Source organism: Pseudomonas gebzensis (genome assembly GCF_034427815.1).
Taxonomy (GTDB): Bacteria; Pseudomonadota; Gammaproteobacteria; order Pseudomonadales; family Pseudomonadaceae; genus Aquipseudomonas.
On record NZ_JAXQNS010000004.1, the window covers coordinates 56,642 to 169,652 of the forward strand.

Sequence of the window (113,011 nt, forward strand, 5' to 3'; positions counted from 1 at the left end):
CGCGCAGGAACGCCGGCACTTTGGCCACCGTGACCGAGATGTCGTTCTTGTAGGGCGTGAAATGCGAGATGGTTTCCGACAGGTACTCGCGGAGTTTCCACAGGTTCCTGAGCTGGGTTTCGCTCTGGCTCATCACGCCATCGAGCACCCAACCCTGCTCCACACAGTGCTCGAACGTGGCCAGCGCCTGGTTGGCGACGTCTTCGGTGCTGGCTTCGAATTCCAACAGTGCATAGAACGGGCAGTCGGTGGCGAACGGCGCAGGCACGTCACCACGGGCAAGAATGTGCGCCAGGCCCTTGTCGGAAAAGAACTCGAAGGCGGTCAGGTCAAGCTGGCCCTGGAAAGCGTGCAACACGGGCATGATCGCGTCGAAGTCCGGCGTGCCGAGCACCATGGCGGTGAGATTGCGCGGGGCGCGCTCCAGGCGCATGGTGGCCTCGACCACGAAGCCCAATGTGCCCTCGGCGCCAATGAACAGCTGGCGCAGGTCGTAGCCGGTGGCGTTCTTCATCAAGCCCCTGTTCAGCTCCAGCAACTCGCCGCTGCCGGTGACCACTTTCAGGCCTGCCACCCAGTTGCGGGTCATGCCATAGCGAATGACCTTGATCCCACCGGCATTGGTGCCGATGTTGCCGCCCAGCTGGCTGGAGCCGGACGAGGCGAAATCCACCGGGTAGTACAGGCCATGCTCCTCGGCGCAGCGCTGCAGCTGCTGGGTAATGACCCCAGGCTGGCAGACCACCGTGCGGTCGACCGCGTCGAAGGCGAGGATCTGGTTCATCTGGTCGAATGCCACCACCACTTCGCCATGCGCCGCGACGGCCGCGGCAGAGAGCCCGGTGCGCCCCCCCGAAGGCACCAGCGCGACCTGATGACGGTTGGCCCAGCGAACGATGGCCTGCACCTGCTCGATGGTCCTGGGCAAGACCACGGCACTGGGCGCGGGGGCGTAATGGCGGGTCCAGTCGGTGCCGTAGGCCTGCAGCGACACAGGGTCGGTCAGGACTTTGCCGGCGTCGACGAGGGTACTGAGTGCTGCGAGGGCTGCAGGGTCGGTCATGGCAGGAACACTCGGATTATTCATGGTCAGCCTGAGTACGCTTCAAGCGGCGAGATCAGTTCAGAATGTGTCGCGCATGGTAACATCTTGCCCCCATCGTTCGTGCTAGGGCCCGCCGCCACGGCACTGCAACCTCGCCATTTTCTCTCAGGGATACAGGTTTACGCACATGAGCAAGACCTCTTTGGAAAAGAGCAAGATCAGGTTCCTTCTGCTTGAAGGTGTACACCAGAACGCCGTTGATACCCTGAAGGCTGCCGGTTATACCAACATCGAGTACTTCACAGGCTCCTTGCCTGAAGCCGAGCTGAAGGAAAAGATCGCGGACGCGCACTTCATCGGCATTCGTTCGCGTACCCAACTGACCGAAGAGCTCTTCGAGTGTGCGAAGAAGCTGGTCGCGGTGGGCTGTTTCTGCATCGGTACCAACCAGGTCGACCTCAACGCGGCCCGCGAACGCGGCATCGCCGTGTTCAACGCGCCGTACTCCAACACCCGTTCGGTGGCCGAGCTGGTGCTGGCCGAAGCCATCCTGCTGCTGCGCGGCATCCCTGAGAAAAACGCCTCCTGCCATCGTGGCGGCTGGATCAAGAGCGCGGCCAATTCGTTCGAGATCCGTGGCAAGAAACTGGGCATCGTCGGCTACGGCTCGATTGGTACGCAGCTGTCGGTGCTGGCCGAGAGCTTAGGGATGCAGGTCTACTTCTACGACCCGCTGACCAAGCTGCCGCTGGGCAACGCTACCCAAGTGGCATCGCTCAACGAGCTGCTGGGCCTGGCCGATATCGTCTCTTTGCATGTGCCTGAGCTGCCGTCCACCCAGTGGATGATCGGCGAGAAGGAAATCCGTGCCATGAAAAAGGGCGCGATCCTGATCAACGCTGCCCGCGGCACCGTGGTGGAGCTGGATCACCTGGCCAATGCCATCAAGGACAAGCACCTGATCGGTGCTGCCATCGACGTGTTCCCGGTCGAGCCGCGCTCCAATGACGAAGAGTTCGAAAGCCCGCTGCGCGGCCTGGACAACGTCATCCTGACCCCGCACATCGGTGGCTCCACGGCCGAAGCGCAGGCCAACATCGGTCTGGAAGTGGCCGAGAAGCTGGTCAAGTACAGCGACAACGGCACCTCGGTATCGTCGGTCAACTTCCCTGAAGTGGCCCTGCCGGCTCACCCAGGCAAGCACCGCCTGCTGCACATCCACCAGAACATCCCGGGTGTGCTCAGCGAGATCAACAGCCTGTTCGCGGCCAACGGCATCAACATCTCGGGCCAGTTCCTGCAGACTGACGACAAGGTCGGTTACGTGGTGATCGACGTGGACGCCGAATATTCCGACCTGGCACAGGAAAAACTGCAGCATGTGAAGGGTACGATTCGCTCGCGCGTCTTGTTCTGACACCGATCGCTGCACCAGAAGGCCCGGACTGCTCCGGGCCTTTTTTTGCCAGGGCGGCAGGCTCGGCGCTGCGCACCACCTGTGCGGTCGCAACATGCTGCCCATCCCCGCCACACGCCCTGCGGGCAAAAACTCCGCGCCCCGGCAAACCTAACGCCAGCTTCACGGTCATAGGCACCGTTCGACCGGGCCGGCAGGCACTGCGCAGAATGCCCGGCGCCTGCCATTCACACGACAGAAAGGGACACCCCATGCGTTCATCCATAGGCGTACTGCTTGCAGTACTGATCAGTCCACTGGCTCAGGCCGAGTTGCTGGACGAAGTCAACGACCGGGGCGAACTGCGCATCGCGGTGCAGGCCGACACGGCGCCCTACGCCTTCAAGGACGGCGAACACCTGACCGGTTTCGACGTTGAGCTTGGCCAGGCATTGGCCAGCGAGCTGGACCTGCGCCCCGCGTTCATCGAGGTGCCTGCCGAGCAGGTGATGGCCGGTGTGCAGAGCGGCCTGTATGACGTGGCCCTGGACGAGCAGCCTGTACCCACCCAGGCCGAGCTCGATACCAGCCAGCCGTACAGCACGGGCGAGCGGGCGATTCCGTTTCAGAAGGACAATCCTGCGTTCAAGAGCGCGGTGAACAACGCCCTGCAACGGCTCAAGGAGGCGGGGCAGTTGGCTGAGCTCGAAGCCAGATGGCTCAAGCCTGAGGCGACGGCGGCTCAATAAGCGGCTCATCGAGCAGGGCCAAGGCCCGCTCGGCGGCATCGAGCTCCAACTCGCTGAAGACCTGCACACCTTCGCGCCGCAACAAGGCGGTAGTGACCCCCTCCCCCGGCACTTTGACGCCGCTGAACGTGCCGTCGTAGGTGAGGCGGTTGCCGCACGAGGGGCTGCCCGATTTGAGCACCGCGATGCTGATGGCGTGCCGGCGCACCAGCGCCAGCGCTTGCCGGGCACCGGCCACGAAGGCGGCGCTGACGTCGTCGGCGGCGAGGGTCAGGACCTGCGCTGTACCGTCGAGCACCTGCGCACCCTGGCCACCGGGAATTTCTGCCGCGGGGCGCGGGGTGGGCAGACCGCCCGCCACTTCCGGACACAACGGTACGACGCGGCCCTCGGCCTGCCAGCGCTGCAACAGGCCGGGATGACCGCTGGCGCGGCCGTCGTAGCGCACGGGTTGGCCGAGCAGGCAGGCGCTGACCAGCACCGTCGGCTTAGAACGGCTCATTGCCACGTCGCCGGAACCAGCCTGTGAGCGACAGCCGCTGGCAGTGGGTGGGCAGCACTTCGTGGGGCACCTGGCCGGACAGAAACACCACCAGCGAACCCGCCAGGGGCGGGACGTCGAGCACCTCGTGTTCAGCGAGGAACAGGCGCAGCTCGCCGCCCTGGCCACGCTGCCAGTGCTCGTTCAGGTACAGCACGGCAGACACCATGCGCCGGTCGTCATCGCGAAAGCGGTCCAGGTGCCGGCGGTAGAACGCCCCGGGCGGGTACAGCGCAAAATGGCACTCGAAGTCTTCCAAGCCCAGGAACAGGCCACGGTTGATGGCCAGGCGCAGGCTGTCCATGACGGCCAGGTACTGGTCGCAAGACGGCGCTTCACCGGGTTCGAGCCATTGCGTCTGGTCGCCACGAATGGTCTCGCGCACTTCCTGGGCAACGCCCCGGCCAATGCCCGCAGGGCTCAGCTCGCCCTCGGCAGAACGGCGCAGGCACTCGTTGGCGAGTGCGCGGGTCAGTTCAGTGGGCAGGAACAGGGCCTGCTGCGACCAGCCACGCAGGGCCAGATCGTCGACGATGGCCGATAACATCGGGTGTTCGAGAGGTAGGGTCATGGTCGGCATCATAGCGGCAAGCCTGGCAGGCGCACAGCACCGTTAGCGGGTTCGCCGAAGGTGCCGCCTGGCCGAGAACCGCACCGGATCGCTCGACAAACGCCGCCCGCGCCACAGACAATAGCGCCCTGCCGACAGGAGTCTTGAATGCGCCGTCCGTTTTCCCTGCTTCTGCTGATGATCTGCGCCATGCCTGTCTGGGCAGACAGTCTTGATCAACTGTACAAAGCCGCCGGCTGGCCCGAGCAGCGCGCCCACTTTACCGATGCCCTGAGCGCCGCCCAGCAACGCTATCGCAATAGCCTGCCGCCGGCGGTGTTCCAGGCGCTGGTGAGCAACAGCAACCAGCGCTTCGAGGCCGAGGCCATCGATCGCCGCGCGCTGGCGCAGTTGCGCGCGACCCTGCCCGATGCCTCGCCCGCCCTGACGTTCTTCCAGTCCCCCTTGGGCCGCAAGATCGTGGCCGCCGAGCTGCTGGCCACGCGCAAGGATCAGCTGGCGAAGAATGCCCAGGGCCTGCCGAAGATCGAAGCCAGCGATGACCGCTTGCTGACCATCGGCCACTTGGCCCAAGCGCTGCCGGCGCGTGAGGCCGGTGCTGAAGTGAGCCTGGCCATTGCCGGCGTGGCGGCCGACAGCCTCAGCTCGATGCTTCCCGGCCTGTTCGGCAGTGGCCAGGCCCATGGCATGCTCGACGGCCAGCGCCAGCGGCTGATGCAGCAGATTGGTGCGGACCTCAACAACACCTTGCTGTATGTCTATCGCGGGTTGTCTGACACCGAGCTGGAAGCGTTCGCCACCTTCGCCGAATCCCCGCAAGGCCAAGCCTACTACAACGCTGCCGTGGCCGCAGTGCGCGCAGGGCTTGCGGTCGGCCAGAGCAGCGCCGACCTGCGCTGATCAACCCAGACGCTGGCTGAAGAAGTCGAAACAGCGCTGGCGGATCGCCGGCACTTCATTGGCCAGATGATGCCGCGCCTCCGGCAGCATGAGGATCAGCGGCGTGCTGAATTTTCGCTGCAGCACCTTGAGGTTGTACGGCCAGTCGACCGTCCCGTCCTGTTCGCCCTGCACGATCAACAGCGCCCGATCACTGTGCGGCGCGGCCTCGATGCGTTTGATCCACGCCACCAGCGCACCGACCCAGGCGGTCGGTAGACGCCGCGGTTGCAGCGGGTCGGCCTGCAGAAACGGCAGAAACGCCGGATCACTGCTGTTGGCGGTGAAACGCCGTTCGATGCCATTGACGAAATGGCGCAGCACGCAATAGCTGAACTTCGACCGCCCCCACGCCCGCGGACGCACCAACGGCGCCAGTAGCATCACCTGGCCATCCACCGGGCTTTGCCCCGCGCAGTGCAACAGGTGATCGACCACGATGGCGCCGCCGGTACTCTGTCCGCACAGGTGCCAGGGGCGCGGGAGCTCCAGCGCAGTCGCCTGGTTGAACAGTGTGTCGAGCACCTGCTGGTACACCGCAAAATCATCGATGCTGGCGCGCGTGCCGCTCGACAGCCCATGGCCGGGCAAATCACAGCTGATCACCACATAACCCAGCCCCAGCGCCCATTCGATCACATGCCGGTACAGGCCCATGTGGTCGTAGAAGCCGTGCAGCAGAAACAGCGTGGCGACCGGCGCAGCAGGCCTCCAGACCTGCCCGACCACCTCGAAGTCGGCCACCTCGAAGACCCCGAGGTAGCGCTCAGCGCCCATGGCGATGCCATAGAACTGCTGATAGGCCAAGGCCTGCGCGTCCAGCGCAGCACGCTCGGCGAGCGGCGCAAGGCTGGCACGAAGCCGATCGGGGTGAAAGGTAGCTGACATGGGCGGGTCCGAACACACGAGTATTGACCTGTGATATTCAGCTCTGGCTCACGCCGTGGCAAGCTGGACGCCCTATCACCGCCACAGGCCCGCGTGGCGTTTCTGGATCGATCATGCTCAGCCGCCCTCGCACCACCGTGTGGATCATCTTGTTGGCCCTGGCTGCCGGCACCCTCGCCTGGCTTGCCTATGCCAGCTTCAAGGCCCGTTACCTGCGCCCCTTCGACAGTCAAACGGCCGTCTTCACCGGCGCGGCCCTGCGCCTGCCCGCCGAACTGGCCGGCCCCGGCCCGATTCGCGTGGTGCACTTCTGGGACCCGGCCTGCCCTTGCAACGTCGGCAACCAGCAACACCTTGGCGAGCTGGTGGAACGCTATGCCGGTGACCAGGTGAGCTTCTACATGGCGCAGAAACCAGGCACCCACGGCCAATTGCCGGCACCGCTGAATCGCCTGCGCTCCTTGCCGATACTGCCCGGTAGCGAACAACTGCCGGCCAGCCCCGCTGTGGCCATCTGGGATCGGCGAGGCACGCTGGTGTACCTGGGCCCCTACAGCGAAGGCGCGGCGTGCACTGCGAGCAACAGCTTCATCGAGCCGATCCTCGACGCGCTGCGCGCAGGGCGCCCGGTCAATGCCACCAATACCTTGGCCGTGGGCTGCTACTGTCCGTGGTCCACCGCCGAGACGCCACGATGAAACGCCGCCTGTGGGTTCTGCTGCTGTGCATCACGCTGGCGCTGATCGGGACCGCCGCCGGGTACATCCACGGCAAACAGCCAAGGCGCAGCGGAGCAATTACCCTCGACGGCCTGCAAGCGCCGGTCAGCGTGCGCTTCGATGAGCGCGGCGTGCCGCACCTGCAGGCGCAGAACGAAGCCGACCTGTACCGTGCCCTGGGTTACGTGCACGCCCAGGACCGCTTGTTCCAGATGGAGATCATGCGTCGCCTCGCTCGCGGCGAGCTGGCCGAGGTGCTGGGCGCATCGCTGTTGCCTACCGACACCCTGTTTCGCAGCCTGCGCATTGCCGAGCAGGCCAGACGCATGGCCGAGCGACAAGACAAGCAAGGCCACACCTGGCGAGCGCTGCAGGCCTACCTGGACGGGGTCAACGCCTGGCAGGCCGAGCATCGGCCCATGGAATTCGACCTGTTGGGCATCACGCCGCGGCCCTTTACCGCAGAAGACACCTTCAGCATCGCCGGTTATCTGGCCTACAGCTTTGCCGCCGCCTTTCGCACCGAGCCGGTGCTGACCTACATCCGTGACCAGCTGGGCGCCGAGTACCTGGGCATGTTCGACCTCGACTGGCAGCCTGCCGGCGCGCTTGCCACACCGCTGGTCGGCGTTGACTGGCGCAGCCTCGAACGCCTGGCCCAGCTCAGTGCCGAGGCGCTGCCGAGCGCGGGCCTGCCGCAGTTCGAAGGCAGCAACGCCTGGGCTGTGGCGGGCAGCCACACGCGCAGTGGCAAGCCGCTGCTGGCCGGCGACCCGCACATCAGTTTCTCGGTGCCGGCGGTGTGGTACGAGGCCGAACTGAGTGCGCCGGGCTTCAACCTGTACGGGTATCACCTGGCGCTCAACCCCTTCGCCCTGCTCGGCCACAACCGCGACTTCGGCTGGAGCCTGACCATGTTCCAGAACGACGATACCGACCTCATTGCCGAACGGGTCAACCCGGCCAATGCGCTAGAAGTGTGGGTAGACGGCCGCTGGCAGGCCCTGCAACAGGAGGATGTGCACATTGCGGTGAAGGGCCAGGCGCCGGTGACCGTCAGCCTGCGCCGCTCGCCCCACGGGCCCATCGTCAACAGCGTGCTCGGTGACAGCGCAGGCCCCGCGCCGGTGGCGTTGTGGTGGGCGTTTCTGGAAACCGACAATCCGATTCTCGACGGCTTCTACCAGCTCAACCGCGCAACTGGGCTGGATCAGGCCCGTGCGGCCGCCAGCCTGATCCATGCACCCGGCCTGAACCTGGTGTGGGCCAATGCCCAAGGCGATATCGGCTGGTGGGCGGCTGCACGCTTGCCGATCCGCCCGAACGGCGTGAATCCGGCGTTCCTGCTCGATGGCAGCACACCTGAGGCGGCCAAGCTGGGCTTTCGTCCTTTCAGTGCGAACCCGCAGCAGGAGAATCCGGCCAGCGGCTACATCGTCTCGGCCAACGCGCAGCCGCCGGGTGAGGTGCCCATTGCCGGCTATTACAACCTGGCAGACCGTGCTCGCCAGCTGAATCGGCAACTGAGCCAGACCGATATGAAATGGGACGCCCAGAACACCCAGGCCCTGCAGCTCGACGTCAGCAGCGACTACGGCCCGCGCACCCTCGCCCCGTTGCTGATGACCTTGCGCGCGGTAGCGCGCGAGGGGCAGGAACGCGAACTGGTCGAACAACTGGCCGCCTGGAACGGCGACTACCCGCTCGCCTCCACCAGCGCCACGCTGTTCAACCAGTTCCTCTACGAACTGGCCTTTGCCGCCTTGCATGACGAGCTGGGCGATGACTGGTTCAAGGTACTGCTCGGCACCCGCGCCATCGACGCGGCGCTGCCGCGGCTGGCCGCAGATGCCGAATCACCCTGGTGGCAGACCCGCGGCAGCGCCACGCCGACCGACCGCACCGCCATCGTGGCGCTGGCCTGGCAGCGCAGCCTCACCCACTTGCGCGAGACCTTCGGCGCCGATCCGGCCCGCTGGCAATGGGGCAAGGCCCACACCCTGACCCACGCCCACCCGCTGGGCGTGCGCAAGCCGCTGGACTGGCTGCTCAACGTCGGCCCCTACCCCGCGCCTGGCACCCACGAAGTGCCGAACAACCTTTCCGCCAGGATCGGCCCGGCGCCATGGCCGGTGACCTACGGCCCTTCGACCCGGCGCATCATCGATTTCGCCGATGCCGGGCAAGCGTTGAGCAGCAACCCGGTCGGCCAGAGCGGCGTGCCGTTCGACCGCCACTATGCCGATCAGGCGCAGCACTATGTAGAGGGTGGCTATGTGCGTGCGCAACTGGCGGTGATTCCGGCACGCAGCACCTTGCGACTGTTGCCGGGCAAACACCCCGCCCTGCCGCAGGCCGCGCGGTAAAGGCTGCTGGGCGGCCCATCGCAACTGACCGCGGCGCCGGGCCGGCACTGTGCGGCGAGCTGCGCAAAACGCCCTGCGCGCGACAGCGGCACCCCACCGCCAGGTCGACCTTCGTAGAAAAGCCTGCACAAAAAAACCGGCGCCAGGCGCCGGTTTCTTGAGGTTGCCGGACCGCGGCGATCAGAACGCCGGCAGTACTGCACCCTGGTATTTCTTCTCGATGAAGGCTTTCACTTCAGGGCTGGTCAGCGCCTTGGCCAGTTTCTGCATGGCCTCGCTGTCCTTGTTGTCCGGGCGTGCGACCAGGAAGTTCACGTAAGGCGAGTCGCTGCCTTCGATCACCAGCGCGTCCTTGGCCGGGTTCAGGCCCGCTTCCAGTGCGTAGTTGGTGTTGATCATGTCCAGGTCAACCTGATCCAGCACGCGCGGCAGCATGGCCGATTCCAATTCGCGGAACTTGAGGTGCTTCTTGTTCTCGGCGATGTCTTTGGGCGTGGCCAAGGCGTTGGTCGGGTCTTTCAAGGTGATCAGGCCAGCTTTTTGCAGCAGCAACAAGGCGCGGCCGCTGTTGCTGCCCTCGTTGGGAATGGCAACGGTGGCGCCGTCTTTCAGCTCGTCCAGGCTTTTGACCTTCTTCGAGTAGCCGCCGAAGGGTTCGACGTGAACGCCGATCACGGTTTCCAGATGGGTGCCTTTGCCCTCGTTGAAGCTCTTCAGATACGGCAGGGTCTGGAAGTAGTTGGCGTCCAGACGCTTCTGGTCGACCTGCACGTTAGGCTGCACGTAGTCGGTGAACACCTTGATCTCGAGGTCTACACCTTCCTTGGCCAGGGTCGGTTTGATCAGTTCGAGGATTTCGGCGTGAGGCACAGGGGTTGCGGCTACGATCAGTTTTTCAGCGGCAGTGGCAAAACCCGAGAGCGACAGCGCAGCGGCCAGGGCGGTGGTCAGCAACGTCTTTTTCATGGTGTTCCTTGTTCAAGTTCGATGACCATCGACGATGGCGAAGTTCGGGTACCGGCGGGCAGACGGGCCGGTGTGAAACGGACGATACCGGGATTCTTTATGCCTTAACAATCTATTTCATCGCGCTTTTTATGCCAAAAAAGAACAGCGTTATAACCATTTGCCGCTCAACGTTTGGCGGCCGGTTCGGGGCAGCGATCAGCCCAGCGCCGACAGCGCTTGAGTCAGCGTTTCCCTGAGTCGATTCAGGGTCTGCGGTTCGCGACTCTGACCGATCTGAGCCGCGTGGGCTGCCAACTGCTGGATCGGGTCGAGCGTCGGTAGCCCCAGGTCTTCGACCTGCACCTCATCGTTGCCGCTGACGAGCAGAGCAAAATGAATGACGTTCTCCAGCTCCCGGGTGTTGCCGGGCCAGTCGTGGGCCTGGAGCGCCAATTGCGCCGCCTCGCTGAGCAACGGTACGGCGCGGTCAAGCCGAACGCTGTAGATGCCTACGAAGTATTCAGCCAGCGGCAGAATGTCGCCCACCCGCTCGCGCAACGCGGGCAGTACCAGCTCGCCCTCGCGCAGATAGCGGTGCAGGCCGTCGTTGAATCGACCGGCACGCACGGCGCCGGCCAGGTCGATGCTGGAAGCGGCCACCAGGCGTACGTCTACCGCGTGTGGCTGATGCGCGCCAACCCGCGTCACCTCACGGTTTTCCAAGGCCGCGAGCAACTTGGCCTGGATGGTCAGCGGCAGGTCGGCGATCTCGTCCAGGTACAAGGTGCCGCCGTTTGCCGAGCCGAACCACCCCGCTCGGCCGCTGGCCGTACCGCCCAGGCTGCCAGGGCTGTAGCCGAACAGTTCGGCGTCGGCGTAGGTGGGGCTGATCGCCGCGCAGTTGACCGACACGAACAGGCCGCCGCGGTCGCTGGCGCGATGGACCTGGCGCGCCAGCAGCTCCTTGCCCGTGCCGGTCTCGCCGCGAATCAATACCGGCAGCGGTTGTGGCGCCAGACGTTCCAGTTGCTGACGCAGCCGCTGGGAACGCGGATCAACGAACACCAGCGCCTTGGCGCGGATGCTCAGCGGGCTTTTGTCCAGTTCGGGAAAGGTCAGCAGCGGCTGACCGAGGGGGTGATGCAGGCTCATCGGGGACTCCCAGCAGACCGCCTTACCCAGGGTCTGCGTTGATACCGGTGGATCAGGCGCGCCGCAGCAGGCGCTGTTCGGCCTGCCCTTGCAGCCGGTAGAGGAAGGCGAAACCTTGCTCCCAGCGCTCATGCCCGGACTTGACGTTGATGTGCCCGGCGCCCGGTAGCAGAGCCACCTCGGCGCCCCAGGCCTGGGCCAGTTGCACGGCGCGCGCGGCACTGACGGCGGCATCGTTATCGGAACTCACCACTTGGCTGGCAAACGGCAGCCGCTGCATCGGGATCGACGCAAAGTTGTGCAACGCTGGCGAGCAGCCAGCCCGCTCCACATCCGCCGGCGCTACCAGCAAAGCGCCACGTACGCGCGCCAGCAACGCGGTATCGGCCTGCGCCGCCCAGTGCGCCACGGTGATGCAGCCCAGGCTGTGGGCCACAAGAATGACGGGGGTGGGCGCGGCAAGGATGGCGTGCTCCAACGCGGCGACCCAGTCAAGTCGCTGGGGGGCGAGCCAGTCATGCTGCTCGACCCGGTCACTGTTGGGCAACGTGCGCTGCCAATGGCTCTGCCAGTGATTGTCTGGCGACCCTTGCCAGCCCGGCACGATCAGGTAGCGGATCGTTTGGTTGCGCATGGGGAAACTCCCTGAAAAATCCTGTTCGTTTCGGGAGAGTATAAAGACGGGTTTAGATACATAAAGGAATAACTGGCTATTTGTTAATAACCAAAAGTAGAAGCAACGCGTCGATGTCCGTGCTTGCTTGCACGGCCAGCGCCTACAAAAAAGCCGCCCCGGAGGGCGGCTTCTGATCATCGACGTCGGTCGTTACAGCTGAGGACCTGCCGCGACGATGGCGTCGGAAACCTCGAACTTCTTGAAGTTCTCGACGAACAACTTGGCCAGGCCTTTGGCTGCTTCGTCGTAGGCCGCCTGGTCAGCCCAGGTATTGCGCGGGTTGAGCAGTTGGGTATCGACGCCCGGCACGGCTTTGGGCACGTCCAGGTTGATCACGCCGACATGCTCGGTTTCAGCACCCACCAACGCACCGCTCTGGATCGCAGCGATTACCGCACGCGTGGTCGGGATGTTGAAGCGCTTGCCAACGCCGTAGCCACCGCCAGTCCAGCCGGTGTTGACCAGGTAGACCTTCGAGCCGAAACCATTGATACGCTTGATCAGCAGCTCAGCGTATTCGCCCGCCGGACGCGGGAAGAACGGCGCGCCGAAGCAGGTGGAGAAGGTCGACTTGATGCCGCCGCCCGAGCCCATTTCGGTGGAGCCGACCAGCGCGGTGTAACCGGACAGGAAGTGGTAGGCCGCCTGCTCGTTGTTGAGGATCGACACCGGCGGCAGAACGCCGGTCAGGTCGCAGGTCAGGAAGATCACGGCATTGGGCTCGCCGCCCAGGTTCGCGTCCGAACGCTTGGCAACGTGCTCCAGCGGGTAGGCCGCACGGCTGTTCTGGGTCAGGCTGACATCGGTGTAGTCGGCGTGCTTGGCGTCATCGATGATGACGTTTTCCAGCACAGCGCCATGCTTGATGGCTTTCCAGATGACCGGCTCGTTCTTCTCGGAGAGGTCGATGCACTTGGCATAGCAACCGCCTTCCATGTTGAAGACCACGCCTTCGCCCCAACCGTGCTCGTCATCGCCGATCAGGTAGCGGCTTTCGTCGGCCGACAGGGTGGTCTTGCCAGTGCCCGACAGGCCGAAGAACAGGGTCACATCACCCTCTTCGCCGATGTTGGCCGCGCAGTGCATGGGCAGTACGTCGGCAGCCGGCAGCAGGAAGTTCTGCACCGAGAACATGGCTTTCTTCATTTCGCCGGCATAACGCATGCCTGCGATCAGTACTTTCTTCTGCGCGAAGTTGATGATCACGCAGCCATCGGAGTTGGTGCCGTCACGCTCTGGCACGCACTCGAAGTTGGCAACGTTGAGCACTTGCCACTCGTCGCGGCCCGCTGGGTTGTACTGCTCGGGATTGATGAACAGGCAACGGCCAAACAGGTTCTGCCAGGCAGTCTGAGTGGTCATCTTGACCGCCAGGTAGTGCTCGGCAGCGGCCCCTACGTGAACGTAGGAAACGAAGTGATCCTGAGCATCGTTGAAGGCCTGCACGCGGTCCCACAGCGCGTCGAACTTGTCGGCTGGGAACTTGCGGTTGATCGGGCCCCAGGCGATGGCGTCCTGAGTAGTGGATTCTTCGACGATGAAACGATCAGCCGGCGAACGGCCTGTACGGTGGCCGGTTTCCACAACCAGCGCACCTGTATCGGCGAGCACGCCTTCACCGCGGGACAGCGCTTCTTTTACCAGTTCATCGACGCTCAGGTCGGTGTGCACGGTGTTATTGGCTTGCGTCATGCGAGTTCCTCATCCGGCCCGAGGCCGAGTGCTCCGAACGTTTTTGTAGTCGTCTGTAAAAAACTACTACAGTGGAAAAAAGTGGCGGGATTATGCCAGAAACGCCCAAAAAAAGTAGGCCCCTCCTGTCAGAACAGGGGTTTAGCGCAATTCGACAGGAGATTATCGCGAGCTTAAACGTTTCAGTGGCGAGTTTCTGAAGGCGTCTCTGTGCCGCCACCACTGAACAACTGCTCGATATCGTTGGCATCGAACGCATACCGCTCGTTGCAGAACTGGCAATCCACTTCCACTTGCCCACCATATTCTTCGACCAGCGCCTTGGCATCGGCTTCGCCGAGGCTGGCCAGGGCATTGCCGGAACGCTCACGCGAGCAGCTGCAGTGGAAGCGCAACGACTGGCCATCGAACAGGCGCACCGCATCTTCGTGGAACAGCCGGTGCAGCAGGGTTTCGTTGCTCTCGCCCCACTCCTGGGCCTTCAACGTGCTGGCCAGTGCCAGAACGTGCTGCCAGCTCTCTTCGCGCTCGTCTGCATCGGGCTCACGGTCGACGGGCAGCTGTTGCAGCAGCAGGCCACGTGCCTTGCCAGCGCTGACGTCGAGCCAGAAGCGCGTGTTCAGCTGCTGCGACTGAATGAAGTAGTTGGTGAAGCACTGGGCGATGTCGACGCCGTCGAGGTCGACGGTGCCCTGGTAGCGCTGGCCCTTGACCGGATCGATGGTGAGCGTCAGATGGCCATCAGGCATCAGCTCGGCCAAGGTGGCGTCGGCATTGATCTGGTCGGCTTCGTAGCGAGCCACACCACGAATCTCGCGTTCACCCGAGCATTCCACCATCAATAGAGGAATGGGGCCCTGCGAGCGCGCCTGCAGAATCAGCAGACCGTCGAACTTCAATGCGCCGACCAGCAACGCCGTGGCCGCCATCAGTTCGCCAAGCAGGGTCGCGACTGGCGCCGGGTAGGCATGGCGGGCCAGGACCTGGGCGTAGCTGTGGTCCAGCGACACCCACTCGCCGCGGACATCGCGGTCGTCGAAGATGAAACGTTGTGTGAAATCGGTGTCAGGCAAGTCGCTCATAGGTTCTGGTTATCTGAAAATAATGTCAAAATATTGTGAAAAGGATGAATATCCCGCTGCCGAGCGCTGTCTGAACGCTCTCATTTTTGCTGCTGATAAAGGTATTTTATGGACAATCAACCACTGTTCCAAGCCAAGTGGCGTTGGGGCCCTTTGGCAGCCTGCACCGCTCTGCCCATCGCACTACTGTGTTTCTGGTTATGGCCGTTTGGCCAGATGCTGTGTCTGACTTTCGACGAGTGGCTGTTCCATGCCCTCAATGCCCCATTGGCTGACAACACCACGTGGCGTCTGATCTGGACCGTAGGCAGCCTGCGACCCTTCGATATCGTCGTCGGGTTGATCATGCTGGCACTGCTGATCCGCGGAGAGTGGGTGTTCAGGGCCTTCCAGGTACGTGAAGCCTTCTTCGGCTTTCTGGTCGCGCTGCTCCTCTTAGTGGTGATTCGCGCGCTGTTTTCCAAGTGGGTCGATGCCATGGGCTGGCAGCATTCCAGCCCCTCGATGAATTTCGACAGCGCCGTGCACCTGAGTGACTACTACCCCAACCTGGAAAAATCCTGGGAGCTCAAGGACCGCTCCAGCAAGAGTTTCCCGGGTGACCATGCGTCCGTGCTGCTGATCTGGGCACTGTTCATGAGCTTGTTCGCTCGCCGCGCAGCGCACCACATCGCGATCTGGGCGCTGGCCGTGATGTTCATGCTGCCGCGCCTGGTGGCCGGCGCCCACTGGGGCCAGGATGACTACATCGGTGGCCTGCTGATGGCCGTGCTGGCACTGGGCTGGAGCTGCTATACCCCGCTGGCGGCCAAGGCCAGCGCGGCGTTGGTGCGCTGGACGGCGCCGCTATTTCGCCTCCTGCACAAGCTGCCGCTGATCGATCGCATGAGTATTGTGCGTCGGGCCTGAGCGTTTTACCGGGGCGGCGACGGGCCGCCGCCTAGAACCGAGCCCTGCACAACGCGGGCTCGCGACCGGTCTTAGTCGAAACTGCCGTGCAGATGATGGATCTGCCGGCGCTGTTTCTTGTTCGGCCGACCGTCAGTGGTCATACCCAGGGCGCCTGCCTTGCGCAACTCGGCCGCTTTCTCGCGCTGGCGGATGCTCTCTTCGGTTTCCTCGTACAGGGTTTGCGCTTCGGGCGCGCCGCGGCGCACGCTGGACAGCGCCTTGACCACAACGGTCTTCTCGTCAAAACCCATGCGCAGCACGAATTGGTCACCTAGCCGCGGCTCCTTGCCGGGTTTGCAGCGCTCACCTCGACAATGCACCTTGCCGCTCTCGATGGCAGCCTTGGCCAAGGCACGCGTCTTGTAGAACCGGGCCGCCCAGAGCCACTTGTCGAGGCGAACCTTGTCGTCATCTTCCGCCTTGCTCGCCATCTGATTCCCTCGAATTCTTTCGTTCAAGGAACTGTACTACCTTCACTTGCGGATGCAAAAAATCCGTGCGGTGCTTACAGTGCACCACCTTATCCGCAGGGTGCGTTTAGTGAAGACATTTGACCATCTGAGTGTGATCGGCCTGCGCGAGTGGGTAGCCTTGCCAGGCCTGGGCGTTGCCGGGCTGCGGGCCAAGATCGACACCGGCGCCAGCACCTCCAGCCTGCATGCCACCGACATCGAACTGTTCGAGCGCGACGGCCAGCCCTGGGTCCGTTTCATCGCCCATCTGGGCAGCCTCAAACAGCTGCGCCACCACCCCGGCGAAGCGCCCCTGGTTTCGATCAAGCGGGTCAGAAGCTCCAACGGGCACGCGCAAACCCGCTACGTGATCCGCACACCGCTGGCACTGGGTGATCGGGTCTGGGAAGTCGAGTTCACCCTGGCCTGCAGAAAACGCATGCGCTATCGACTTTTGATTGGCTCGAAAGCACTTGTCCACGGTCAATTGGTAGTGAACCCAGGATTGAAATACGTACAGGACAAACCGGCCTATCCGGCAATCATTTTTCCCGCCACAGGTGCCGCATGAAGATCGCCGTGCTTTCGCGTAATCCGCGTCTGTATTCCACCCGCCGCCTGGTCGAGGCTGGTACCCAGCGTGGCCATGAGATGGTGGTCATCGATACGCTTCGCGCGTACATGAACATCGCCAGCCACAAACCGCAGATTCACTACCGCGGCAAGCCGCTGGAAGGCTTCGACGCAGTCATTCCGCGCATCGGTGCGTCGGTGACCTTCTACGGCTGCGCGGTCCTGCGCCAGTTTGAAATGATGGGGGTGTATCCGCTGAACGAATCGGTGGCGATCGCTCGCTCGCGCGACAAGTTGCGCTCGCTGCAGTTGTTGTCACGGCGCGGTATTGGCCTGCCGGTCACAGGGTTCGCCCACTCGCCCGACGACATCCCCGACCTCATCGACATGGTCAGCGGCGCTCCCCTGGTCATCAAGGTGCTCGAAGGCACCCAGGGGATCGGCGTGGTGTTGTGTGAAACCGCCAAGGCCGCAGAGTCGGTGATCGAGGCGTTCATGGGCCTGAAGCAGAACATCATGGTCCAGGAATACATCAAGGAAGCCGGTGGCGCCGATATCCGCTGCTTCGTGGTGGGCGACAAGGTCATTGCCTCGATGAAGCGCCAGGCCAAGCCTGGGGAGTTCCGTTCCAACCTGCACCGCGGCGGTGTCGCCAGCCTGATCAAGATCACCCCCGAAGAACGCATGACGGCCATCCGTGCGGCCAAGGTCATGGGGTTGAGCGTTGCGGGGGTGGATATTCTGCGTTCCAACCATGGCCCCTTGGTCATGGAGGTGAACTCCTCGCCAGGCCTCGAAGGTATTGAAGTCACCACCAGCAAGGACGTGGCGGGCATGATCATCGAACACCTGGAAAAGCACGGCGGCCCTAACCAGACCCGGACCAAGGGCAAGGGCTGAACGCAGTCAGGCCCGATGCACTCTGCGTGTGCATCGGGCCTGACAGGTGTGGGCTGTGCGTCAAGAGCATCGATTCGACATGGCCCGACCAAGCGTGGCCCGACCAGACGTGGCCCGATCTGCCACGGGCCGACTCCACGCAGCCCCTTCACACCGCACCTCGGAGCGCCGATCAGACGGCGTTGCGTGGCAGCATCAAGCCCAGTGGCAGCCTGACCCGTGCCTCTATACCGCCACCCGAACGATTACGCAGTTCAACATTGCCGCCATGCTGAGCGGCAATCCGCCTGACGATCGCAAGGCCCAGGCCGGTGCCCTTGCCGCCACGCGCCCGGTCACCGCGAATGAACGGGTTGAAGATGCTCTGCAGTTCGGCCTCGTCGATCCCCACACCTCGGTCCAGCACGCTCAGTACCACGTAAGGCGCGCTGTGGTCCCCCGACACATAGGCCGCCACTTCCACCCCCTCCCCGGCATGGTGCAAGGCGTTGCCGATCAAGTTGTCGAGCATTCGCTTGATCGATACCCGGCGCAGCGGAAATGGCGGGATCGGTTCGAGGCACAATCGCACGCGCTCTTCGGGCTGGTTGTACGGGGCGACCACTTCGCCGATCAGCGCCGTGAGGTCAATCTCTTCCACCGGCTCGTCGCGACCATCGCGGATGAATGCCAGGAACTGATCGAGGATGGCATCCATGTCTTCGATGTCGCGGACCATGTCGTCGGTCAGGTCGTTTTCCGAGCCCATCAATGACAACGACAGCCGCAACCGCGTCAGCGGCGTGCGCAAGTCGTGGGAGACTCCCGCCAGCATCAATTCTCGCTCGCGGCCGGCCTGTTCGACGTCTTCGGCCATCTGGTTGAAAGAGCGATAGACCTCGGCCATTTCGCTGGGGGTATCGCTGATCGGCAGCCGCACGCTGCGCCCCTGGCCCAGTTGCCGGGCGGCGAACACCAGGCGCTTGAGCGGCTGGTTGAGCTGGCGCACGAAAATCCAGGCCGAGGCTGTGGACAACAGGCCAATGGCCAGGAACCAGCCCAGTACGTTCCAGATTTTCTGGCCGCGCAATGGATGCGGGTACAACGGCACCTTCAGCCAGCCCGGCCCCAGGCTCGGGGCATTGACCCACAGCGCCGGTGGGGCGTGGATACGCAAGCGTACCTCGGTGTCCTCGCCCAGCTCGGCCTGCATCTGGCGCTGGTAGATCTCGCTGTAGGGCCAATGCTGTTCACCCTCTGGCACCCCGGAGCCCGTCACCCGGATCAGCCCTGCGGCTTCGGCGATGCGTTCGCGGTTCTCTTCGTCAGCCGCCCAGTACGCACGCAGGGTCAAGGCCACGCCGTGGCTGTACTGGCGATCGACCAGCACGTCTTCGTTCATCAGCAGGTACACCAGGGTCAGCGCCTTGGAGAACAGCACGACGATCAGCACCAGCCACAAGGTGCGGGAGAAGAAGCTTTGCGGGAACCAGAGAGGGGTTTTCATCAGGACGACTACTGTGTGGCAAGGGCAGGACGGAACTGCGGGACCGTTGCAGACGCAAGCAGGGCGACCCCGAAGGATCGCCCTGCAGCATCCGCTATGCCCTGCAAACGGCACTTCATTTGCTGGCGTTGCCATCCGGCACGAAGACATAACCCACGCCCCAGACCGTCTGGATATAGCGCGGTTTGGAAGGGTCGGGCTCGATCATGCGGCGCAGGCGAGAAATCTGCACGTCGATGGAGCGCTCCAGCGCGTCCCACTCGCGACCGCGGGCCAGGTTCATCAGCTTGTCTCGGGTCAGCGGCTCGCGGGCGTGCATGACCAGTGCCTTGAGCACGGCGAACTCGCCGGTGGTGAGCATGTGGACTTCATCGCCACGCTTGAGCTCGCGGGTGGCCAGAGACAGCTCGTAATCGCCGAAGGTGACGGTTTCGTCTTCGCTGCCCGGCGCACCTGGCACGCTGGGCGACTGCCGGCGCAGTACGGCCTTGACGCGAGCGACCAGTTCATCGGGGTTGAAGGGTTTGGCCAGGTAGTCATCGGCGCCCAGCTCCAGGCCCTTGATGCGGCTCAGCTCATCACCCTTGGCGGTGAGCATGATGATCGGGATCTGGTTGTTCGCGGCGCGCAGCCGGCGGCAGGCCGACAGGCCGTCTTCGCCGGGCAGCATGAGGTCGAGCACCACGAGGTTGAAGACTTCACGCGCCAACAGGCGGTCCATGTGTTCGGCATTGGGCACCGCACGGGCGCGGTAGCCCTTGCTGGTGAAGAAACGCTCGAGCAGGCTGCTCAGCCCAGGATCGTCATCGACGATGAGAATCTTCTCGCCTTCAACGTTGTTTGCAGTGCTGCTCATGACTAGCTCCTCTGATGTCGGCACGCATTATGGCGTAGCCGCTGAGCCGCGTGCCCTGTGCATTGTTAACAGATTTTTCCCGGGGTGCCACTTCCCGCCTCTCAGCACTGGCCAGGGGCCATCACCGCACGCTGGGCACGATGCGTATAATGCGCGGCTTTCCATCGCGGCGGCCCGTTGCGGGCGCCTCATGCGGTCTTCAGTACTCACAATTTGTCAGGTGGTTTTCATGGACAGCATCAACAGCCGTATCGCCGAGGAACTGGGCGTTCGCCCACAGCAGGTCGAGGCGGCCGTGGCCTTGTTGGACGAAGGCTCGACGGTGCCTTTCATCGCCCGTTACCGCAAAGAAGTCACCGGTAGCCTGGACGACACCCAACTGCGCCACCTCGACGAGCGCCTGCGCTACCTGCGCGAGCTGAACGAGCGCCGCGCCAGCATCCTCGCGAGCATCCAGGAACAGGGCAAGCTGACCCCGGAGCTGACCCGCGACATCAACCTGGCCGACACCAAGACCCGCCTCGAAGACCTTTACCTGCCGTACAAGCAGAAGCGCCGCACCAAGGGCCAGATCGCCCTGGAAGCCGGCCTCGGCGAGCTGGCCGACGCGCTGTTCGACGACCCGCAGAAAAACCCGGAAACCGAAGCTGTGCGCTTCGTCGATGCCGACAAGGGTGTGGCGGACGTCAAGGCCGCTCTGGAGGGCGCCAAGTACATCCTCATGGAGCGCTTCGCCGAAGACGCGGGCCTGCTGGAAAAGCTGCGCACCTTCCTCAAGCAGGAAGCCGTGCTCAGCGCAAGGCTGGTCGCCGGCAAGGAAGAGGAAGGCGCCAAGTTCCGTGACTACTTCGCCCATGACGAAGTGCTGCGCAGCGTGCCGTCGCACCGCGCCCTGGCGATCTTCCGCGGGCGCAACGAAGACGTGCTCAGTGCCTCGCTGAAAGTGGGCGAAGAACTGCCCGGCACCCTGCACCCGTGCGAGCTGATGATCGGCGAACACGTGGGTCTGGAAAACCGTGGCCGCGCCGCCGACAAATGGCTGGCCGAAGTGGTGCGCTGGACCTGGAAGGTCAAGCTCTATACCCACCTTGAAACCGACCTGCTCGGCGAGCTGCGCGAAGGCGCTGAAAGCGAGGCGATCAACGTCTTCGCGCACAACCTGCACGACCTGCTGCTGGCAGCACCCGCCGGTCCGCGTACGACCCTGGGCCTGGACCCGGGCCTGCGCACCGGCTGCAAGGTGGCGGTGGTCGATGCCACCGGCAAGGTGCTCGACACCGCCACCGTTTACCCGCACGTGCCGCGCAACGACTGGGACCGCACCATTGCCGTGCTGGCCGCCCTGTGCGCCAAGCACTCGGTGGAACTGCTGGCCATCGGCAACGGCACCGCCAGCCGCGAAACCGACAAGCTGGCCGCTGACCTGATCAAGCTCTACCCGGCCCTGAAAATGACCAAAGTCATGGTCTCGGAAGCTGGCGCTTCGGTGTATTCGGCCTCAGAGCTGGCCGCCCGCGAGTTCCCGGACCTGGACGTGTCGATCCGTGGCGCCGTGTCGATCGCCCGCCGCCTGCAGGACCCGCTCGCCGAACTGGTGAAGATCGACCCGAAATCGATTGGCGTGGGCCAGTACCAGCACGATGTATCCCAGGTGAAACTGGCGCGCGGCCTGGATGCGGTGGTGGAAGACTGCGTGAACGCCGTGGGCGTCGACGTCAACACCGCTTCGGTGGCGCTGCTGACGCGGATTTCCGGCCTCAATGCAACGCTGGCGCAGAACATCGTCGCCCACCGCGACGCCAACGGCCCGTTCGCCACCCGCGCGGCGCTGAAGAAAGTCAGCCGCCTGGGCGAAAAAACCTTCGAACAGGCCGCCGGCTTCCTGCGTGTGATGAGCGGCGACAACCCGCTTGACGCCTCTGCCGTGCACCCTGAGGCCTACCCGCTGGTGCAGCGCATTGCCGCCAACACCGACCGCGACATTCGCTCGCTGATCGGCGACAGTGCCTTCCTCAAGCGCCTGGACCCCAAGCGCTTCACCGACGAAACCTTCGGCCTGCCCACCGTCACCGACATCCTGCAGGAGCTGGACAAGCCCGGCCGTGACCCGCGCCCCGAGTTCAAGACCGCCTCGTTCCAGGAGGGCGTCGAAGACCTCAAGGACCTCGAGCCGGGCATGATCCTCGAAGGCGTGGTGACCAACGTCACCAACTTCGGCGCGTTCGTCGACATCGGCGTGCACCAGGACGGTTTGGTGCACATCTCCGCGCTGTCGGAAAAGTTCGTCAAAGACCCACGCGAGGCGGTCAAGGCCGGTGATGTGGTCAAGGTCAAGGTCATGGAAGTGGACATCCCGCGCAAGCGTGTGGGCCTGTCGATGCGCATGAGCGACACCCCTGGCGAGAAGGTCGAAGGCCAGCGCAATGGCGGTCGTGGCCAAGGCGGCAATCGCCCGCAGCAGGCACCTCGCCCACGTGAAACCAGCACCGCCGCGCCGGCCAACAACGCCATGGCCTCGCTGTTCGCCAACGCCAAACAACTGAAGAAGAAGTAGGCCTCGACGCCGACGTGTCCACAGGCGACTGGCACGTCGGCAACGCCCACGGAACCTTCTCCCCCTGCTAGCTCACCAACGGGTATCTGCGGTACTTTTCGAGGGTGCGCAGGCACTGCCGGACCCGCGGAAAACAGGCGACAACGCCAGTTCCTTTTTTCCTACCCTTGTAGACCGTCATTCCTACCCCCATATTGGGCCGACTGACGCGTGAAGGAATCCAACTTGAGTGACCTCCTCAACCGCCGCCTGAGCCTGCTCGGCGCCAATCTTCCTCTGCTCGCGCAGTGCCTGCACGGCATTGAACGTGAATGCCTTCGTGTGACCGCCGAAGGTCGCCTGGCCCAGACCCCGCATCCGCATACCCTGGGATCGGCGCTGACCAACGAGCAGATCACCACCGACTACTCCGAATCCCTGCTCGAGTTCATCACCCCTGCCCTGGCCGACCCGGCCAAGGTACTGGAGAACCTCGAAGAGATTCACCGCTTCGTCTACACCGGGCTCGGCGACGAGTACCTGTGGAGCCCCTCGATGCCCTGCCCGCTGCCGGCCGAGGAAGACATTCCCATCGCCGAGTACGGCACCTCGAACATCGGCAAGCTCAAGCACGTGTACCGCAAGGGCCTGGCCCTGCGCTACGGCCGCACCATGCAGTGCATCGCCGGCATCCACTACAACTTCTCCTTGCCCGAAGCCCTGTGGCCGCTGCTGCGCGACGCCGAAGGCAGCCAGGACAGCGACCGCGACTTCCAGTCGAAGATGTACATCGGGCTGATCCGCAATTTCCGCCGCTACAGCTGGCTGCTGATGTACCTGTTCGGCGCCTCGCCTGCGCTGGACGCAGGCTTCCTGCGTGGCCGCGCGCATCAGCTGGAGCAGTTCGACGCCAACACCCTGTACCTGCCCTACGCCACCAGCCTGCGCATGAGCGACCTGGGTTACCAGAGCAATGCCCAAGCGGGCCTTACGCCCTGCTACAACGACCTGGCCAGCTACACCGACAGCCTGCGCCGCGCGGTCGCCACGCCGTATCCGGCGTATGTCGAGGTGGGTACGCACAAGGACGGCGAGTGGGTGCAGCTCAATACCAATGTGCTGCAGATCGAGAACGAGTACTACTCCAACATCCGCCCCAAACGCGTCACCTACACCGGCGAGCGGCCGATCCAGGCCTTGGTCGCCCGCGGCGTGCAGTACGTCGAAGTGCGCTGCCTGGACATCAACCCGTTCCTGCCGGTGGGCATCGACCTGGCGCAATCGCGCTTTCTCGACGCCTTCCTGCTGCTCTGCGCGCTGGACGACAGCCCGCAGCTCGACAACGCCGAGTGCAGCCAATGCACCAGCAACTTCCTGGCGGTGGTCAAGGAAGGTCGTCGGCCGGGGCTGGAGCTCAGCCGCAAAGGCCAGGCGATCAGCCTGACCGATTGGGCCACCGACTTGCTCGACCGCATCGCCCCCTTCGCTGATCTGCTGGATCTGGCCCATGGCGGTGAGGCGCATGGCAATGCCTTGGCCCAGCAACGCGCCAGGGTCGAGGATCCGTCGTTGACCCCGTCGGCGCGGGTGCTGGCGAGCATGCAGCAGCACCAGGAAGGCTTTGCCGCCTTCTCCATGCGCCAGAGCCTGGCCCATGCCCAGACGCTGCGCAGCGCGCCGCTGAGCGCCGAGCAGCAACAGGCGTTCGAGGCACAGGCACGCGAATCACTGGTGGCGCAGACGCGTCTGGAGCAGGAAGAAGTGGGTGATTTCGACCTGTTCGTCGGAGCCTACCAGGCCAGCATCCTGGCCATCAGTACCTGATGAGCCGCGCGCCCGGCCCGCGCCGGCTTCGCGCCAGCAGCCAGGCGCGGATCGAGGCGATTCTCGCTGCGGCCCGCGACCTGCTGCCTGAACACGGCGTGGCCGGGCTGTCGATCTACAGCGTGGCCGAGCGGGCGCAAATCCCGCCGTCTTCGGTGTACCACTTCTTCGCCAGCGTGCCGGCCCTGCTCGAAGCGCTGACCGCCGACATCCACCGCGCTTTTCGCGCGGCCTTGCAGGCCCCCATCGACACCAACGCGCTGACGACCTGGCATGACCTGGCACGGCTGGTCGAGCAGCGCACCCAGGCCATCTACAGCGAGGACGCCGCGGCGCGCCAGCTGATCCTCGCCCAGCACGGGCTGAACGAAGTCACCCGCGCCGACCGCCAGCACGACCTGGAGCTGGACAGCCTGATGCGCGCGCTGTTCGAGCAGCACTTTCACCTGCCCGCCCTGCCTGAAGACGTGGATGTATTTGCTCTGGCGATGGCGTTGAGCGATCGGGTGTATGCGCGGTCGGTGCAGCTGCACGACAGCATTACGCCACGTATGGCTGAAGAAGGGATGCGGGTGTTCGAGGCGTATCTGGGGTTGTATCTGCCGGCGTTTCTCGTGAAGCGTTGCCGCTAATCACACTGCACGCGCCACAGCGGGCTGCTGGCGATAACGCTGCAGAGCTGATCACACCTGATACCACTATGTCTTGAGCGCCACTTGCCTAGAAGAATCTCAGACGCGTCTTACAGCGTCTGGGCGATGAGTTCTTTAGGGTCATCCGATTGCCCCTTTTGAAAAGGACTGTCGAATGGCGAAGGACAGGTGGTTCAGCCCCATGCCCAGCGTGCCTAATCGGGCACGTAGCAACAAGCCGCCGGCACAGCAACCTGCCACCGATGCCCTGCCATCCAATCATCACGCTGAGCGCCGGGCGCCCTACTAAGCGCTTCCTGAGCGCCCTGCCCCCGCCAAAGGCCTCTCACGAGGCTGCGTATTCTGCAAGCCAATCGCACTGCCTAATGGCGCCTACAACCATGACAACTACAACGGTTTTATCCCTACCGACCTGATTCAGGCTTATGGCCAGTCAACGCTGCTGGGTGGACATTCGCTGGGCGGTGAAGGTGCGCTGCCGTTGCAAGTCATTGGCGGCGATCCATTGCCAGCCGCTTTGGGCGCTTTGACACTCACGGGCCTTGGCGTCAGCAGCGAATCAGCAGCGCTGCGGATAGGCGCGGGCCTTGTTGCCAGTAATGTCGTCGGCGTTCTCGCGCTGCTGTGGCCTTCCAGCTTGGGCGATAGCGCGCTCTACAGCGACGAACAGTTACGATCCTTGGAAACGGCACGCACCCGCGTGCGGCTTCAGGTCGAACTGCAGCCTGATGGCACGCTCAAGGGATATGGCTTCAATACCCAGACACGCCGCGACTGGGAACAGGTGCCAGTGGTGCAATTCAAGCTGCAAGGTGAGCAGCAAGTCGCCGACTTCGGCAATGGCGTCACACTTATCTGGACTCCGGCAGTCGATACCAGCCGCGCCTCAGCAATACCGCCTTTGCAAGGAGCCCCCGACACACCCGCTATCTGGATATTCCCGCCGACCGAGCAGGCGGATCGGGTCATCGTCAACCCGATTTATCCGCCGGAGTATCGGGATTTCATACTGGTGTTTCCAGCGGATGCTGGGATTCGGCCGTTGTATGTTGTGCTCAGCACAAACGCAGATGGCGACTATTTTCCATCTCCAGCAACGCTACCGGCATTTCCATTGGCTGTTCGCGCGAAAGCGAAAGCCTATGTTCAAGGAGGTGGAAAAAAACGCATGCGCTGGAAAGACAAAAGGGGAAAGATTTATGAGTGGGATTCGCAGCATGGTGCTGTGGAAATTTATGACAAGCAAGGAAACCACTTAGGAGAATTCGACCATGAAACGGGAGTCCAATTGAAACCTGCAGTACCTGGCCGAACCACCCCTAAATGAAAGGAGCAAATATGCAGTTATTGATAATGGGATTCTTACCAGAACCCCACGATGATGACTCTGAGAAATTTTCATATTTTGTGAAACCTGATCAAGAAGAGCGTATTTTACAAATCATAGGCTGGCATTCTCTGAACGAAGGTTGTGATGGTGTGCAGGACCTTGATGCTGAGCAAACTTTGGAAATAAGCCGTCTTCTGAGTGAACCCCGGCTGTTGGCGCTATCACTTAGCATCACGACCTGCCTTTGAAGGCGGCTGCGAAGACCGAATTTTCATCGCTCACGGGCGCCATTTCTGAATGTTACAGGCTGAAAGGAAATACTAGCGCGCTAGGGGAAAAATGTTATGTTCAGCACATCGAGTCACTCCAGCTAGCGTCCAAACCTACGCCTATTTCCTGTATTTCCTGAAATCTACAAAGTATGCGGGAAGTCAACAGTTCAAGGAGGCGGAAAATACGTGCTCGATGGTTGGATCGTAAAGGAAAAATACACGAATGAGACTACGAGAATGGCCAAGTAGAGATATATGACGAACAAGGCAGTCATCTTGGAGAATTCGATCATGAAACTGGAAAACAAACCAAGCCGGCCAAGCCAGGGCGAAAAACCCCACGATAAGGAAAATACGATGTTCCTTTATGTGACCGGATTTTTTCCAGAACCACACCCAGACGAAACTTTGCAATTCGAGCTGATCGTTCACCGTCAAGACGAACAGGCCGTACTCGAAATAATGGAATGGCAGTCGTTGAACGATGGATACGACGGTGAACAGGAATTGACGCCGCCACAAAAACTGGCGTTAGAAAAACGTCTAGGCATGACCTCTGACAAAGAACTCACGCTGTTCATCAGCACCATTTCAGGTTGACGTGATGCCAGACAGGTGAACGCTTGAAGCGCACGAGCCAGATACCTGGCGATCCAAATGCTGTTGCCCGCACCTAAAGCAATGATCTGAATATTCCATGAAGCAGAATCAAGAGGGCTATCTGGAATTGGCAAGCTGCCAGTTACTCGATCAACGTTCTGGCATCTCCGCAAAGCCCGTAAGGGGCATCGCACGAGGCTCGCGCACGCTTGGACGATAGACATCCACATGTGAAGGTCAGCTCTACCCAAAGGCCGAACACGAGCAAGGCTACGAACTGGAAAATTCCGATTCACGCAGCTTCATTCGAGGGACCGCAAGCCGCTACTGGACGCTAGGCTTTCTGTATACCACAGTTAATTGAGGCGGCGAATCACTTGTCAAGGGCGGCTCATCATTCGGCTGGCTACTATCGTGTGGCCTGCCGGATAATCTGGCCTTGGATATTTCAAAACGAAGTGACGATTTTCTACGATCGGGATTACTACCTGAGACTTCTTGGCGACTCTCATCCGTTAGAAACCGATCTGCTCAGCAAAAAATTAGGACTGCATCTGCCGGCAAACGTCATCGAGCATGGGCACGACGTCACCGGACCTGACGATGAAGGCTCCGTCCAGTGGTGGTACCTCGGTGAGCCGGCCTGAAATCCTCATCAGCGACAATGTCGAATTTGCATCCCGATCTCGGCGGACTCAAGTTCCATAGCTGAATCATAACAGCCAACGCGCTCACTCCCCGGTTTCTTCAACGCGATATCGCTTCGTTCCGATCAAAGTCATCGCGGAGTGAACGTTCAGCTCATACATCACAACTTCGCGATAGACACCTCTGTCGATTTCACAAACGCAATCACCTCACTCCCCACGTGCAATTCCAGCTCGCGTACCGAACGCGTAGTGATCACTGATGTAACAACGCCGGAGGCGGTCTGCACGTCGATTTCCGACAGTACCGGGCCTTCGAGGATTTCTTTCACGGTGCCTTTGAACTGGTTACGCACGTTGATTGCTTTGATGGTCATGTCGAGATTCCTTTGAGTCGATAAAAACAGCAGGTGGGTTCAGAGCGCCCAACGCAGTTGCGTGGGCAGGGGTGCAACAGGTTCTGCGGCGGGTTCGGCACCCGGCAAGGCCATGACGCGGTTGAGCACCTGGCTTTCCAGCTCGGCCAGGCGCGGCGAGCCATGCAGCCGGGGGCGGGGCAGATCGACCTGCAGATCCAGGCCGACTTCGCCGTCTTCGATGAGGATCACCCGGTCGGCCACCGCGACTGCCTCGTGCACATCGTGGGTGACCAGCAGCACAGTGAAGCCGTGTTCGCCCCAGAGCCGTTCGATCAGTTGCTGCATCTCGATCCGGGTCAGGGCATCCAGCGCGCCTAGCGGCTCGTCGAGCAGCAGCAGGCGCGGCTTGTGGATCAGTGCGCGGGCCAGGGCCACGCGCTGTTTCTGGCCGCCCGACAGGGCTGCCGGCCATTCATTGGCACGTTCCTCCAGGCCGACCGCCTGCAAGGCTTGCAGGGCTTGCGCGCGCCAGTCTCCGGACAGGCCCAGGCCGACGTTGTCGATCACTTTCTTCCAGGGCAGCAGGCGCGCGTCCTGGAACATCAAGCGGGTTTCCTCGCGGGCCTGGGCCAGCGGCGCAGCGCCCGCCAGCAGTTGGCCCGCCGATGGCTGGTCGAGCCCGGCCAGCAGGCGCAGCAAGGTGCTCTTGCCGCAGCCGCTGCGCCCGACGATGGCCACAAACTGCCCGGCTGGAATCTGCAGGTCGATGCCTTGCAACACGTCACGTTGGCCGAAGGTCTTGCGCAGGTGCTCCACCGCCAGCGGAATGCCGCGCAGCAGGTGCGGCGATTGGGACTCGAGCACGGTCATGCGCCCTCCTTCTTCACTTGATAAGCCGGGTGCCAACGCAGCCAGGCACGCTCCAGGCCGCGCGCGGCCAGGTCGGCGAGCTTGCCGAGCACCGCGTAGAGCACGATGGCCAGTACCACCACGTCGGTTTGCAGGAATTCACGGGCGTTCATCGCCAGGTAACCGATGCCGGCATTGGCCGAGATGGTTTCGGCCACGATCAAGGTCAGCCACATGAAACCCAGGGCGAAACGCACGCCGACCAGAATCGAGGGCAAGGCGCCGGGCAGAATCACCTGGCGAAACAGCGCAAAGCCCGACAACCCATAGCTGCGCGCCATCTCTACCAGCGCCGGATCGACGTTGCGGATGCCGTGGTAGGTGTTCAGGTAGATCGGGAACAAGGTGCCCAGCGCCACCAGGAAAATCTTCGCCGACTCGTCGATGCCGAACCACAGGATCACCAGCGGAATCAGCGCCAGGTGCGGCACGTTGCGGATCATCTGCACCGAGCTGTCGAGCAGGCGCTCGCCCCAGTTCGACAGCCCTGTGATGAAGCCCAGGACCAGGCCGATACTGCCGCCGATGACGAAGCCCAGCCCGGCGCGCCAGCCACTGATGGCCAGGTGCGTCCAGATCTCGCCGCTGCGGACCAGCTCGACGCCGGCACTGATCACGGCGCTGGGCGCGGGCAGGATGCGCGTCGACAGCCAGCCGGCACTGACCGCCAGCTGCCACAGCGCCAGCAGCAGGACGGGCAAGGCCCAGGGCGCCAGGCGCTGGCCGAGGGTGTTGGAAGAGGCGTGGCTCATGATCCGCTCCTCAGCTCTGCGACACGGCTTTGGGCAAGATGTCGTTGGCCACCATCTCGCCAAACGGGCTCACGTAGCCGGCGGCTTTAGGCTGCTCAGGCCGCTGGACGTCCAGGTGCGGGAACAGCAGTTCCGCAACCCGGTACGATTCTTCAAGGTGTGGATACCCCGAGAAGATGAAGGTATCGATGCCCAGCTCGGCGTATTCCTTGACCCGCGCGGCCACCGTCGGGCCATCGCCGACCAGCGCGGTGCCAGCGCCGCCGCGTACCAGGCCTACGCCGGCCCACAGGTTGGGGCTGACCTCCAGACGGTCACGCTTGCCGCCGTGCAGTGCGGCCATGCGCTGCTGGCCGACCGAATCGAAACGTGCCAACGAGGCCTGGGCGCGAGCGATGGTGTCGTCGTCCAGATGGGAAATCAGGCGATCCGCTGCGGCCCAGGCCTCGGCGTTGGTCTCGCGCACGATCACGTGCAGACGGATGCCGAAGCGCACTTCCCGGCCTTGCGCGGCGGCCTTTTCACGCACCTGGGCGATCTTTTCCGCCACCGCAGCCGGCGGTTCGCCCCAGGTCAGGTACAGCTCGACCTGCTCGGCGGCCAGGTCCTGCGCGGCCTCCGACGAGCCACCAAAGTACAGCGGTGGCCGCGGTTGCTGGATCGGCGGGTAGAGCAACTTGGCGCCTTTGACCTGGATGTGCTTGCCGTCGTAGTCCACCTCTTCGCCTTCCAGCACCTTGCGCCAGATGCGGGTGAATTCCACCGACGCCTCATAACGCTCCTCATGGTTCAGGTGCAGACCATCGCCGGCCAGCTCGTCCGGATCGCCGCCGGTCACCAGGTTGAACAGGGCGCGACCGTTGGACAGCCGGTCGAGGGTGGCGGCCTGACGCGCAGCCACCGTCGGGGAAATGATCCCGGGGCGTAGCGCCACCAGGAACTTCAGGCGCTGGGTGACCGGAATCAGCGACGCGGCCACCAGCCAGGAGTCTTCGCAGGAACGCCCGGTGGGAATCAGCACGCCGCCAAAACCCAGACGGTCGGCGGCCTGCGCCACCTGCTGCAGATAACCATGGTCGACGGCGCGAGCGCCTTCGGAGGTGCCCAGGTACTTGCCATCACCGTGGGTGGGCAGAAACCAGAAAATGTTCAGGCTCATTGGAGCGGTCTCCTCAAGAGAGGCCCTGCCGCGCGCGGCCGACAGGGCGGGATCGATCAAGGCGCGGTGGCGACCTTGGCAGGTGGGGTCCAGATCACGTCCTTGATGCTCAAGGGCTTGGGAATCAGCTTCAGGGCCTGGAAGGTGTCGGCGATCTTCTGCTGCGCGACCACAACTTCCGGCGTCAGCGGCTGGGCACCGAAGCCTTGGCGCTTCATCGAGGTGAAGGTGATGTCGGCGGGCAGGCCCAGCAGTGGTGCGACCTGATCGGTGACTGCCTGAGGGTTGGCCTCGGCCCACTGGCCAATGTGGTTCACTTCCTCGACCAGGGCACTGATCACGGCCGGATGCTGGGCGGCGTAGCTGCGGGTGGCGAGGTAGAACTGGTGGTTGTCCACCAGGCCCTGGCCGTCACGCAAGGTACGTGCCTGCAACTGCTTTTCGGCAGCGGCCTGGTACGGGTCCCAGATCACCCAGGCATCGACACTGCCGCGCTCGAAGGCGGCGCGGGCATCGGAGGGAGGCAGGTACACCGGCTGGATATCGCTGTAGTTGAGGCCAGCGTCTTGCAGGGCGCGCACCAACAGGTAATGGACGTTGGAGCCCTTGTTCAGCGCGACTTTCTTACCCTTGAGGTCTTTGACCGCCTGGATGGGCGAATCTTTTGCCACCAGGATCGCTTCGCTATGCGGCGCAGGCGGCTCGTAGGCCACATAGAGCAGGTCTGCCCCGGCGGCCTGGGCGAAGACCGGTGGGGTTTCGCCGGTGACACCGAAGTCGATGGAGCCCACGTTCAGGCCCTCAAGCAACTGCGGCCCGCCCGGGAACTCGGTCCACTTCACGTCGATGCCCTGCTCGGCCAGACGCTTCTCCAGCGTGCCCTTGGCCTTGAGCAGCACCAGGGTGCCGTATTTCTGATAGCCGATGCGCAGGGTGTCGGCCTGGGCTTGCGTAATGACGCCGAAGGACACAGCCGCCGCAAACAGGGCGACCAGACCACGACGCAAGAAGACAGTGCGCATAGCGCTCTCCTGTACGAATGAGGTTCGGGTGGCACCTGCTTGCCCGTTGGCGGGCGAGTAAGGTGAAAATCGGTGCAGGGTTGCTCAGATGCTCCAGCGAGCGCTGATCAGCCGTTCATTGAGTACGCCTGGGGCCACGGGTCGAGGACGCCGCGCCAGGGCTTGGTGGAACGTTTCCAGTGAGTCGAGCAAACGCGCTTGCAATGCGGTGTCCAGCGTGGCGGGCGTGTCGCCCTGTGGATAACTGATCTGGCGGTCATCGGCGAAGATCCCGTGCAGGGTCTCTTGCGCCTTGAGCGCCGACAGCACCGGCTTGAGCGCGTAGTCCACGGCCAGCATGTGAGCGATGCTGCCGCCGGTGGCGATGGGCAGCACGATGCGGTGTTCCAGGGCGCGTTCAGGCAGCAGGTCGAGCAGGGTCTTCAGGGCTCCGGCGAACGAGGCTTTGTACACCGGCGTGGCCACGATCACGCCATCGGCCTGGGCGACCACGTCCTGGAAGTGCTTGACCTGCGGGCTGTCGAAGCGGGCGTGGAGCAAGTCTTCGGCGGCAAAGTCACGCACCTGGAATGTCACCACTTCCACCCCGCGCTCCTGCAGCCACTGGCGCGACTGATCGAGCAGCAGGCCGGAGCGTGAACGGGTGCTGGGGCTTCCCCCGATGGCGACAACTAGCATGGCAACGTTTCCTTGAGTGCTGGTGAGAAGAACGTTATCAGCTGTCTTATATATCTAGAAATCATATTTATTCATTTAGTTATTCATTTAAGAACTATGCGCACCTGACCGCTCCCAGTGCGGCACGCCCGACAAACAGGCAAAAAAAAGGGCCGTCGAAACGGCCCGAAATCCCTGTGTGGCTATGCAAGGTACAACGATGAATCGGTCAACGATCCGGCTGCGGGGTCAGGCGCAGGTACGGTTTCACGGCGCGATAACCCTTCGGGAAGCGGCGTCTGATTTCGTCTTCATCCTTCAGAGACGGCACGATCACCACTTCATCGCCCGGCTGCCAGTTACCAGGCGTCGCCACCTTGTGGCTGTCGGTGAGCTGCAACGAGTCGATCACCCGCAGGATCTCGTTGAAGTTGCGGCCCGTACTGGCCGGGTAGGTGATGGTCAGGCGCACCTTCTTGTGCGGGTCGATAATGAACAGTGAGCGCACCGTCAGGGTGTCGCTGGCATTGGGGTGGATCAGGTCGTACAGGTCGGAGACCTTGCGATCGGCGTCGGCGATGATCGGAAAATTCACCACCGTGTGCTGCGTCTCGTTGATGTCATCGATCCAGCGGTGATGGGAGTCGGCCGGGTCGACCGACAGGGCAATGGCCTTCACCCCGCGCTGGGCGAATTCATCCTTGAGCTTGGCCGTCAGCCCTAGTTCGGTGGTGCAGACGGGGGTGAAGTCTGCCGGGTGAGAAAACAGCACGCCCCAACTGTCGCCTAGCCACTCGTGGAAACGCAGCGGGCCGAGGGTGGAGTCCTGCTCGAAATCGGGGGCGATGTCGCCAAGTTTGAGGCTCATAGGTGCAGTTCCTGTGCTGATCTCTACCAGATGCAGGTCACTGTGCCTGAACGTGATTCAAATAAAAAAGAATTAATAATGATTTATTTATATCTTTAAGGAATATTAAATCAAGCTCGTAAAAAACCCCGCACCCGGCGCAATGCTGCTCACTCAGGCGATCAGGGCCGCTTTACGGCCCATCACGGCTAAAGCCGCGCCTACAGATGCTCGCAATCCTGTAGAGGCGGCTTTAGCCGCGATGGGCTGCAAGGCAGCCCTGACTCGACTTCGCTAGATGAACAGCCTTGCGCACACAGCGGGGCTTTTCGGTTCCGCTACGCCTTACAGGAAGTTGTAGGTGTAGTTGAAGATCAGACGGGTCTGGTCCTGGTCAGCCAGCGAGCTGGTGCCAGCGCCACGGTACACGCCATGACGCAGGCTGGTGCCCAGACCTTTGAGCGGGCCTTCCTGGATCACGTAGTCGACCCGCGCATCGCGTTCCCACTCGCTGAAGGTGCCGTTGCCGTTGGCGTTCTTGCCGTCTTCACCCTTGAGGTAGGAAACCGACGCCTTCAGGCCTGGAACGCCCAGGCCCGCGAAGTCGTAGGCGTACTGACCGAAGGTGGTGTTTTCACCGGCCTTGGCGAACTGGTTGATCATGCTGTCGGTGAACAGGTAGAAGCTTGCGCCGCCTGCACCTTCGCCGACCAGGCTGCCCTGGTTCAGCCAGACGAAACCGCCGTCGTCGTTGACGCGCTGGTGGCCCAACAGGAACGAGTTGCCGCCCAGGGTGTAGGTGAAGATGGCCGACCAGGTCTTGTTGTCGACTTCGCCCGGGGTGCTGGCATAGCCACCGTTGTTGTTGAAGCGGTAGCCGGCCTGACCGTTCTTGCCATCGTTGCTGCTGTTGAACCAGCGCAGGTCGGTCTTGAACGACTGGTCTTTGTCGATCTGATACAGGTGGGTCGCGCCCAGGAAGTGCTGTTTGTAGAAGTCTTCCAGGTTCGAGTAGTAGTACTGCAGGGTGAGGTCTTTGGTCAGCTTGTAGTCCAGGCCACCGTAGCGGAACTTGTTGCTTTCCTCGGTACCGCCGTTGACCGACAGACCGGTGCGGTTGCTCGACGCACGGCCCATGGCGTGGGTCAGCTGACCGGCGTTGATGGTCAGGTTGTCGATTTCCTTCGACTGGAGGGTGGCACCCTCGAAGGTCTGTGGCAGCAGACGACCGTCGTTCGACACGAGGATCGGCAGGTTCGGCGCCAGTGCGCTACCGAAGTGCGCTTCGGTCTTGGAGAAACGCGCCTTGGCGTTGCCGCCGATGCGAGCCCACTGATCGGCCGAACCGTTGCCGTCATCCGGGAAGAAGCCGCCTTTGTGGTAGCCGCGGCCGCCATCGAGGTGAATACCCCACAGTGCCTGAGCGTCAACGCCGAAACCGACGGTGCCTTGGGTGAAGCCCGAGATGTAGTCGAGCTTGAAGCCCTGACCCGACTCACGTTGGTCAGGACGGACGGCGCCGTGGGCTTCACGGTTGTTGTTGTCGAAATACATGGTGCGCGAGCTGAGAGACAGTTTGCTGTCTTCAACGAAACCGGCAGCTGCAGCGTGTTGGGCGAAAACCCCCAGGGCGACGGCCATGGCCAGGCTGGACTTGTACATGAAGTGCTCCTCTACGTTCTAATTTTTGTGCTTCTCAGTGGCTCGGTCTGCTGCCGGACTCACGTCGGTTGGCGATTAGCGCCAAAGCGTCACCGCGAAGTCAATCGTTACAGATCGTTTCGCGACTTTGGTCTAATACGCCAATTGCGCTACAGAATAATGACAATGCGATAAAACCAGAATGATTGTTTGTAGAATGGTTAAGATTTTTCTGGAATAAGTTCGGATCGCTTCGGCAATTCAGCGCTAAGCAAGCGCTTTTATATGCCAGGAAATTTCTACTGCATCAGCGCCTCACGCCCCGAACTGGCCGCCTGCCCGCGCTTCTCAACGCACTTCAACACCCCATCACGCGCGCGCTCGGCGACTAAGCTAATGACTAAAAGTTATTTATTTTTAATTTCTTAGATCATTTAGCCTCATCGGCATTCCAGTCCCGCCTGCCCGATGAGGAGCCCTCCATGATCGCCTTCACCCCACTGCGCCTGTTCGCCACCCTAGCCTTGGCCAGTGCCAGCTGGCTGGCGCAGGCGGCTGACCTTACCGTGGCCTACCAGACCACCGTCGATCCGGCCAAGGCCGCCCAGGCCGACGGCGCCTATGAAAAGGCCAGCCAGGCCAGCATCGACTGGCGCAAGTTCGATAACGGCGCCGATGTGATCACGGCCGTGGCCTCCGGCGACGTCCAGATCGGTTACCTGGGCTCCAGCCCGCTGGCCGCCGCCGCAACCCGCAAGCTGCCGATCGAGACCTTCCTCATCGCCACCCAGATCGGCGCCGGTGAAGCGCTGGTGGCGCGCAGCGGTATCGACACCCCGCAGGCGCTGATCGGCAAGAAAATTGCCGTGCCCTTCGTCTCCACCGGCCACTACAGCCTGCTGGCCGCGTTGAAACAGTGGGGCATCGACCCGGCCAAGGTGCAGATTCTCAATCTGGCGCCGCCTGCCATCATCGCTGCGTGGAAACGCGGCGACATCGATGCCACCTACGTGTGGGACCCGGCCTTGGGCGTGGCCAAGGAAAGCGGCAACGTGCTGATCACCTCCGGTGAGCTGGCCAGCAAAGGCGCGCCGACCTTCGACGCGTGGATCGTGCGCAAAGACTTCGCCAGCAAACACCCCGAGGTGGTCAAGGCCTTTGCCAAGGTCACCCTCGACGTCTATGCCGACTACCGCCAAGACCCCAAGGCCTGGCTGGCCAAGCCCGACAACATCAGCAAGGTCGCGCGGTTGTCCGGTGCCAAGCCGGGTGACATCCCTGTGCTGCTCGAAGGCAATGTCTATCCGCTGGCGGCTGATCAGGCCAAGGCCCTGGGCGCACCGACCACGCAAGCGCTGACCGACACCGCCACCTTCCTCAAGGAGCAAGGCAAGGTGGCGGCGGTCCTCCCCGATTACTCGCCCTACGTCAGCGCCCAGTTCCTGCCGCACTGATCCACCTACCGACCTGCACGGAGCCCGCCATGGCCTTGCTCGAACTGGCGCACGTCAGCGCCCGCTATTCACCAGCCGGTACGCCGGTGCTGGCCGACATCAACCTGAGCCTGGGGCCGCGCCAGTTGCTGGTGGCCCTGGGCCCGTCAGGGAGTGGCAAGACGTCGCTGCTGAACCTGATCGCCGGTTTCGTCGCCCCCAGCGCCGGGCGCATTACCCTGGACGGTGTGCCGGTCACAGGTCCGAGCGCCGAACGCGGGGTGGTGTTCCAGGCTCACGGCCTGTTGCCCTGGCTAAACGTGCTTGGCAACGTGGCCTTCGGCCTGGCACTGGCCGGCATGCCGCGCGCTGAGCGCGAGGCCAAGGCCCGGGAAATGCTGGCGCTGGTTGATCTGGCAGGGTTTGCCGAACGGCGTATCTGGCAGCTGTCTGGCGGGCAGCAACAGCGGGTCGGCCTGGCCCGTGCGTTGGCCGCAGACCCTCGCCTGCTGCTGATGGACGAACCATTTGGCGCGCTGGACGCCTTCACCCGTGAGCACGTCCAGGAGCTGTTGCTGCAGATCTGGCAGCGCACCACCAAGCCGATTTTCCTGATCACCCACGACATCGAAGAAGCCGTGTTCCTGGCCACTGACCTGGTGCTGCTGGCACCGGAGCCGGGGCGCATCGTCGAGCGCCTGCAACTGGACTTCGGCCAGCGCTACACCGCCGGCGAGCCGGCCCGTGCCATCAAGTCCGACCCTGCTTTCATCGCCACCCGCGAGCACGTACTGGCGCGGGTCTTCGAGCAACGCCTGGCCGCCCGGCAACAGGAGCCTGCATGACATGAACAGCCTGGAACTGCCGCTGCGCGGTAACCTCGAGCCCCCTTCGGCCGCGGCGCCAAGGCCGCGCCGCGCGCTGCCCACACGCTGGATCAGTGTCCTGACCGTGGCCAGCCTGCTGCTGGCCTGGTGGCTGGTAACTGCCGCGGGCTGGGTGGAACCGCTGTTCCTGCCCTCTCCGGGCGAGGTGCTGAACGCAGCCCGCCAGGTGCTCGGCGAAGGTTACATGGAGGCCAGCCTGTGGCAGCACCTGGGCGCAAGCCTGGGGCGTATCAGCCTCGCATTGCTACTGGCCACGCTGACGGCCGTGCCGATTGGCCTGGCCATCGGCAGCAACCGTGTGGCGCGAGGCATTCTCGACCCGTTGATCGAGTTCTACCGGCCCATTCCGCCGCTGGCCTACCTGCCATTGATCGTGATCTGGTGCGGCATCGGCGAGCTGTCCAAGGTGCTGCTGATCTACCTCGCCATCTTCGCCCCCATCGCCATTGCCACCGCCACTGGCGTGCGCAGTGTCGACCCGGTCCGGCTGCGCGCCGCGCAGTCGCTCGGTGCGACTCGCGGGCAGCTGATCCGCCACGTGATCCTGCCCAGCGCCCTGCCCGACATCCTTACCGGCATTCGCATTGGCCTGGGCGTTGGCTGGTCGACGCTGGTGGCCGCCGAGCTGATCGCTGCCACGCGCGGGCTGGGCTTCATGGTGCAGTCGGCCGCGCAGTTCCTGGTCACCGATGTGGTGGTGCTGGGCATCGTGCTGATTGCAGCGATCGCCTTTGCCCTGGAAATGGACCTGCGCGCCCTGCAACGGCGGCTGGTGCCCTGGCACGGCAACCTGCATTGAATTGCGTCCACCCCCGACCCTGGAGACTGTCATGAGCCTGTCCATCACCCCCCTGGCACCGGCCCTGGGCGCGCAAATCAGTGGCATCGACCTGGCCCAGAACCTCGGCGCCACACAGCGCGAGGCGATCGAGCAGGCGCTGCTGAGCCATCAGGTGCTGTTCTTCCGTGATCAGCCGCTCACGCCTGCCGAGCAAGCGCGCTTCGCCGCGCAGTTCGGTGATCTGCACATCCACCCCATCTACCCGAAGGTTGCCGACGTACCGCAGGTGCTGATCCTCGACACCGCCGTCACCGATGTGCGCGACAACGCCATCTGGCACACCGACGTGACCTTCCTGCCCACCCCCGCGCTCGGCGCCGTGCTCACCGCCAAGCAAGTGCCGGCCTATGGCGGCGACACGCTGTGGGCCAGCGGTATCGCCGCGTTCGAGGCGTTGTCGGCGCCCCTGCGGGCGATGCTCGAAGGCCTGACGGCGACCCACGACTTCACGCGCTCGTTTCCGCTGGAGCGCTTTGGCAACACCGCCGAAGACCTGGCGCGCTGGGAAGCGACCCGCCGCGACTACCCGCCGCTGTCTCATCCGGTAGTGCGCACGCACCCGGTCAGCGGGCGCAAGGCGTTGTTCGTCAATGAGGGGTTCACCACGCGCATCAACGAGCTGCAAGCCCATGAAAGCGACGCGCTGCTCAAGCTGCTGTTCGCCCACGCCACCCGTCCCGAGTTCAGCATCCGCTGGCGCTGGCAGGCCAACGACGTGGCGTTCTGGGACAACCGCGTCACCCAGCACTACGCGGTCGATGACTACCGACCGCAGCGCCGGGTGATGCACCGCGCGACGATTCTGGGGGATGCGCCGTTCTGATGCGGCGAAGGAAGGTGCCTGAGCCCGTCGGGTGACGGGCTCGGGCGGTCACACTAGCGCACCATGTGCAGGAACTGCATGTGCCGCTCGTACTGGTCGAGGATGTCGTTGATGATCTGCTCCTTGCTGTAGCCGACCAGGTCGTAGTCCTGGCTGCCTTCGGACAGATGCACCTCGGCGCGGTAGTAGCGGCGGTTCTTCAACTCTTGCGAGCCGATGCCACCAAGGGCGAACGAGGGGGTGAAGTAACCGCGCATCTGCACCTGGTAGATGAACGGCTGCTCCTCCCCATGGCCGACCTTGAGGCTGACGTTGTCATGCGCCGGGTCGTCCTGGGTGATCAGCACCAGGCCTTTTTGCTCGAACACCTCCGTGACGTCACTGATCGCCGGGCGCACCACGTCGTCCATGAAGCGGTACACCTCATCGCGCGATGGGAAGTGCACCACCTGGCTCAAGCGCTGACGCCAGCCGCCACGACCGCGGCGAGACTGGGCAAACGGCGCCAGCGAATGCAACTGCGCGATACGCCGCTGCGATTCGAGATGGAAGGCCTTGTGCAGCCCCCACATCATGCACAGCAGAATCAGCGAGAACGGCAGCGAGGTCAGCACCACCGCAGACTTCAACGAGTCGATGCTGCCGGCGAACAACAGGCTGATGGTCACCAGCGCGGTCATTGCGCCCCAGAAGATGCGCAGCCAGTTCGGGCCGTCTTCGTCGGCATCGCCGCCTTTGGCGGACAAGGTCGAGAGCACCACGGTGCCGGAGTCGGCCGAGGTAACGAAGAACACGAAGCTGATGAACACCGTGACGGCGATCACCGTCTTGCTCCAAGGGTAGGTTTCCAGCAGCAGGTAAAGGCTCATCGACGGATTGTCCAAGGCCGACTGGCCCAGGGCCGTCATGCCATGGTTGATCACCTGGTCCAGCGCGCTGTTGCCGAAGATCGACATCCACGCCAGGGTGAAACCGAGCGGGATCAGCAGCACGCCAAAGACGAACTCGCGGATGGTGCGGCCACGGGAAATACGCGCAATGAACAGCCCCACGAACGGCGACCAGGCAATCCACCAGGCCCAGTAGAACACCGTCCAGCCGCCCAGCCAGTCGCGGTTCTCGCCATAGGCATAGACGTCGAAGCTCTTGCTGGGCAAGGCGCCGAGGTAATCACCGATGTTCTGGATCAGGGTGTTGAACAGGTGCTGGGTGGGCCCGGCGAACAGCACGAACAGCAGCAGCGCGCAGGCCAGGAACAGGTTGATGTCCGACATCACCCGCACGCCCTTCTCGACACCGGCCACGGCCACCGCCACGGCGGCGCCCATCATCAGCACGATCAACGCCACTTGCACCCACTGGCTATGACTGATGCCGAACAGGTAGTCGAGCCCGGAATTGAGGTGCAGCACGCCAAAGCCCATGTCGGCGCCCAGGCCGAACACGGTGGCGATGATGCCGAAACCATCGACCGCATACCCGATGGGGCCGTTGATGCGCTTGCCGATCAGTGGGTACAGCGCCGAGCGCAAGGCCAGTGGCAGGTTGTGCCGATAGGCGAAGTAGGCCAAGGCCATGCCGACGAAGGCGAATACGCCCCAGCCATGAAAACCCCAGTGCAGAAACAGGATCTGCATCGCCTGGCGCCCCGCCTCCACCGTGCCGCCCTCACCTTGCGGCGGCATCAGCATGTGGGTCAGCGGTTCGGACACGCAGAAGAAGAACAGGGTAATGCTGATGCCGGCGGCAAACAGCATGCCCGCCCAGGACAGATAGCTGAATTCGGGTTCGTCGTGGTCGGCACCGAGCTTGATCTTGCCGTAGCCCGACAAGGCGGTGACCACCACGAAGACCAGATACAGCGTCATCGCCAGCATGTAGTACCAGCCAACCGTGTTGGCCGCCCAGTTCTGCGCCGCCAGCAGCCAGTTGCCGGCGGCTTCGGGGAAGCTGATGACCGTCAGGCCGAACAGCAGAATGACGCTTGCCGCAAAGTAGAACACCGGGGGGTTCATGCGGGCTTTTTCAGGAGCGGTATCAGGGACTGACGCACTCATGACAGGTGCACCACGCAAGGGCTTGGAACGTTCGTAGTAGACAGGTTCAGCAAAGGCAATCCTCCTGTTGAACACCGGCAACAGACCAGCGTTTTTATATTGAACACACGTTCAAGTTAAACATGGATCGCAGGTCATTGCGAACCAGCCGAGCCGAACGGCATGGCGGATTCGCGGCTCGATGTGTGTTTCAGAGAGGTGCTTTGCCGGGCAAGTTCCGTGCTGGCTGAAAGCGCCTGCAGACCCCGTCGCACAGGGCCTGCAGTGGGCCAAAGCGGCTTATCGCGTGCTCTCGCAATCGAGCTGCAGGTTGGCCTGGGTGATGTTGCTCTGCGGCGGCACGCTGCGGGTCAGCCAGACATTGCCGCCGATGATCGAACCCTGGCCGATGGTGATGCGCCCCAGGATCGTGGCGCCAGCGTAGATCACCACGTCGTCTTCGACGATCGGGTGACGCGGTTGGCCCTTGTGCAAGGTGCCCGACTCGTCCGCCGTGAAGCGCTTGGCGCCCAAGGTCACGGCCTGATAGATGCGCACGCGTTCGCCAATGATCGCCGTCTCGCCGATCACCACACCCGTGCCGTGGTCGATGAAGAAACCCGAGCCGATCTGCGCACCGGGGTGGATGTCGATGCCGGTGGCCGAGTGCGCCAGCTCCGAACCGATGCGCGCCAGCAATGGCAGCCCGGCACGGTACAAGTGATGGGCCAGGCGGTGGTGGATGATCGCCAGAATGCCCGGATAGCACAGCAGCACCTCATCGACGCTGCGCGCCGCCGGATCACCGTGGTAGGCCGCCAGCACGTCGGTGTCGAGCAGCACGCGCAGGTGCGGCAGCTCGGCGGCGAATGCCTGAATCAGCGCCAGTGCGTGGGCGTCGGTGGTGGCGACGTCGGCATTTTCATGCCGCGCGGCGTAGCGCAGCTCCAGGCGCGCTTGAGTCAACAGCGCCGTCAGCGCGGTATCGAGGGTGTGGCCGACGTAGAAGTCTTCGCTTTCTTCACGCAAGTCGACCGGCCCCAGGCGCATGGGGAACAGCGCGCCACAGAGCAGCGCGAAGACTTCGCCAATCGCTTCACGCGAGGGCAGCTCACGCCCGCCTTTCTCACCGCTGCTGCGGCCGTTGCGGGTACGCCATTGCTCGCGGGCGCTGCGCAGGCCACTGACGATGGCCGGCAACTGCCACTGGCTGGTCGAAGGGTGTTGGTTCACGGAGATCTCCTGCCACAGGTCGGATCGGGGGAAAGGGCGAATGCTGGCATTTACTCTACGGCAATCGCGCACCATTGCAGAAGCGCTGATGTACGCGCCTGTGGGCCATGCGCACCGCCCTGCCGCCGCTGGGCAACAGCCTCATTTCACGGGTCAAGGACACTGCCCTGGCGGCGACAAGGGTGTGATCGTCGAGCAGGGTGAAGCAAAAGCAGTGCTCGCCAACCCGAAAGAAGAACGTACCCGGCAGTTTCTGCGCAAGTTTCTGGGCACGGCTGCTTCGGAAGAACCCGCCGGCAAGCCTGAGGCGCGGGCTTCTATTCATATTCAAAAAAGCTATTTCATAAACATTTAACAACACATTAAGGTATATCGACCGGACCACCGGACCAGCAAACGTTTGTCGCCTTCAATCGAAGCGACTCATCTAATTTGTGAGGTACGCCATGGTCCAGGTCTTCCCTGCGCACACCGTCGGGGCATCGCGTGCAGCTACGGAGCGGCACTGATGTCTAGCCAAGCAAGCACTTCGTTCCACGTGGAACATGACGTTTCTCCGCCGCTGCTGCCGGCTAAGGTACTGCGGGATGATGCCGAGGCTGTGCAGGCAGCGCACGAGCTCGCCGCGGAGGCTCGCGTACAGGCCGCCTCTCGCGACCGCCAACGCGCTCTACCCTGGGCTGAAATCGAGCACTTCACGGCCAGCGGTCTGGGCAGCATCAGCGTGCCAAAACAGTACGGTGGTCCTGAGGTTTCCTTCGCCGCGATTGCCGAAGTATTTCGGGTGATCAGCGCCGCTGACCCTGCCTTGGGGCAGATTCCACAGAACCAGTTCGGCATCCTTCAACTGCTTCGCCTGACCGCCACGCCCGCCCAGCAGGCACTGGTGTTCCGCAGCGTGCTGGACGGCGCGCGCATCGGTAACGCCGGCCCAGAGCGCGGCACCAAGGACACCCTGACGCTCAAGGCGCGCATTACCCGGCAGGGCGACGGCTATCGCCTGAGCGGTGAGAAGTTCTATTCCACCGGCGCCTTGTTCGCACATTGGGTCGCGGTGAAGGCACTGGATGAACAAGGGCACGCGCGCTTGGCGTTCGTGCGCCGTGGCAGCCCTGGGTTGCGCATCGTCGATGACTGGTCAGGCTTCGGCCAGCGCACCACGGCCAGCGGCACGGTGTTGCTGGATGAGGTGCCGGTAGACGCCGAACGTGTCATCGACACCGGTCGCCAGCGCGAGGTGCCGAATATCCAAGGCGCCGCCTCGCAACTGATTCAGGCCGCCATCGATGCCGGTATCGCCGAAGCGGCCATCGACGAGGCCATCACCTTCGTGCGTGAGAAATCCCGACCGTGGATCGACGCCAATGTGCAGCGAGCCAGCGACGACCCTTACGTGATCGCCGACGTCGGTCGCCTGAAGCTGGAGCTGCACGCCGCCCAGGCGCTGCTGCGCAAGGCTGCGCGGGTGCTCGATGAGGTCAACCGTGCCCCCCTCGATGCCGCTGCCGCAGCGCGGGCATCGATTGCCGTGGCAGAGGCCAAGGTGCTGACCACCGAGATCGCCCTGCAGGCCAGCGAGAAGCTGTTCGAGCTGGCCGGCAGCCGCGCGACCCTGGCCGAGTTCAACCTCGACCGGCACTGGCGCAATGCCCGGGTGCACACCCTGCATGACCCCGTGCGCTGGAAGTACCACGCGGTGGGCGCCTATTACCTGAACGGCACACTACCGGCCCGACATTCCTGGATTTGAAGGGCGTGGCTGTGGCGTTGGTGGCGATCAGGGCCCCGTTCAGAACTCCGCTCGCAGCGCTTGGCCGACGCCCCAGCACGACACCCTGCAGGCGTCTGCCACACGGCGCCGGGCTGTCGCGCAACGCACGGGTTGAGTGGGCGCGCGACCGCTCCGGCGCTCCAGTCAGCCGCAAACGCCAGCCCAGGCCTGCATGCAATGGGCTTCATCGCAATCCACATTCATTGGCAGCGCCCAAGCCGCTGGAGAAACACCATGACCACATCGATCATCACCAGCGACCGCCAGGCCTTGGACGTCGCTGAACACATCGCCCAGCAGCTGCACACCGGCAGCGCCGAGCGCGACCGCGAACGCCGCCTGCCGCATGCCGAGCTGGCGCTGTTCAGCCGCTCCGGCCTGTGGGCCATCAGCGTGCCCAAGGCCTTTGGCGGTGCGGGCGTGTCCAACGTCACCCTGGCCCAGGTCATCGCCCGTATTGCCCAGGCCGACGCCTCGCTCGGGCAAATTCCACAGAACCATTTCTATGCCCTTGAGGTGCTGCGCGTGAACGGCACCCAAGCGCAGCGACAGCGCTTGTATGCCGAGGTGCTGGCCGGCCGACGCTTTGGCAATGCACTGGCCGAGCTGGGCACCAAAACCGCCCATGACCGCACCACTCGCCTCACCCGCGACGGCGCCGGGTACCGCATCGATGGCCGCAAGTTCTACGCCACCGGCGCACTGTATGCCCAACGTATCCCGACCTCGGTGATCGATGAACAAGGCCAGCAGCAACTGGCCTTCGTTCCAGCCGACAGCCCGGGCCTGCAGGTGATCGACGACTGGAGCGGCTTCGGCCAGCGCACCACTGGCAGTGGTTCTGTGCAGTTCGAGCAGGTGTACGTCGACGCCGAAGACGTGGTGCCGTTCCAGAGCGCCTTCGAGCGCCCGACGCCAGTCGGCCCGCTGGCGCAGATTCTTCACGCGGCCATCGACACCGGCATCGCCCGCGCTGCCTTCGAGGACGCCACGCAGTTCGTACGCAGCCGCAGCCGCCCCTGGATCGATTCCAAGGTAGACAAAGCCAGTGACGATCCCCTGACCCTGAAAAGCATCGGCCACCTGGCGATCCGTCTGCACGCCGCCGAAGCCTTGCTGGAGCGGGCCGGTGAAGCCCTCGACCGCGCCCAGGCAGACAGCACGGCAGAGACCGTCGCGGCCGCCTCCATCGCCGTCGCCGAAGCCCGTGCGCTGAGCACTGAAATTTCCCTGGCCGCCGGCACCACGCTGTTCGAGCTGGCCGGCAGCCAGGCCACTCTGGCCGAGCACAACCTCGACCGCCACTGGCGCAACGCCCGCGTGCACACCCTGCATGACCCGGTGCGCTGGAAGTACCACGCCATCGGTAACTACTACCTCAACGATGAACTGCCACCACGCCGGGGGACGATCTGATGGCCAAGCACATCCTGCTCAACGCCTTCAACATGAACTGCGTCGGCCACATCAACCATGGCCTGTGGACCCATCCACGCGACACCTCGACCCAGTACAAGACCCTCGCCTACTGGACCGACCTCGCGCGCCTGCTGGAGCGCGGATTGTTCGACGGGCTGTTCATCGCTGACATCGTCGGCACCTACGACGTCTACGGCCGTTCGGTGGATGTGCCGCTCAAGGAAGCCATCCAGCTGCCCGTCAACGACCCGCTGCTGCTGGTCTCGGCCATGGCGGCCGTCACCCGCCACCTGGGCTTCGGCCTGACCGCCAACCTCACCTACGAGCCGCCGTACCTGTTCGCCCGCAGGCTTTCTACCCTCGACCACCTGAGCAACGGTCGGGTCGGCTGGAACATCGTCACCGGCTACCTCGACAGCGCCGCCCAGGCCATGGGCCTGGCGCAGCAGCCTGCGCACGACCGGCGCTATGACCAGGCCGACGAATACCTGCAGGTGCTGTACAAGCTGCTCGAAGGCAGCTGGGCCGAGGATGCGGTGGTCAACGACCGTGAACAGCGGGTGTATGCCGACCCGGCCAAGGTGCGCAAGGTGCAGCACAAAGGCGAGTTCTACACAGTGGACGGCTATCACCTGTGCGAGCCCTCGCCGCAGCGCACGCCAGTGCTGTACCAGGCCGGCACCTCCTCACGCGGCCTGGCGTTCGCCGGCAGCCATGCCGAGTGCGTGTTCATCGGCGGCCAGGACAAAACCGCCGTGCGGGCCCAGGTCGACAACATTCGCGCCGCCGCCCAGGCCGCTGGCCGTGATCCACAGGCGGTGAAGGTGTTCATCGGTATCACCGTGGTCGTCGCACCTACCGAGCAGCAGGCCCAGGCCAAGCACGCCGAGTACTTGCGCCACGCCAGCCCGGAAGCGGGTGTCGCACACTTTGCAGCCTCCACCGGCATCGACTTCGCCGCCTATGCGCTGGACCAGCCCATCGCAGCCGGCCCGGGCAACGCGATCCAGTCGGCCACGCGCCAGCTGCAGGACAACGCCTGGACCCGGCGTCGCCTGTTGCAGCAGCACGCGCTGGGCGGGCGCTACGTCACCGTGGTCGGTGACCCCGACCAGGTCGCCGAACAACTGATCGCCTGGATCGACGACACCGGCCTGGACGGTTTCAACCTGACCCGCACGGTCACCCCGGAAAGCTACGAGGACTTCATCGACCTGGTCATCCCGCAGCTGCAGCAGCGCGGGCGCTACAAGACCGCTTATGCCGACGGTACCTTGCGCGAAAAGCTGTTCGACACCCACCACCCGCACCTGCCCGCCGACCATCCTGGCGCGGCCTATCGCTACACCCCTGCCCCGACTGGAGTCCTGCGCCATGCGTGAACAACTGATCCGGCCCGTCGCGGCCATTGCCTTGGCCCTCGGCCTGTCCAGCACCGTGCTGGCCGCAGAACCTTTGAAGGTCGGCACCACGGCGGCCTTTGCCATCCCGCTGGAAGCCGCCGTCGAGCAAGCCCACAAGCAGGGCCTTGAAGTGAAGCTGATCGAGTTCAGCGACTGGATTGCGCCCAATGTCAGCCTCAACAGCGGCGACATCGACGTGAACTACTTCCAGCACATTCCCTTCCTGGAAAACGCCAAGGCCGCCGCCGGCTTCGACCTGACGCCCTACGCGCCGGGGATCATCAACAACGTCGGCCTGTACTCGAAGAAATACACCTCTTTCGATGCACTGCCCGAAGGCGCCAGCGTGGCCATCGCCAATGACCCGATCAACAGCGGTCGCGGCCTGCAACTGCTGGCCAAGGCAGGCCTGATCACGCTCAAGCCGGGGGTTGGCTACAAGGCCAGCGAAGACGACATCATCGCCAACCCGAAGCAGCTGAAAATCCTCCAGGTCGAGGCCGTGCAACTGGTGCGCGCCTATGACGACGCGGACCTGGTGCAGGGCTACCCGGCGTACATCCGCCTGGCCAACAGCTTCGATGCCACCTCGGCGCTGCTGTTCGATGGGCTGGAGAACAAGGAGTACGTGATCCAGTTCGTCATCCGCCCTCAAAGCAAGGACGACCCGCGCCTGGCCAAGTTCGTCGACATCTACCAGCACTCGCCCGCCGTGCGCGCCGCGCTGAACAAGGCCCACGGCAACCTGTACCAAGCCGGTTGGGAGGGCTGACATGAGCCAGGCCATTGCGCTCAGGGCGCCCATCGTACCTCCCTCTCCTGCGCGGGCCGACGGCCCGGCCACGCACGTGCACGCCAGCCCCGCGCAGATCCATTTTCTCGGCCTGGGCAAAACCTACCCCGGCCAGGCACAACCTGCGCTGCATGGCATCGACCTGAGCATCCGCCGCGGCGAGATCTTCGGCATCATCGGCCGCAGTGGCGCTGGCAAGTCATCGCTGCTGCGCACCATCAACCGCCTGGAGCAACCCAGCCACGGCCGGGTGCTCATCGATCAAGTGGACATCGCACCGTTCGATGAAGACCAACTGGTGGCGCTGCGCAGACGCATCGGCATGATCTTCCAGCACTTCAACCTCATGTCGGCCAAGACCGTGTGGCAGAACGTCGAGCTGCCGCTGAAGGTGGCCGGGGTGGCCAAGGCCGAACGCCAGCGCAAGGTGCGCCAATTGCTCGCACTGGTCGGCCTTGAGGAAAAACACCACGTGTACCCGGCGCAGTTGTCGGGCGGGCAGAAGCAGCGGGTCGGCATTGCGCGCGCGCTGGTGCATGACCCGCAGATCCTGTTGTGCGACGAAGCCACCTCGGCGCTGGACCCGGAAACCACGGCATCGATCCTTGAGTTGCTGCGCGACATCAATCGCCGCCTGGGGCTGACCGTGGTGCTGATTACCCACGAGATGGCGGTGATTCGTGACATCTGCCACCGGGTGGTGGTGCTTGAGCAGGGGGAGGTGGTGGAACAGGGCGATGTCTGGCGGGTGTTCGGCACGCCGCGCCATGCGGTGACCCGGACCCTGCTGGCACCCTTGCAGACCCAGGTGCCCGAAGCGCTGCAAGCCACGCTGCGTGCCAGCCCCATCAGCCGCAACAGCGCGGTGGTGCTCAAGCTCACGGTACTCGGTGAACCGGCGCTGTCGGAGCTGTTCGCCGACCTCGGCGGGCGCGTGCGGCTGCTGCAAGGCGGTGTGCAAACCATCGGCGGGCATGCGCTGGGGCAGTTGATCCTGTCGGTCCAGGACGCGCCACACGATACCGCGCAACTGCTGGAACGCGCCGGCCGCTGGGCCGAACAGGTGGAGGTGCTTGGCCATGTGGTTTGATCGCTTGCTGCAAGGGTTGCTCGACACCCTGATGATGGTCGGTGTGTCCTCGCTGATTGCGTTGCTGCTGGGCGTGCCGATGGCAGTGTTGCTGGTCACCAGCGACAAGGGCGGGATCTTCGCCGCGCCGTTGCTCAACCGGGTGCTGGGCGCCTTCGTCAACCTGTTCCGCTCGATCCCGTTCCTGATCCTGATGGTCGCGCTGATCCCCTTTACCCGCCTGGTGGTGGGCACGACCTACGGCGTGTGGGCGGCCGTGGTGCCGCTGACCATCGCCGCCACGCCGTTCTTTGCGCGCATTGCCGAAGTCAGCTTGCGCGAGGTCGATCAGGGGCTGGTGGAGGCGGCGCAAGCCATGGGATGCCGCCGCTGGCACATCGTCTGGCATGTGCTGCTGCCTGAAGCGCTGCCGGGAATCGTCGGCGGCTTCACCATCACCCTGGTGACGCTGATCAACTCCTCGGCCATGGCTGGCGCGATTGGCGCCGGAGGGCTGGGCGACATCGCCTACCGGTATGGGTATCAGCGCTTCGACAGCCAGATCATGCTGACCGTGATCGCCATGCTGGTGGTGCTGGTGGCGGTGATCCAACTGAGTGGGGATCGGTTGGCCAAGGCGCTGAACAAGCGTTGAAGTGGCACGCGTCTCAGGGTAGGAGCGGCCGGTTCGGCACGCCGGTCAGCCGAGATGGCGGCGCAGCCGACCCAGGGCTGCCCCCCCCTTTTACCGGTCGGAGCGCGGTGCCTGGAACAGGCCGGCGACGCCGGCCATCGCGGCTGCCCGGAGCGCCGGACCGGCCGCTCCAACAGGCTCAAGCCGCACGAAACAGTCGCTGCACAAGCGCGGTCCGGGCAGGAGCGACTTCAGTCGCGATGGGCCGCAGCGCGCCCCCCATGGCCGCCGCCGCGTTTCGTCGACGACCACCCGAGCTTGCATGTGACTGATCGGCAATCAGCCCCACTTCAACGCATCAGCCGGCATCGGCCGGCCGAACCTGTAGCCCTGCCCCAACTGGCAGCCTTGCTGCAGCAGGAAGTCTGCCTGCTCGGCCTGTTCGATGCCCTCGGCGTGCACCTGCATGCCCATGCTGCGGGCCAGGGCGATGATGACGCGGACGATGGCGATGTCATCGTCGTCATCGGGCAACCCGGCGACGAAACCTTGGTCGATTTTCAGCTTCTGCACCGGCAGGCGCTTGAGCCGCAGCAGCGAAGAATAGCCGGTGCCGAAATCGTCAATGGCCAGGCGCAGGCCCAGCTCGCGCAACCGGTGCAGTTGCTCTAGCGAGACTTCCGGGTCGTCCATCACGGCACTTTCCGTGACTTCGACTTCGAGCAATGCCGGGTTCATGCCGGTCTCGGCCAGCACCTGAGCCACTTCCAGGTACAACCCGCGCTGGCTGAACAGTCGGCTGGAAATGTTCACCGCCACGAACGCCAAGCTGCGCCCTTGTGCCTGCCAGCGCATCATCTGAGAGCACGCCTGGCGCAGCACCCACAAGTCGATTTCACCGATCAGGCCAGTGCGTTCGGCAATGGGAATGAAGTCGCCCGGCGGCACCAGGCCGCGCTCGGGATGCTCCCAGCGGACCAGGCTTTCCACGCCCACCATCACCCCGCTGGTCAAGTCGTGCACCGGTTGGAAGTACACGCGCAACTCGTTTTGCTCAAGGGCCCTGCGCAGCTCGCCCGCAGTTTCGACACGGTGCTGGGCATGGGCTGTGAGCTCTTCGGTGTACAGCGCGTAGTCGGCGCGGCCATTGGCCTTGGCCTTGAACAGCGCAGAATCGGCATTGCGCAGCAATTGCTCGCCGGTCAGCGCGTCGCTGGGGAACAGGCTGATGCCGATGCTGACGCTGATGAACAGGCGATGGCCTTCAAAGCTGAACGGCTCCTTCATGTGCTCGATGACGTCACGGGCCAGGCTGGCGGCTTCGCCGACGTGTGGGCAGCGCTCGAGCAGCACACCGAACTCATCGCCGCCAAGACGCGCCAGGGTCACCCCGGCACCCAGCCAGTGGCTCAGGCGTTCGGCGACCCGCTTGAGTAACTGATCGCCGAGGGTATGCCCCAGGCCGTCGTTGATGCTCTGGAAGTGGTCGAGGTCCATCAACAGCAGTGCGCAGCCGCGCTTGTGCGATTGCGCGGTACCCAGCGCCTGTTCGACACGGTCATTGAACAGCAGGCGGTTGGGCAGCCCGGTGAGCGGATCGTGGTGGGCCAGGTAGGCCAGCTCCTGCTCGGAATGCTTGATGGCGCTGATATCGCTGAACACCGCCACATAGTGGCTGACCTCGCCTTGGTCATCGCGGATGGCGCGGATGGTCTGCCACTGCGGGTAGATTTCGCCGCGCTTGCGACGGTTCCAGATTTCCCCGCTCCACTCGCCAGTTTGCGCCAGCGAGGTGTAGATCTGCCGATAGAACTCCGGCCCGTGATGCCCGGACTTGAACTTGCTGGGCCGCTGGCCGAGCACTTCGTCCTGCTGATAACCGGTGATGCGCATGAAGGCCCGGTTGACGTGCACGATCAGGCCAGTGCGATCGGTGACCAGCACGCCTTCCAGGGTGGTGTCGAACACCGCCTCGGCCATGCGCAGACGCTCGCTGTCCTGTTTGCGCCGGCGCGTGCCGAGCCCGATGAAACTGAGCAACCGCGCCCGCGTGATGAAGATCAGCACGGCGCTTGCCAGCACCCAGATCAGCGAACTCAGGTGGCTGCCAACGGCCATGGCCACGGAGCCATCGAACAGATGATCCAGTACCCGCCCGGCCACGACCAGCCAGAGCATCGAGAGCACCACATACAGCGCAGCCATGCGCAAGGCGTCGCGAGCAGAAACAGACATAACGGGTGAGTCAGACCAAGTTGAAGGAGACGCCAGTATAAAGGCACAAAGCCTTCATGGCTGCCTGCAGGGAAGCGCTCGCGGCTTTTTTTACCTTGGCGAACGTTCGCTGCGTACTTGAACTAATTCCAAGCCTATTACTCACATGATCCACATCGCTTCAGTGGCGGGCCGGGTTGCGCCGCACGCTCATCGCAACCCGACGATCCGTACCGATGACCAAGAATTCCGACTCGCCGCCGTTCGATACTTCTTCGCCAGACACCGCCCACACCCTGCTCGCCTTGCTTCACGCCCAAGCCGAAGTCGCGCGCCTGAGTGAGCGCGATCAACTGTTCAGCTCATTGCTCGAAAGCGTCAATGCCGCGCTCTGGGCGTTCGACTGGGAAACCCGTCGGGTGCTTTATGTGAGCCCTGCCTACGAGCGCATCTTCGGCCGCTCGCCGGCCTTGGTCATGGCTGACTTCAGCGAGTGGCGCGACGCCGTGTACCCCGATGACCTGGCCTATGCCGAACGCAGCCTGGGCGAGGTATTGCTGACCGGCGCCGTTGAGGACCGCGAGTACCGCATCATCAATGCCGCAGGCGAAGTGCGATGGCTCAGCGACAAGTGCTTCCTCAAGCAACCGAGCGAAGGCGAGCAGCGGGTGATCATTGTTGGCATCGCCGAAGACATCACCGAGAAGAAGCAACTCGAGAGCGAGCTGCATCGCCTGGCGACCATTGATGTGCTGACCCAGAGCAGCAACCGCCGGCACTTCTTCGAGTGCGCTCACCAGGCCTTCGAAGAGGCCTGCGCCGAGAACACGCCGCTGTCATTCCTGTTGCTCGACATCGATGATTTCAAGCAGATCAACGACAGCTATGGCCACCAGGAAGGCGACCAGGTGCTGCAACGCATCGCTGACAGTGGCAAGAACGCGCTGCGCCGGGGTGACTTGTTCGGGCGCATCGGTGGCGAGGAGTTCGCGGCGGTGTTTCCCGGCTGCACGGCCGAGGTGGCCGAACAGATCGCCGAGCGCCTGCAACGGGAAATCCAGCGCCTGAGCTTCAACCATGGCCAGAAGATGTACCGGGTAACCGTCAGCCAGGGCCTCACCGGACGGATCGATAGCGATCAGGGGCTGGACACCTTGTTCGCCCGCGCCGACGAGGCGATGTACCAGGCCAAACGTCAGGGCAAGAACCAGATCGTGCAGGGCTGAGCGCCTTGCCCGTTCGACGGCCCAGGCAGGCACCCGTCGAGCCCTTGCGCCATTGCCAGCGACAGGCCGCCACCTTGGTCGCACGCGCGGCGTGCGGCGTATTCACTCACATCGCGCCCAAACAAAAACCCGCCGAGGCGGGTTTTCGTTGGTTACACGTTACCGGGTTCAGGCGAGTTCAGCGAAGCACGCTTCGATGATGGCCAGGCCTTTGTCCAGCAGCGCATCTTCGGCGGTCAGCGGAACGAGGATCCGCAGGACGTTGCCGTAGGTGCCACACGACAGCAGGATCAGACCCTTGTCGCGTGCCTTGGCAACCACTTGGGCGACCGCAGCGGCGTTCGGGGTGTGAGTGCCTTTCTCGAACACTTCAACGGCGATCATCGAGCCCAGACCACGGACATCACCGATGATCGGGTGCTTCTGCTGCATCGCGCGCAGGGCGGTGGTCAGGTGCTCGCCCACAGCCTTGCTACGCTCCAGCAGTTTCTCTTCCTCGAACACTTCGATCACGGCCAGGGCCGCGGCGCAGGCGATTGGCGAGCCGGCGTAGGTGCCACCCAGGCCGCCTGGGGCGATGGCGTCCATGTACTCGGCCTTGCCGCACACACCGGCCAGCGGGAAGCCGCCTGCGATGGATTTGGCGAAGGTGGTCAGGTCAGGTGCGACGCCCATCTGCTCCATGGCGAAGAAGGTGCCGGTACGGCCAGCGCCGGTCTGCACTTCGTCAGCGATCAGCAGGATGCCGTGTTGGTCGCACAGCGCGCGCAGGCGTTTCATCAGCTCGACAGGCGCTGGCAGGAAGCCGCCTTCGCCTTGTACGGGCTCCAGAATGATGGCAGCGATGTCTTTGGGCTCGGCATCGTTCTTGAAGATGCGCTCGACCGAAGCGATGGCTTCATCAACGCTGACGCCGTGCAGCTCGTTAGGGAATTGCGCGCGGAACACACCGCCTGGCATCAGGCCCATGCCGGCCGAATACGGCACCACTTTACCGGTCAGACCCAGGGTCATCATGGTGCGGCCGTGGTAGGCGCCGGTGAAGGCGATCACGCCAGCACGGCCAGTGGCGGCACGGGCGATCTTCACGGCGTTTTCAACGGCTTCGGAGCCGGTGGAAACCAGCAAGGTCTTCTTGGCGAAGTCGCCGGGGACCAGCGCGTTGATCTTCTCGCACACTTCCACGTAGGGCTCATAGGCCAGAACCTGGAAGCAGGTGTGGCTGACCTTGGTCAGCTGTTGCTGAACGGCGGCGACCACTTTCGGGTGCAGGTGGCCGGTGTTGAGCACAGCGATGCCGCCCGCGAAGTCGATCAGTTCGCGGCCTTCGACGTCGATCACGGTGGCGTTCTTCGCGCTCTCCACGAAGATCGGGTGAATCTGGCCAACGCCACGTGGGACGGCGGCGACACGACGTTGCATCAAGGATTCGTTGGTCTTGCTCATAATGCCCTCTTTGGCGCCCGGTTCAGGGGGCGCGCGTATCGGGGGAGGCTCAAGCGGCGGCGAACAGTATTCGTTGATCGACTGTCGCACGCGCCCTGGCCACCAGGTACCGCACTGTCAAAAAAGCCAGCGAGACGTCGCTCTCGCGCCCCGCTGGCAGAGGTAAAGCCTTTAGTGCATCAGATGCTCAGGCACAGGTACTTGATTTCGAGGTAGTCCTCGATGCCGTACTTGGAGCCTTCACGGCCCAGGCCCGACGCCTTGATGCCGCCGAACGGCGCCACTTCGTTGGAGATCAGGCCGGTGTTGATACCCACCATGCCGTATTCCAGGGCTTCAGCAACGCGGAACACACGGCTCATGTCACGGGCATAGAAGTACGACGCCAGGCCGAACTCGGTGTCGTTGGACATGGCGATGACTTCGGCTTCGTCTTTGAAGCGGAACAGCGGCGCCAGTGGGCCGAAGGTTTCTTCCTTGGCCACGGCAGCCGTTTTTGGCACGTCCACCAGAATGGTCGGCTCGAAGAAGTTGCCTTCGATCAGCTTGCCGCCCGACAGCACCTTGGCGCCCTTGGAGACCGCATCCTCGATGTGTTCCTGGACCTTGGCCACGGCTTTGTGGTCGATCAGCGGGCCAGTGGTGGTGCCTTCTTCCAGACCGTTACCGATCTTCAGCTTGCCCACGGCCACCTTGAGCTTCTCGGCGAATGCGTCGTAGACGCCTTCCTGCACGTAGATGCGGTTGGCGCAAACGCAGGTCTGGCCGTTGTTGCGGTACTTGGAGATGATCGCGCCTTCGACGGCCTTATCCAGGTCAGCGTCGTCGAACACGATGAACGGCGCGTTGCCGCCCAGCTCCAGAGAAACCTTTTTGATGTCCTTGGCGCATTCCTGCATCAGCTGGCGACCGATTTCGGTCGAGCCGGTGAAGGACAGCTTGCGCACCAGGCTGTTGCTGGTCAGCTCGCCGCCGACTTCGCCAGCGCTGCCGGTCACCACGCTCAGCACACCCTCGGGGATGCCGGCACGGGTGGCCAGTTCGACCAGCGCCAGGGCGGAGAACGGGGTTTGCGAGGCAGGCTTGAGCACCATGGTGCAACCGGCGGCCAGGGCCGGGCCGGCTTTACGGGTGATCATTGCCGCCGGGAAGTTCCACGGGGTGATGGCCGCAGTGACGCCGATCGGCTGTTTGATGACGATCAGGCGCTTGTCGGGCTGGTGGCCCGGAATGGTGTCGCCGTAGACGCGCTTGGCTTCTTCAGCGAACCACTCGATGAACGAAGCGGCGTAGGCGATTTCGCCCTTGGCTTCGGCCAGCGGCTTGCCTTGTTCGGTGGTCATCAGGCGAGCCAGGTCATCCTGGTTCTCGATCATCAGCTCGAACCAGCGACGCAGCTTGTTGGAACGCTCTTTGGCCGTCAGTGCACGCCAGGCCGGCAGCGCCTTGTCGGCGGCCTCGATGGCGCGGCGGGTTTCGGCGGTGCCCATCTTCGGCACGGTGCCGATGACTTCACCGGTCGCCGGGTTGGTCACGTTGAGGGTCTGGCCATTGTCCGCATCCAGCCACTGACCATTGATGAAGGCCTGCTGACGGAACAACTGAGCGTCTTTGAGCTGCATGTCGACTTCCCGGATTGTTGATTGTGGAAAAAACGCCCGGCACGAAGGTGCCAGGCGTTTGAAATCTCAAACGAATGCTAAGCGGCTGCTGGGGTGTAGGACAATAGCCTGTTCAGAAAAAAGAACGCGACCCGTCTTATTCCCCGATCGCAGCCTTGTAGCCGTCAGCATCCAGCAGCGTGTCGAGCTTGGCCTCACCGCTCGGCTTCAGCTTGAAGATCCAGGCTTGATAAGGGGCTTCGTTGAGCTGCTCGGGGCTGTCGGCCAACGCTTCGTTGACCGCAATGACTTCTCCGGCAACCGGCGAATAGATATCCGAGGCCGCCTTCACCGACTCGACCACACCGGCCGCATCGCCCGCCGCGAACACTTTGCCCACCTCGGCCAGCTCCACGAACACCACATCCCCCAACGCTTCCTGAGCGTGGTCACTGATGCCCACGGTTACCGTGCCATCGGCCTCCAGACGCGCCCACTCGTGGCTTTCGGCAAAACGCAGATCGGCGGGAATATTGCTCATCGTGTGTGTTCCTCAATTAGGCTCAGCGGTGGCTGCGCCGTGGTTGTGTTCAGATCAGGATCTTGCCATGGCGCACGAAGGTCGGCTTGACCACGCGTACCGGGTACCACTTGCCACGGATTTCAACCTCAGCGCGCTCGCCGGTGGCGATGGGCAGCCGAGCCAGGGCAATGGACTTGCTCAATGTAGGGGAGAAACTACCACTGGTGATCTCCCCTTCGCCAACCCCCGCGACACGAACCACCTGATGCGCGCGCAGCACGCCGCGCTCTTCGAGCACCAGCCCGACCAGTTTTTCCTGCACACCCCGGTCGATTTCTGCCAGCAGCCCAGCGCGGCCGATGAAATTGCGGCTGGCCGGTTCCCAGGCAATGCTGGCGTCGAGGTTGGAGGTCAGTGGCGTGTGCGCCTCGTCGATGTCCTGGCCATAGAGGTTCATGCCGGCTTCCAGGCGCAGCGTATCGCGGGCGCCCAGGCCGCTGGGGGCGATGCCTGCGCCCACCAGATCGTAGAAGAAGCCGGGTGCCTGGGCTGCTGGCAGCATCAGTTCGAGCCCGTCCTCGCCGGTGTAGCCGGTGCGGGCGATGAACCAGTCGCCATCGGCCACACCTTGAAACGGACGCAGTTGCCGGATCAGGTTGGCGCGCGCGGTGCTCAACAGTTCGGCGACCTTGTCGCGCGCATGCGGGCCTTGAATCGCCAGGATGGCCAGCTCCGGACGTGGGCGGATCTGCACATCGAATGTCCCGCTGTGCCTGTTGAGCCAGGCGATGACTTTTTCGCGGGTCGCGGCATTGGCCACCAGGCGATAGCCGCCGCGAGTGCGGTAGATGATGAGGTCGTCGATCACCGCGCCGTGCTCATTGAGCATGGGGCTGTACAGGGCATTGCCGGGCGCTTCCAGGCGCGCAACGTCGTTGGCCATCAGGTGCTGCAGGTATGCCGTGGCATCGATCCCGTCGACATCGACCACGGTCATGTGCGAGACGTCGAACACACCGCAATCACTGCGAACCTGATGGTGCTCCTCCACTTGCGAACCGTAGTGCAGGGGCATGTCCCAGCCACCGAAGTCGACCATCTTGGCGCCGAGGGCCAAGTGCAGGTCATACAGGGGTGTACGCTGTCCCATGGGTTTCTCCTTCCGGGCGTGGCGAGGCAACGGCGCGTGGTGACGTTGAATCGTTACCCACTTTTGTAGGACGCGCCGCTGCGAATGCCGCGCATTGTAGCCGCATGGGGGCAGGCTGGCACCCTCAGCGGGTTGCCCCTGGCCCCCGCGCGGAACGTCGGATCAAACCGATCACCGGCACCAGGCCGACCAGCACCAGCGTCAGCGCCGGGAGCGAGGCTCGCGCCCACTCGCCTTCGCTGGTCATCTCGAAAACCCGCACCGCCAGGGTGTCCCAGCCGAACGGACGCATCAGCAGCGTTGCCGGCATTTCCTTGATCACATCGACGAACACCAGCAGCGCCGCGCTCAAGGTACCGGGCACCAGCAACGGCATATACACCCTGATGAACAGTCCTGCGCCGCCCACCCCCAAGCTGCGCGAGGCCTCGGGCAACGAGGGCCGAATACGTTCCAGCGTGCTTTCCAGCGGGCCGTAGGCCACCGCCATGAAACGCACCAGATAGGCCAGCAGCAAAGCCCACAGGCTACCCAGCAACAGCGGCTTGCCGGCGCCGCCCAGCCACTGCGACAGCGGGATGACCAAGCGATTATCGAGGTAGCTGAAGGCAAGCATCAGCGACACGGCCAGCACCGAGCCCGGCAAGGCGTAGCCCAGATTGGCCAGCCCCACGCCGCTGCGGATCAGCGAGGTGGGCGCCTGGCGCCGGGCGAAGGCCAGGCACAACGCCACGCTGACCGTGATCAGCGCAGCCGCCCCGCCGAGTGACAGTGTGTGCAGGACCAAACCCAGGTAACGCTCGTCCAGGTCGTGCCGGCCGCGCTGCCAGAACCAGGCCAGCAGCTGCAGCAGCGGGATCACAAAGGCGCAGGCGAACACCGTCAGGCACCAGGTCGTGGCGGCCAGCGCCTTGATCCCCTGCAACCGATACAACGGCTGCGTCCGTGCCCGCTCGTTACCCGTGCGCGCAGCGCCCCGCGCACGGCGCTCGCCATACAGGACGAGCATGACGAACAGCAGCAGCAAACTGGCCAGCTGCGCCGCGCTGGACAGGCTGAAGAAGCCGTACCAGGTCTTGTAGATCGCCGTGGTGAAGGTGTCGAAGTTGAACACCGCTACCGCGCCGAAATCCGCCAGGGTTTCCATCAGGGCCAGGGCAATGCCCGCGCCGATTGCCGGCCGCGCCATGGGCAGCGCCACCCGCCAGAACGCCTGCAGCGGCGACAGCCCGAGCACGCGCGCAGCCTCCATCAGGCCCCGCCCCTGCGCCAGAAACGCGCTGCGTGCGAGCAGGTAGACGTAGGGGTAGAACACCAGCACCAGCACGATGATCACCCCGCCGGTGGAGCGCACCCGCGGCAGCCGCATGGGTCCGAACGCCTCACGCAGCGCACTTTGCACGGGGCCGGCGAAGTCCAGCAGGCCGACAAAGACGAACGCCAGAACATAGGCTGGAATGGCGAAGGGCAGCATCAATGCCCAATCCAGCCAGCGCCGCCCGGGGAATTCGCAGAGGCTGGTCAGCCAGGCCAGGCTAACGCCCAAGATCAGCACACCCGCGCCCACGCCCAGCACCAGCGTCAGTGTGTTGCCCAGCAGGCGACCCATCTGGGTGTCGAGCAGGTGCGACCAGATCTGCAGGTCGATGCTCTGCCATGACAAAGCCAGTACGCTCAGCGGCAGCAGCACCAGGGCGGCGCAGAGGCCGACAGGGAAGTACCAGCGGCGTTGTGGGGCATGTGACACAGCAGGGCTCTCGGTATCGTGTGGGCTGTTGTTCACGCAGCCAGGGGCGTGTCGTTGAATCTGTGCTGCTTGTACCAGGCCGGCTTCGCGACTGACCGGAACGCCGGAACGGCCGCTTCTACAGGACCGCGTTGGCTTCAGGTATTTTGCGGTCCTCACCCCTTGTCGGAGCGAGCCCGCTCGCGATGACCGGCAAAGCCGGTCCGCTGGCCGCCACGCTTTACCTGCTGGGCATTGGTGTTGTCTAAATGGCGGGCGGCGGTGCCGCCCTTCGCGAGCAAGCTCGCGCCTACAGGGCCGCGGTCGCAGACCTATGCCATGAGACCTGGCGGTGTCTTGCGACAGGTGCTTGCGTCGAGACGCCTCGGCTGGGCGAGTTCGTGCATGCAGGGACGTCTCGACTGAGGCACATCCGGCCCTCGGCTCAGTTCCAGCCCGCGCGGTCCATCAGCCGGATCGCTTCGGCCTGACGCTTGCCGGCCACCTCGACCGGGATGCTGTCGGCCTTGAAGCTACCCCAGGCCGCAACCTCGTCGGACGGTTTCACCTTGGGGTTGGCCGGGAATTCCTGGTTGAGGTCGGCGAACAGCTTCTGCGCCTCTTCACCGGTCATCCATTCCACCAGGCGGGTGGCCGCTTCCGGATGCGGAGCATGCTGGGTCAGGCCGATGCCGGACAGGTTGACGTGCACGCCGCGGTCACCCTGATTGGGCCAGAACAGCTTGAGTGGCAGTTTCGGATCAGCCTTGTGCATGCGCCCGAAGTAGTAAGTGTTGACCACACCGACATCGCATTGCCCGGCGGCGATGGCCTGAAGCACCGCGTTGTCGTCCGAGAACACGTCGGTGGAGAGGTTGTCGACCCAACCTTTGACGATCTCTTCGGTTTTGGCTTCGCCATGGTTCTCGATCAGCGTGGCGGTCAGCGACTGGTTGTAGACCTTCTTCGCCGTACGCAGGCAGAGGCGCCCTTCCCATTGTTCATCGGCCAGCGCCTCGTAGGTGCTGAGCTCCTCGGGCTGGACCCGCTCGGTGGCATAGACGATGGTCCGCGCGCGCAGGCTCAGGCCGGTCCAGTCGTGGGATGAGGCGCGGTATTGCGCAGGGATGTTCTGGTCGATGACGCTGGACTTGATCGGTTGCAGGATGCCCATCTGCTCGGCCTGCCAGAGGTTGCCGGCGTCGACCGTGAGCAGCAGGTCGGCCACAGCGTTCTGGCCCTCGGCCTTGATGCGTTGCATCAGGGGCGCTTCCTTGTCGGTGATGAATTTCACCTTGACCCCGGTCTTGGCCGTGTAGGCATCGAAGACCGGCTTGATCAGCTCGTCGATGCGCGAGGAATACACCACCACCTCGTCCGCGGCCTGGGCAGTACCGCCGAACAGGGAGAGGGCCAGGACGGCCCAGACAGGCTTGCGTGACAACATGGAAAGCGCTCCTCGGGACATGAGAGGCGCAAAGGGTAGTGGTTCTTATTTGCCGGCTCACCCGTCGAGCCGTTACCGGATGTTGCCGAGGCGCAGCACAGGCTGCGCGCCTTGGTCAGGCCCGGGCCAACGCCGGCAGGTCGCCGGTCAGGCCAAGCGCCTGACGCACGAACAGCGCCTTGGCATCCGGCAACTGCTCGACCAGCTTCAAACCGGTATTGCGTAACCAGCGCAGCGTCAGCCGATCGTTCTGGAACAACCGCTCGAAGCCTTCCATAGCCGCCATCAAGGCCAGATTGTGCGGCATGCGCCGGCGCTCGTAGCGGCTCAACACTTTGAGGTCGGCCAAGCGCTCGCCGCGCTCACAGGCGTGCAGCAGTTCTTCGGCCAGCACCGCTGCATCCAGAAAGCCCAGGTTGACCCCTTGCCCGGCCAACGGGTGGATGGTGTGCGCAGCATCGCCAATCAGCGCCAGGCCTTCGGCCACATAACGTTTGGCGTGACGTTGGCGCAGCGGCACGCAAACGCGCGGGTCAGCGTCCAGCACACTACCCAGACGCCCCTCGAAGGCGTGCTCAAGCGCCTGGCAGAAGCGCGCATCGTCCAGGGCCATGACGCGCTCGGCTTCTGCCGGGGTGATCGACCAGACGATCGAGCACCAGTCTTGCGCGCCGTCGCGTTCCAGGGGGAGGAACGCCAACGGCCCCTGGTCGGTAAAGCGCTGCCAGGCCGTGCGCCGATGCCCCTGGCTGCAGCGCACGCTGGTGACGATGGCGTGGTGCAGGTAGTCCCACTCGCGGGTTTCACTGCCGGTCAGCCGGCGGACAGCGGAATGCGCGCCGTCGGCAGCCACCACCAAGGGGGTGCGCAGACGTTGGCCATCGGCCAGGGTCAGCAGCCAGTCATCGCCGGAGCGGCGCAAGTGCTCCAGGCGCGCACCTGGCAACAGGCCGATGTCGCTGTCTTGCAGGCGCTCGATGAGGCCATCCTGCACCACACGGTTTTCCACGATGTGGCCGAGCACATGGGCATGCACGCTGGCGGCGGAGAAATGGATTTCGCCGGTGCCCGTGCCGTCCCATACGTGCATGTCCGAATAGGGCGACACACGCCTTGCAGCGATACCCTCCCAGGCGCCCAGGCGCTCGAGGATGCGCTGGCTGGCCGCCGACAGGGCACTCACCCGTGGCTCGAACGGCGCCGAGGCCGCGAACGGCTCGACCGTCAACGGGCCGCCATCGAGCAAGAGCACCTGCAAACCGCTGTGGCGCAGCGCCAGCGCCAGGGCGCTGCCAACCATGCCGGCGCCGACAATCACCAGATCTGCGCGGGTTTCCATGCTTTACGCCTGCCTTGTTTGCGGCTTGAGCCGCACGTAGAGAGTTTTGTCGACCCGCGCGACCAGTTCCCCGGCCTCGTCGCGGATGTCGACCTGAAGCCTGGGCAGGCATTTCTTGCCCCCGGCGGTCTGTTGGCGGATGTCGTCGAGCAAGGCGTCATCGACCTCGAAGTCGGCGTACACCGTGCCTTTGCCAGGCGCGATGAAGTCGATGCTGGCGGCTTTGTCCCAGACGATGTATTCACTGCCCAACTGCTCGATCAGCAGCAGCATGTAGAACGGGTCGACCATCGAGTACAGGCTGCCGCCAAACTGCGTGCCCACGTAGTTACGGTTCCACAACGTCAGCTTCATGCGCACCTTGATACGCCGCAGGTCCGGGCTGATCGACAGCACGCGCACGCCTGCGCCCAGATAAGGCGGGTAAAAATTCAGCAGCCAGCGCAGCATCCGCGCACGCCGCGCACGCTTGCGCGGATCGCTCATACCCCGCCCCGCGGCTCAGGCCGCGTGCCCAGCCCCATGGCCTGACGGGCAAACCAGCTTTTTGCCGGTGGCAGCAGGTCGAGCCCGAGCAAGCCGAGGTTGCGCGCGGTGGCCAATGCGCCGCGGGTGCTGCCGAACAGGCGGGTGACCTGGTCGGAGAAGCCCACGGTCAGGGTCTGGTCGAGACGTTGGCGTTGCAGGTAGCCCTGCAAGGTGGGCAGGTCGCCGGGCACTGCAGGCCCGGCAAGCAACGCGTCGGCCAGGGCCTGGACGTCGCGCAGCGACAGGTTGAAGCCCTGCCCGGCAATCGGGTGCAGGCTGTGCGCGGCATTGCCCAGCACCACCAGGTGCGGGCGGACTTGCTCTTGCGCTTCGATCAGCGACAGAGGATACAGGTGCCGCGCGCCGACCTGGGTGAAGGCGCCCAGGCGATAACCGAAAGCTGCCTGCAATTGGCGCAGGAACGCGCGCTCGTCGAGGTCGGCAAGGCGCCTGGCGTCCATTCCCTGACGGGTCCAGACCAGCGCGCAGCGGTTGTCGGGCAATGGCAGCAAAGCCATGGGGCCTTGGTCGGTGAAGCGTTCAAAGGCCTGGCCGGCATGGCCCTGACCGGGCGAGACGTTGGCGATCAGCGCGCTTTGCTCATAAGGGCGAGTGCGCACGTGAATGCCCAGTTGCTCACGCAAGCCGGAACGGCCACCGTCAGCCAGGACGGCGAGGTCGCAGTCCAGGGAGGTGTCATCGTCCAGGCGCAGTCGATAACCCTGCTCGATGGCGTGCAGCGCAGTGACCTCGGCCGGGCACCGCCAGCTCACCACCTCAGGGTCTAGCGCCTGCCACAGGCACTGGCCGAGCCAGGCGTTTTCCACTACAAAACCCAGGGCCGGAACGCCCTCTTCCTGCGCATCGAGGCGGGTCGAGCCGAAGCGGCCACGGTCCGACACCTGGATCTGCCGGATGGGCTCGGCGCGGGTGTCGATCTGCGCCCACAGGCCCAAGTGCTGATAGATCTGCTGCGTACCGTAAGACAACGCCGATGAGCGCGCGTCGTAGCTGGGCTGGAAGCTGTCGCCGGGTGCGAAAGGCTCGATCAGCAGGATGCTCCAGCCGCGCGCCTTGGCGCCGGCCTGCAACGCCAGCGCCAGGCTGGCGCCGACCAGGCCGCCGCCGATGATCGCCAGGTTGACACGCTTCATGCGGCCTCCCCACGGGCATCGGCCATCAAGGCTTCGATCTCGGCCACAGTTTTAGGCACACCAGTGCTGAGGATTTCGCAGCCGCTGCGGGTGACCACCACATCGTCTTCGATACGCACACCGATGCCGCGCCATTTCTTCGCCACGTTGAGGTTGTCGGCAGCGATGTAGATACCCGGCTCGACCGTCAGCGCCATGCCCGGTTCCAGCACACGCCACTGGCCGCCGACCTTGTAGTCGCCGACGTCATGCACGTCCATGCCCAGCCAGTGGCCGGCGCGGTGCATGTAGAAGGCGCGGTACGCCTCGCTGTCGATCAAGGCCTGTACCTCGCCCTTGAGCAGGCCCAGTTCGACCAGGCCTGCGGTGATGACACGCACCGTCGCTTCGTGGGCGTGGTTCCAGTGCTTGCCGGGGGCGATTTCGGCGAAGGCTGCGTGCTGGGCCTTGAGCACCAGCTCGTAGATCGCTTTCTGTTCCGGCGAGAAGCGCCCGCTGACCGGGAAGGTACGGGTGATGTCGCTGGCATAGCAGTCGATTTCGCAGCCGGCGTCGATCAGCACCAGTTCCCCGTCCTTGAGCAGCGCGTCGTTTTCCTGATAGTGCAGGATGCAGCCGTTGCGGCCCGCGGCGACGATGGAGCCATAGGCCGGCATCTTCGCCCCGCCACGGCGGAACGCGTAGTCCAGCTCGGCTTCCAGGCTGTATTCACGCAAGCCTGCGCGGCAGGCCTGCATGGCGCGGATGTGGGCGCCGGCAGATATCTGCGCGGCCAGGCGCATCACCTTCACTTCCGCGGCCGATTTATACAGACGCATGTCGTGCAGCAGATGATCCAGGGCAACGAACTCGTTCGGCGGCTGCGCGCCCAGGCGCGCCTTGGAGCGGATGACGTTGATCCAGTCCATCAGCCGACGATCGAACTCAGGGTTGCTGCCCATGGCGCTGTAGACCCGCTCGCGGCCTTCGATCAGCCCCGGCAGGATTTCGTCGATGTCGTTGATCGGGAATGCGTCATCGGCGCCGTGCACGCGCACCGCGCCTTCCTGGCCGGCACGCAGGCCGTCCCATTGCTCGCGCTCGGGGTTGCGCTCGCGGCAGAACAGCACGTACTCGCCGTGTTCACGCCCGGGGATCAGGGCAATGACTGCCTCGGGCTCGGGAAAGCCGCTGAGGTACTGAAAATCGCTGTCCTGACGATAGACATGCTCGACATCGCGGTTGCGGATGGCAAGCGCAGCGGCAGGCAGGATGGCGATGCTGTTGGGGACCATCTGCGCCATCAGCGCCTTGCGCCGACGGGCGTATTCGGCCTTGGGTATGTGGCTCATGGGCAAAACGACCCCCGCAATTGATCAGTGCAACGAAGGCTTGGGCTCAGGGGCGGCCGGCTTGGCCAGCTCGGTGAACAGCAGCAGTGGCGCCACGCGCAGGTACTCCATGACCTCCATGTAATCGCTCTCGCCGTCTTCGGACTCTTCCAGCGCTTCTTGCACCTGGGAGATCGCGACCAGATCCTGCAGCACTTCCTTGGCATCGGTGCTCAGGTCCAGGCCACCGGAATTCTGCCCGAAGCCCGCGATGAAGCCCTGGCACCATTGACCGAGCGCGACGGCGCGCTCGAGCAGCGGAGCATCGTCGGTGGGCAGGAGCAGGACAATGGCGATGTCTTCGCCAGTCAGCTCCCCCTTGACCATTTCCTGCAGGCCGAGCAGGGCGTTGCGCACAGCCTCTGCAGGCTCGGTTTCGAGCAGTTGGGCGGCGTCTGCCAGCCAGGCTTGGGGCTCGAAGCCGGCGTTGGCGCAGCAGCGCCCCAGCAGCAGGCCGTGCAGCTCGGCCGGGGAAACAGGATGGCCGTTGCTCGAAAGCAGGCTGGCGAAGGCGGTATAAGGCGAATTGGTATTGGGCATGGGCAACTAGGCGCCAGACGGCGCGATGTCTAGAATGGAAGCCTTGTATCCTAGCACCGGCAGACGCGCCAAGACCATCGGCACGCCGGTCCGGCAGGCCACGAGACATGATCGCTGGGCGACTCAACCATGGAGTGAAGCGAGTGCAACCCACTCAAGAGAACGACCTGCAAGCGCTGATGAGCCGGTTCGAAGTACTGATCGAGCGGGTCGAGCAACTAAAACGGCGAAATGCACTCCTAATGGCGCAGGAAAAATCCTGGCGTGAGGAGCGCACCCACCTCATCGAAAAGAACGAGATCGCCAAGCGCAAGGTCGAATCGATGATCGTGCGCCTCAAGGCCCTGGAGCAAGACTCATGAGTTCACCCAACAGTGTCACCGTGCAGATCCTCGACAAGGATTACTCCATCATTTGCCCCCCGGAAGAGCGCAGCAACCTGGTGGGCGCGGCGCGTTACCTGGACGGCAAGATGCGCGAGATCCGCAGCAGCGGCAAAGTGATCGGCGCCGACCGCATCGCGGTCATGGCCGCACTGAACATTACCCACGAATTGCTACATCGGCAGGAAACCCCGGATGCTGCCCCGGCAGGCGCAACGCGCGAGCAGGTACGCAATTTGCTCGATCGTGTCGATCAGGCGTTGTCCGACGACACGGGTACCAAAATCGACTGAGGTAGGTATACTGGCGCCACTCCCTGATGGATGCGCCAGTCGGTTATGTCCCTGAGCCGATACGCTTAACCACGGGGGTTGCACGTGAGGCAGGTGTGCATGTCCGCTCGACGGAAAGCCTTAACGCCTCCTGTGATCTCCACCTTGAACTTTCGGGTTCAAGGGCTACACCGATAGCGGTCTTATCGGGGAGCCTGAATTCCTTCGCCCGCCTTCTCTGGCGGGCGTTTCGTCTGGGCCGCCCACGGCGGCCAGCACCCTCGAGACCGCCCGTGCCATGACCGACACCGCGCCGCTCACCCGCCCCCAGCTTCGTCGCCTGCTGCGCAATGCCCGCCGTGCGCTGACGCCTGCGCAGCAGCGCGATGCCGCCCGCGGCCTGTACCGCCAGCTGGCCCAGCACCCACTGTTCCGCCGCGCCCGACACATTGCCTTGTACTTGCCCAATGACGGCGAGATCGATCCGCAGTGGCTGCTGCGTGAAGCCCAGCGCCGCGGCAAGCGCACCTACCTACCGGTTCTGCATGCCTGGCCGCGCACGCGCATGGTGTTTCAGCGCTTCGAGCAGGGCGAGCGGTTGCGGCCCAACCGTTTCGGCATTGCCGAGCCTGTGGTCAACCGCAAACGGCAGCGCGCCATCTGGGCGCTGGACCTGATCCTGCTGCCGCTGGTGGGGTTCGATGAATCGGGGGGCCGACTGGGAATGGGGGGCGGTTTCTATGACCGCAGCCTGGCGTACCAGTCGCGGCGCAAAACGTGGAAGAAACCGCTATTGCTGGGCGTGGCGCATGAATGCCAGAAGGTCGAGCGGCTCAAGCAGGCCAGCTGGGATGTGCAGCTACAGGGCACTGTCTCTGACAGCGCGTGGTACCTGGCCGCTGCCGAACAGGCCGGCGACCCGGCTCAACGGGGCGACTGAACCTGCGCTACAGGCGTCTGGTAGGCGGCATCGAGCTTGCGCTCCAGCAGACTTTGCGCATAACCGGTCGTCACTACACCAAGGCCGAAGATAAAGACCAGGATCCAGAGCAGATCCAGTTTGCGTTTGTTCATTGATTGCCCCCCAGGCAAACAGAATTACCCTATCGCGCGAGGCGTCGACAGGGCAGCTAGCTTTAAAATCGGGCGCATTTTCCGCTAACCCGAGCCGCCAGGCAAACACTGTTATCGACCGGCGGTCGGTTTCATCAAACAGTTTTCCACCGTTATTGTCCGGAGCAGTTGCCATGGCCCATTGGCTGATGAAGTCCGAGCCCGAAGAGCTCTCGATCGAGACGCTGAACCGATTGGGCCAGGCCCGTTGGGATGGCGTTCGCAACTACCAGGCGCGTAACTTCATGCGGGCCATGAGCATAGGCGACACCTTCTTTTTCTACCACTCCAGCTGCCCGGCACCTGGCATTGCCGGCATTGCGCAGATTACCGCCGCTGCCTACCCCGACCCCACGGCGCTGGAGGCTGACAGCCCATACCATGACCCCAAGGCCAGCCCTGAGAACAACCCCTGGAGCGCCGTGGATGTGGCCCACGTACGGACTTTTCGCCGCGTCGTGAGCCTGGGGCTGCTGAAGCAGCAAAGCGCGCTGACGGAACTGGCGCTGGTGCAAAAGGGCAGCCGGCTGTCAGTGATGCCCGTGAGCGATGAACAGTGGGCGGCCATCATGGCGCTGGCGAGCTGAGGGCGTCCACAGGGTGCAAGTGGTTACTGGACGATCAGGTTGTTGAACAGCAAGTCCTCAACGACCGGCTTACCCTCTTCGGCCTCAAGTACCTGCTGGACCTGTTTCAAGGCCTCTTGGCGCAGATGCTCCTTGGATTCGACATTGCTCATGCTGTCGACGGTCTGCTGCGTAAACAGCGCCACCAGCTGATTGCGAATCAGCGGTTCGTGCAGCTTCACGGCTGCAGCCGCCTCGGCGCCGGTAACGCGCAAGGCCACGTCAGCCTTGTAGACGTGCAGCTTGGGGCTGCCGTCCAGGGCATAGTTGCCGACGAACGGTGGCGCCAGGCTGTAATACGACACCTTGGCTTCACCTTCCTTGGCTTCTTCTTCGGCCAACGCTGCCAGGGGCAACGTCAGGGCCAGCACCATCAAGATCCACGCTTTCACGACTCAGCTCCTCAACAAAGATTGCGGGCAGCTTACCCAGCCCCTTGGGCAAACCCAAGCCTGGACTGATGCAACGCCATCGGGGGCCGCCACGATTGGCAAACGAGCAAGCGCCCTTCTCTCCCTATCGGCCACGTCCGGCAAACAAAGAGCGCGCTGAAGGCGCCTGCCCTGCAAAAAACCTGCACCATCGTTGAACCCGCGACCACGCCGGCATCCAAACCATGGCCGAGCCCAGCCAGGTGGCGCGGCGCGCAGCCGCCGGGGATCAGACCTGGCGCAGGCTATGGCAGCGCTTGAAGCGTGCCTCCAGGTTGCGGTCCGGCATCTGGTACGTGCGCAGCGCTTGCAGGGTCTGCTCGACGTAATCGCGGGTAGTGCCGAAGCGGCCCTTGGCGCAGGCAAGGATTTCACCCAGCAGGGTGTCAGGCAGGTTGCCGGCATAGCACGGCAGGTGCCGCTCCAGCACGAAACCCAGCGCCTGCACCTTGCTGCCGTCGTGTAGACGGCAGTTGAGCCAGTGCGGTCGATAGGCCGGGTACGGCATCTCGCGCCGCCAGAGCGCCATCAGCGAATCCTGCAGGTCGCCATCGTCCAGGCGGTAAGCGAAGCCACTGCACGAGCCACCCCGGTCCAGACCGAACACCAGGCCCGGGGTCTGCGGGGTGCCGCGATGCTCGTGGGACCACAGGTAAAGACCGCGATGATAGCCATGCACGCGCGCCCGCTGGCGCTCCAGCGCAGTGCACTCGGGTCGCCAGATCAGTGAGCCGTAGGCGAACAGCCACACCGGGCCACCGGTATGACGCGACAGGGTACTGCGCATGGAATGGTGCAGCTGCTCTTCGGTCAGTTGCTGGCCGAAATCGAGCCGCGGTGGGTAAGCCACTGTCCAACGATCGGGTTCGCTTGCCAACATGATGCGCCGCCATCGCTTCTCATAAACCACAGAAGCTTGCAACTCTAACCCAGTGATGCCGCAGCGGATTCACCGTACGGCAGAAAGTGGGAACTTTCCGCCACACGCGCCTCGTGCGCTCGGCACGAAACGCGTGCGCACGGGTCAGGCTCGAGGGGCGTAGGCGAAGACGTCGGCGCGCATCTGGTGAGCGTCCATGCCCGCCTCGACCAGCGCATCGAGGGTGGCATAGACCATGGCCGGGGAGCCGCTGGCATAGACGTGCACGTTGGCCAGTTCGGCAATGTCTTCGCACACGGCCGCATGCAGCAGCCCGCAGCGCCCTTCCCAGCCACACGCGTCGCTGACGACCTTGTGCAGAAACAGGTTGGGCCGCTGGGCCCACTCGTCCCAATGCTCGATCTCATAGAAATCGTCGGGCCGCCGCACGCCCCAATACAGGTGCACCGGGTAGGTGAAGTCCTGCGCCCGGCAGTGTTCGAGCAAACTGTGCATCTGCGCCATGCCGGTTCCAGCGGCGATCAACACCAGCGGTCCCTCAGGTAGCTCGGCCAGGTGCGCGTCGCCAAAAGGCATCTCGATGCGCGCCAGACGGTCACGCTGCAACTGCTCGATCAGCAAACGTGCGCCCGCTTCGCGCGCCAGAATGTGCAATTCCAGGTCGCGACCGCCATGGGGCGCCGAGGCCAGCGAGAATGCCGCCTTGCTCGCCCCTTCACGTTCGATCATCAGGTACTGGCCAGCGTGGTAGCGCAGCGCCTTGCCGGCCGGCGCACGCAAGCGCACCCGCCACACGTCGCCGCCAACCTCGACACACTCGGTGAGGGTGCAGGCAAGCTTGCGCACCGGCAGCTCACCCAGCGCCAACACGCCGTCCCACAACAGCACGCAGTCTTCGAGCGGTTGCGCGATACAGGTAAACAGCTCGCCGTGATCACGAATTTCGCCGTCCTGGCGCACCCGCCCCTCTACCAGCAACGCCCCACACACGTGGCAATTGCCATTGCGACAGCTGCTCGGGCAGTCATAGCCCAAGCGCCGCGCTGCATCCAGAATCCGTTCTCCGGGCTCGAGCGAAAGCACCGCCCCGGAAGGCTGCAAGGTCACCTGCATCACTCTATTCCCAACTGATCCCACAGCTCATCGATACGTCGGGTGACGGCCTCGTCCTTGACGATGGCCCGCCCCCATTCACGCGTGGTTTCGCCCGGCCACTTGTGCGTGGCATCCAGGCCCATTTTCGATCCCAGCCCCGAGACCGGCGACGCGAAATCAAGGTAGTCGATCGGGGTGTTGTCGATCAGCACCGTATCACGCTTGGGGTCCATGCGCGTGGTGATGGCCCAGATGACATCATTCCAGTCGCGGGCGTTGATGTCGTCGTCGGTGACGATAACGAACTTGGTGTACATGAACTGTCGCAAGAACGACCAGACACCCAGCATCACGCGCTTGGCGTGCCCCGGATACTGCTTCTTGATGGTCACCACCGCCATGCGGTAAGAGCAACCTTCCGGCGGCAGGTAGAAATCGACGATCTCCGGGAACTGCTTCTGCAGGATCGGCACGAACACTTCGTTCAGCGCCACACCGAGAATCGCCGGCTCATCCGGCGGCCGGCCGGTGTAGGTGCTGTGGTAGATGGGCTTGATCCGGTGAGTGATGCGCTGCACCGTGAAGACCGGAAACTTGTCGACTTCGTTGTAGTAGCCGGTATGGTCGCCGTATGGCCCCTCATCGGCCATTTCGCCCGGGTGGATCACCCCTTCGAGGATGATCTCGGCGGTGGCCGGCACCTGCAGGTCGTTGCTGCGGCACTTCACCAGCTCGGTGCGGTTACCGCGCAGCAGGCCAGCGAAGGCGTATTCGGACAGGCTGTCGGGGACCGGCGTGACCGCACCCAGGATCGTCGCAGGGTCGGCGCCCAGGGCCACGGCCACGGGGAAAGGTTGACCCGGATGCTTGTCGCACCACTCACGATAATCCAGGGCGCCACCGCGATGGCTCAGCCAGCGCATGATGACCTTGTTGCGGCCGATCACCTGCTGGCGGTAGATACCCAGGTTCTGCCGCTCCTTGTTCGGCCCCTTGGTGACCGTCAGGCCCCAGGTGATCAACGGCGCGACGTCTCCCGGCCAGCAGTGCTGCACGGGAAGCCTGCCAAGGTCGACGTCGTCACCTTGCAGAACGATCTCCTGGCAGGGCGCGTCCTTGACCACCTTGGGCGCCATGGCAATGATCTTCTTGAAGATCGGCAGTTTGGACCAGGCGTCGCGCAGCCCCTTGGGCGGCTCGGGCTCCTTGAGGAACGCCAGCAGCTTGCCGATCTCGCGCAGTTCACTCACCGATTCAGCGCCCATCCCCATGGCGACCCGCTCGGGCGTGCCGAACAGGTTGCCCAGCACCGGGATATCGAAGCCGGTGGGCTTCTCGAAGAGCAACGCAGGGCCTTTTGCGCGCAGGGTGCGATCGCACACCTCGGTCATCTCAAGCACCGGCGAGATGGGCACCTGAATGCGTTTCAACTCTCCGCGCTGCTCAAGCTGCTGCACGAAATCCCGAAGATCCTTGAATTTCATCGACCATGCCAGTTAGAAAATAGGCGTACATCCTACCCGCTCCGACAGGCAAACAGCAGCCCGTCAGAGCCTGGCATCGGTCAGTGCTGGCGGGTATCCAGCAACATGGGCGCAAACAAGGGGCTGAGCCTTGCGCCACCGGCATCGGACAAGTGATCTTCATCCTTGTACTGCAGAGCCCCCTCCATCGCTATGTTGCAGACGCCATCGGTGCACATCATCGGTGTCGGATCAATGACGTGGACCCCCGGGTCGGCTTCGCTCAGGGACGCGAACACGCTGTCGATGAAGCGCTGCCGCGCCAGGTGCTCCTGCAGCGGGCGCCCCAGGCCATCGGCCGAACGTCCTACCCGCGCCAGACTGGTCAGACGATTGATGACGCCTTTGCCCTGCAACGGCACTTCCTTGAACAGCCACACCTGCACCCCGGCCTCGCGCAACGCCGCCACACGCGCCTTGATGGCGGCGGCCATGCGTTGCTCAGCCTGAGCCGTATCGTCGCGGGCATCGAGCAGGAGCTTTCTGTCGCCGTTCTCGCGCCCGTATACGTACACACTCCAGTTGGCCGCCAGCACGACGTCCTTGATACCGAGGCTGAGTACCGTGTCCAGGGTGTGCCGATTGAAATCCTTGCAACGCTGGCGCAACCCATCGCTCGGAATCGGCGGGCAACCGCCCATGCTGAACAGCCACACCGACCGCCCTTCATCATGGGCATTGCGCTCGATGGCCGGCATCAAGGCGGCAGCGTGGCTGTCACCCCAAAACGCCTGGGTCGGTGGCTTGGCGTGCTCTGCGCCGACCAGGCAAGCTTCGTCTATCGACTTGTCCTGCATCACCCTCATGCACTTCATCTGCCCGGCTCGCCACTCCCGGGCCTGCGCGTACTCCAGCGCCTTGCCGCTCAGACGACCCGGCACGCCATCGGCCGAGCGAATCGCCGAACCGAGGGCCACCAGCACGACGATCACCACCAGGCCGCCTGCCAGTATGGATGTGCGCCCTGCCAGCAGGCGTTTTTCTCGGAACGGCAATTCGACATACCGCAGGCTCAGCCAGGCCAGACCCAGTGCCAGCCCCATCCAGCCCAACGCCTCGAACGGCTGGATCCCGTCGATGGAAACAGTATTGGCGTACACGTAGACCGGCCAGTGCCACAGGTACAGCGAATAGGAGAGCAACCCCACCCAGACCAGCGGTTTCAGGCTCAGCAGCCGTGCCGCCGGTCCTGGGCCCTGCGCACCGGACCAGATCAGTGCGGTGGTGCCCAGAGCCGGCAGCAGGGCCGCCCACCCAGGGAACACCGTAGACCGATCGAACGTGAACACGGCCAGGAGGACCGCCACCATGCCGCTGAGTCCGACCGTCTGATAGACCCAGGGGCGCACACCTTGCCTCGGCGCTGGCAGCACCGCGAGCATGGCCCCGCAAAGCAGTTCCCAGGCACGGGTGGGCAGTGAAAAGAAGGTGAATGCAGGCTTGTGCTCGATGCAGGCGACGTTCAGACCGAATGACACCAGTAACACGCCCAGCAACATCCAGCGCCAGTGCCTGAAAAACCGGGTCATCACCACCATGATCAGCGGAAAGAAGATGTAGTACTGCTCTTCGACAGCCAGTGACCACGTATGCAGCAGTGGCTTGAGGTCCGAGGCTGGCTCGAAGTAGCCGTGCTCGCGCATGAACAGCATGTTGGAGATGAACAGCGACTGATACCGCACGGCTCGACCCAGCTCAGAGAAATCCTTTGCGGTCAGCAACAGCCAGCCCATTGCCAGGGTCGCCAGCATGACCACGCTCAAAGCTGGAATGATGCGGCGCGCGCGACGCGCCCAGAAGTCGACGAAACTGAAGCGCCCGGCACTGATGTCGCGCAGCAGAATCGAGGTGATCAGAAACCCCGAGATGACAAAGAACACATCCACCCCGACGAAACCGCCGCTGAATGCATCGAATCCAAAATGAAACAGTACGACGGGGATAACCGCCAGCGCCCGTAATCCGTCGATATCACGGCGTTTGCCAAACGTGTGCATGAAAAAACCTTACCTGGTGTGCAGCGTTCCCTGGAGGCGCGGAGTCATCGACCGCGCAAACATCCATCCGGATGCAAACAATATGGGACAAAAAAAACGCCCTTACGGGCGCTTTTCTCAAACAGCGGATGTTACTTGCGCTTCATCGACAGGAAGAACTCATCGTTGGTCTTGGTCTGCTTGAGCTTGTCGATCAGGAACTCGATGGCGGCGATTTCATCCATCGGGTGCAGCAGCTTGCGCAGAATCCACATGCGCTGCAGCTCGTCGTCGGCGGTCAGCAACTCTTCGCGGCGGGTGCCGGAGCGGTTGATGTTGATGGCCGGGAACACACGCTTCTCGGCGATACGACGGTCCAGGGGCAGCTCCATGTTGCCGGTACCCTTGAACTCTTCGTAGATCACTTCATCCATCTTCGAACCGGTTTCGACCAGCGCGGTGGCGATGATGGTGAGTGAGCCGCCTTCTTCGATGTTGCGCGCTGCGCCGAAGAAGCGTTTCGGCTTCTCCAGGGCATGGGCGTCGACACCACCGGTGAGTACCTTGCCGGAGCTTGGAATCACGGTGTTGTAGGCACGCGCCAGGCGGGTGATGGAGTCGAGCAGAATGACCACGTCTTTCTTGTGCTCGACCAGGCGCTTGGCCTTTTCGATGACCATTTCGGCAACCTGCACGTGGCGGGTTGGCGGCTCATCGAAGGTGGAAGCGACCACTTCACCGCGTACGGTGCGCTGCATCTCGGTCACTTCTTCCGGGCGCTCGTCGATCAGCAGAACGATCAGGTGGCACTCAGGGTTGTTGCGCGAGATGTTGGCCGCAATGTTCTGCAGCATGATGGTCTTGCCGGCCTTGGGCGGCGCAACGATCAGGCCACGCTGGCCTTTGCCGATCGGTGCGCAGAGGTCGATCACGCGGCCGGTCAGGTCTTCGGTGGAGCCGTTGCCAGCTTCCATCTTCAGGCGCTTGTTCGCGAACAGGGGGGTCAGGTTCTCGAACAGAATCTTGTTCTTGGCATTTTCCGGGCGGTCGAAGTTGATGGTATCGACCTTCAGGAGTGCGAAGTAACGTTCACCTTCCTTCGGCGGGCGGATCTTGCCAACGATGGTGTCGCCGGTACGCAAGTTGAAGCGGCGAATCTGGCTGGGCGAGACGTAGATGTCGTCAGGGCCGGCCAGGTAGGACGCGTCTGCCGAACGCAGGAAACCGAATCCATCCTGGAGAATCTCCAGCACGCCGTCACCCGAGATCTCTTCGCCGCTTTTCGCGTGTTTTTTCAACAGGGCGAAAATCACGTCCTGTTTGCGCGAACGGGCCATGTTTTCGATGCCCATCTGCTCGACCATTTCCAGCAGATCGGTAATCGGCTTTTGCTTGAGTTCTGTCAGATTCATAAAGGGAGTGACGTAATCATGTAAGAAGGGGGGGAATTAAGCTTCTGGCTTAATGAAGCCGCGCCGCAAGATTGGCGACAGGATCGCGTACTGATTTGAATTAGGGATGCGTCGGCGACGGCGTGCAGGGGGCACTGAAGAAGCAGTGCGAGGCCGAATGTAACACTTGCTTTTTTCGGCGTCTAGGGGACTTAAAAAGAAAAGCCCCGGGATTCCGGGGCTCTTTACCGCATCACAGATTCGCGTCGAGGAAGGCCTGGAGCTGCGATTTGGACAATGCGCCGACCTTGGTCGCTTCAACGTTGCCGCCCTTGAACAGCATCAGGGTCGGGATGCCGCGTACGCCGTGCTTGACCGGCGTGTCTTGGTTTTCGTCGATGTTCAGCTTGGCGACGACCAGCTTGCCATCGTAGGTGGCGGCGATGTCGTCCAGCACTGGCGCGATCATCTTGCATGGGCCGCACCATTCGGCCCAGTAGTCGACCAGCACGGGCAATTCGGACTTCAGGACTTCGGCCTCGAACGTGGCATCGGTGACGTGTTTGATAAGATCGCTGCTCATGGATATCTCCAGGTCATAAGGCAAAATCGTGGGCCATCATAGCTGGCCCCACGTTTTACAGGAAGCTACGGCCGATTGACTGTCACTATGATCAGGCAAGAGCCGACGAATCGAATCGGTCACAGGACTGTCACAGGCCTGACCTATTGTCCGTTCGACCCCCTGCGCACAGGCGCATCCACTGCCTTGCAGCTAGGGTGATGAACGACCCCACGGCCCTTTGGCCGTTGTCCTGCATCAAGCCCTGGCGTCTCGCGCGTTGGCGACGGCCAACGATCGTGTCACGATTGCCGGGTTATCGACCGAGAATTTCCTGATCATGCCGCATACAAACGCGAAGAGCCTGTCGTTGATCGCCGCCATCGACCTGGGCTCCAACAGTTTTCACATGGTAGTGGCCAAGGCTCATCACACCGAAATCCGCATTCTCGAACGCCTGGGCGAAAAAGTGCAGCTCGCCGCCGGCATCAGTGAGGACCGCCTGCTCAGCGAAGAAGCCATGCAACGCGGCCTGGAGTGCCTCAAGCGCTTCGCCCAGCTGATCCAGGGCATGCCCACCGGCTCGGTGCGTATCGTCGGCACCAACGCCCTGCGTGAAGCCCGCAACCGCGCCGTGTTCATCCAGCGTGCAGAGGCCATTCTCGGCCACCCGGTGGAAGTGATCTCCGGCCGCGAAGAAGCTCGCCTCATCTATCTGGGCGTCTCGCACACCTTGGCTGACACCCCGGGCAAACGCCTGGTCGCCGACATCGGCGGTGGCAGCACCGAGTTCATCATCGGCCAGCGTTTCGAGCCGTTGCTGCGTGAAAGCCTGCAAATGGGCTGCGTGAGCTTCACCCAACGCTATTTCCGCGATGGCAAGATCACCCCGGCACGTTATGCGCAGGCCTACACTGCCGCGCGCCTTGAGCTGATGAGCATCGAGAACGCCCTGCACCGCCTGACCTGGGACGAAGCCATCGGTTCGTCCGGCACCATCCGCGCCATCGGCGCCGCCATCAAGGCTGGCGGTCTGGGCAATGGCGAGGTCAACGCCGAAGGCCTGGCGTGGGTCAAGCGCAAGCTGTTCAAGCTGGGTGACACCGACAAGATCGACTTCGACGGCGTCAAATCCGACCGCCGGGCGATTTTCCCCGCCGGCCTGGCCATTCTCGAGGCCATCTTCGACGCCCTGGAACTGGCGCGCATGGAGCACTGCGACGGTGCCCTGCGCGAAGGCGTGCTGTTTGACCTGCTTGGTCGCCATCACCACGAAGACGTCCGTGAACGCACCCTCAATTCATTGATGGAGCGCTACCACGTCGATCACGGTCAGGCGGCACGGGTCGAGCGCAAGGCTTTGCATGCGTTCGATCAGGTCGCTGCGTCATGGCAGCTCGAAGAGGGGAACTGGCGGGATCTGCTCGGCTGGGCGGCCAAGGTGCATGAAGTGGGCCTGGACATCGCCCACTACCATTACCACAAGCACGGTGCGTACCTGATCGAGCACTCGGACCTCGCCGGTTTCTCCCGCGAAGACCAACAGATGATGGCGCTGCTGGTGCGCGGCCACCGCCGCAACATCCCCAAGGATCGCTTCGCCGACTTCGCCGAGGAAAGCGTGCAGCTGATTCGTCTGTGCGTGCTGCTGCGTTTCGCCATCCTCTTCCACCACATTCGTGGTACGCAGAAGATGCCGACCGTGACCTTGCAGGCCGGCAACAACAGCCTCGACGTGATTTTCCCCGATGGCTGGCTGGAGCAGCACCCGCTGACCCAGGCCGACTTCGCCAACGAGGCAGAGTGGCTGACCCGGGTCGGCTTCGTCCTCAGCGTACGTTGAGCACCGGGTTGCTCAGGCGCTCGAGCAGGGTCGCCTGGGCATTGCGCGAGTTCTGGTTGCCCGTCGGCGTGCTCCGCACGTAGCGGCCGTCGGGCTGCAGAATCCAGGCATGGGTGTTGTCGGTGAGGTAGCTTTCCAGCTCCTTCTTGACCCGCAGCAGCAGCTTCTTGCCCTCCACCGGGAAGCAGGTCTCGACACGCTTGTCGAGGTTGCGCTCCATCCAGTCGGCGCTGGACAGGTAGATCTGCTCTTCACCGCCATTGAGGAAGTAGAACACCCGTGTGTGCTCCAGGAAGCGCCCGATGATCGAGCGCACCTGAATGTTGTGCGACACACCGGCAATGCCGGGGCGCAGGCAGCACATGCCGCGCACTACCAGATCGATCCGCACCCCTGACTGGCTGGCCTTGTACAGCGCCTTGATGATCTTGGCGTCGGTCAGCGAGTTGAACTTGGCAATGATGTGCGCGGGTTTGCCGTCCAGGGCGAACTGGGTTTCCCGGGCGATCATGTCCAGCATGCCTTTCTTCAGGGTGAATGGGGCGTGCAGCAGCTTCTTCATGCGCAGCGTCTTGCCCATGCCGATCAGCTGACTGAACAACCGGCCCACGTCTTCGGTCAGCGCGGCGTCGGAGGTCAGCATGCTGTAGTCGGTATACAGACGGGCGTTGCCGGCGTGGTAGTTGCCGGTACCCAAGTGGGCGTAGCGAACGATGTCACCCTGCTCGCGACGCAGGATCAGCATCATCTTGGCGTGGGTCTTGAAGCCGACCACGCCGTAGATCACCACCGCACCGGCGGCCTGCAGGCGGCTGGCCATCTGCAGGTTGGACTCTTCGTCGAACCGTGCGCGCAGCTCGATCACCGCAGTGACCTCTTTGCCGTTGCGCGCGGCATCGACGAGCGCGTCGACGATTTCCGAGTTGGCGCCGCTACGGTACAGGGTCTGGCGCACCGCCAGCACGTGCGGGTCTTTCGCCGCCTGGCGCAGCAGGTCGACCACGGGGGTGAAGGATTCGAACGGGTGCATCAGCAGCACGTCCTGCTTGCTGATCACACTGAAAATGTTATCGGCGTTTTGCAGAATTTTCGGAATCGCCGGGGTGAACGGGGTGTATTGCAGCTCCGGGTGGCTGTCCAGGCCAGTGATGCTGAACAGACGGGTCAGGTTGACCGGGCCATTGACTTGATACAGCTCGCTCTCGCTCAGGCTGAATTGCTTGAGCAGGTAGTCGGACAGCTGTTTCGGGCAGGTGTCGGCCACTTCCAGGCGCACGGCATCACCGTAACGGCGTGAGAACAGCTCGCCGCGCAAGGCGCGGGCCAAGTCTTCGACGTCTTCGGAGTCCAGCGCCAGGTCGGCGTTTCGAGTCAGGCGGAACTGATAGCAGCCTTTTACCTTCATGCCCTGGAACAGGTCATCGGCGTGGGCGTGGATCATCGACGACAGGAACACATGGTTGGCCCCCGGCCCACCGACTTCCTCCGGCACGCGGATCACCCGCGGCAGCAAACGCGGCGCCGGAATGATGGCCAGGCCAGAATCACGGCCAAACGCATCGACCCCTTCCAGCTCGACGATGAAGTTCAGGCTCTTGTTCACCAGCAGCGGGAACGGGTGCGTCGGGTCGAGGCCGATGGGGGTGATGATCGGCGCGATTTCGTCGCGGAAATAGCGGCGTACCCAGGCCTTGAGCTTGGGCGTCCAGTAGCGCCGGCGGATGAAGCGGATCTGGTGCTTTTCCATTTCTGGCAGCAGGACATCGTTGAGGATCGCGTACTGACGATCCACCTCGATGTGCACCAGCTCGCTGATCCGCGCCAGGGCCTGGTGCGGTTGCAGGCCATCGGCGCCGGCCAGCTCACGGGCGAAGGTAATCTGCTTCTTCAGGCCGGCCACACGAATCTCGAAGAACTCATCGAGGTTGCTGGAGAAGATCAGCAGGAACTTCAGACGCTCCAGCAGCGGATAGCTCTCGTCCAGCGCCTGCTCCAGCACGCGGATGTTGAACTGCAGCTGCGAGAGCTCGCGATGAATGTACAGGCTGCTGTCGTCCAGGCTTGGCACGCTGATCGCCGGGGCGGGCGCCACGGGCGCGGCTTCGGCCACAGGCTCGGGCGGCACCGCCAGGTCCGGTGGGGTCTGTACCAGTTCTTCGATCACTGCCTCTGCTCCTTTGAGATCAGCAGCGCTCAGCACTTCATTATTCATCTGTTGTTCCTGTGAGAACGGCCCGTGTGCCGGTACCGGTGGGGCTTACTGCCCTCTGAGCATTTGCGCGGCACGCACGGCGAAGTAGGTGAGGATGCCATCGGCACCCGCCCGTTTGAAAGCAGTCAACGACTCGAGAATCACCGCCTCGCTGAGCCAGCCATTGTCGATGGCGGCCCTGTGCATGGCGTACTCACCGCTGACCTGATACACGAAGGTCGGCACCTTGAACTCGGTCTTGACCCGGTGAACGATGTCCAGATAGGGCATGCCCGGCTTGACCATGACCATGTCGGCGCCTTCGGCCAGGTCGGTGGCCACTTCATGCAGGGCCTCGTCGCTGTTGGCCGGATCCATCTGGTACGAGGCCTTGTTGGCCTTGCCCAGGTTCAGCGCCGAGCCCACTGCGTCGCGGAACGGACCGTAATAGGCGCTGGCATACTTGGCCGAGTAGGCCATGATGCGCACATTGACGTGGCCGGCCACTTCCAGGGCTTCGCGAATGGCGCCCAGGCGGCCGTCCATCATGTCCGAGGGCGCCACGACTTGCGCACCAGCGTCTGCATGGGACAGCGCCTGACGCACCAGTGCGTCAACGGTGATGTCGTTCTGCACATAGCCGTCTTCGTCGAGGATGCCGTCCTGGCCATGGGTGGTGAACGGGTCCAGGGCGACGTCGGTGATCACGCCCAGCTCCGGGAAGCGTTCACGCAGGGCGCGGGTGGCACGCTGGGCGATGCCGTCCGGGTTCCAGGCTTCGGCGCCGTCGAGGGTCTTCTTCTCGACCGGGGTCACCGGGAACAGCGCCAGCGCCGGAATACCCAGCTCCACCCAGCCTTCAGCCGCTTCGAGCAGCAGGTCGATGGACAGACGCTCCACGCCCGGCATGGACGGGATGCTTTCGCGGCGATGTTCACCGTCGAGGACGAACACCGGAAGGATCAGGTCATCGACGGTCAGGACGTTTTCGCGCACCAGGCGCCGGGAGAATTCGTCCCGGCGATTGCGGCGCAGACGGGTGGCAGGAAACAGACGGTTGGCGGGGGTAAAGCTCACGGCAGACTCCTGAGCCCGCGCAGGCGGGCGAGCGCGACAGTTATAAGCGCCCATTATGACCCCTGTGTGACAGGGAAGAGCAACCCTGCGACCTGAGGACGCAGGCACTGGTGCTGTAGGAATTGTTCACGTCGAGACACATTTGGACACTTTCCCCCACGCGCACTAAGGGGTAGGCTGCGCGTTCATTTCGCCAGCACCCCAACACGATGCTTCAACAATTCCTGCACGATTTTGGCTACTTCGCCCTATTTCTCGGCACGTTTTTTGAAGGTGAGACCATCCTGGTGCTTGCGGGATTTCTTGCGTTCCGCGGTTACATGGACATCTCGCTGGTGGTCGTGGTGGCCTTCTTCGGCAGCTATGCCGGCGATCAGCTCTGGTATTTCATGGGTCGACGCCATGGCCGCGCCATTCTGGCACGCAAACCGCGCTGGCAAGCGATGGGCGACAAGGCGCTGGACCACATCCGCCGCCACCCCGACATCTGGGTGCTGAGCTTCCGCTTCGTTTATGGCCTGCGTACCGTGATGCCGGTGGCCATTGGCCTGTCGGGCTACCCGCCGCGCCGCTACCTGCTGCTCAACGGCATTGGCGCTGCGGTCTGGGCGCTCGCCTTGGGGGCTGCCGCGTACCACTTCGGCGCCATCCTCGAAGGCCTGCTGGGCAACGTGAAGCGGTACGAGCTGTGGGTGCTGGGTACCCTGCTGGTGCTCGGCCTGGGCCTTTGGTTGCGTCGCTACTTCCGCAACCAGCGGGCCGAACGCGCCGAACGCGCCGCCGCTGCGCTGGCCCTGGCCACAGCCGAAGACACCCGCCCCAAACGCCCTGATCCAGACGCCGAGCACGAGCAGCGCTGACTGCGCACGACGGAACACCCTTCCCCGTTTGCGTTCCAAACCTCATGTCCGTCAGCGCCTTGCCCTGGAGATACACATGACCCAAAAGAAAGTTGCGGTGATCCTGTCCGGCTGCGGCGTCTACGACGGCGCCGAAATCCATGAAAGCGTGATCACCCTGCTGCGCCTGAACCAACGTGGCGCGCAGGTTCAGTGCTTTGCGCCGGATGTGGCGCAGATGCATGTGATCAACCACCTCACCGGCGAAGAAATGCCAGAGCAGCGCAACGTGCTGGTGGAATCGGCGCGCATCGCCCGTGGCGAAGTGAGGGATGTGCGTGAAGCCAAGGTCGAGGACTTCGACGCGCTGATCGTACCGGGCGGTTTTGGCGCGGCGAAGAACCTGTCGGACTTCGCCGTCAAAGGCACTGACTGCACCGTCAACCCCGACGTGCTGCGCCTGGCCGAAGCCTTTGCCGCCGCCCGCAAACCGGTCGGCCTGATCTGCATCTCCCCTGCCCTGGCGGCGAAGATCTACGGCCCTGGCGTGGTCTGCACCATCGGCAACGACCCGGACACCAGCGAAGCGGTGGTGAAGATGGGCGGCACCCATGAAGAGTGCGATGTGCACGACATCGTCGAGGATGTGCAGCGCAAGCTGGTGACCACCCCTGCCTACATGGTGGCCACCAACATCAGCGATGCCGCCAGCGGCATTTACAAGCTGGTCGACCGGGTGCTGGAAATCACTCACGAAGACGATCAGTAACCGCGTTGTTCAGGCTCTCGTCAGACGCGTCAGGATGCGGTCCAGCGCGTTGGCGAAGGCCTGCTTGTCTTTCTCCCCATACGCCGCCTGCCCGCCCCCGACCTGGCCTTGCTCACGCAATTCGGTGAACAGATTGCGTGCGGCAAGGCGGTCGCCCATGTTTCGCTCATCGAACTCCCGGCCCCGCGGGTCGAGCGCTGCCACGCCTTTTTTCACCAAGCGATCAGCCAGCGGTACGTCGCTGCAGATGGCCAGTTCGCCGGGTAACGCGTGCTCCACGAGATAGTCGTCTGCCGCGTCCATACCGCTGGGCACCACGATCAGCTGCACGATGGCGAAAGCAGGTTTGGCCACGGCCTGGCCGGCCACCATGACCACCTGCAACTTGCGTTTGAGGGCGAATTTCACCACCAGGTCGCGGGCGGGGCGTGGGCAGGCGTCGGCGTCGATCCAGATGCGCATGGGGGCTTTCTTTGCTCTGCGAATGAGGTGGGCATTATGGCGTTTCTCGGCCAATGCTCATACATGCCGCGCCAGGCCTGGATATGCCGGCGTAGCTGGCCAGTCATCTGACTGATGCAGCGCAGCTCAGAGCCCGTCAACATCAGCACCAAACTGCCCGCCGATGGACCGACAGGGATTTCTCACTGGGCAGCGGAGCAGACGCCAAAACGCCCGATGCGCTCAGCCTCGGGCGTCTTTACAGGTGCAAGCGTTTCGCTTACAGCGTTTGCGAAGCGTGCATCAGCAGTGCAGCGGCGATCAGCGTTGAGTCCATCACCGAGTCGATAGCCTTGGCCGACTTGCCAGGCCGCTGGCGACGGTAAGCCTCGGCGGCCTCGTAGATATCTTTGAGCAGGGTGTCGGCGCAGGCCAAGGCTTCTCGGGCGCTGAGGTGGGGAGGAAACGTTACGGGGGAAGGCGGCGGGTCGGGGACGATCTTTTTCATTGCACAGCTCCCAATTTGGTTAAGGAACTGCCATCGACACCTTTCTCACGAGATAAGGGTGGCAGCCGTACGCGGGGTGAGAAACCGGTAAATAGGGAAACCCGGCCAGACCAAAGTCTGCCCGCGCACGGCTGCCATGACATCACTGCCGACATATTTACGAAAGGTTCTCACACCCTGTCATCCATCGAGACGACCGGGGCAAACTAGCCTCCCCTAAAGCCATACTCAATCGGAAAAATCGGCAACGCTTGTAGGATAATTCTTAAGCGCAGCGATGCGGAATAATTCCTCGCCGTACCGGCATAGCTAGAACAGGATTATGTCTTCCTACATGAAGATACGCAGGAACACTGACGCCTCTGGCGGGGCATAGGCGCTATTAGGCTCTACCTAAAATCTCGAGACACTAGTCGTCAAGCGCTGCAGGCGGTGACTCGGGCATCACCGGCTCATTCGCGGCCTGCGGCTCACGCCACCAAGCTGGGCGAACTGAAGGGGGCGCTTTCAGAGCTGCGCTGATAATGCTTACAAGATCTGGTGAGTGGAGCCCATCAACATGTTCTGTGAGAGTGCTAGTGGTATTACCCCACAAAGGATCAAGAATAAAATCGACTCCTTCCTTTCGGGCCATTTTGGCCGCAGGTACGAAATCAGAATCGCCAGCAATCAGAATGATAGTATCTACCTGCTTCTTAAGAGCCAGACTTGAGATGTCAACGCCTAGTTTGGTATCGACCATTTTCTGAGTAACGTTGTAATAGAAGTCATCTTTCGAAATGTCGGTCCACTTACGCTCACCACTAAGAAGAGCTTTCAAAGCATGGCTAGTGAGATTCCACTCGCCTGAAGCCGACAGCAAACCTAGGCGCAGAGCTGTCTTGCGACTTTTTCTTAGCAGGTCATGAAATTCATTCTTCAGGACATACGGAGGGTGCTTCTTGGTCGTCCAAGTACGAGCCTGTTCGCCCGGACTGTCCGGCATTGCATACCGAAGACTTTTGTCCAGAGGCGGGCAATCGTAGAAATAAGTTCTGTAGAGCGTGCTTTTGAATTTTCGCAGATGGGCGACAACGATCGCGTTCGTTACGTCTTGGAGCTGCCTCGCGGTGAACGGGGTATCATTGAAATACTTCCGCCTGAAAAAATTGACTCTTCGGTCAAAGTAACCGCCATCAATCAGCACAGCCGCTGTCTTCATTGCCTTTCCTTTAGACATAAAAAAACTCAGGACTGCTGGACAGGGCTAAAAATATCCTGCGAGCGGTGCTGAGCTGTGAGTGGAAGGTAGCACAGAAGAAACGAAATTCAACACTGACCCCGATAGGGTGTGCCTATAGAATCGCAATAATTTGCGATTCTATAGGCACACCCTATCGGGGTCAACCTAAATGTAAGGATTTTCACATGATCTCGTCCACCTGGATCCGCGAATTTTATTACTCAGAAACAGTTGATGAGCTAGTCGTTTCATCCATAAAAACGTATATCTGAGGTAAAACAGCAGAAAGGTATATGCGTTATCCATCACTCGCCTTGGACGGCGCACTGGTCCAATCACGAGCGCACGCTGAACAGTGCTCAAGGCGCCGCACCCGGCTCCTTCCACCCCCCACCCAACGCCAAAAACACCCCCACCTGCCCCATCGCCACCTGCGCATCCGCCGCCGCCAACTGCGCGCGCATGTCGGTGTACGTACGGGTTGCCTGCAGATCCGCGAGGAACGAAGCGCGCCCGGCCTGATAGAACCGGTGCGTCTGATCCGCCGCGTCCTTGGCCGATTGCTCGGCGTCCATCAGCGCCTCACGCCGCTCCAGCAACGCGCTGTACTGCGCGAGCCGGGTCTGGGTCTCACGCACCGCGTTGAGCACCACACCATCGAAATGCGCGAGCGCACCTTGCGTCGAGGCTTCGGCCTCGCGAATCCGCGCGCGGGTGCCATTGGTGGGGATGCTCCAGCTGACCTGCGGGCCGAAGCCCCAGCGATTGGTGGCGGGTTTGCCGAGGTTCTCCACCAGGCCGATGGTGCCGATCTGCGCGCCGAAACTGATGTCCGGGTACAACGCGCCAGTGGCCACACCGATGTTGGCGGTGGCAGCGGCAAGCTGCCGTTCGGCCTGGCGCACATCAGGCCGGCGCTTGAGCAGCGCGGCGCCGTCGCCGACCGGAACCAGCTGCGTAAGGTGCGGCAGCTCGGCGCAGTCGGCTACGCCCGCCGGCAGTTGCTCGACGGGCTTGGCCAGCAGCGCGGCGAGCGTGTACAGGCCGGTCTCACGCTCGGCCTTGAAGCGCGGCAGCTCTGCGCGCAAAGACTTGAACTGGGTTTGCGAGCGGGTCACCTGGGTTTCATCGCCCCGGCCGGCATCGCGCAGGCGCTGGTTGAGCTGCACGCTCTGCTCCTGCAGATCCAGCGACTCGCGGGCAATGTGGTACTCCTCGTTGGCCGAGCACACTTGCGTGTAGGCCTTGACCACATCCGCCACCAGGGTGATGCGCGCGGTGTCGGCGGCGGCCTGCACGGCGTCGGCATTGGCCTTGGCCGCCTCGGTGCCGCGCTTGAAGGTGCCCCACAGGTCGAACTGGTAGGAGGCGCTGATGACGGCGTCGGCAACGTTGCCGACCGGCACTTTTTCCGGCTGCAAGAACGCCTCGCCAGACTCCTGCAAGCGCTGCGCACCGAGCTTCACGCCTGCGTCGAAGCCGCCGCGGGATTCGGCGATGTCCACCTGGGCGCGGGCCTTGGCGATGTTCGCCGCCGCCACGCGCAGGTCGGTGTTGGCGGCCAGGGCCTGTTGCACCAGCGCATCGAGGTGGCGGTCCTGGTACAGCCGCCACCAGTTTTCCGGCACCGGCGCCGACACCACACTGTCGGCGTCCTGGCGCAGCGGGCCGTTGAGGTCGTTGCGCTGCACGGCGGCGTCCTTGGGCACTTCGTAGTCAGGGCCGACGGTGGTACAGGCACCCAGCGACAGCGCCAGCCCCAGCAGCATCCACTGCTTCATGGCTGCTGCCTCTCGAGGATGGACACCGTGGCGGTGCGCCCGGCGATCATGTGGAAATCGGGCGGCACGTCGTCGAAGGCGATGCGCACGGGGATACGCTGCGCCAGGCGCACCCAGCTGAACGCCGGGTTAACGTTGGGCAGCAGGTTGCTGCCGCTGCTGCGGTCGCGGTCTTCGATGCCAGCGGCAAAGCTCTGCACATGGCCGCGCAGGCGGGTGTCGTCGCCCATCACACGGATGTCCACGGCATCGCCGACGCGGATGCCGCCCAGCTTGGTCTCCTCGAAGTAGCCATCGACGTGGTAGGAGGTGCTGTCGACCACCGCCAGCACGGGCCGACCTGCGGTGACGAACTCGTGATCGCGCGGCGCGCGGTCGTTCAGGTAGCCGTCCACCGGGCTGCGCACCACCGAGCGGTCGAGGTTGAGCTGGGCGGAATCCACCGCCACCTGCGCCTCGTTGACCGCCGAGCGGGCGCGGGCTTCGCGGGACTGGCTCTCTTCCAGCTGCTCCGCCGCCACCAGGTTGCCCAGCTTGCGGTTACGCCGGGTTTCCCGCGCCGCCTGGGCCAGGGTTTCCTGACGCTCGCCCAAGGTAGCCTGGGCATGGCGCAGGGCCAGGCGGAAGCGGTCCTGGTCGATGGTGAACAGCACGTCGCCGCGCTTGACCACCTGGTTGTCGCGCACCTCGACCTTCTGGATCAGGCCGGAAACGTCCGGGGCGACCTGGATCACGTCGGCGCGGATATGGCCGTCGCGGGTCCAGGGGGCGAACAGGTAGTAGCCCACCATCTGCCACACGAGCACGGCAGCGAAGGTCACGACCAGCAAGGTCAGGACCACACGGCCCAGGGTCAGCATCGGTTTTTTCATAGCATCAGGCTTCGGCAAAAGTGGTCGACCGCGCTCAGCAGCACGGCATACAAGGCAACGTTGAACAGCGCCCGGTGCCAGACCAGGCGATAGAAATGCACGCGCACCAGCAGCGCATGCAGCCCCAGAAACAGCACGTAGGTGAACACCATCATCACCAGCAGCGTGGGCAGGAACACCCCGCTGACATCAACTTCACCCATCACAGCGGCGCGCCCTCCAGGCCAGGCGGTAGATCGAGGGGTTCGGTCGGTTCGAGCGTCACTTCCACCCCCGGCAGCAGCGCCAGGCGCAGGCCACTCAGGGCATGCAGCAGGTGGCCACGGGCCTCGCCCCGCTCTTCACCCGGCTCCTGGACCAGGCGCTGGCGGGCGCGCTCCATGTTGCGCAGCAACGCAGGCGATGCATGCAGCCGCTCACCGGCGCGCAGGCAGGCGGCGTAGTGCCCGCCGACTTCCTCGATCACCGTCTGCACCCGCTGGCGCGCCTCTACACCGACGCGCGGCAGATACGCCAGCAGGTCGAGCAGGTTCAACCCCACGCGCAGGTCACGCAGCGCCACGCCGGTGTCCTGACCGGTCTGCGACAGGCGCGGCAAGTGCTGCATCAGGCGGTCGAGCATCTGTACGCCCACCTTGCGCTGCTCGGCCAGGGTCGCGGGCACGGTCATCTCGACGATGTCGCGCCAGGCGAAGCGGGTCAGGCGCTTGGCCGCCAGCTCCACGCCGAACGGGCGCAGCACCAAGGTCCAGATGAAGGCGAACAGCAGCCCGATGGGCCCGGCCAGGTTGGCGTTGGCAAACGCCAGGAAATCGGCGTCGTAGGCGCCCTGGATGCTGATGAAGGTGGCGGTGTTGACGATGGTCAGCAGCGTGCCGAGGTAGAAGCGCGGCTGCACGGTCAGGGTGCCGACGCAGATGAACGGCACGGCGAAGGCCAGCACCAGCATGGGGAAGTCATGCAGGTTGGGCAGCACCAGGAACAGGTACAGGCTGGAGAAGATCACCGACATCAGGGTCCAGAAGAAAAACCGGTAGATCTGCGGTGCCGGATCGTCCATCGCGGCGAAGAAGCTGCACGCGACGGAGGCCAGGATCACGGCGCTGGCGCCATCGTGCCAGCCCAGCGCGATCCACAGGCCACAGGCGACGATGATCGCGGTGACGGTGGAGAACACCGAATACAGCATCAGGCCACGGTCAAAGAACGGCGTCAGCCGGGCCAGGCGCCAGTGCCGGTAGACCGCGCGCCAGGGGGTGGCATCGTCCTGGCGCAAGGCCGTCTGCAGGGTGCAGCAGTCTTGCCAGAGGTCGACCCATTCGCCCAGGCGGTACAGCGCATTGGACAGCAGCAACTGGTCGCGCTGGGCCAGTGCATCGGCGTGCGGCTGCAGCTCGGCCAAGGTGGCGTGCAGGGATTTCCAGCGTGCCAGCGACGGGCGTTCGGCGCTGGCTTGCAGCCATTGGCGTGCCTGCGCCAGGGCCGGCAGCAGCTCGGCGAAGCGCTCGGGTGCGCGGGCTTCGAGCGCCGACAGGGCATCGTCGAGGGCGTCGGTCACCGGCAGCAGGTGAATCATCCGGCCGCGCAGTTCGCGCACGTTTTTCAGCAGGTGCGGCCCGGCGCCCTCATGGCCGAGTTGGCCGATCATCACTTCCAGGCTGTTGAAGGTCGCCACCATGCTCGCGCGCATGCCGGCGGCCTGCTCGGCACTGGCCTCGCGCGCCAGGTAGAGGCCGCTGTAGCGCTGGGCCTCGGCGAACCATTTGCCCGTGGCCTCGACCACCACCGGCGCCAGGCGGCGGGGCCAGAAGATTGCGCCGACCACCGCTGCGCAGACGATGCCCAGGCAGATTTCCTGGGCCCGGGAAGAGGCCACGTCGAACACGGCAGTGGGGTTGTCGACCACCACCAGGGCGATCATCGGCAAGGTGTAGCCGGCCAGCATGAACACGTAGCTGTTGGCGGTGCGCAGGTTCAGCGAGAGGTAGAGCAAGGTGCCGGTCCACAGGGCCACGGCAATGCTCAGCAACAGGGGTGACTGCACCAGCGGCGGCACCAGCAGAATCGCCCCGCCAGCGCCGAGCAAGGTGCCAAGCGCGCGATACAGCGCTTTGGAGCTGGTCGGGCCGACGAAGGGGCTGGAGACGATGTACACGGTCGCCATTGCCCAGTAGGGCCGTGGCAATTGCATGAGCAAGGCGATGTACAGGGCGATCATCGACGCCGAGAAGGTGCGCACGCCGTAGAACCAGTCGCGGGCGGGCGGCACCGAGCTGAAGAATGCTTTCATGCCGGACCACCTGCCGCTTCGAAAGCGCGGATCACCCGCAAGGTGGCTTCCAGGTCGGCCTGGTCGATGCCCTTGAGCACCTCCCGACGCAGGCGCACCAGCTCGGCTTCGATGGATTCGGCCAGGGCATGGCCCGCAGCAGTGAGGCTCAGGGCCTTGGCGCGACGATCGAGCGGGTCGGCGCTGCGGCAGACCAGCCCTGCTTTGCACAACTGGTCGAGCAGGCGCACCAGCGACGGGCCTTCCAGGCCGGACGCCTGGGCCACGGCCACCTGGTGCACGCCATCGCCCAGGCGCACGATCATCAGCAACGGCATGGCGCAGGCTTCGGAAATGCCATAGCCGGTCAACGCGGTATGGCACGTGCGCCGCCACTGGCGAGCGGCAACGATCAGGCCGCTGCTGAGGTTGAGGCGCAGGGAATCAAGGGTCATAGGGGTACGGTGTTTAATTCATAGTTTGCTAACTATTAATATACGCCTGTGCGTCCCCCCGCCGTCAACCGCCAGGGGCTGGGCGGCAAGCCCAGTGCACGGGCGATGTCAGGGGTATGAGGCCTGCAGGGAGGTACAGGTTCAATGGCGGGCTTCGCAGATCCGGCGCGGTAGGTCAGGCGACTTCGCTGGAGCGCTGAACCGCACCCTGGCGGCCCCTACCCCCCAATCCGATCATCCACGCCCATCCCCCCGGCCCGTCGGCTGCCCAACTCGATGGCCTGCGCTCGCCAGTGTCGATAGCGCGCCGCGTTGCGCCGACTGAAATGCAGCGCAAGCTCTTCGGCGGCTTGCACCACGCCCGCCGTGCTGGCCAGTTCCAGCCAGTAGAGGCCTGCGCGCGTATCGACCGCGACCTGCACGCCATGCAGCAAGCGATAGCCGACTTCAAACCGGCAACGTGCATCGCCCTGCTGCGCCCCACGCAGAAACCACTGGTACGCTGCCGGCGGATCGACAGCCCAGGCCTGATCGCCATCGCACACTTCTTCTTCGTACAGATCGCCTAGCGCAGCGGCGGCGTGGGTCATGCCACATTCGAACGCATGACGGTAATACTCCGCAGCCTTGGCATAGGCGATATCCACCCCTTTGCCAAAGTAGTGCTGCTGCCCCAGGTTGAACCAGGCCGTGGCACAGCCTTGCAACGCCGCCATGCGCAGCAGGTGGTTGGCCAGCAGCGGATCGGCGCGCCAGTACTTGCCGTTGAGCCAGGTCCAACCCAGATCGGTGAGCGCTGCGACATCGCCGTGCACCGCCGCACGGCGCAGGTCACGGTAAAGGACGTGTGGGTCGTCGCCGGCATCGAAGCGCAGCACCAGCGCGCAGCGCACACCGCCCACCGGCAGTCCGACCCCGGTAAAGAGCCGCTGACGCCGACCGAAACGCGCCTCGACCGGCATGATGGTCGCTGGCAACAGGCGTTCGAGCAGGGAATGGATAGTGCTGGCAGGTGACATGTTCATCCTCGTTGAACAAACCGCAACCCCGACCTCGACTGCGATGGACCGTGATTCTGGCGTGAGGTCACGACAAAACCTGTCGCGAACGAACAGCGCTCAGGCAACCAAATGCGGGTTACTTGATCTGAGCGAGACGTGGCTAATTGCCATGCGTTCCCGCTGCCGCCATGCTATTGCGGCAAGCCTAGACAAGGACGTTTCAATTTGCCGTTCGCCACTACCCGCGCCACCCTCAGCCGACAGTGGGCGCTGCTGCGCCAATTGCCGAGCCGCTCGCCGGGCATCACCAGTGCCGAACTGGTCTGGAGCCTGCGTGACGTAGGCTTCAACGTCAGCAAGCGTACCGTCGAGCGCGACCTCAACGAGCTGTCGCTGATCTTCCCCATCGAACGAAACGACAAGAGCATCCCGTTTGGCTGGCATTGGGCAGCCACGGCGGGCAGCGAGTTGCGTGGCAGTTTCGACCTGCAAGGGTATCTGCGCACAGAGGCCCTGCAGGCCCCGCCCGAGCAGGGCCTGGAGCTGCAAGCCTGGATCAGCGACGCACTGGCCCGGCAACTGCGCCAGACCCCGCTCAGCCGCGACATGCACATCACTGCCCTGCAGCAGGGCCACCGCCTGCGGGCCACGGTCAGCGACGGTCTACCGCTGCGCTGGTGGTTGCTCAGCCAGGGCGAGGGGGTGCTGGTGGAGCAGCCGCTAGGCCTGCGCGAAGAAATCGCCCAGACCCTGAGCAGCGCGGCGGCGCGCTACCAGGGCTGAGGGTGCCTGGCCTTTCAGCGCGACAGGAACGCCAGCAAGTCGTGGTTCAGCTGCTGCGCGTGGGTCACCGCAAAGCCATGCGGCGCACCTGAGTAGACCTTCAGCTGCGCCTCGCGGATCTGCTCGGCGGCCTGCTTGCCGGTGATGTCGAACGGGACTACCTGGTCGGCATCGCCATGAATGATCAGGGTCGGTACATCGACCTTGGCCAGGTCTGGCCGGAAATCGGTCTGCGAGAACGCCGTCACGCATTCGAGCGTGGCGTGGATCGAGCCGAGCAAGGCCATGTGCAGGGTGTGCGCCTTCACCCCATCGGACACGTGCTGGCCTTTGTTCAGGCCATAGAACGGGGTGGCGAAATCGCTGATGAACTGCGCGCGGTCGTTGCGCACGCCGGCCTTGATGTCTTCGAACACCGAGTCTTCGACGCCATCGGGGTGGTCTGCGCGCTGGCCGAGCATGGGCGTGACCGAGCCCAGCAACACCAGGCCAGCGACACGCTCGGTGCCGAAGCGGCCGATATAACGGCTCACATCGCCGCCGCCCATGGAGAAGCCCACCAAGGTGACCTGCTGCAGGTCCAGGTGCTCGATCAACTGGGCGATGTCGTCAGCCAGGGTGTCGTAGTCATAGCCGTCCCACGGCTGGCTGGAACGACCGAAGCCACGGCGGTCGTAGGCGATGGCGCGGTAGCCCCGACTGGCCAAGAACTCCATCTGCGAGTCCCACATGTCGGCATCCAGGGGCCAGCCATGGCTGAACAACACAGGCTGGCCGCTGCCCCAATCCTTGTAGTAGAGGGCGGTGCCGTCACGGGTCACGAGGGTGCTCATATCGGTGTCTCCAGGAACGTGGACAGGTCTTGGTCTTGAGTCCAGGTGCTGGGGAACGTTCAGATTCGTGCGCGGGCCCGAGCCGGCCCTGGGCATGCGCTTGGCCCGTCGTTCGCGTGGCTGATCTCGACGCTTGAAACAGCGACTCGCCCCCTGCGGCGACACAGTCAGGCCACTACCTGGGCCGGTCTGACCCAGCGTTCATCTGAGCGCACGCAAAGCCGTGCGCTGAACAGCCATGCCGGACGGTCTACAGCACCACGCGCAGACACTGCCCCGCGTGATACAGCGAGAACCCCGACTCATAGAACGCCGTGCGCAAGCTGGGCGTACTCACCGGCTTGGCGGCTGAAAACGCAATCGGCAGGCGCTCGGCCTCGCCACACAGCAGAAACTCGGCCAATGCCCGGCCCACCACAGTGCCGGTGGTATTGCCACGGCCGTTGTAACCGGTCACCGAGACCAGGCCGGGGGCCGGCTCGAACAGGCGCATGAGGTGGTCGGGGGTGAAATCGATGCAGCCGGTCCAGTGCTGCTCCCATTCGACCTTGCCCAGCGCCGGGAAGTAATGGCGCTGGATGCGGTCGGCCCAGCGGCGGACGAACCAGGCCGGTTTGTTGTCGACCCGCCCCAGGCTACCGAGCAGCAGGCGGCCCTGGTCATCGCGGCGAATGCTGCTGAGCACGGTGCGGGTGTCCCACGAGCCCTGGCCGTGGGGCAGCACGGCCTCGGCGGCTGCGCCGTGCAGGGGTTTGGACGCCACTTGGTAGTAGTAACCGCGGAAGAACTGCGTGCGCAGCGCGCTCCAGTCGCCTTCGGTGTAAGCACCTGTGGAAATCACCACCTGCTGCGCCTGCACCTGGCCATCGGCGGTCTGCACCTGCCAGCCGCCGTCGGTCTTGATCAGCTGTTGCACCGGCGAGTGCTGAAACACCTTGCCGCCCAGCCGTACCACCGCGCCAGCCAGGCCCTGGGTGTAGGCCATCGGGTTGAGGGTGCCGGCACGGTGGTCGAGCAGCGCAGCGGCGATCTTCTCGGTGCCACAGTATTCCTGGCAGCGCGCGCCGGTCAGCAGCTCCACGGGCGCGCCTCGGCGCGACCACTGTGAATGTCGGGCCTGGAGGTCGGCGATGCCTGTCGCATTGTGGGCCATGTGCAGGGTGCCCTTGTGCTGCGCCTGGCAGTCGATGCCCAGGCGCTCGATCAGCGCGAACACCTGCGCCGGCGCCTCTCCCAGCGCCGCGTTGAGGCGGCTGCCCTGCTCGCGGCCCAGCGTGGCTTCGACGTCGTCCGGCCGAATCCAGGTGCCGGCATTCACCAGCCCGACATTGCGCCCGGAGCCGCCATGGCCGATGCCATGAGCCTCCAGCAAAACCACCGAGCGGCCCTGCTCGAGCAGGTGCAGCGCCGCCGACAAGCCGGTAATACCGCCGCCGATCACACAGACATCGGCCCGCTGCTCACCCACCAGGGTCTGCGCGGTCACGCTCGGCGGTGTGATGGATTCCCACAGGCACGCTTGACGCAATTGAGACATGAGCGACTCCAGCGATAGTGTTCTTGTGTGCGGGTGTCGCGGGCTCCAGCGTTCTCGATCGACAGATTGATGCACAAGACGCTGCAGCGCGGCCGGTCTGGCGCTGGCCCAGCGCCTGTCGCACCCACCTGCAGGCGAAAAGGCGCACCCGGGTCTCAGTCGAAGACAATGCCCTGGGCCAACGGCAGCTCACGCGAGTAATTGACCGTGTTGGTCTGCCGGCGCATGTAGCCTTTCCAGGCATCAGAGCCGGACTCACGCCCACCGCCGGTTTCCTTCTCACCGCCAAACGCCCCACCGATCTCCGCCCCGCTGGTGCCGATGTTGACGTTGGCGATCCCGCAGTCGCTGCCCGATGCACTCTGGAAGCGCTCGGCTTCGCGCAGGTCGGTGGTGAAGATGCACGACGACAGGCCCTGCGGCACCTCGTTGTTCAGGCGCAGCGCTTGATCGAAGTCGTCATAGGCGACCACATAGAGGATCGGCGCAAAGGTCTCGTGACGCACCACGTCAGTCTGCGCCGGCATCTCGACGATGGCCGGGGCCACGTAGTAGGCGTTGGGGAACTGCTCGGCCAGTTGCCGCTCACCGCCGAACACCTGCCCACCCTGTTCGCGAGCCTTGGCCAGCGCGCCTTGCATGGCGTCGAAGGCCTGGCTGTCGATCAGCGGGCCGACCAGGTTGTCCTTGCGCGGATCGCCAATGCGCACCTTGGCGTACGCCGCTTTGACACGCGCTATCACCTCGTCCTTGAGCGAGCGGTGCACGATCAGCCGGCGCAGCGTGGTGCAGCGTTGCCCGGCCGTGCCAACCGCCGAGAATAGGATGCCGCGCACGGCCAGGTCGAGGTCGGCGCTGGGCGCAAGGATCATGGCGTTGTTGCCGCCCAGTTCCAGAATGCTGCGGCCAAAACGTGCCGCCACCCGCGGCCCGACTTCACGGCCCATGCGCGTGCTGCCGGTGGCACTGACCAGCGCCACGCGCGCATCATCGACCAAGGCTTCACCCGCTTCGCGGCCACCGATGACCACCTGCGCGAGCCCTGCGGGCGCATCGCCGAAGGCCTTGAGCGCCTTGTCGAACAGCGCCTGGCAGGCCAGCGCGGTCAGCGGGGTTTTTTCCGACGGTTTCCACACCACGGCGTTACCGGCCACCAAGGCCAGGGTGGTGTTCCAGGCCCACACTGCGACCGGAAAATTGAACGCGCTGATCACCCCGACCACGCCCAGCGGGTGCCAGGTTTCGCGCATGTGATGGCCCGGGCGCTCGGAGGCGATGGTCAGGCCGTAGAGCTGGCGCGACAGGCCCACGGCGAAGTCGCAGATGTCGATCATCTCCTGCACTTCGCCCAGCCCTTCCTGGGTAATCTTGCCAGCCTCGATGGAGACCAGCTCACCCAGATCGGCCTTGTGCGCGCGCAGCACTTCACCGAACAACCGCACCAGCTCGCCACGGCGTGGTGCCGGCACGTCGCGCCAAGCCTCGAAAGCGGCGTGGGCTCGACCGATGCCGGCAGCGGTTTCAACCTTGCCAACCAGCTGTACCGAGGCAATCTGGCTGCCATCGATCGGCGTATGGACCGCGTGATCCCCGTGCGTATAGGCCTCGGCGGCCACGCCCAGGCGTTCGAGCAGTGCTGCAACCATCGTGCTTCTCCTACATCGGTGAACAGGTGGGAATATCCTTGGAATTCAGTATTAATCCGATTACATCGGCGCAACAAATGACCTTTACTCCGCTTATCATTCCGCCAATGAATGTTTTTGGTCAGTAGAGACCCACCATGTCCAAACGTCTGACGCCGACCATGGCCGCCTTGCAATGCTTCGAGGCCACCGCCCGCCACCTGAGCTTCACCCGCGCTGCCGACGAGCTGCACCTGACCCAGAGCGCGGTCAGCAAGCAGGTCGCGCACTTGGAAGAGATGCTTCATCACCGGCTGTTTCTGCGCATCCGCAGGCGCCTGCAATTGACGCCTGCCGGCAGCCTGTACCTGGCCGAAGTGACCAAGATCCTCATCCAGATCGACATGTCCAGCCGCTACGTGCTGACCTACGGCCAGCAGACCGAGGTGCTCAAGGTCGCCACTCAGCCCAGCTTTGGCGTGCGCTGGCTGATTCCGCACCTCAAGGGCTTTGGCCGCGCGCACCCGAACATCCACCTGGACATCCGCAACGAAATGGAGCCGTTCGTGCTGCTGCAAGGCGCAGCGGACGTGGTGTTTTTCTTTGGCCGGGGCACCTGGCCAGGGGCGACGTGCCTGGAACTGTTTCGCGAAGAAGTGGTGCCGGTGTGCGCTGCCGAGCTGCTGCAGGGCGGTGCCGTGAACAGTGTCGACGAGCTGGCGCAGTGGGTGCTGCTGCAGAACGCTTCGCGGCCCGAAGCCTGGCATGAGTGGTTCCTGGAGCAAGGGTTGCACTCGGTGAACAGCTACCAGGGCCCGCGTTTCGACACCTTCTACATGGCGCTCAGCGCGGCGCAGTCGGGATGCGGCGTGGCGCTGGTGCCACGTTACCTGGTGGCCAAGGAGCTCAAGGAGGGCAGCCTGGTTCTGGCCTGGGACCACGCCATGCCAAGCAAGGGCGCGCATTACCTGGCCTACGCCGAACATGCGGCAGAAGTGCCCAAGGTGCGGGCGTTGGTGGAGTGGGTGCAGCAGCAGTTGTCGGTGTAGGCGCCTCTCCTGGGCTGTTGCGCAGAGGGCTCGTTTGCTGAGGGCGCGACCGGTGCAGCGCTCTGGGCATTGGCGAAGGGTTTCGAACCCGCCCAATGGCTGCACTCGCGTTGATCGCGCGCGATGCCTTGCTTGAGTGAGGGCGGCGCTGCCGCCCCTCGCGACTGCGCGGTGCCTTGCAGGAATCGGCCTGCTTACGGTGTGAGTGCGTTCAAGTCTCTGATCGAACGGCAGCAGATCGATCAAAAACGGAATGACTCACCCACTTTTTTTCGCTTGTGAGGCAAGTGCATTCCCAGTTTTCATGTACCGGTCCTTCACAGCCTCAGGAAGCTTGCGATGCCCGCCCATGATTTCGTCAGCCCAGACAGCATTCGCGCACAGTTTTCAGCCGCGATGTCGCTTATGTACAAAGAAGAGGTGCCGCTGTACGGCACGCTGCTGGCGCTGGTGAGCGAGATCAACCAGCGGGTGCTTGCCGAGCAACCCGAGGTGGCCCAGACCCTGCGTTGCACCGGGGAAATCGACCGCCTCGACCAGGAGCGCCACGGTGCCATCCGCGTGGGCACTGCCGAAGAACTCGCCACCATCGCCCGCCTGTTCGCGGTGATGGGCATGCAACCGGTGGGTTATTACGACCTCAGCTCGGCGGGTGTGCCGGTGCATTCCACCGCATTTCGCGCCGTGCATGAGCAGTCGCTGCAGGTCAGCCCGTTCCGTGTCTTCACCTCGCTGCTGCGCCTGGAACTGATCGACAACCCCGAGTTGCGCGAACTGGCGCAACGCCTGCTGGCCCAACGCAACATTTTCACCGACCAGGCCTTGGCGCTGATCGAGCAATGCGAGCGCGACGGTGGCCTGACCGCTGCCGATGCCGGGCGCTTCGTCAATGAAGCCCTGCACACCTTCCGTTGGCACCACGAAGCCACCGTCACGGCCGAGCAATACCGGCAGTTGCACGACCAGCACCGTCTGATCGCCGATGTAGTGGCGTTCAAGGGGCCGCACATCAACCACTTGACCCCGCGCACCCTGGACATCGACGCCATCCAGGCCGGCATGCCGGCCAAGGGCATTGCGCCCAAGGCCGTGGTCGAAGGCCCGCCGACCCGTCGCCATCCGATCCTGTTGCGCCAGACCAGCTTCAAGGCCTTGCAGGAAACCGTGGCCTTTCTCGGCAACGGCGATGCCGGTAGCCACACTGCGCGCTTTGGCGAGATCGAGCAGCGCGGCGCGGCACTCACGCCCATCGGCCGCCAGCTCTACGACACCTTGCTTGACACCACCCGTGCCGCCCTGGGCGGCGTGCCCGCCGAGGCCAATGCCGAACACTACCGCGCGCTGCTGGCCGAGCACTTCGCGGCCTTCCCCGACGACCTGGCGCAGATGCGCGAAGAGCACCTGGCCTACTTCCGCTATTTCCCGACCGAGCGCGGGCTGGCAGCCCGGGGCGACGTCGACCGCCCGCTGACCTGGTCGGCCTTGATCAAGGCCGGGCATGTGCGTGTCGAAGCGCTGGTCTACGAAGACTTCCTGCCGGTCAGCGCTGCCGGCATCTTCCAGTCCAACCTGGGCGACGACGCGCAGGCGCACTACGGCAGCAATGCCAACCGTGAGGCCTTCGAAGCCGCGTTGCAGATGCCGGTGCAGGATGAACTGGCCCTGTACGCGCAAACCGAATACCGCTCGATGCAAGCCTGCGCGCAGGCGTTGGAGCTGCCTAATCTGTAGGAGCTGAAACCCAGCACGATCGCGCATGGCCAGCCAGGCCCGTGCAAGAGCGAGCTCGCTCGCGAAAAACGCCCAGCCACCGCGCTCTGCCAGGCGCTCGCGTCATCGTTGACGTCCATCGCGAGCAAGCTCGCGCCTACCGTGGGCGCAAGACGCGGTTCAGATTGGGGGCCCGCAGCAACCTGTTGAGGAGCGGCTACTGCCGCGATTCCTTTTGTACAACGCTGATCCAGGCCTCAGAATCAGCATTCCGCCCTACCCCGCCCGAAGGCTGCCATGCACGTTGCCCCCTTTTCCGAACTCAAAGCCCTGCTGCGTCTGGCAGGGCCATTGATCGCCTCGCAACTGGCGCACATGCTGATGGTGCTCACCGACACCCTGATGATGGCGCGCATCAGCCCGCAGGCGCTGGCTGGCGGTGGCCTGGGGGCGGCCAGTTATTCGTTCGTGTCGATCTTCTGCCTGGGCATCATTGCCGCAGTCGGTACGCTGGTGGCAATCCGCAAGGGCGCAGGCGACATCGCCGGCGCCACGCGCCTGGCGCAGAACGGCTTGTGGCTGGCGTGGGGCGTGGCGCTGCTGGCCGCCCTTGCCTTGTGGAACCTCAAACCCTTGCTGCTGCTGTTCGGCCAGGACCCGCAGAACGTCGACAGCGCCATGCAGTTCATGACCGTGCTGCCGCTGGCCCTGCCCGGCTACCTGACCTTCATGGCCTTGCGTGGCTTCACTGCCGCGCTGGGCCATTCGACCCCGGTGATGGTCATCAGCCTGGTCGGCACGGTGCTCAACTATGTGTTCAACCATGCCTTGATCGAAGGCCACTACGGTCTGCCGCACCTGGGCCTGATGGGCATCGGCCTGGTCACTGCGGTGGTCTCGCTGGGCATGGCCATCGCCTTGGCGCTGTACATCCGCTGGCACCCGGTCTACGACGCCTACCCACTGCGCCAGGACCTTGGCCGGCCGTCGCTCAAAGCGCTGCGCGAATTGCTGCGCCTGGGCCTGCCCATCGGCGGCACGTACATGGTGGAGATCGGCCTGTTCGCCTTCGCCGCGCTGTGCATGGGCATCCTTGGCAGCACCGAGCTGGCGGCGCATCAGGTGGCGCTGCAGATCGTGTCGGCCGCGTTCATGGTGCCGACCGGGTTGTCGTACGCCGTGACCATGCGCGTAGGCCTCTACTACGGCGCCGGCCACTTGCTCGCAGCGCGCAGTGCCGGGCGCGTGGGGATTGGTTTCGGTGCGCTGATCATGTTCGTCTTCGCTGCGCTGTTCTGGCTGCTGCCGGAGGGTCTGGTGGGGCTGTTCATCAACCGTGACGACCCAGCTTTCGCGGCGATCTTCCAACTGGCGGTGGCGCTGGTGATGGTGGCGGCGTGGTTCGAGCTGTTCGATGGCGTGCAGACCATCGCCATGGGCTCGTTCCGCGGCCTGAAGGACGCCAAGACCACCTTCCTCATCGGTCTGGGCTGCTACTGGCTGGTGGGCGCCCCCAGCGCCTGGCTGTTCGCGTTCACCTGGGGCCAGGGCGCCGTAGGCCTCTGGTGGGGTCTGGCATTGGGCCTGGCCTGCGCTTCGGTGGCGCTGACCTTCGGCTTCGAATGGAAGATGCGCCGCTTGCTGGCACGCCGGGCCAAGCCTGCAACGTCGTGATGCGTGCTCGAGGTTGGCCAAGAACGGTTCGAGCCGCCTTGGTGGACGGGCGCTCTACGGTCCGTCCAGCAGCAACGCCGTGCAGCCAAGCGGCTCAGGCTGCGCCGCAGCGCGACGTGATAGCCGCACGCCCAAGTGCACGGCAGTGAACCCACCCGGGGCCGACCGCATGCCCCTCCAGCCAGACGCGGCAAATCGGGGGCGTCTGGCCTGGCGGTTGCTTCGAGGCGTCGACGCCAGCGCTTGAGCGACCTTACCAGGCCTCGACCAGGGCGCGGCTGGCGCCACCGTTGAGGTAAGCCATCAGCGCCTGCACCGGCAACGGCCGGCTGACCAGGAAACCCTGTACCTGGTCACAACCCAGGCTGCGTAACAGCGTCAGTTGCGCGTCGGTTTCCACCCCTTCGGCCACCACTTCCAGGTTGAGGTTGTGCGCCAGGTTGATCATGGCCGGCACCAGCTTGGCGTTTTCCTCACGCAGGCCCATGCCGGCGACGAAACTGCGGTCGATCTTGAGCAGGGTGATGGGCAGGCTGTTGAGGTGCACGAACGAGGAAAAACCGGTGCCGAAATCGTCCAGAGAGAAGCGCACGCCCAAGTGCCCCAAAGCGTCCATGGTCTGGCGCACCTGCTCGTTGCGGCGCATCACGGCAGTTTCGGTCAGCTCGAATTCGAGCCAACGCGCATCGACGCCGTGCTCGATGATCAAGCGGCTCAGGGTCGCCAGCAACTGGCTGTCCTGAAACTGGCGAAAGCTCAGGTTCACCGCCATGTGCAACGGCGGCACGCCGCTGGCCTTCAGTGCCTGCATATCGCGCAGCGCACGCGAGATGACCCAGTAGCCCAGCGGCACGATCAGCCCACTTTGCTCAGCCAGCGGCACGAAATCGCTTGGCGGCAGCAAGCCGCGCTCGCTGTGGCGCCAGCGCACCAGGGCTTCGAGGCCGACAATGCGCCCGTCGCTCAGGCTCAGGCGCGGCTGGTAGTGCAGCTCCAGCTCGTCGCGGCGCAGCGCCCGGCGCAGTTCGCCTTCCAGGTCAGCGAGGCAGCGGGCGTTGCGGTTGATGCGTTCATCGAACAGGTGATACGTGCAGCCTTGCACGCCTTTGGCCTGGCGCATGGCGATGTGCGCGTGCCACATCAAGGGGTCGGCGCCGGCCTGGACGCGCGCATGGGCCAGGCCCAGGCTGCAGCCCAGCAGCAGGCTTTCACCGTCGATCCAGTAGGGCTCGGCCAAGGCCTCGGTGATGCGCTCGGCGATGCGTTGGGCACGCCCAGCGTCACGCTGGGTGTCGATCAACAGGGCGAACTCGTCGCTGCCCAGGCGCGCCAGTTGGTCACCGGCTTCCAGTTGCTTCTGGACCCGCGCCACCACCTGCAGGATCAGCCGGTCGCCGCCCTGGTGGCCGAGGGCGTCGTTGACGTGGCGGAAGTTGTCCAGATCGAGGTGGCCGAGGGCTAGCCCACGCCCGTCGTTCTGCGCCAGGCGCGCGGTGAGCAGCGCCTGGAAGCCCTGGCGGTTGGCGATGCCGGTGAGCGGGTCCTGTTCGGCCAGGCGTTGCAGCGTGCTCATGAGCAGACCACGTTCACGCACATGGCGCAGCGAGCGACGCACCACATCGGCGGTGCACTGGTCGCGAACCAGCCAGTCGCTGGCACCGGCAGGCGGGGTCAGCGGTTCGGTGTCCAGCAGCAGGATGGTCGGCAATGCGCAGCGTCCCGGCTGCGGTTGACGCCGCGGGGTGGCCAGCACCACGGCCTGCCGATCGTCGGCGAACAGGCTGTCGACCGCATCCCAGGCCGGTGCGGTCAGCAGCACTGCGGTGCTTTGGCAGGCTTGCAAGCACTGACGCAGATGCGCCGCCCATTCCGGCTCATCGGCCAACAACAGCAAACGCAAGGGTTCGGCAGGCGTGGACACGCGGGCTCCTTAGGCGAAAGGCATAGCGACGGACGGCCGTATGCTACTCCACAACTGGAAATGGTTCTCAACAAAATAGAGGCACAATGCCGTATATCGCGTCACATTCTGTCGCTAATGCTGCGCCAAAGCGTCTGGCTGGGCAAATGTGATTTACGCGAAACGTTTCCACGGCAGACGGTCGCGCCATGGCCTCGCAGGCCTGCTAGAATGCGCGGCTAATTTTTGGCCACCCCCGGTTTACCGCATGTCCCGACTCAACCCCCGGCAGCAGGAAGCGTGCGACTACGTCGGCGGCCCCCTGCTGGTGCTCGCCGGTGCAGGTTCGGGCAAGACCAGCGTGATCACCCGCAAGATCGCCCATCTGGTGCAGAAGTGCGGTATCCGCGCCCAGTACATCGTCGCCATGACCTTCACCAACAAGGCTGCGCGCGAAATGAAAGAGCGTGTCGCCACGCTGCTGCGCCCAGGTGAAGGTCGCGGTCTGACGGTGTGCACCTTTCACAACCTGGGCCTGAACATCATCCGCAAGGAACATGCGCACCTGGGCTATAAGCCGGGCTTCTCGATCTTCGACGAGACCGACATCAAGGCCTTGCTGTCGGACATCATGCAGAAGGAGTACGCGGGCGACGACGGCATCGATGAAGTGAAGAACATGATCGGCGCCTGGAAGAACGAGCTGATCCTGCCGGCCCAAGCCCTGGAACAAGCCCGCAACCCCCGCGAGCAGACCGCCGCCATCGTCTACACCCACTATCAGCGCACGCTCAAGGCGTACAACGCGGTGGATTTCGACGACTTGATCCTGCTGCCGGTAAAGCTGTTCGAAGCGCACCCCGAGGTGCTCGAACGCTGGCAGAACAAGGTGCGCTACCTGCTGGTCGACGAATACCAGGACACCAACGCCAGCCAGTACCTGCTGGTGAAAATGCTCATCGGCCAGCGCAACCAGTTCACCGTAGTCGGTGACGACGACCAGTCGATCTACGCCTGGCGCGGTGCGCGCCCGGAAAACCTGATGCTGCTCAAGGACGATTACCCGTCCCTGAAAGTGGTGATGCTGGAGCAGAACTACCGCTCCACCAGCCGCATCCTGCGCTGCGCCAACGTGCTGATCGCACATAACCCGCATGCTTTCGAAAAGCAGCTGTGGAGCGAAATGGGCGTGGGCGACGAGATCCGCGTGATCCGTTGCAAGAACGAGGACACCGAGGCCGAGCGCGTGGCCATGGAAATCCTCACCCTGCACCTGCGCACCGACCGCCCTTACAGCGACTTCGCCATTCTTTATCGGGGCAACTACCAGGCCAAGCTGATCGAGCTCAAGCTGCAGCACCACCAAGTGCCGTATCGCCTCTCGGGCGGTAACAGCTTCTTCGGTCGCCAGGAGGTCAAGGACCTCATGGCCTACCTGCGCCTGCTGGTGAACCCGGATGACGACAACGCCTACCTGCGGGTGATCAACGTGCCGCGCCGGGAAATCGGCTCCACCACCCTGGAAAAACTCGGCAACTACGCCACCGAGCGCGGCGTGTCGATGTATGCCGCCAGCGAGGAGCTGGGCCTGGGCGAGCACCTGGATGCGCGCTACACCGAGCGTTTGCAGCGCTTCAAGCACTGGCTCGACGGCGTGCGTCACAAGGTCGCCCTGGACGATCCGATTGCCGCGCTGCACGAGATGGTCCGCGACATCGACTACGAAAACTGGATTCGCCAGAACACCGCCAGCGACAAGGCTGCAGAATTTCGCATCAGCAACGTGTGGTTCCTCATCGATGCCCTGAAAAACACCCTCGAGAAAGATGAAGAGGGTGACATGACCATCGAAGACGCCATCGGCAAGCTGGTGCTGCGCGACATGCTCGAGCGCCAGCAGGAAGAGGAAGACAACGCCGAGGGCGTGCAACTGATGACCCTGCATGCCTCCAAGGGCCTGGAATTCCCCTACGTGTTCATCATGGGCATGGAAGAGGAAATCCTCCCGCACCGCTCCAGCATCGAAGCCGACACCATCGAGGAAGAGCGTCGCCTGGCCTACGTGGGCATTACCCGCGCACGCCAGACGCTGGCCTTCACCTTCGCCGCCAAGCGCAAGCAATACGGCGAGATCATCGACTGCACCCCCAGCCGCTTCCTCGACGAACTGCCGCCCGAGGACCTGGCCTGGGAAGGTCTGGACGACGCTCCGGTGGAGGTCAAGGCCGCACGCGGCAACACCGCGCTGGCCGACATTCGGGCGATGCTCAAACGCTGATCAGGCGCTAGGTTTTAATGAATGAACGTCCTGGATCTGCGACAAGGCGAGGCTGAACGCCCCACGCGCTGTTCAACGCCATGACCAGGCTTCGAGGCAGTCGGCACAGCACCAGGATGTGTAACCGATACCGCAGTACACGCGCAGGCCCCCATCGAGGCGCGTGAAACCCCTACAACCTTTGTTCCGGCGACACACGCCGGGGCCACATTCGTTTCATCGAGGACACCCCCGTGCAAGCACTGCAGCAGAAGATTCGCGACGAAGGCATCGTGCTTTCCGATCAGGTGCTCAAAGTCGACGCGTTTCTCAACCACCAGATCGACCCAGCCCTGATGCAGCTGATCGGCGACGAATTCGCCCAACTGTTCGCCGAGGCCGGCATCACCAAGATCGTCACCATCGAAGCGTCCGGCATCGCCCCGGCCGTGATGACCGGCCTGCGCCTGGGCGTGCCGGTGATCTTCGCCCGCAAGCACCAGTCGCTGACCCTGACCGAAAACCTGCTGAGCGCCTCGGTATACTCCTTCACCAAGCAGACCGAGAACACCGTGGCCGTCTCGCCACGTCACCTCAACAGCAGCGACCGCGTGCTGGTGATCGACGATTTCCTGGCCAACGGCAAGGCGTCGCAGGCGCTGATTTCGATCATCAAACAGGCCGGGGCCACCGTGGCCGGCATCGGCATCGTCATCGAGAAGTCGTTCCAGGGCGGCCGTGCCGAGCTGGACAGCCAGGGCTATCGCGTGGAATCGCTGGCGCGGGTCAAGTCGCTGGAAGGCGGGGTCGTCACTTTCCTGTAAGCCTGATGCCTGGCAGGCGACAGTGGGTCAGACCGTGATGAAGCTTCAACATGGGCTGCGCTCGCCCGAACGCTCACGCTGAGTAGGGGCCGGTCTGGCGCTCCGGTTAGCCGCAATGGGCGGCGCAGCCCGCCCAAAGCTGCCACCTCGACGTCCCTGTCAATGCGCCGGTGCCTGGATCAGGCCGGCTTTGCCGGGGCAAGGCCGTCACGCTCATTCATCTGCGATGGCGCGCAGCCGGCCCCGCGCACATTGCAGACTCGAGCGCGCACTTCAACCTGCGCGGGTCGCCTGCAGCGCCGCCAGCAGCAGGCGCTGATACAGGTCCTGCTTGAGGCCCTGCGGGGCCTCCAGCTGCATACGCACCAGGTGCGCGGCAAATGCCCCAGGCGCCGGCGCATCCAGAGCGGCCTTGCCCAGGTCCAGCGCTTCGCTGAGCTTGAACTTGCTCTTGAGCCAGTTCAACGCGCGCAGCAGGTCGCGTTCCTCATCGGTGAAGTCGCTGCCCAACGGATATTCCGGAAACAACGCCGGATGCTCGCTGCCAATGCGCGCAAGCCGTTCGGGGGTGTTGTCAGTAAAGCGCGTGGGCAATGCGAAATCCTGCGCCAGCTTGCCCGCTTTTTTCGCCTCGGCCATCAGGCCTGGCTGGAAACGGGAATCGCAGATCGCCAACAGCCGTGCAATCACCTCGCTATCGGTCTGCCCACGCACATCGGCAATGCCGTATTCGGTCACCACGAGGTCGCGCAGATGCCGGGGAATCGTGCAGTGACCGTACTCCCAGTACAGATTGGAGCTCACCTCCCCGCCCGCCTCGCGCCAGCTGCGTAACAGCAGCACTGAGCGCGCGCCCTCCAGCGCGTGGGCCTGGGCGACGAAGTTGTACTGCCCGCCGACCCCGCTGAGCACCCGGCCATCTTCCAACTGATCCGCTACCCCAGCACCCAGCAACGTGGCGGCAAACACCGTGTTGACGAAGCGCGCATCGCGGCGCTGGCGTCGCTTGCGCGCTTCGTCGCCGTACAGCTCGTTGATGTAGCTGATGGCAGTCATGGCAAAGCGCTCGCGCTGAGCCAAAGGCATCTCGCGCAGGCGTTGATAGAAGCTGCGCGGACCGAGGAAGAAGCCGCCGTGCACCAGCACCCCGCTTTCATCGGCTGGCCGGCGAATGACCCCCGCTTCGGCCAGCGCCAGAAGGCCGTTGACGAACATTTCGCTGCAGCCGTACAGGCCTTGCTCGAACGGCGCCAGGCCACCCTCCTGATCGATCAGCGCCTGCCAAGGGCTTACATCAAGTGCGCCCAGTAGCGCACGGTACCCCGCATTGTTCCGCTCACGGGCCAACAGCGCCGAAGCCACCGCATCGCCCATGGCACCGATACCGATCTGCAAGGTGCCGCCGTCGCGCACCAGCGCACTGACGTGCAGGCCGATGCAGTGATCCTGGGTGGTGACCGGCATGTTCGGTGTGGAGAACAGGCGGCGTTGCTCGGGCACATCGATCAGCAGGTCGAACTGCGCGTCGGCGAGTTCCGCGTCACCGGGCATGTACGGCAGCTCGGCATGGACCTGACCGAGCATGAGGATGGTTTCCCCAGCAGCACGGCGCTTGGCGACCTTGGGTAACAGGTCAAGGGTGATGTCCGGGTTGCAGGCAAGGCTCAACTGGCCCGGCCGCTCTGGCGAGGTCGCGACCAACTGAGCGATGAGGTTCAGGCCCTTGGCGTTGATATCGCGCGCGGCGTGACTGTAGTTGCTGCTGACGTAGTCTTGCTGGGCGGCGTCGCTGTGCAGAAGGCTGCCGGGCTGCATGAAGAACTGTTCGACACGGATGTTGGGTGGCAACTGATCGTTGCGCAGGTCGGCGAGGTAGTCGAGCTCTTGGTAGTCGGCGAAGACCCTTTCGAGGAAAGGCTCCAGGAAGCGCTTCTGCAGGCCGCTGCCGGCTGGCGGTCGCCCAAGGCTCAGGGCCGTGTAGATCGTCAGGTGCCGTTCAGGGCACTCACGAATGCGCGCATACAGCGCGTTGACGAAACCATTGGGCTTGCCCAGGCCCAACGGCAGGCCCATATGGATGTGCGCCGGGAGCTGCGCCAGTACCTGGTCTACCGCCTGATCGATCGAGCAACGCTGCGCCATCGTGGCCTCCATGAGCGTCCGGGGATGCGCCTGTTGGACCAGCATGGAGAGGGTTTTGCTGCATCAGGTGGGAGGCCCGCAAACGGCCTGATCACGCGTTGCGGCGACAGGCGCCGGCTGCGCCGACCCGCGCCGCCCACCGGAGCGCCGGACCGGCCGCTCCAACGGGTGTTCAGAGGGCGGAGCGGAATCGTTGCTGCCGGACAACGCCGTTTCTGTAGGCGCCGGCTTCGGTCGCGATGGGCGGCAACGCCGCCCCAGTGCAGACAACGCGCTGTATCAAGCACCCACTGCGGGTGCCGCCACGCACCTCGCTCAACCACGAATCGATGGTCGTGCGCCGATTACAACCCCGACATCTTCTGGATCGCCTGCTTCAGCTCATCATCCGAGCAATCGGAGCAGGTGCCCTTGGGCGGCATGGCATTGATACCGGTGATGGCCTTGGCCAGGATGCCGTCGAGCCCGCCCTGGTGGTCGGCGCGCGCTTTCCAGGCGGCGGTATCGCCGATCTTCGGCGCGCCCAGCAGGCCGATGCCGTGGCATGCGTTGCAATGCTTACCGATGACGTCGTCGATGTTCTTCGCACCGCCTGCGCCCGCCCCGGCGGCGACGGCCACGTCCATGCCCTTGCATGCCTGGCCCTGGACGCACACTTGCCCCACCGGCGCCAGGCGCGTGGCGAGGTCATCGTTGGTCGCTGCCTGGGTGTTGAGCGCCCACAGGGCGAACATGATGGCTGGTAGGGCCAGCCTCTTCTTGATCTGGTTCACGCGTACACCCTCATGGTGGCTAATCTTGCCCACGGCCACGGTTTACGCGGGCGCCGGAAGTATAACGACAAGCCCTGCCCCTCGAAACGACCTTACAGGGGAAAGGGGTATTGCCGAGCCAATAGGCTGCGCCAGATCAAAAGTTCGAAGGGGTCGCGGCGCTGATCAGCCGCGCAGGCTCAGCGAAGGGGTTGCGAAAACGGTGCGGGCGGGTGCTTTCGAAGTAGTAGCTGTCACCGGCTTCGAGGATGAACGTTTCGTGGCCGACCACCAGCTCCAGCCGCCCCTCGAGGAGAATGCCGGTCTCTTCGCCATCGTGGGTGAGCATTTCCACGCCCGTGTCGGCGCCCGGCGGATACACCTCATTGAGAAAGGCGATAGCACGGTTGGGATGGGATTTGCCCACCAGTTTCATGGTCACGGCGCCGTCGGAGATGTCGATCAGCTCGTCGGCTTTGTAGACGATCTGTGCGGTGCTCTCAGGCTCGAGTTCGACCGAAAAGAACTCGACCATGGACATGGGGATACCGCTGAGCACCTTGCGCAAGGAACTGATCGACGGGCTGACGCTGTTTTTCTCGATCATCGAGATGGTGCTGTTGGTCACCCCGGCGCGTTTGGCCAGTTCCCGCTGGGAGAGGCCTTTGAGCTTGCGTATGGCTTGCAGTCGTTCGCCAACGTCCAAAGCTGAGCCTCCTGGAAACGGTCGAGTAGCGGCAAATGTGAACGATATGATGGCAATCGCGTTCAGAATTTACAACACTCAGGCCGCCCTGCTGGTGGCCCTACTCACCGACGTATTCGCGCGGTACGCGTTTCAGGTTGCAGAAGATCTGATAGGGAATCGTACCCGCCTGGATCGCGACATCGCTGGCCAACACGTGCTTGCCCCACAGCTCGACCGGGCTACCCACCACCGCATCGGGAACCTGGGTGAGGTCCACGCACAGCATGTCCATCGACACCCGTCCGATGATCTGCGTGCGCTGCCCGTTCACGATCACCGGAGTCCCCGTGGGCGCCTGGCGCGGGTAACCATCGGCATACCCCATGGCCACCACTCCCACCCGCGAGGCGTGCGGGGTGGTGTAGTGGCCGCCGTAACCGACTGGCTCGCCAACGCCCAGCTCACGCACGCTGATCAACCGCGATTGCAGGGTCATCACCGGCTGTAGCCGTGCCGCCTCGGCCTGCGGCACCTCGAAAGGTGTGGCGCCATAGAGCATGATCCCTGGGCGTGCCCAATCGCTCTTCACATGGGGCCAGCCCAGCACCGCCGGCGAGTTGCTCAAGCTGCACTCCGCCGCCAGCCCCTGGCGAGCAGCCTGGAACACGGCCAGTTGCTGGCCAGTGGTGGCGACCCCCAGCTCATCGGCGCGGGCAAAGTGGCTCATCAATACGATCCGCGCCACCTTGCCGCTGGCCAGCAGGCGCTGATAACCGTCGGCATACTCTGCCGGCGACAGACCGGCGCGGTGCATGCCGGTGTCGAGCTTGAGCCACACCTTCAGAGGCGTGTGCACCGGCGTCTGTTCGATGGCCTGCAACTGCCACAGCGAATGGACCACGCACCACAGGTCGTGCTCGGCGATCAGCGCCAGTTCGCTGGCCTCGAAAAACCCTTCGAGCAGCAGCACCGGGGCTTTGATCCCCGCCGCACGCAGTTCCAGCGCCTCCTCGATGCACGCCACGGCAAACCCGTCGGCGTCGGCTTCCAAGGCCAACGCACAGCGCACGGCGCCATGGCCGTAGGCATCGGCCTTGATCACCGCCAGCGCTTTCGCACCGGACAGCTCGCGAGCGAGGCGGTAGTTATGGCGCAGGGCCTGGAGGTCGATAAGGGCACGGGCGGGACGCATGTCTGCAGCCTTTTGGCAGGTCGGGTGGAAAAACGCACGCCCAAGCGCGGCCTGGGCGTCTGGGGACGGCGCGCCGTCCCGGTTCAGGGCATTACGAGTGGGCTGGCGCGCCGTGGCCTTGGCGAACGGCGCCCGGGCCTTGGCCATAGCGCGAAATGTCCAGCCCCGCTGCGCTGATCTGTGGCGTCTTGCGGGCGATCAGGTCAGCCAGCAAACGCCCGGAGCCGCAGGCCATGGTCCAACCCAAGGTGCCGTGGCCGGTATTGAGGAACAGGTTGCGCAGCCGGGTTGCACCGACGATGGGGGTGCCATCGGGGGTGGTTGGGCGCAGCCCGGTCCAGAACTCGGCCTGGCTCAGATCGCCGCCGCGAGGATAGAGATCGTTGACGATCATCTCCAGCGTTTCTCGCCGGCGCGGGTTGAGGCTCAGGTCGAATCCGGCGATTTCCGCCATGCCGCCTACGCGAATGCGGTTGTCGAAGCGGGTGATGGCGACTTTGTAGGTTTCATCGAGAATGGTCGAGGTCGGCGCCATGGCGGCATCGGTGATCGGTACGGTCAACGAGTAGCCTTTGAGCGGGTAGACCGGCGCCTTGATGCCCAGCGGCTTGAGCAGTTGCGGGGAGTAGCTGCCCAGCGCCAGTACGTAGCGGTCCGCGGTTTCCAGCTTGTCGTCGATCAGCACGCCGTCGATACGGTCGCCGCTGGCTTGCAGTTGCTGAATGTTCTGGCCGAAGCGGAACTCGACGCCCAGCGCCTTGGCCATTTCGGCAAGACGGGTGGTGAACAGCTGGCAATCGCCGGTCTGGTCGTTGGGCAGGCGCAAGGCGCCGGCGAGGAGGTCTTTGACGCCGGCCAGGGCCGGTTCGACCTTGGCAATGCCCTCGCGGTCGAGCAGCTCGTAGGGCACGCCGGACTGCTCCAGCACGGCGATGTCCTTGGCCGCGTTGTCGACCTGGGCCTGGGTGCGGAACACCTGGGTGGTGCCGAGGGTGCGGCTCTCGTAGGCGATGCCGGTTTCGGCGCGCAATTCGTCGAGGCAGTCACGGCTGTACTCGGACAAACGCACCATGCGCTCTTTGTTGATGGCATAACGGTTGGCCGTGCAGTTGCGCAGCATCTGCGCCATCCACAGGTACTGGTCGAGGTCACCGGTCAGTTTGATGGCGAGCGGCGCATGCCGTTCGAGCAGCCATTTGATGGCCTTGAGCGGCACGCCCGGGGCCGCCCAGGGGGAGGCATAGCCCGGCGAGATCTGACCGGCGTTGGCAAAGCTGGTCTCCATGGCCACGGCGGGCTGGCGCTCGATCACGGTCACTTGAAAACCTTGTCGGGCCAGGTAGTAAGCGCTGACGGTGCCGATGACACCGCCACCCAATACCAGAACTCGCATTGTCGCTCCCTTCGCGCGGTCTACCGCGGGCATTTACTGAGGTGGTTCGAATGGCGGCAGTATAAAAATTACTAACCAGTGCATTCCACTATATAAAAGCCTATATTTGGCGACAATTCTCGGCTCATTGGCCTTTTACGGAGGGGCATCCCCTATGAGAACCCAGCATCAAACCAAGCGGGAACTGGACAAGATCGACCGTAACATTCTGCGCATCCTGCAGAGCGACGGGCGCATCTCGTTCACCGAGCTGGGGGAAAAGGTCGGCCTCTCCACCACGCCCTGCACCGAGCGTGTGCGCCGGCTGGAGCGCGAAGGGATCATCATGGGCTACAACGCTCGGCTCAACCCGCAGCACCTCAAGGGCAGCCTGCTGGTGTTCGTCGAGATCGGCCTGGACTACAAGTCTGGCGACACGTTTGAAGAATTTCGACGCGCCGTGCTGAAACTGCCCCATGTGCTGGAGTGCCATCTGGTATCCGGCGACTTCGATTACCTGGTCAAGGCACGTATTTCCGAGATGGCCTCGTACCGCAAACTGCTCGGCGACATCCTGCTCAAGCTGCCGCACGTGCGCGAGTCCAAAAGCTACATCGTCATGGAAGAAGTCAAAGAGAGCCTGTGCCTGCCGATCCCGGACTGAGCCTCAGACCAGCACCTGGCGCGTGGTTGCAATAAACCGGTGCACCAGCTGTTCGGCTTCAGGCTCGATCATCACCGCAGGCCCCCGGCCCCGAGGGCAGGCCATGCGCGGGGTGGTGCCGAACAGGCGGCAGATCATCGGCCGCTGCGCATACACCGTGCAGCCCTTGGGGCCCAGGTGCACGCAGTCCAGGCGCTCGATGGCAGCCGCCTGCTCAGCCTCGGTCTTGCGCGGCAGGCAGGCCATTTCCTCGCTCGATGTGGTCACCGGCCCACAGCAGTCATGGCAGCCGGGTTCGCATTCAAACGTGGGAATCAGCTCGCGCAGGAAGTGGATTTTGTGGCGGTTGTCAGACATGCGTAAACAACTAACGGGCAAAGGTGGCCGGCAGTGTACGCCAACCGTCGAGGCCACCCAATGACCGGCGCCCAGGTTGCCGACGTTCAAAAACAGCGCTTATCCTCGCCCCTCGCCTTTTCGTCAAGGACCCGCCCATGCCCCATGCCGCCTCCTACTACGCCGCCAGCAGCGTGGCCCAGCCCGACTACCCTGCCCTTGCCGGGGTACACAGCGCCGATGTGTGCATTGTCGGCGGCGGTTTCTCGGGCCTGAACACCGCCATCGAACTGGCCGAGCGCGGCCTGTCGGTGATCGTACTGGAGGGCCAGCGCATCGGCTGGGGCGCCAGCGGGCGCA

General features: G+C 63.7%; 104 protein-coding genes, 1 other RNA gene and 2 pseudogenes (2 of these 107 cut by a window edge). 44 read left to right on the forward strand and 63 right to left on the reverse strand.

Features of this window, described 5'->3' with window-relative positions; all coding sequences use genetic code 11:
• Window positions 1–1,063 carry the 5' portion of an FAD-binding oxidoreductase gene (locus tag SJI00_RS09170; protein WP_322461417.1) on the reverse strand. The gene continues 335 nt to the left of window position 1, outside the view, so only the first 1,063 of its 1,398 coding nucleotides appear in the window; it begins with the start codon at window positions 1,061–1,063; the stop codon falls past the left edge of the window.
• Between the two features lie 169 nt (window positions 1,064–1,232).
• On the opposite strand from SJI00_RS09170, the gene serA reads away from it, so the two are divergent.
• Together serA and SJI00_RS09180 are read left to right on the forward strand one after the other, a co-directional pair.
• Window positions 1,233–2,462 carry a phosphoglycerate dehydrogenase gene (serA, locus tag SJI00_RS09175; protein WP_322461418.1) on the forward strand — a complete coding sequence of 410 codons (1,230 nt, stop codon included), beginning with the start codon at window positions 1,233–1,235 and terminating at the stop codon, window positions 2,460–2,462.
• 251 nt (window positions 2,463–2,713) lie between these two features.
• The gene (locus SJI00_RS09180) at window positions 2,714–3,190 is read left to right on the forward strand and encodes a transporter substrate-binding domain-containing protein (RefSeq protein ID WP_322461419.1); all 477 of its coding nucleotides are present in this window, start codon (window positions 2,714–2,716) and stop codon (window positions 3,188–3,190) included.
• Here the strand turns inward: SJI00_RS09180 and SJI00_RS09185 are convergent.
• Together SJI00_RS09185 and SJI00_RS09190 are read right to left on the reverse strand one after the other, a co-directional pair.
• Complete coding sequence (locus SJI00_RS09185; RefSeq protein WP_322461420.1) at window positions 3,162–3,692, reverse strand: 2-thiouracil desulfurase family protein; 531 nt, start codon at window positions 3,690–3,692, stop codon at window positions 3,162–3,164. The two genes, SJI00_RS09180 and SJI00_RS09185, sit on opposite strands and share 29 nt — an antisense overlap.
• Window positions 3,679–4,311 carry a 2OG-Fe(II) oxygenase gene (locus SJI00_RS09190; protein WP_322461710.1) on the reverse strand — a complete coding sequence of 211 codons (633 nt, stop codon included), beginning with the start codon at window positions 4,309–4,311 and terminating at the stop codon, window positions 3,679–3,681. Before SJI00_RS09190 ends, SJI00_RS09185 begins: the two co-directional genes overlap by 14 nt.
• 138 nt (window positions 4,312–4,449) lie before the next feature.
• Between SJI00_RS09190 and SJI00_RS09195 the strand changes: the two genes are divergently transcribed.
• Window positions 4,450–5,202, forward strand: a complete 753-nt coding sequence (locus SJI00_RS09195; protein ID WP_322461421.1) for a DUF2059 domain-containing protein — start codon at window positions 4,450–4,452, stop codon at window positions 5,200–5,202.
• On the opposite strand, the gene bipL is transcribed toward SJI00_RS09195, so the two are convergent.
• Window positions 5,203–6,129 carry a phospholipase BipL gene (bipL, locus tag SJI00_RS09200; protein ID WP_322461422.1) on the reverse strand — a complete coding sequence of 309 codons (927 nt, stop codon included), beginning with the start codon at window positions 6,127–6,129 and terminating at the stop codon, window positions 5,203–5,205.
• Window positions 6,130–6,242: 113 nt separating this feature from the next.
• On the opposite strand from bipL, the gene SJI00_RS09205 reads away from it, so the two are divergent.
• Both SJI00_RS09205 and SJI00_RS09210 read left to right on the forward strand, forming a co-directional pair.
• Window positions 6,243–6,827 carry a DUF6436 domain-containing protein gene (locus SJI00_RS09205; protein WP_322461423.1) on the forward strand — a complete coding sequence of 195 codons (585 nt, stop codon included), beginning with the start codon at window positions 6,243–6,245 and terminating at the stop codon, window positions 6,825–6,827.
• Complete coding sequence (locus SJI00_RS09210) at window positions 6,824–9,214, forward strand: penicillin acylase family protein (protein WP_322461424.1); 2,391 nt, start codon at window positions 6,824–6,826, stop codon at window positions 9,212–9,214. The genes SJI00_RS09205 and SJI00_RS09210 overlap by 4 nt, the downstream gene beginning before the upstream one ends.
• Before the next feature lie 180 nt (window positions 9,215–9,394).
• Here SJI00_RS09210 and SJI00_RS09215 read toward each other — a convergent pair whose 3' ends face one another.
• From SJI00_RS09215 to hslO, 5 genes are all read right to left on the reverse strand, one after another.
• Window positions 9,395–10,180 carry a MetQ/NlpA family ABC transporter substrate-binding protein gene (locus SJI00_RS09215; protein WP_322461425.1) on the reverse strand — a complete coding sequence of 262 codons (786 nt, stop codon included), beginning with the start codon at window positions 10,178–10,180 and terminating at the stop codon, window positions 9,395–9,397.
• 198 nt (window positions 10,181–10,378) lie between these two features.
• Window positions 10,379–11,314, reverse strand: coding sequence for a sigma-54-dependent transcriptional regulator (locus tag SJI00_RS09220; RefSeq protein WP_322461426.1), 936 nt, complete (start codon window positions 11,312–11,314; stop codon window positions 10,379–10,381).
• 52 nt (window positions 11,315–11,366) lie between these two features.
• The gene (locus SJI00_RS09225; protein ID WP_322461427.1) at window positions 11,367–11,948 is read right to left on the reverse strand and encodes an RBBP9/YdeN family alpha/beta hydrolase; all 582 of its coding nucleotides are present in this window, start codon (window positions 11,946–11,948) and stop codon (window positions 11,367–11,369) included.
• A gap of 192 nt (window positions 11,949–12,140) precedes the next feature.
• Window positions 12,141–13,682, reverse strand: coding sequence for a phosphoenolpyruvate carboxykinase (locus SJI00_RS09230; RefSeq protein ID WP_322461428.1), 1,542 nt, complete (start codon window positions 13,680–13,682; stop codon window positions 12,141–12,143).
• 182 nt (window positions 13,683–13,864) lie between these two features.
• Window positions 13,865–14,764: an Hsp33 family molecular chaperone HslO gene (hslO, locus tag SJI00_RS09235; protein ID WP_322461429.1), complete on the reverse strand. Its 900-nt coding sequence runs from the start codon at window positions 14,762–14,764 to the stop codon at window positions 13,865–13,867.
• A 108-nt stretch (window positions 14,765–14,872) separates the two neighbouring features.
• On the opposite strand from hslO, the gene SJI00_RS09240 reads away from it, so the two are divergent.
• Window positions 14,873–15,673: a phosphatase PAP2 family protein gene (locus SJI00_RS09240; RefSeq protein ID WP_322461430.1), complete on the forward strand. Its 801-nt coding sequence runs from the start codon at window positions 14,873–14,875 to the stop codon at window positions 15,671–15,673.
• A gap of 71 nt (window positions 15,674–15,744) precedes the next feature.
• Here the strand turns inward: SJI00_RS09240 and SJI00_RS09245 are convergent, their stop codons facing one another.
• Window positions 15,745–16,146 (reverse strand): RNA-binding S4 domain-containing protein, encoded by a 402-nt coding sequence (locus SJI00_RS09245; RefSeq protein ID WP_322461431.1) that lies wholly within the window; start codon window positions 16,144–16,146, stop codon window positions 15,745–15,747.
• Window positions 16,147–16,255: 109 nt separating this feature from the next.
• Here SJI00_RS09245 and rimB point away from each other — a divergent pair, with 109 nt between their 5' ends.
• A complete protein-coding gene (gene rimB, locus SJI00_RS09250; RefSeq protein WP_322461432.1) occupies window positions 16,256–16,738 on the forward strand; it encodes a retropepsin-like aspartic endopeptidase RimB in 483 nt (160 codons plus the stop codon).
• A complete protein-coding gene (gene rimK / locus SJI00_RS09255) occupies window positions 16,735–17,640 on the forward strand; it encodes a 30S ribosomal protein S6--L-glutamate ligase (protein WP_312933812.1) in 906 nt (301 codons plus the stop codon). The genes rimB and rimK overlap by 4 nt, the downstream gene beginning before the upstream one ends.
• Window positions 17,641–17,812: 172 nt before the next feature.
• On the opposite strand, the gene SJI00_RS09260 is transcribed toward rimK, so the two are convergent.
• Together SJI00_RS09260 and ompR are read right to left on the reverse strand one after the other, a co-directional pair.
• The gene (locus tag SJI00_RS09260; protein ID WP_322461433.1) at window positions 17,813–19,126 is read right to left on the reverse strand and encodes an ATP-binding protein; all 1,314 of its coding nucleotides are present in this window, start codon (window positions 19,124–19,126) and stop codon (window positions 17,813–17,815) included.
• Between the two features lie 115 nt (window positions 19,127–19,241).
• Entirely contained in the window at window positions 19,242–19,982 is a 741-nt protein-coding gene (ompR, locus tag SJI00_RS09265) for an osmolarity response regulator transcription factor OmpR (RefSeq protein ID WP_322461434.1), read from the reverse strand.
• 229 nt (window positions 19,983–20,211) lie between these two features.
• On the opposite strand from ompR, the gene SJI00_RS09270 reads away from it, so the two are divergent.
• The 7 genes from SJI00_RS09270 (at window position 20,212) to SJI00_RS09300 (ending at window position 27,841) form a co-directional block, all read left to right on the forward strand.
• A complete protein-coding gene (locus SJI00_RS09270; RefSeq protein WP_322461435.1) occupies window positions 20,212–22,536 on the forward strand; it encodes a Tex family protein in 2,325 nt (774 codons plus the stop codon).
• 210 nt (window positions 22,537–22,746) lie between these two features.
• A complete protein-coding gene (gene gshA / locus SJI00_RS09275; protein ID WP_322461436.1) occupies window positions 22,747–24,339 on the forward strand; it encodes a glutamate--cysteine ligase in 1,593 nt (530 codons plus the stop codon).
• Window positions 24,339–24,971, forward strand: a complete 633-nt coding sequence (locus SJI00_RS09280; protein WP_322461437.1) for a TetR/AcrR family transcriptional regulator — start codon at window positions 24,339–24,341, stop codon at window positions 24,969–24,971. Before gshA ends, SJI00_RS09280 begins: the two co-directional genes overlap by 1 nt.
• 502 nt (window positions 24,972–25,473) lie before the next feature.
• Window positions 25,474–26,319: a colicin E3/pyocin S6 family cytotoxin gene (locus tag SJI00_RS09285; RefSeq protein WP_322461438.1), complete on the forward strand. Its 846-nt coding sequence runs from the start codon at window positions 25,474–25,476 to the stop codon at window positions 26,317–26,319.
• 11 nt (window positions 26,320–26,330) lie between these two features.
• Entirely contained in the window at window positions 26,331–26,570 is a 240-nt protein-coding gene (locus tag SJI00_RS09290; RefSeq protein WP_322461439.1) for a pyocin S6 family toxin immunity protein, read from the forward strand.
• A 315-nt stretch (window positions 26,571–26,885) separates the two neighbouring features.
• Window positions 26,886–27,194 carry a pyocin S6 family toxin immunity protein gene (locus SJI00_RS09295; protein ID WP_322461440.1) on the forward strand — a complete coding sequence of 103 codons (309 nt, stop codon included), beginning with the start codon at window positions 26,886–26,888 and terminating at the stop codon, window positions 27,192–27,194.
• Window positions 27,195–27,571: 377 nt separating this feature from the next.
• On the forward strand, window positions 27,572–27,841 hold the full coding sequence (locus tag SJI00_RS09300; protein WP_322461441.1) for a DUF3916 domain-containing protein: 270 nt from the start codon (window positions 27,572–27,574) through the stop codon (window positions 27,839–27,841).
• A gap of 161 nt (window positions 27,842–28,002) precedes the next feature.
• Here SJI00_RS09300 and SJI00_RS09305 read toward each other — a convergent pair whose 3' ends face one another.
• The 8 genes from SJI00_RS09305 to SJI00_RS09340 all read right to left on the reverse strand — a co-directional run bounded on the left by SJI00_RS09305 (window position 28,003) and on the right by SJI00_RS09340 (window position 35,208).
• A complete protein-coding gene (locus tag SJI00_RS09305) occupies window positions 28,003–28,218 on the reverse strand; it encodes a TOBE domain-containing protein (RefSeq protein ID WP_312933836.1) in 216 nt (71 codons plus the stop codon).
• Window positions 28,219–28,257: 39 nt separating this feature from the next.
• A complete protein-coding gene (ssuB, locus tag SJI00_RS09310) occupies window positions 28,258–29,070 on the reverse strand; it encodes an aliphatic sulfonates ABC transporter ATP-binding protein (protein WP_322461442.1) in 813 nt (270 codons plus the stop codon).
• Window positions 29,067–29,861, reverse strand: a complete 795-nt coding sequence (gene ssuC, locus SJI00_RS09315; protein ID WP_322461443.1) for an aliphatic sulfonate ABC transporter permease SsuC — start codon at window positions 29,859–29,861, stop codon at window positions 29,067–29,069. The genes ssuB and ssuC overlap by 4 nt, the downstream gene beginning before the upstream one ends.
• Before the next feature lie 10 nt (window positions 29,862–29,871).
• Complete coding sequence (ssuD, locus tag SJI00_RS09320) at window positions 29,872–31,020, reverse strand: FMNH2-dependent alkanesulfonate monooxygenase (RefSeq protein WP_322461444.1); 1,149 nt, start codon at window positions 31,018–31,020, stop codon at window positions 29,872–29,874.
• Between the two features lie 56 nt (window positions 31,021–31,076).
• The gene (locus SJI00_RS09325) at window positions 31,077–32,042 is read right to left on the reverse strand and encodes a sulfonate ABC transporter substrate-binding protein (RefSeq protein ID WP_322461445.1); all 966 of its coding nucleotides are present in this window, start codon (window positions 32,040–32,042) and stop codon (window positions 31,077–31,079) included.
• Between the two features lie 84 nt (window positions 32,043–32,126).
• The gene (gene ssuE / locus SJI00_RS09330) at window positions 32,127–32,720 is read right to left on the reverse strand and encodes an NADPH-dependent FMN reductase (RefSeq protein ID WP_322461446.1); all 594 of its coding nucleotides are present in this window, start codon (window positions 32,718–32,720) and stop codon (window positions 32,127–32,129) included.
• 208 nt (window positions 32,721–32,928) lie between these two features.
• A complete protein-coding gene (locus SJI00_RS09335; protein ID WP_322461447.1) occupies window positions 32,929–33,567 on the reverse strand; it encodes a peroxiredoxin in 639 nt (212 codons plus the stop codon).
• A gap of 324 nt (window positions 33,568–33,891) precedes the next feature.
• Window positions 33,892–35,208 carry an OprD family outer membrane porin gene (locus tag SJI00_RS09340; RefSeq protein WP_322461448.1) on the reverse strand — a complete coding sequence of 439 codons (1,317 nt, stop codon included), beginning with the start codon at window positions 35,206–35,208 and terminating at the stop codon, window positions 33,892–33,894.
• A gap of 461 nt (window positions 35,209–35,669) precedes the next feature.
• Here SJI00_RS09340 and tauA point away from each other — a divergent pair, with 461 nt between their 5' ends.
• From tauA to tauD, 4 genes are read left to right on the forward strand one after another with little or no spacing between them, the layout of a single operon-like run.
• A complete protein-coding gene (gene tauA / locus SJI00_RS09345; protein WP_322461449.1) occupies window positions 35,670–36,641 on the forward strand; it encodes a taurine ABC transporter substrate-binding protein in 972 nt (323 codons plus the stop codon).
• A 29-nt stretch (window positions 36,642–36,670) separates the two neighbouring features.
• Window positions 36,671–37,465 (forward strand): taurine ABC transporter ATP-binding subunit, encoded by a 795-nt coding sequence (tauB, locus tag SJI00_RS09350; RefSeq protein ID WP_322461450.1) that lies wholly within the window; start codon window positions 36,671–36,673, stop codon window positions 37,463–37,465.
• Between the two features lies 1 nt (window position 37,466).
• On the forward strand, window positions 37,467–38,306 hold the full coding sequence (gene tauC / locus SJI00_RS09355; RefSeq protein WP_322461451.1) for a taurine ABC transporter permease TauC: 840 nt from the start codon (window positions 37,467–37,469) through the stop codon (window positions 38,304–38,306).
• Between the two features lie 31 nt (window positions 38,307–38,337).
• Window positions 38,338–39,171 carry a taurine dioxygenase gene (tauD, locus tag SJI00_RS09360; RefSeq protein ID WP_322461452.1) on the forward strand — a complete coding sequence of 278 codons (834 nt, stop codon included), beginning with the start codon at window positions 38,338–38,340 and terminating at the stop codon, window positions 39,169–39,171.
• A 53-nt stretch (window positions 39,172–39,224) separates the two neighbouring features.
• Here tauD and betT read toward each other — a convergent pair whose 3' ends face one another.
• Window positions 39,225–41,228 (reverse strand): choline transporter BetT, encoded by a 2,004-nt coding sequence (gene betT / locus SJI00_RS09365; protein WP_322461453.1) that lies wholly within the window; start codon window positions 41,226–41,228, stop codon window positions 39,225–39,227.
• A 279-nt stretch (window positions 41,229–41,507) separates the two neighbouring features.
• Window positions 41,508–42,440 carry a serine O-acetyltransferase EpsC gene (epsC, locus tag SJI00_RS09370; RefSeq protein WP_322461454.1) on the reverse strand — a complete coding sequence of 311 codons (933 nt, stop codon included), beginning with the start codon at window positions 42,438–42,440 and terminating at the stop codon, window positions 41,508–41,510.
• A 104-nt stretch (window positions 42,441–42,544) separates the two neighbouring features.
• On the opposite strand from epsC, the pseudogene SJI00_RS09375 reads away from it, so the two are divergent.
• From SJI00_RS09375 to SJI00_RS09410, 8 genes and pseudogenes are all read left to right on the forward strand, one after another.
• Window positions 42,545–42,619: pseudogene (locus SJI00_RS09375) on the forward strand (amino acid ABC transporter permease); the annotation flags it as partial.
• Window positions 42,616–42,726 (forward strand): annotated as a pseudogene (locus SJI00_RS09380) (L-cystine ABC transporter ATP-binding protein YecC); the annotation flags it as partial. The pseudogenes SJI00_RS09375 and SJI00_RS09380, both read left to right, overlap by 4 nt.
• Before the next feature lie 222 nt (window positions 42,727–42,948).
• Complete coding sequence (locus tag SJI00_RS09385; RefSeq protein ID WP_322461455.1) at window positions 42,949–44,190, forward strand: SfnB family sulfur acquisition oxidoreductase; 1,242 nt, start codon at window positions 42,949–42,951, stop codon at window positions 44,188–44,190.
• Window positions 44,191–44,445: 255 nt separating this feature from the next.
• A complete protein-coding gene (locus tag SJI00_RS09390; protein ID WP_322461456.1) occupies window positions 44,446–45,627 on the forward strand; it encodes an SfnB family sulfur acquisition oxidoreductase in 1,182 nt (393 codons plus the stop codon).
• Entirely contained in the window at window positions 45,627–47,012 is a 1,386-nt protein-coding gene (locus SJI00_RS09395; protein ID WP_322461457.1) for an LLM class flavin-dependent oxidoreductase, read from the forward strand. Before SJI00_RS09390 ends, SJI00_RS09395 begins: the two co-directional genes overlap by 1 nt.
• Window positions 47,005–47,805: a MetQ/NlpA family ABC transporter substrate-binding protein gene (locus SJI00_RS09400; RefSeq protein WP_322461458.1), complete on the forward strand. Its 801-nt coding sequence runs from the start codon at window positions 47,005–47,007 to the stop codon at window positions 47,803–47,805. The genes SJI00_RS09395 and SJI00_RS09400 overlap by 8 nt, the downstream gene beginning before the upstream one ends.
• A 1-nt stretch (window position 47,806) precedes the next feature.
• Entirely contained in the window at window positions 47,807–48,916 is a 1,110-nt protein-coding gene (locus tag SJI00_RS09405) for a methionine ABC transporter ATP-binding protein (RefSeq protein WP_322461459.1), read from the forward strand.
• Window positions 48,906–49,550, forward strand: a complete 645-nt coding sequence (locus tag SJI00_RS09410) for a methionine ABC transporter permease (RefSeq protein ID WP_322461460.1) — start codon at window positions 48,906–48,908, stop codon at window positions 49,548–49,550. The genes SJI00_RS09405 and SJI00_RS09410 overlap by 11 nt, the downstream gene beginning before the upstream one ends.
• Window positions 49,551–49,868: 318 nt before the next feature.
• Here the strand turns inward: SJI00_RS09410 and dibA are convergent, their stop codons facing one another.
• Window positions 49,869–51,764: a phosphodiesterase DibA gene (gene dibA, locus SJI00_RS09415; protein ID WP_322461461.1), complete on the reverse strand. Its 1,896-nt coding sequence runs from the start codon at window positions 51,762–51,764 to the stop codon at window positions 49,869–49,871.
• Window positions 51,765–51,979: 215 nt separating this feature from the next.
• On the opposite strand from dibA, the gene SJI00_RS09420 reads away from it, so the two are divergent.
• On the forward strand, window positions 51,980–52,969 hold the full coding sequence (locus tag SJI00_RS09420; protein WP_322461462.1) for a sensor domain-containing diguanylate cyclase: 990 nt from the start codon (window positions 51,980–51,982) through the stop codon (window positions 52,967–52,969).
• Between the two features lie 168 nt (window positions 52,970–53,137).
• On the opposite strand, the gene gabT is transcribed toward SJI00_RS09420, so the two are convergent.
• From gabT to SJI00_RS09475, 11 genes are all read right to left on the reverse strand, one after another.
• A complete protein-coding gene (gene gabT, locus SJI00_RS09425; protein ID WP_322461463.1) occupies window positions 53,138–54,415 on the reverse strand; it encodes a 4-aminobutyrate--2-oxoglutarate transaminase in 1,278 nt (425 codons plus the stop codon).
• 179 nt (window positions 54,416–54,594) lie between these two features.
• Complete coding sequence (gabD, locus tag SJI00_RS09430; protein ID WP_322461464.1) at window positions 54,595–56,037, reverse strand: NADP-dependent succinate-semialdehyde dehydrogenase; 1,443 nt, start codon at window positions 56,035–56,037, stop codon at window positions 54,595–54,597.
• A 136-nt stretch (window positions 56,038–56,173) separates the two neighbouring features.
• Window positions 56,174–56,557: a glycine cleavage system protein GcvH gene (gene gcvH / locus SJI00_RS09435; RefSeq protein ID WP_322461465.1), complete on the reverse strand. Its 384-nt coding sequence runs from the start codon at window positions 56,555–56,557 to the stop codon at window positions 56,174–56,176.
• A gap of 49 nt (window positions 56,558–56,606) precedes the next feature.
• A complete protein-coding gene (gene gcvT, locus SJI00_RS09440) occupies window positions 56,607–57,689 on the reverse strand; it encodes a glycine cleavage system aminomethyltransferase GcvT (RefSeq protein ID WP_322461466.1) in 1,083 nt (360 codons plus the stop codon).
• Window positions 57,690–57,813: 124 nt separating this feature from the next.
• Complete coding sequence (locus SJI00_RS09445; RefSeq protein ID WP_322461467.1) at window positions 57,814–59,436, reverse strand: ABC transporter permease; 1,623 nt, start codon at window positions 59,434–59,436, stop codon at window positions 57,814–57,816.
• 424 nt (window positions 59,437–59,860) lie between these two features.
• On the reverse strand, window positions 59,861–60,862 hold the full coding sequence (locus SJI00_RS09450; protein WP_322461468.1) for an extracellular solute-binding protein: 1,002 nt from the start codon (window positions 60,860–60,862) through the stop codon (window positions 59,861–59,863).
• A gap of 115 nt (window positions 60,863–60,977) precedes the next feature.
• A complete protein-coding gene (locus SJI00_RS09455) occupies window positions 60,978–62,201 on the reverse strand; it encodes a 2-octaprenyl-3-methyl-6-methoxy-1,4-benzoquinol hydroxylase (protein WP_322461469.1) in 1,224 nt (407 codons plus the stop codon).
• 3 nt (window positions 62,202–62,204) lie between these two features.
• Window positions 62,205–62,687, reverse strand: coding sequence for a DUF4442 domain-containing protein (locus tag SJI00_RS09460; protein WP_322461470.1), 483 nt, complete (start codon window positions 62,685–62,687; stop codon window positions 62,205–62,207).
• Window positions 62,684–63,883: a 2-octaprenyl-6-methoxyphenyl hydroxylase gene (gene ubiH / locus SJI00_RS09465; RefSeq protein WP_322461471.1), complete on the reverse strand. Its 1,200-nt coding sequence runs from the start codon at window positions 63,881–63,883 to the stop codon at window positions 62,684–62,686. The genes SJI00_RS09460 and ubiH overlap by 4 nt, the downstream gene beginning before the upstream one ends.
• Window positions 63,880–65,214, reverse strand: a complete 1,335-nt coding sequence (pepP, locus tag SJI00_RS09470) for a Xaa-Pro aminopeptidase (RefSeq protein WP_322461472.1) — start codon at window positions 65,212–65,214, stop codon at window positions 63,880–63,882. The genes ubiH and pepP overlap by 4 nt, the downstream gene beginning before the upstream one ends.
• A gap of 24 nt (window positions 65,215–65,238) precedes the next feature.
• Window positions 65,239–65,793 carry a YecA/YgfB family protein gene (locus SJI00_RS09475; protein WP_322461473.1) on the reverse strand — a complete coding sequence of 185 codons (555 nt, stop codon included), beginning with the start codon at window positions 65,791–65,793 and terminating at the stop codon, window positions 65,239–65,241.
• Window positions 65,794–65,900: 107 nt separating this feature from the next.
• Between SJI00_RS09475 and SJI00_RS09480 the strand changes: the two genes are divergently transcribed.
• From SJI00_RS09480 to SJI00_RS09495, 4 genes are all read left to right on the forward strand, one after another.
• Window positions 65,901–66,155: a TIGR02449 family protein gene (locus SJI00_RS09480; protein ID WP_322461474.1), complete on the forward strand. Its 255-nt coding sequence runs from the start codon at window positions 65,901–65,903 to the stop codon at window positions 66,153–66,155.
• A complete protein-coding gene (locus SJI00_RS09485) occupies window positions 66,152–66,469 on the forward strand; it encodes a cell division protein ZapA (protein ID WP_312935274.1) in 318 nt (105 codons plus the stop codon). The genes SJI00_RS09480 and SJI00_RS09485 overlap by 4 nt, the downstream gene beginning before the upstream one ends.
• 17 nt (window positions 66,470–66,486) lie before the next feature.
• Window positions 66,487–66,665: non-coding RNA, 6S RNA (gene ssrS, locus SJI00_RS09490), on the forward strand.
• Between the two features lie 81 nt (window positions 66,666–66,746).
• Window positions 66,747–67,388 (forward strand): 5-formyltetrahydrofolate cyclo-ligase, encoded by a 642-nt coding sequence (locus SJI00_RS09495; protein ID WP_322461475.1) that lies wholly within the window; start codon window positions 66,747–66,749, stop codon window positions 67,386–67,388.
• Here SJI00_RS09495 and SJI00_RS09500 read toward each other — a convergent pair.
• Window positions 67,373–67,522: a hypothetical protein gene (locus SJI00_RS09500; protein WP_322461476.1), complete on the reverse strand. Its 150-nt coding sequence runs from the start codon at window positions 67,520–67,522 to the stop codon at window positions 67,373–67,375. The two genes, SJI00_RS09495 and SJI00_RS09500, sit on opposite strands and share 16 nt — an antisense overlap.
• Window positions 67,523–67,695: 173 nt before the next feature.
• On the opposite strand from SJI00_RS09500, the gene SJI00_RS09505 reads away from it, so the two are divergent.
• Entirely contained in the window at window positions 67,696–68,148 is a 453-nt protein-coding gene (locus tag SJI00_RS09505) for an EVE domain-containing protein (protein WP_322461477.1), read from the forward strand.
• Window positions 68,149–68,171: 23 nt separating this feature from the next.
• On the opposite strand, the gene SJI00_RS09510 is transcribed toward SJI00_RS09505, so the two are convergent.
• The 7 genes from SJI00_RS09510 to trxA form a co-directional block, all read right to left on the reverse strand.
• Entirely contained in the window at window positions 68,172–68,579 is a 408-nt protein-coding gene (locus SJI00_RS09510) for a flagellar basal body-associated protein FliL (RefSeq protein ID WP_322461478.1), read from the reverse strand.
• Window positions 68,580–68,847: 268 nt separating this feature from the next.
• Window positions 68,848–69,498, reverse strand: a complete 651-nt coding sequence (locus tag SJI00_RS09515) for a gamma-glutamylcyclotransferase (protein WP_322461479.1) — start codon at window positions 69,496–69,498, stop codon at window positions 68,848–68,850.
• Between the two features lie 144 nt (window positions 69,499–69,642).
• Window positions 69,643–70,611 (reverse strand): CDP-6-deoxy-delta-3,4-glucoseen reductase, encoded by a 969-nt coding sequence (locus SJI00_RS09520; protein WP_322461480.1) that lies wholly within the window; start codon window positions 70,609–70,611, stop codon window positions 69,643–69,645.
• Window positions 70,611–72,077, reverse strand: coding sequence for a 4-hydroxy-3-polyprenylbenzoate decarboxylase (gene ubiD, locus SJI00_RS09525; RefSeq protein WP_322461481.1), 1,467 nt, complete (start codon window positions 72,075–72,077; stop codon window positions 70,611–70,613). The genes SJI00_RS09520 and ubiD overlap by 1 nt, the downstream gene beginning before the upstream one ends.
• An 80-nt stretch (window positions 72,078–72,157) precedes the next feature.
• Window positions 72,158–74,113 (reverse strand): acyltransferase family protein, encoded by a 1,956-nt coding sequence (locus SJI00_RS09530; RefSeq protein WP_322461482.1) that lies wholly within the window; start codon window positions 74,111–74,113, stop codon window positions 72,158–72,160.
• 131 nt (window positions 74,114–74,244) lie between these two features.
• On the reverse strand, window positions 74,245–75,504 hold the full coding sequence (gene rho / locus SJI00_RS09535; RefSeq protein ID WP_312935261.1) for a transcription termination factor Rho: 1,260 nt from the start codon (window positions 75,502–75,504) through the stop codon (window positions 74,245–74,247).
• A gap of 232 nt (window positions 75,505–75,736) precedes the next feature.
• A complete protein-coding gene (gene trxA, locus SJI00_RS09540) occupies window positions 75,737–76,066 on the reverse strand; it encodes a thioredoxin TrxA (protein ID WP_322461483.1) in 330 nt (109 codons plus the stop codon).
• Between the two features lie 319 nt (window positions 76,067–76,385).
• On the opposite strand from trxA, the gene ppx reads away from it, so the two are divergent.
• Window positions 76,386–77,888 (forward strand): exopolyphosphatase, encoded by a 1,503-nt coding sequence (gene ppx / locus SJI00_RS09545; RefSeq protein WP_322461484.1) that lies wholly within the window; start codon window positions 76,386–76,388, stop codon window positions 77,886–77,888.
• Here ppx and ppk1 read toward each other — a convergent pair.
• Together ppk1 and hemB are read right to left on the reverse strand one after the other, a co-directional pair.
• Complete coding sequence (ppk1, locus tag SJI00_RS09550) at window positions 77,875–80,100, reverse strand: polyphosphate kinase 1 (protein ID WP_322461485.1); 2,226 nt, start codon at window positions 80,098–80,100, stop codon at window positions 77,875–77,877. The two genes, ppx and ppk1, sit on opposite strands and share 14 nt — an antisense overlap.
• A 45-nt stretch (window positions 80,101–80,145) precedes the next feature.
• Window positions 80,146–81,156, reverse strand: coding sequence for a porphobilinogen synthase (gene hemB / locus SJI00_RS09555; RefSeq protein ID WP_322461486.1), 1,011 nt, complete (start codon window positions 81,154–81,156; stop codon window positions 80,146–80,148).
• A gap of 209 nt (window positions 81,157–81,365) precedes the next feature.
• On the opposite strand from hemB, the gene SJI00_RS09560 reads away from it, so the two are divergent.
• Both SJI00_RS09560 and elbB read left to right on the forward strand, forming a co-directional pair.
• Window positions 81,366–82,016 (forward strand): DedA family protein, encoded by a 651-nt coding sequence (locus SJI00_RS09560; protein ID WP_322461487.1) that lies wholly within the window; start codon window positions 81,366–81,368, stop codon window positions 82,014–82,016.
• A 76-nt stretch (window positions 82,017–82,092) separates the two neighbouring features.
• Window positions 82,093–82,764 (forward strand): isoprenoid biosynthesis glyoxalase ElbB, encoded by a 672-nt coding sequence (elbB, locus tag SJI00_RS09565; protein WP_322461488.1) that lies wholly within the window; start codon window positions 82,093–82,095, stop codon window positions 82,762–82,764.
• A 9-nt stretch (window positions 82,765–82,773) separates the two neighbouring features.
• On the opposite strand, the gene SJI00_RS09570 is transcribed toward elbB, so the two are convergent.
• The 9 genes from SJI00_RS09570 to SJI00_RS09610 all read right to left on the reverse strand — a co-directional run bounded on the left by SJI00_RS09570 (window position 82,774) and on the right by SJI00_RS09610 (window position 91,331).
• Window positions 82,774–83,226, reverse strand: a complete 453-nt coding sequence (locus SJI00_RS09570) for a YaiI/YqxD family protein (protein ID WP_322461489.1) — start codon at window positions 83,224–83,226, stop codon at window positions 82,774–82,776.
• A gap of 259 nt (window positions 83,227–83,485) precedes the next feature.
• Window positions 83,486–83,713, reverse strand: a complete 228-nt coding sequence (locus SJI00_RS09575; protein ID WP_322461490.1) for a hypothetical protein — start codon at window positions 83,711–83,713, stop codon at window positions 83,486–83,488.
• A 409-nt stretch (window positions 83,714–84,122) separates the two neighbouring features.
• The gene (locus SJI00_RS09580; RefSeq protein ID WP_322461491.1) at window positions 84,123–84,914 is read right to left on the reverse strand and encodes an NYN domain-containing protein; all 792 of its coding nucleotides are present in this window, start codon (window positions 84,912–84,914) and stop codon (window positions 84,123–84,125) included.
• 380 nt (window positions 84,915–85,294) lie between these two features.
• On the reverse strand, window positions 85,295–86,716 hold the full coding sequence (locus SJI00_RS09585) for an efflux transporter outer membrane subunit (protein WP_322461492.1): 1,422 nt from the start codon (window positions 86,714–86,716) through the stop codon (window positions 85,295–85,297).
• Window positions 86,713–87,588 carry an HlyD family secretion protein gene (locus SJI00_RS09590; protein ID WP_322461493.1) on the reverse strand — a complete coding sequence of 292 codons (876 nt, stop codon included), beginning with the start codon at window positions 87,586–87,588 and terminating at the stop codon, window positions 86,713–86,715. Before SJI00_RS09590 ends, SJI00_RS09585 begins: the two co-directional genes overlap by 4 nt.
• Window positions 87,585–87,791 (reverse strand): DUF1656 domain-containing protein, encoded by a 207-nt coding sequence (locus SJI00_RS09595; RefSeq protein ID WP_416221018.1) that lies wholly within the window; start codon window positions 87,789–87,791, stop codon window positions 87,585–87,587. The genes SJI00_RS09590 and SJI00_RS09595 overlap by 4 nt, the downstream gene beginning before the upstream one ends.
• On the reverse strand, window positions 87,791–89,878 hold the full coding sequence (locus SJI00_RS09600) for an FUSC family protein (RefSeq protein WP_322461495.1): 2,088 nt from the start codon (window positions 89,876–89,878) through the stop codon (window positions 87,791–87,793). The genes SJI00_RS09595 and SJI00_RS09600 overlap by 1 nt, the downstream gene beginning before the upstream one ends.
• Window positions 89,875–90,312, reverse strand: coding sequence for a MarR family winged helix-turn-helix transcriptional regulator (locus tag SJI00_RS09605; RefSeq protein WP_322461496.1), 438 nt, complete (start codon window positions 90,310–90,312; stop codon window positions 89,875–89,877). The genes SJI00_RS09600 and SJI00_RS09605 overlap by 4 nt, the downstream gene beginning before the upstream one ends.
• A 218-nt stretch (window positions 90,313–90,530) precedes the next feature.
• Entirely contained in the window at window positions 90,531–91,331 is an 801-nt protein-coding gene (locus SJI00_RS09610) for a tetratricopeptide repeat protein (RefSeq protein WP_322461497.1), read from the reverse strand.
• Window positions 91,332–91,538: 207 nt separating this feature from the next.
• Between SJI00_RS09610 and SJI00_RS09615 the strand changes: the two genes are divergently transcribed.
• On the forward strand, window positions 91,539–92,096 hold the full coding sequence (locus SJI00_RS09615; RefSeq protein WP_322461498.1) for a WCX domain-containing protein: 558 nt from the start codon (window positions 91,539–91,541) through the stop codon (window positions 92,094–92,096).
• Window positions 92,097–92,110: 14 nt separating this feature from the next.
• On the opposite strand, the gene SJI00_RS09620 is transcribed toward SJI00_RS09615, so the two are convergent.
• From SJI00_RS09620 to amaB, 3 genes are all read right to left on the reverse strand, one after another.
• Window positions 92,111–92,929 carry an alpha/beta fold hydrolase gene (locus tag SJI00_RS09620; protein WP_322461499.1) on the reverse strand — a complete coding sequence of 273 codons (819 nt, stop codon included), beginning with the start codon at window positions 92,927–92,929 and terminating at the stop codon, window positions 92,111–92,113.
• 250 nt (window positions 92,930–93,179) lie between these two features.
• Window positions 93,180–94,466, reverse strand: coding sequence for an L-pipecolate oxidase (amaA, locus tag SJI00_RS09625; protein ID WP_322461500.1), 1,287 nt, complete (start codon window positions 94,464–94,466; stop codon window positions 93,180–93,182).
• Between the two features lie 155 nt (window positions 94,467–94,621).
• Window positions 94,622–96,112 carry an L-piperidine-6-carboxylate dehydrogenase gene (gene amaB / locus SJI00_RS09630; protein ID WP_322461501.1) on the reverse strand — a complete coding sequence of 497 codons (1,491 nt, stop codon included), beginning with the start codon at window positions 96,110–96,112 and terminating at the stop codon, window positions 94,622–94,624.
• A 137-nt stretch (window positions 96,113–96,249) separates the two neighbouring features.
• Here amaB and SJI00_RS09635 point away from each other — a divergent pair, with 137 nt between their 5' ends.
• The 3 genes from SJI00_RS09635 (at window position 96,250) to SJI00_RS09645 (ending at window position 100,524) form a co-directional block, all read left to right on the forward strand.
• Window positions 96,250–97,140, forward strand: a complete 891-nt coding sequence (locus SJI00_RS09635; RefSeq protein WP_322461502.1) for a LysR family transcriptional regulator — start codon at window positions 96,250–96,252, stop codon at window positions 97,138–97,140.
• 339 nt (window positions 97,141–97,479) lie between these two features.
• Complete coding sequence (gene hglS / locus SJI00_RS09640; protein ID WP_322461503.1) at window positions 97,480–98,871, forward strand: 2-oxoadipate dioxygenase/decarboxylase HglS; 1,392 nt, start codon at window positions 97,480–97,482, stop codon at window positions 98,869–98,871.
• 276 nt (window positions 98,872–99,147) lie between these two features.
• The gene (locus SJI00_RS09645; RefSeq protein WP_322461504.1) at window positions 99,148–100,524 is read left to right on the forward strand and encodes a NorM family multidrug efflux MATE transporter; all 1,377 of its coding nucleotides are present in this window, start codon (window positions 99,148–99,150) and stop codon (window positions 100,522–100,524) included.
• A 253-nt stretch (window positions 100,525–100,777) separates the two neighbouring features.
• On the opposite strand, the gene SJI00_RS09650 is transcribed toward SJI00_RS09645, so the two are convergent.
• On the reverse strand, window positions 100,778–102,445 hold the full coding sequence (locus tag SJI00_RS09650; protein WP_322461505.1) for a putative bifunctional diguanylate cyclase/phosphodiesterase: 1,668 nt from the start codon (window positions 102,443–102,445) through the stop codon (window positions 100,778–100,780).
• Window positions 102,446–102,692: 247 nt separating this feature from the next.
• Here SJI00_RS09650 and rep point away from each other — a divergent pair, with 247 nt between their 5' ends.
• Together rep and SJI00_RS09660 are read left to right on the forward strand one after the other, a co-directional pair.
• On the forward strand, window positions 102,693–104,702 hold the full coding sequence (gene rep, locus SJI00_RS09655; RefSeq protein ID WP_322461506.1) for a DNA helicase Rep: 2,010 nt from the start codon (window positions 102,693–102,695) through the stop codon (window positions 104,700–104,702).
• A gap of 233 nt (window positions 104,703–104,935) precedes the next feature.
• The gene (locus SJI00_RS09660; RefSeq protein ID WP_322461507.1) at window positions 104,936–105,505 is read left to right on the forward strand and encodes a xanthine phosphoribosyltransferase; all 570 of its coding nucleotides are present in this window, start codon (window positions 104,936–104,938) and stop codon (window positions 105,503–105,505) included.
• Window positions 105,506–105,778: 273 nt separating this feature from the next.
• Here the strand turns inward: SJI00_RS09660 and SJI00_RS09665 are convergent, their stop codons facing one another.
• The 5 genes from SJI00_RS09665 to dadA form a co-directional block, all read right to left on the reverse strand.
• Entirely contained in the window at window positions 105,779–107,647 is a 1,869-nt protein-coding gene (locus SJI00_RS09665; RefSeq protein ID WP_322461508.1) for an acetyl-CoA hydrolase/transferase C-terminal domain-containing protein, read from the reverse strand.
• Between the two features lie 344 nt (window positions 107,648–107,991).
• The gene (locus SJI00_RS09670) at window positions 107,992–108,420 is read right to left on the reverse strand and encodes a c-type cytochrome (RefSeq protein WP_322461509.1); all 429 of its coding nucleotides are present in this window, start codon (window positions 108,418–108,420) and stop codon (window positions 107,992–107,994) included.
• Between the two features lie 136 nt (window positions 108,421–108,556).
• Complete coding sequence (locus SJI00_RS09675) at window positions 108,557–109,105, reverse strand: cupin domain-containing protein (protein ID WP_322461510.1); 549 nt, start codon at window positions 109,103–109,105, stop codon at window positions 108,557–108,559.
• Window positions 109,106–109,205: 100 nt separating this feature from the next.
• Entirely contained in the window at window positions 109,206–110,279 is a 1,074-nt protein-coding gene (alr, locus tag SJI00_RS09680; RefSeq protein WP_322461511.1) for an alanine racemase, read from the reverse strand.
• A gap of 91 nt (window positions 110,280–110,370) precedes the next feature.
• On the reverse strand, window positions 110,371–111,672 hold the full coding sequence (gene dadA / locus SJI00_RS09685; protein WP_322461512.1) for a D-amino acid dehydrogenase: 1,302 nt from the start codon (window positions 111,670–111,672) through the stop codon (window positions 110,371–110,373).
• A gap of 154 nt (window positions 111,673–111,826) precedes the next feature.
• Here dadA and SJI00_RS09690 point away from each other — a divergent pair, with 154 nt between their 5' ends.
• Window positions 111,827–112,315, forward strand: a complete 489-nt coding sequence (locus tag SJI00_RS09690) for an Lrp/AsnC ligand binding domain-containing protein (protein WP_312934439.1) — start codon at window positions 111,827–111,829, stop codon at window positions 112,313–112,315.
• A 3-nt stretch (window positions 112,316–112,318) separates the two neighbouring features.
• Here the strand turns inward: SJI00_RS09690 and SJI00_RS09695 are convergent, their stop codons facing one another.
• Complete coding sequence (locus SJI00_RS09695) at window positions 112,319–112,672, reverse strand: YkgJ family cysteine cluster protein (protein ID WP_322461513.1); 354 nt, start codon at window positions 112,670–112,672, stop codon at window positions 112,319–112,321.
• 137 nt (window positions 112,673–112,809) lie between these two features.
• On the opposite strand from SJI00_RS09695, the gene SJI00_RS09700 reads away from it, so the two are divergent.
• Window positions 112,810–113,011: the 5' portion of an NAD(P)/FAD-dependent oxidoreductase gene (locus tag SJI00_RS09700; RefSeq protein WP_322461514.1), read on the forward strand. The gene runs 1,079 nt beyond the window's last position; the window shows 202 of its 1,281 coding nt (coding positions 1–202); its start codon is at window positions 112,810–112,812; its stop codon lies beyond the right edge, outside the window.

Coding starts and splice junctions, on each gene's coding strand:
- serA (WP_322461418.1), top strand. CDS start 1,233: ATGAGCAAGACCTCTTTGGAAAAGAGCAAGATCAGGTTCCTTCTGCTT.
- SJI00_RS09180 (WP_322461419.1), top strand. CDS start 2,714: ATGCGTTCATCCATAGGCGTACTGCTTGCAGTACTGATCAGTCCACTG.
- SJI00_RS09185 (WP_322461420.1), bottom strand. CDS start 3,692: ATGAGCCGTTCTAAGCCGACGGTGCTGGTCAGCGCCTGCCTGCTCGGC.
- SJI00_RS09190 (WP_322461710.1), bottom strand. CDS start 4,311: ATGCCGACCATGACCCTACCTCTCGAACACCCGATGTTATCGGCCATC.
- SJI00_RS09195 (WP_322461421.1), top strand. CDS start 4,450: ATGCGCCGTCCGTTTTCCCTGCTTCTGCTGATGATCTGCGCCATGCCT.
- bipL (WP_322461422.1), bottom strand. CDS start 6,129: ATGTCAGCTACCTTTCACCCCGATCGGCTTCGTGCCAGCCTTGCGCCG.
- SJI00_RS09205 (WP_322461423.1), top strand. CDS start 6,243: ATGCTCAGCCGCCCTCGCACCACCGTGTGGATCATCTTGTTGGCCCTG.
- SJI00_RS09210 (WP_322461424.1), top strand. CDS start 6,824: ATGAAACGCCGCCTGTGGGTTCTGCTGCTGTGCATCACGCTGGCGCTG.
- SJI00_RS09215 (WP_322461425.1), bottom strand. CDS start 10,180: ATGAAAAAGACGTTGCTGACCACCGCCCTGGCCGCTGCGCTGTCGCTC.
- SJI00_RS09220 (WP_322461426.1), bottom strand. CDS start 11,314: ATGAGCCTGCATCACCCCCTCGGTCAGCCGCTGCTGACCTTTCCCGAA.
- SJI00_RS09225 (WP_322461427.1), bottom strand. CDS start 11,948: ATGCGCAACCAAACGATCCGCTACCTGATCGTGCCGGGCTGGCAAGGG.
- SJI00_RS09230 (WP_322461428.1), bottom strand. CDS start 13,682: ATGACGCAAGCCAATAACACCGTGCACACCGACCTGAGCGTCGATGAA.
- hslO (WP_322461429.1), bottom strand. CDS start 14,764: ATGAGCGACTTGCCTGACACCGATTTCACACAACGTTTCATCTTCGAC.
- SJI00_RS09240 (WP_322461430.1), top strand. CDS start 14,873: ATGGACAATCAACCACTGTTCCAAGCCAAGTGGCGTTGGGGCCCTTTG.
- SJI00_RS09245 (WP_322461431.1), bottom strand. CDS start 16,146: ATGGCGAGCAAGGCGGAAGATGACGACAAGGTTCGCCTCGACAAGTGG.
- rimK (WP_312933812.1), top strand. CDS start 16,735: ATGAAGATCGCCGTGCTTTCGCGTAATCCGCGTCTGTATTCCACCCGC.
- SJI00_RS09260 (WP_322461433.1), bottom strand. CDS start 19,126: ATGAAAACCCCTCTCTGGTTCCCGCAAAGCTTCTTCTCCCGCACCTTG.
- ompR (WP_322461434.1), bottom strand. CDS start 19,982: ATGAGCAGCACTGCAAACAACGTTGAAGGCGAGAAGATTCTCATCGTC.
- SJI00_RS09270 (WP_322461435.1), top strand. CDS start 20,212: ATGGACAGCATCAACAGCCGTATCGCCGAGGAACTGGGCGTTCGCCCA.
- SJI00_RS09280 (WP_322461437.1), top strand. CDS start 24,339: ATGAGCCGCGCGCCCGGCCCGCGCCGGCTTCGCGCCAGCAGCCAGGCG.
- SJI00_RS09290 (WP_322461439.1), top strand. CDS start 26,331: ATGCAGTTATTGATAATGGGATTCTTACCAGAACCCCACGATGATGAC.
- SJI00_RS09295 (WP_322461440.1), top strand. CDS start 26,886: ATGAAACTGGAAAACAAACCAAGCCGGCCAAGCCAGGGCGAAAAACCC.
- SJI00_RS09305 (WP_312933836.1), bottom strand. CDS start 28,218: ATGACCATCAAAGCAATCAACGTGCGTAACCAGTTCAAAGGCACCGTG.
- ssuB (WP_322461442.1), bottom strand. CDS start 29,070: ATGACCGTGCTCGAGTCCCAATCGCCGCACCTGCTGCGCGGCATTCCG.
- ssuC (WP_322461443.1), bottom strand. CDS start 29,861: ATGAGCCACGCCTCTTCCAACACCCTCGGCCAGCGCCTGGCGCCCTGG.
- ssuD (WP_322461444.1), bottom strand. CDS start 31,020: ATGAGCCTGAACATTTTCTGGTTTCTGCCCACCCACGGTGATGGCAAG.
- SJI00_RS09325 (WP_322461445.1), bottom strand. CDS start 32,042: ATGCGCACTGTCTTCTTGCGTCGTGGTCTGGTCGCCCTGTTTGCGGCG.
- ssuE (WP_322461446.1), bottom strand. CDS start 32,720: ATGCTAGTTGTCGCCATCGGGGGAAGCCCCAGCACCCGTTCACGCTCC.
- SJI00_RS09335 (WP_322461447.1), bottom strand. CDS start 33,567: ATGAGCCTCAAACTTGGCGACATCGCCCCCGATTTCGAGCAGGACTCC.
- SJI00_RS09340 (WP_322461448.1), bottom strand. CDS start 35,208: ATGTACAAGTCCAGCCTGGCCATGGCCGTCGCCCTGGGGGTTTTCGCC.
- tauA (WP_322461449.1), top strand. CDS start 35,670: ATGATCGCCTTCACCCCACTGCGCCTGTTCGCCACCCTAGCCTTGGCC.
- tauB (WP_322461450.1), top strand. CDS start 36,671: ATGGCCTTGCTCGAACTGGCGCACGTCAGCGCCCGCTATTCACCAGCC.
- tauC (WP_322461451.1), top strand. CDS start 37,467: ATGAACAGCCTGGAACTGCCGCTGCGCGGTAACCTCGAGCCCCCTTCG.
- tauD (WP_322461452.1), top strand. CDS start 38,338: ATGAGCCTGTCCATCACCCCCCTGGCACCGGCCCTGGGCGCGCAAATC.
- betT (WP_322461453.1), bottom strand. CDS start 41,228: ATGAGTGCGTCAGTCCCTGATACCGCTCCTGAAAAAGCCCGCATGAAC.
- SJI00_RS09385 (WP_322461455.1), top strand. CDS start 42,949: ATGTCTAGCCAAGCAAGCACTTCGTTCCACGTGGAACATGACGTTTCT.
- SJI00_RS09390 (WP_322461456.1), top strand. CDS start 44,446: ATGACCACATCGATCATCACCAGCGACCGCCAGGCCTTGGACGTCGCT.
- SJI00_RS09395 (WP_322461457.1), top strand. CDS start 45,627: ATGGCCAAGCACATCCTGCTCAACGCCTTCAACATGAACTGCGTCGGC.
- SJI00_RS09400 (WP_322461458.1), top strand. CDS start 47,005: ATGCGTGAACAACTGATCCGGCCCGTCGCGGCCATTGCCTTGGCCCTC.
- SJI00_RS09405 (WP_322461459.1), top strand. CDS start 47,807: ATGAGCCAGGCCATTGCGCTCAGGGCGCCCATCGTACCTCCCTCTCCT.
- SJI00_RS09410 (WP_322461460.1), top strand. CDS start 48,906: ATGTGGTTTGATCGCTTGCTGCAAGGGTTGCTCGACACCCTGATGATG.
- dibA (WP_322461461.1), bottom strand. CDS start 51,764: ATGTCTGTTTCTGCTCGCGACGCCTTGCGCATGGCTGCGCTGTATGTG.
- SJI00_RS09420 (WP_322461462.1), top strand. CDS start 51,980: ATGACCAAGAATTCCGACTCGCCGCCGTTCGATACTTCTTCGCCAGAC.
- gabT (WP_322461463.1), bottom strand. CDS start 54,415: ATGAGCAAGACCAACGAATCCTTGATGCAACGTCGTGTCGCCGCCGTC.
- gabD (WP_322461464.1), bottom strand. CDS start 56,037: ATGCAGCTCAAAGACGCTCAGTTGTTCCGTCAGCAGGCCTTCATCAAT.
- gcvH (WP_322461465.1), bottom strand. CDS start 56,557: ATGAGCAATATTCCCGCCGATCTGCGTTTTGCCGAAAGCCACGAGTGG.
- gcvT (WP_322461466.1), bottom strand. CDS start 57,689: ATGGGACAGCGTACACCCCTGTATGACCTGCACTTGGCCCTCGGCGCC.
- SJI00_RS09450 (WP_322461468.1), bottom strand. CDS start 60,862: ATGTTGTCACGCAAGCCTGTCTGGGCCGTCCTGGCCCTCTCCCTGTTC.
- SJI00_RS09455 (WP_322461469.1), bottom strand. CDS start 62,201: ATGGAAACCCGCGCAGATCTGGTGATTGTCGGCGCCGGCATGGTTGGC.
- SJI00_RS09460 (WP_322461470.1), bottom strand. CDS start 62,687: ATGAGCGATCCGCGCAAGCGTGCGCGGCGTGCGCGGATGCTGCGCTGG.
- ubiH (WP_322461471.1), bottom strand. CDS start 63,883: ATGAAGCGTGTCAACCTGGCGATCATCGGCGGCGGCCTGGTCGGCGCC.
- pepP (WP_322461472.1), bottom strand. CDS start 65,214: ATGAGCCACATACCCAAGGCCGAATACGCCCGTCGGCGCAAGGCGCTG.
- SJI00_RS09475 (WP_322461473.1), bottom strand. CDS start 65,793: ATGCCCAATACCAATTCGCCTTATACCGCCTTCGCCAGCCTGCTTTCG.
- SJI00_RS09480 (WP_322461474.1), top strand. CDS start 65,901: ATGATCGCTGGGCGACTCAACCATGGAGTGAAGCGAGTGCAACCCACT.
- SJI00_RS09485 (WP_312935274.1), top strand. CDS start 66,152: ATGAGTTCACCCAACAGTGTCACCGTGCAGATCCTCGACAAGGATTAC.
- SJI00_RS09495 (WP_322461475.1), top strand. CDS start 66,747: ATGACCGACACCGCGCCGCTCACCCGCCCCCAGCTTCGTCGCCTGCTG.
- SJI00_RS09500 (WP_322461476.1), bottom strand. CDS start 67,522: ATGAACAAACGCAAACTGGATCTGCTCTGGATCCTGGTCTTTATCTTC.
- SJI00_RS09505 (WP_322461477.1), top strand. CDS start 67,696: ATGGCCCATTGGCTGATGAAGTCCGAGCCCGAAGAGCTCTCGATCGAG.
- SJI00_RS09515 (WP_322461479.1), bottom strand. CDS start 69,498: ATGTTGGCAAGCGAACCCGATCGTTGGACAGTGGCTTACCCACCGCGG.
- SJI00_RS09520 (WP_322461480.1), bottom strand. CDS start 70,611: ATGCAGGTGACCTTGCAGCCTTCCGGGGCGGTGCTTTCGCTCGAGCCC.
- ubiD (WP_322461481.1), bottom strand. CDS start 72,077: ATGAAATTCAAGGATCTTCGGGATTTCGTGCAGCAGCTTGAGCAGCGC.
- SJI00_RS09530 (WP_322461482.1), bottom strand. CDS start 74,113: ATGCACACGTTTGGCAAACGCCGTGATATCGACGGATTACGGGCGCTG.
- rho (WP_312935261.1), bottom strand. CDS start 75,504: ATGAATCTGACAGAACTCAAGCAAAAGCCGATTACCGATCTGCTGGAA.
- trxA (WP_322461483.1), bottom strand. CDS start 76,066: ATGAGCAGCGATCTTATCAAACACGTCACCGATGCCACGTTCGAGGCC.
- ppx (WP_322461484.1), top strand. CDS start 76,386: ATGCCGCATACAAACGCGAAGAGCCTGTCGTTGATCGCCGCCATCGAC.
- ppk1 (WP_322461485.1), bottom strand. CDS start 80,100: ATGAATAATGAAGTGCTGAGCGCTGCTGATCTCAAAGGAGCAGAGGCA.
- SJI00_RS09560 (WP_322461487.1), top strand. CDS start 81,366: ATGCTTCAACAATTCCTGCACGATTTTGGCTACTTCGCCCTATTTCTC.
- elbB (WP_322461488.1), top strand. CDS start 82,093: ATGACCCAAAAGAAAGTTGCGGTGATCCTGTCCGGCTGCGGCGTCTAC.
- SJI00_RS09570 (WP_322461489.1), bottom strand. CDS start 83,226: ATGCGCATCTGGATCGACGCCGACGCCTGCCCACGCCCCGCCCGCGAC.
- SJI00_RS09575 (WP_322461490.1), bottom strand. CDS start 83,713: ATGAAAAAGATCGTCCCCGACCCGCCGCCTTCCCCCGTAACGTTTCCT.
- SJI00_RS09580 (WP_322461491.1), bottom strand. CDS start 84,914: ATGAAGACAGCGGCTGTGCTGATTGATGGCGGTTACTTTGACCGAAGA.
- SJI00_RS09585 (WP_322461492.1), bottom strand. CDS start 86,716: ATGAAGCAGTGGATGCTGCTGGGGCTGGCGCTGTCGCTGGGTGCCTGT.
- SJI00_RS09590 (WP_322461493.1), bottom strand. CDS start 87,588: ATGAAAAAACCGATGCTGACCCTGGGCCGTGTGGTCCTGACCTTGCTG.
- SJI00_RS09595 (WP_416221018.1), bottom strand. CDS start 87,791: ATGGGTGAAGTTGATGTCAGCGGGGTGTTCCTGCCCACGCTGCTGGTG.
- SJI00_RS09600 (WP_322461495.1), bottom strand. CDS start 89,878: ATGAAAGCATTCTTCAGCTCGGTGCCGCCCGCCCGCGACTGGTTCTAC.
- SJI00_RS09605 (WP_322461496.1), bottom strand. CDS start 90,312: ATGACCCTTGATTCCCTGCGCCTCAACCTCAGCAGCGGCCTGATCGTT.
- SJI00_RS09610 (WP_322461497.1), bottom strand. CDS start 91,331: ATGTCACCTGCCAGCACTATCCATTCCCTGCTCGAACGCCTGTTGCCA.
- SJI00_RS09620 (WP_322461499.1), bottom strand. CDS start 92,929: ATGAGCACCCTCGTGACCCGTGACGGCACCGCCCTCTACTACAAGGAT.
- amaA (WP_322461500.1), bottom strand. CDS start 94,466: ATGTCTCAATTGCGTCAAGCGTGCCTGTGGGAATCCATCACACCGCCG.
- amaB (WP_322461501.1), bottom strand. CDS start 96,112: ATGGTTGCAGCACTGCTCGAACGCCTGGGCGTGGCCGCCGAGGCCTAT.
- SJI00_RS09635 (WP_322461502.1), top strand. CDS start 96,250: ATGTCCAAACGTCTGACGCCGACCATGGCCGCCTTGCAATGCTTCGAG.
- hglS (WP_322461503.1), top strand. CDS start 97,480: ATGCCCGCCCATGATTTCGTCAGCCCAGACAGCATTCGCGCACAGTTT.
- SJI00_RS09645 (WP_322461504.1), top strand. CDS start 99,148: ATGCACGTTGCCCCCTTTTCCGAACTCAAAGCCCTGCTGCGTCTGGCA.
- rep (WP_322461506.1), top strand. CDS start 102,693: ATGTCCCGACTCAACCCCCGGCAGCAGGAAGCGTGCGACTACGTCGGC.
- SJI00_RS09665 (WP_322461508.1), bottom strand. CDS start 107,647: ATGGCGCAGCGTTGCTCGATCGATCAGGCGGTAGACCAGGTACTGGCG.
- alr (WP_322461511.1), bottom strand. CDS start 110,279: ATGCGTCCCGCCCGTGCCCTTATCGACCTCCAGGCCCTGCGCCATAAC.
- dadA (WP_322461512.1), bottom strand. CDS start 111,672: ATGCGAGTTCTGGTATTGGGTGGCGGTGTCATCGGCACCGTCAGCGCT.
- SJI00_RS09690 (WP_312934439.1), top strand. CDS start 111,827: ATGAGAACCCAGCATCAAACCAAGCGGGAACTGGACAAGATCGACCGT.
- SJI00_RS09695 (WP_322461513.1), bottom strand. CDS start 112,672: ATGTCTGACAACCGCCACAAAATCCACTTCCTGCGCGAGCTGATTCCC.